At 59.7% G+C, this 104,472-nt stretch carries 94 protein-coding genes and 1 tRNA gene (1 of these 95 only partly in view); 58 read left to right on the top strand and 37 right to left on the bottom strand.

Going from position 1 to position 104,472, the window contains the following annotated elements:
- Positions 1–248 precede the first annotated feature (248 nt).
- The 7 genes from ebgR (at position 249) to G5367_RS13480 (ending at position 9,884) form a co-directional block, all read left to right on the top strand.
- Positions 249–1,214, top strand: coding sequence for a transcriptional regulator EbgR (gene ebgR, locus G5367_RS13510; RefSeq protein ID WP_005342046.1), 966 nt, complete (start codon positions 249–251; stop codon positions 1,212–1,214).
- Positions 1,215–1,535: 321 nt separating this feature from the next.
- Positions 1,536–4,610 carry a beta-galactosidase subunit alpha gene (ebgA, locus tag G5367_RS13505; RefSeq protein ID WP_421244886.1) on the top strand — a complete coding sequence of 1,025 codons (3,075 nt, stop codon included), beginning with the start codon at positions 1,536–1,538 and terminating at the stop codon, positions 4,608–4,610.
- Complete coding sequence (locus G5367_RS13500) at positions 4,607–5,062, top strand: beta-galactosidase subunit beta (RefSeq protein WP_219277115.1); 456 nt, start codon at positions 4,607–4,609, stop codon at positions 5,060–5,062. The genes ebgA and G5367_RS13500 overlap by 4 nt, the downstream gene beginning before the upstream one ends.
- 102 nt (positions 5,063–5,164) lie before the next feature.
- A complete protein-coding gene (locus G5367_RS13495) occupies positions 5,165–6,610 on the top strand; it encodes an amino acid permease (RefSeq protein ID WP_042055383.1) in 1,446 nt (481 codons plus the stop codon).
- 76 nt (positions 6,611–6,686) lie between these two features.
- The gene (locus G5367_RS13490; protein WP_005342042.1) at positions 6,687–7,025 is read left to right on the top strand and encodes a tRNA-binding protein; all 339 of its coding nucleotides are present in this window, start codon (positions 6,687–6,689) and stop codon (positions 7,023–7,025) included.
- 167 nt (positions 7,026–7,192) lie between these two features.
- Entirely contained in the window at positions 7,193–8,638 is a 1,446-nt protein-coding gene (locus G5367_RS13485) for an amino acid permease (protein WP_113740295.1), read from the top strand.
- A 295-nt stretch (positions 8,639–8,933) separates the two neighbouring features.
- A complete protein-coding gene (locus G5367_RS13480; RefSeq protein WP_335833762.1) occupies positions 8,934–9,884 on the top strand; it encodes a bile acid:sodium symporter family protein in 951 nt (316 codons plus the stop codon).
- A gap of 79 nt (positions 9,885–9,963) precedes the next feature.
- Here G5367_RS13480 and ovoA read toward each other — a convergent pair whose 3' ends face one another.
- A complete protein-coding gene (ovoA, locus tag G5367_RS13475) occupies positions 9,964–12,114 on the bottom strand; it encodes a 5-histidylcysteine sulfoxide synthase (protein WP_421244887.1) in 2,151 nt (716 codons plus the stop codon).
- A 395-nt stretch (positions 12,115–12,509) separates the two neighbouring features.
- Here ovoA and G5367_RS13470 point away from each other — a divergent pair, with 395 nt between their 5' ends.
- A complete protein-coding gene (locus G5367_RS13470) occupies positions 12,510–13,232 on the top strand; it encodes a head GIN domain-containing protein (RefSeq protein ID WP_421244888.1) in 723 nt (240 codons plus the stop codon).
- Positions 13,233–13,281: 49 nt separating this feature from the next.
- Here G5367_RS13470 and fghA read toward each other — a convergent pair whose 3' ends face one another.
- Together fghA and G5367_RS13460 are read right to left on the bottom strand one after the other, a co-directional pair.
- Positions 13,282–14,118, bottom strand: coding sequence for an S-formylglutathione hydrolase (gene fghA, locus G5367_RS13465; RefSeq protein ID WP_421244889.1), 837 nt, complete (start codon positions 14,116–14,118; stop codon positions 13,282–13,284).
- Positions 14,119–14,166: 48 nt separating this feature from the next.
- Positions 14,167–15,294 carry an S-(hydroxymethyl)glutathione dehydrogenase/class III alcohol dehydrogenase gene (locus G5367_RS13460; protein ID WP_216979865.1) on the bottom strand — a complete coding sequence of 376 codons (1,128 nt, stop codon included), beginning with the start codon at positions 15,292–15,294 and terminating at the stop codon, positions 14,167–14,169.
- A gap of 120 nt (positions 15,295–15,414) precedes the next feature.
- On the opposite strand from G5367_RS13460, the gene G5367_RS13455 reads away from it, so the two are divergent.
- Entirely contained in the window at positions 15,415–16,320 is a 906-nt protein-coding gene (locus G5367_RS13455) for a LysR substrate-binding domain-containing protein (RefSeq protein ID WP_043851532.1), read from the top strand.
- Between the two features lie 112 nt (positions 16,321–16,432).
- Here G5367_RS13455 and G5367_RS13450 read toward each other — a convergent pair whose 3' ends face one another.
- Positions 16,433–17,296 (bottom strand): YicC/YloC family endoribonuclease, encoded by an 864-nt coding sequence (locus G5367_RS13450; RefSeq protein WP_005342032.1) that lies wholly within the window; start codon positions 17,294–17,296, stop codon positions 16,433–16,435.
- A gap of 147 nt (positions 17,297–17,443) precedes the next feature.
- Between G5367_RS13450 and rph the strand changes: the two genes are divergently transcribed.
- The 9 genes from rph (at position 17,444) to G5367_RS13405 (ending at position 26,909) form a co-directional block, all read left to right on the top strand.
- On the top strand, positions 17,444–18,160 hold the full coding sequence (gene rph, locus G5367_RS13445) for a ribonuclease PH (RefSeq protein WP_005339589.1): 717 nt from the start codon (positions 17,444–17,446) through the stop codon (positions 18,158–18,160).
- A gap of 75 nt (positions 18,161–18,235) precedes the next feature.
- The gene (pyrE, locus tag G5367_RS13440) at positions 18,236–18,889 is read left to right on the top strand and encodes an orotate phosphoribosyltransferase (protein WP_421244890.1); all 654 of its coding nucleotides are present in this window, start codon (positions 18,236–18,238) and stop codon (positions 18,887–18,889) included.
- A gap of 178 nt (positions 18,890–19,067) precedes the next feature.
- Complete coding sequence (locus G5367_RS13435; protein ID WP_421244891.1) at positions 19,068–21,497, top strand: heavy metal translocating P-type ATPase; 2,430 nt, start codon at positions 19,068–19,070, stop codon at positions 21,495–21,497.
- The gene (cueR, locus tag G5367_RS13430; RefSeq protein ID WP_005356117.1) at positions 21,498–21,887 is read left to right on the top strand and encodes a Cu(I)-responsive transcriptional regulator; all 390 of its coding nucleotides are present in this window, start codon (positions 21,498–21,500) and stop codon (positions 21,885–21,887) included.
- Positions 21,888–22,014: 127 nt separating this feature from the next.
- A complete protein-coding gene (locus G5367_RS13425) occupies positions 22,015–23,169 on the top strand; it encodes a GGDEF domain-containing protein (RefSeq protein ID WP_005339596.1) in 1,155 nt (384 codons plus the stop codon).
- A 30-nt stretch (positions 23,170–23,199) separates the two neighbouring features.
- Positions 23,200–23,463 (top strand): YihD family protein, encoded by a 264-nt coding sequence (locus G5367_RS13420; protein WP_005339598.1) that lies wholly within the window; start codon positions 23,200–23,202, stop codon positions 23,461–23,463.
- A gap of 155 nt (positions 23,464–23,618) precedes the next feature.
- Complete coding sequence (ccoG, locus tag G5367_RS13415) at positions 23,619–25,070, top strand: cytochrome c oxidase accessory protein CcoG (RefSeq protein ID WP_421244892.1); 1,452 nt, start codon at positions 23,619–23,621, stop codon at positions 25,068–25,070.
- 103 nt (positions 25,071–25,173) lie between these two features.
- The gene (locus G5367_RS13410) at positions 25,174–26,163 is read left to right on the top strand and encodes a serine/threonine protein kinase (protein WP_421294482.1); all 990 of its coding nucleotides are present in this window, start codon (positions 25,174–25,176) and stop codon (positions 26,161–26,163) included.
- A 137-nt stretch (positions 26,164–26,300) separates the two neighbouring features.
- On the top strand, positions 26,301–26,909 hold the full coding sequence (locus tag G5367_RS13405) for a thiol:disulfide interchange protein DsbA/DsbL (protein ID WP_005356138.1): 609 nt from the start codon (positions 26,301–26,303) through the stop codon (positions 26,907–26,909).
- A 71-nt stretch (positions 26,910–26,980) separates the two neighbouring features.
- On the opposite strand, the gene pncB is transcribed toward G5367_RS13405, so the two are convergent.
- Together pncB and G5367_RS13395 are read right to left on the bottom strand one after the other, a co-directional pair.
- A complete protein-coding gene (gene pncB, locus G5367_RS13400; protein WP_005342020.1) occupies positions 26,981–28,159 on the bottom strand; it encodes a nicotinate phosphoribosyltransferase in 1,179 nt (392 codons plus the stop codon).
- Positions 28,160–28,260: 101 nt separating this feature from the next.
- Positions 28,261–28,896, bottom strand: a complete 636-nt coding sequence (locus tag G5367_RS13395; protein WP_005357452.1) for a nicotinamidase — start codon at positions 28,894–28,896, stop codon at positions 28,261–28,263.
- Positions 28,897–28,970: 74 nt separating this feature from the next.
- Here G5367_RS13395 and G5367_RS13390 point away from each other — a divergent pair, with 74 nt between their 5' ends.
- Together G5367_RS13390 and G5367_RS13385 are read left to right on the top strand one after the other, a co-directional pair.
- Entirely contained in the window at positions 28,971–29,621 is a 651-nt protein-coding gene (locus tag G5367_RS13390; protein ID WP_421244893.1) for an NUDIX hydrolase, read from the top strand.
- Positions 29,618–30,124 (top strand): DUF523 domain-containing protein, encoded by a 507-nt coding sequence (locus G5367_RS13385; protein ID WP_421244894.1) that lies wholly within the window; start codon positions 29,618–29,620, stop codon positions 30,122–30,124. Before G5367_RS13390 ends, G5367_RS13385 begins: the two co-directional genes overlap by 4 nt.
- Here the strand turns inward: G5367_RS13385 and G5367_RS13380 are convergent.
- The 3 genes from G5367_RS13380 to G5367_RS13370 form a co-directional block, all read right to left on the bottom strand.
- A complete protein-coding gene (locus tag G5367_RS13380; protein ID WP_421244895.1) occupies positions 30,049–31,014 on the bottom strand; it encodes an acyltransferase in 966 nt (321 codons plus the stop codon). The genes G5367_RS13385 and G5367_RS13380 overlap by 76 nt on opposite strands.
- A gap of 6 nt (positions 31,015–31,020) precedes the next feature.
- Positions 31,021–31,920, bottom strand: coding sequence for an acyltransferase (locus tag G5367_RS13375; RefSeq protein ID WP_421244896.1), 900 nt, complete (start codon positions 31,918–31,920; stop codon positions 31,021–31,023).
- 126 nt (positions 31,921–32,046) lie between these two features.
- Complete coding sequence (locus tag G5367_RS13370) at positions 32,047–33,561, bottom strand: YifB family Mg chelatase-like AAA ATPase (RefSeq protein WP_421244897.1); 1,515 nt, start codon at positions 33,559–33,561, stop codon at positions 32,047–32,049.
- Positions 33,562–33,945: 384 nt separating this feature from the next.
- Here G5367_RS13370 and ilvG point away from each other — a divergent pair, with 384 nt between their 5' ends.
- From ilvG to mgtA, 7 genes are all read left to right on the top strand, one after another.
- On the top strand, positions 33,946–35,592 hold the full coding sequence (gene ilvG, locus G5367_RS13365; protein WP_421244898.1) for an acetolactate synthase 2 catalytic subunit: 1,647 nt from the start codon (positions 33,946–33,948) through the stop codon (positions 35,590–35,592).
- A complete protein-coding gene (gene ilvM, locus G5367_RS13360; protein WP_064337574.1) occupies positions 35,589–35,867 on the top strand; it encodes an acetolactate synthase 2 small subunit in 279 nt (92 codons plus the stop codon). Before ilvG ends, ilvM begins: the two co-directional genes overlap by 4 nt.
- A gap of 12 nt (positions 35,868–35,879) precedes the next feature.
- Entirely contained in the window at positions 35,880–36,824 is a 945-nt protein-coding gene (locus G5367_RS13355; RefSeq protein ID WP_421244899.1) for a branched-chain amino acid transaminase, read from the top strand.
- Between the two features lie 145 nt (positions 36,825–36,969).
- Positions 36,970–38,811, top strand: coding sequence for a dihydroxy-acid dehydratase (gene ilvD, locus G5367_RS13350; RefSeq protein WP_421244900.1), 1,842 nt, complete (start codon positions 36,970–36,972; stop codon positions 38,809–38,811).
- 3 nt (positions 38,812–38,814) lie between these two features.
- A complete protein-coding gene (ilvA, locus tag G5367_RS13345; protein ID WP_421244901.1) occupies positions 38,815–40,335 on the top strand; it encodes a threonine ammonia-lyase, biosynthetic in 1,521 nt (506 codons plus the stop codon).
- A 301-nt stretch (positions 40,336–40,636) separates the two neighbouring features.
- Positions 40,637–41,731: a porin OmpA gene (gene ompA, locus G5367_RS13340; RefSeq protein ID WP_216952325.1), complete on the top strand. Its 1,095-nt coding sequence runs from the start codon at positions 40,637–40,639 to the stop codon at positions 41,729–41,731.
- A gap of 1,220 nt (positions 41,732–42,951) precedes the next feature.
- On the top strand, positions 42,952–45,714 hold the full coding sequence (mgtA, locus tag G5367_RS13335) for a magnesium-translocating P-type ATPase (protein ID WP_421294476.1): 2,763 nt from the start codon (positions 42,952–42,954) through the stop codon (positions 45,712–45,714).
- A gap of 128 nt (positions 45,715–45,842) precedes the next feature.
- Here the strand turns inward: mgtA and G5367_RS13330 are convergent, their stop codons facing one another.
- The 5 genes from G5367_RS13330 to G5367_RS13310 form a co-directional block, all read right to left on the bottom strand.
- Entirely contained in the window at positions 45,843–46,952 is a 1,110-nt protein-coding gene (locus G5367_RS13330) for a YeeE/YedE thiosulfate transporter family protein (RefSeq protein WP_421294474.1), read from the bottom strand.
- Positions 46,953–47,081: 129 nt separating this feature from the next.
- A complete protein-coding gene (gene rarD, locus G5367_RS13325; RefSeq protein ID WP_216952315.1) occupies positions 47,082–48,005 on the bottom strand; it encodes an EamA family transporter RarD in 924 nt (307 codons plus the stop codon).
- Between the two features lie 118 nt (positions 48,006–48,123).
- Positions 48,124–48,252 (bottom strand): hypothetical protein, encoded by a 129-nt coding sequence (locus G5367_RS13320; RefSeq protein WP_265324673.1) that lies wholly within the window; start codon positions 48,250–48,252, stop codon positions 48,124–48,126.
- 167 nt (positions 48,253–48,419) lie between these two features.
- Entirely contained in the window at positions 48,420–49,916 is a 1,497-nt protein-coding gene (locus G5367_RS13315) for an aldehyde dehydrogenase (protein ID WP_421231122.1), read from the bottom strand.
- Positions 49,917–50,041: 125 nt separating this feature from the next.
- Positions 50,042–50,584, bottom strand: coding sequence for a cupin domain-containing protein (locus G5367_RS13310; RefSeq protein ID WP_042012327.1), 543 nt, complete (start codon positions 50,582–50,584; stop codon positions 50,042–50,044).
- 186 nt (positions 50,585–50,770) lie between these two features.
- On the opposite strand from G5367_RS13310, the gene G5367_RS13305 reads away from it, so the two are divergent.
- The 6 genes from G5367_RS13305 to G5367_RS13280 all read left to right on the top strand — a co-directional run bounded on the left by G5367_RS13305 (position 50,771) and on the right by G5367_RS13280 (position 57,399).
- A complete protein-coding gene (locus tag G5367_RS13305) occupies positions 50,771–52,102 on the top strand; it encodes an aspartate aminotransferase family protein (protein WP_216952313.1) in 1,332 nt (443 codons plus the stop codon).
- 81 nt (positions 52,103–52,183) lie between these two features.
- Positions 52,184–53,680 carry a CoA-acylating methylmalonate-semialdehyde dehydrogenase gene (locus G5367_RS13300; RefSeq protein WP_421206309.1) on the top strand — a complete coding sequence of 499 codons (1,497 nt, stop codon included), beginning with the start codon at positions 52,184–52,186 and terminating at the stop codon, positions 53,678–53,680.
- An 86-nt stretch (positions 53,681–53,766) separates the two neighbouring features.
- Positions 53,767–54,495 carry a glutamine amidotransferase-related protein gene (locus tag G5367_RS13295; RefSeq protein WP_216952309.1) on the top strand — a complete coding sequence of 243 codons (729 nt, stop codon included), beginning with the start codon at positions 53,767–53,769 and terminating at the stop codon, positions 54,493–54,495.
- A gap of 155 nt (positions 54,496–54,650) precedes the next feature.
- On the top strand, positions 54,651–55,622 hold the full coding sequence (locus G5367_RS13290) for a LysR substrate-binding domain-containing protein (protein ID WP_033114758.1): 972 nt from the start codon (positions 54,651–54,653) through the stop codon (positions 55,620–55,622).
- 106 nt (positions 55,623–55,728) lie between these two features.
- Entirely contained in the window at positions 55,729–56,568 is an 840-nt protein-coding gene (locus G5367_RS13285) for a PfkB family carbohydrate kinase (RefSeq protein ID WP_216952307.1), read from the top strand.
- Between the two features lie 378 nt (positions 56,569–56,946).
- A complete protein-coding gene (locus tag G5367_RS13280) occupies positions 56,947–57,399 on the top strand; it encodes an Rrf2 family transcriptional regulator (protein ID WP_005341983.1) in 453 nt (150 codons plus the stop codon).
- Positions 57,400–57,458: 59 nt separating this feature from the next.
- Here the strand turns inward: G5367_RS13280 and G5367_RS13275 are convergent, their stop codons facing one another.
- On the bottom strand, positions 57,459–57,980 hold the full coding sequence (locus G5367_RS13275; RefSeq protein ID WP_216979892.1) for a ferredoxin-type protein NapF: 522 nt from the start codon (positions 57,978–57,980) through the stop codon (positions 57,459–57,461).
- 140 nt (positions 57,981–58,120) lie between these two features.
- Here G5367_RS13275 and G5367_RS13270 point away from each other — a divergent pair, with 140 nt between their 5' ends.
- Positions 58,121–58,336, top strand: coding sequence for a hypothetical protein (locus tag G5367_RS13270; protein ID WP_216979893.1), 216 nt, complete (start codon positions 58,121–58,123; stop codon positions 58,334–58,336).
- On the top strand, positions 58,333–59,673 hold the full coding sequence (gene rmuC, locus G5367_RS13265) for a DNA recombination protein RmuC (RefSeq protein WP_421244909.1): 1,341 nt from the start codon (positions 58,333–58,335) through the stop codon (positions 59,671–59,673). Before G5367_RS13270 ends, rmuC begins: the two co-directional genes overlap by 4 nt.
- Before the next feature lie 151 nt (positions 59,674–59,824).
- Here rmuC and add read toward each other — a convergent pair whose 3' ends face one another.
- The 5 genes from add to glnA all read right to left on the bottom strand — a co-directional run bounded on the left by add (position 59,825) and on the right by glnA (position 65,637).
- The gene (gene add, locus G5367_RS13260) at positions 59,825–60,826 is read right to left on the bottom strand and encodes an adenosine deaminase (RefSeq protein WP_421244910.1); all 1,002 of its coding nucleotides are present in this window, start codon (positions 60,824–60,826) and stop codon (positions 59,825–59,827) included.
- A 140-nt stretch (positions 60,827–60,966) separates the two neighbouring features.
- Complete coding sequence (gene glnG, locus G5367_RS13255; RefSeq protein ID WP_041209491.1) at positions 60,967–62,385, bottom strand: nitrogen regulation protein NR(I); 1,419 nt, start codon at positions 62,383–62,385, stop codon at positions 60,967–60,969.
- A gap of 9 nt (positions 62,386–62,394) precedes the next feature.
- Positions 62,395–63,450, bottom strand: a complete 1,056-nt coding sequence (glnL, locus tag G5367_RS13250) for a nitrogen regulation protein NR(II) (RefSeq protein WP_005339668.1) — start codon at positions 63,448–63,450, stop codon at positions 62,395–62,397.
- 80 nt (positions 63,451–63,530) lie between these two features.
- Entirely contained in the window at positions 63,531–64,112 is a 582-nt protein-coding gene (locus G5367_RS13245) for a DUF4124 domain-containing protein (protein ID WP_100647086.1), read from the bottom strand.
- Positions 64,113–64,227: 115 nt separating this feature from the next.
- Positions 64,228–65,637, bottom strand: a complete 1,410-nt coding sequence (gene glnA / locus G5367_RS13240; RefSeq protein WP_005339672.1) for a glutamate--ammonia ligase — start codon at positions 65,635–65,637, stop codon at positions 64,228–64,230.
- A gap of 351 nt (positions 65,638–65,988) precedes the next feature.
- Here glnA and typA point away from each other — a divergent pair, with 351 nt between their 5' ends.
- The gene (typA, locus tag G5367_RS13235) at positions 65,989–67,800 is read left to right on the top strand and encodes a translational GTPase TypA (RefSeq protein WP_201981586.1); all 1,812 of its coding nucleotides are present in this window, start codon (positions 65,989–65,991) and stop codon (positions 67,798–67,800) included.
- 250 nt (positions 67,801–68,050) lie between these two features.
- Here typA and G5367_RS13230 read toward each other — a convergent pair whose 3' ends face one another.
- From G5367_RS13230 to def, 5 genes are all read right to left on the bottom strand, one after another.
- On the bottom strand, positions 68,051–69,493 hold the full coding sequence (locus G5367_RS13230; RefSeq protein ID WP_216979896.1) for a TrkH family potassium uptake protein: 1,443 nt from the start codon (positions 69,491–69,493) through the stop codon (positions 68,051–68,053).
- Positions 69,494–69,589: 96 nt separating this feature from the next.
- Positions 69,590–70,966, bottom strand: a complete 1,377-nt coding sequence (gene trkA / locus G5367_RS13225) for a Trk system potassium transporter TrkA (protein WP_005339689.1) — start codon at positions 70,964–70,966, stop codon at positions 69,590–69,592.
- 87 nt (positions 70,967–71,053) lie between these two features.
- Positions 71,054–72,346, bottom strand: a complete 1,293-nt coding sequence (gene rsmB, locus G5367_RS13220; RefSeq protein ID WP_201947326.1) for a 16S rRNA (cytosine(967)-C(5))-methyltransferase RsmB — start codon at positions 72,344–72,346, stop codon at positions 71,054–71,056.
- 60 nt (positions 72,347–72,406) lie between these two features.
- A complete protein-coding gene (fmt, locus tag G5367_RS13215) occupies positions 72,407–73,351 on the bottom strand; it encodes a methionyl-tRNA formyltransferase (RefSeq protein WP_005341962.1) in 945 nt (314 codons plus the stop codon).
- Positions 73,352–73,363: 12 nt separating this feature from the next.
- Entirely contained in the window at positions 73,364–73,876 is a 513-nt protein-coding gene (gene def / locus G5367_RS13210; RefSeq protein WP_216979897.1) for a peptide deformylase, read from the bottom strand.
- A gap of 108 nt (positions 73,877–73,984) precedes the next feature.
- Between def and G5367_RS13205 the strand changes: the two genes are divergently transcribed.
- The 9 genes from G5367_RS13205 to G5367_RS13165 all read left to right on the top strand — a co-directional run bounded on the left by G5367_RS13205 (position 73,985) and on the right by G5367_RS13165 (position 80,747).
- Entirely contained in the window at positions 73,985–75,076 is a 1,092-nt protein-coding gene (locus tag G5367_RS13205) for a LysM peptidoglycan-binding domain-containing protein (RefSeq protein ID WP_337073272.1), read from the top strand.
- A gap of 1 nt (position 75,077) precedes the next feature.
- Positions 75,078–76,193: a DNA-processing protein DprA gene (dprA, locus tag G5367_RS13200; protein WP_421244911.1), complete on the top strand. Its 1,116-nt coding sequence runs from the start codon at positions 75,078–75,080 to the stop codon at positions 76,191–76,193.
- The gene (locus G5367_RS13195; RefSeq protein ID WP_005341954.1) at positions 76,186–76,659 is read left to right on the top strand and encodes a DUF494 family protein; all 474 of its coding nucleotides are present in this window, start codon (positions 76,186–76,188) and stop codon (positions 76,657–76,659) included. The genes dprA and G5367_RS13195 overlap by 8 nt, the downstream gene beginning before the upstream one ends.
- Before the next feature lie 55 nt (positions 76,660–76,714).
- Positions 76,715–77,272 carry a type I DNA topoisomerase gene (locus G5367_RS13190; protein WP_042054851.1) on the top strand — a complete coding sequence of 186 codons (558 nt, stop codon included), beginning with the start codon at positions 76,715–76,717 and terminating at the stop codon, positions 77,270–77,272.
- A gap of 74 nt (positions 77,273–77,346) precedes the next feature.
- Positions 77,347–77,850, top strand: a complete 504-nt coding sequence (gene purE, locus G5367_RS13185) for a 5-(carboxyamino)imidazole ribonucleotide mutase (protein ID WP_005341951.1) — start codon at positions 77,347–77,349, stop codon at positions 77,848–77,850.
- A 133-nt stretch (positions 77,851–77,983) separates the two neighbouring features.
- Positions 77,984–78,544 carry an L-threonylcarbamoyladenylate synthase gene (locus tag G5367_RS13180; protein ID WP_216979901.1) on the top strand — a complete coding sequence of 187 codons (561 nt, stop codon included), beginning with the start codon at positions 77,984–77,986 and terminating at the stop codon, positions 78,542–78,544.
- A 112-nt stretch (positions 78,545–78,656) separates the two neighbouring features.
- Positions 78,657–79,565: an oxygen-dependent coproporphyrinogen oxidase gene (hemF, locus tag G5367_RS13175; RefSeq protein WP_216979902.1), complete on the top strand. Its 909-nt coding sequence runs from the start codon at positions 78,657–78,659 to the stop codon at positions 79,563–79,565.
- Positions 79,566–79,668: 103 nt separating this feature from the next.
- Positions 79,669–80,490: a shikimate dehydrogenase gene (gene aroE, locus G5367_RS13170; protein WP_421245228.1), complete on the top strand. Its 822-nt coding sequence runs from the start codon at positions 79,669–79,671 to the stop codon at positions 80,488–80,490.
- On the top strand, positions 80,487–80,747 hold the full coding sequence (locus G5367_RS13165) for a DUF1488 domain-containing protein (RefSeq protein ID WP_019445781.1): 261 nt from the start codon (positions 80,487–80,489) through the stop codon (positions 80,745–80,747). The genes aroE and G5367_RS13165 overlap by 4 nt, the downstream gene beginning before the upstream one ends.
- 776 nt (positions 80,748–81,523) lie before the next feature.
- On the opposite strand, the gene yihA is transcribed toward G5367_RS13165, so the two are convergent.
- Positions 81,524–82,180, bottom strand: a complete 657-nt coding sequence (yihA, locus tag G5367_RS13160; protein WP_026034975.1) for a ribosome biogenesis GTP-binding protein YihA/YsxC — start codon at positions 82,178–82,180, stop codon at positions 81,524–81,526.
- 142 nt (positions 82,181–82,322) lie between these two features.
- Here yihA and G5367_RS13155 point away from each other — a divergent pair, with 142 nt between their 5' ends.
- The 4 genes from G5367_RS13155 to hemN all read left to right on the top strand — a co-directional run bounded on the left by G5367_RS13155 (position 82,323) and on the right by hemN (position 86,222).
- Positions 82,323–82,940 carry a c-type cytochrome gene (locus G5367_RS13155; protein ID WP_005339710.1) on the top strand — a complete coding sequence of 206 codons (618 nt, stop codon included), beginning with the start codon at positions 82,323–82,325 and terminating at the stop codon, positions 82,938–82,940.
- An 837-nt stretch (positions 82,941–83,777) separates the two neighbouring features.
- Entirely contained in the window at positions 83,778–84,365 is a 588-nt protein-coding gene (gene yihI, locus G5367_RS13150; protein WP_421245178.1) for a Der GTPase-activating protein YihI, read from the top strand.
- 11 nt (positions 84,366–84,376) lie between these two features.
- Positions 84,377–84,817 (top strand): DUF2489 domain-containing protein, encoded by a 441-nt coding sequence (locus G5367_RS13145; protein WP_005339712.1) that lies wholly within the window; start codon positions 84,377–84,379, stop codon positions 84,815–84,817.
- Between the two features lie 31 nt (positions 84,818–84,848).
- Positions 84,849–86,222 carry an oxygen-independent coproporphyrinogen III oxidase gene (hemN, locus tag G5367_RS13140; protein WP_421245179.1) on the top strand — a complete coding sequence of 458 codons (1,374 nt, stop codon included), beginning with the start codon at positions 84,849–84,851 and terminating at the stop codon, positions 86,220–86,222.
- A 737-nt stretch (positions 86,223–86,959) separates the two neighbouring features.
- Here the strand turns inward: hemN and G5367_RS13135 are convergent.
- The 3 genes from G5367_RS13135 to G5367_RS13125 all read right to left on the bottom strand — a co-directional run bounded on the left by G5367_RS13135 (position 86,960) and on the right by G5367_RS13125 (position 88,251).
- Positions 86,960–87,328 (bottom strand): hypothetical protein, encoded by a 369-nt coding sequence (locus G5367_RS13135; RefSeq protein ID WP_005339715.1) that lies wholly within the window; start codon positions 87,326–87,328, stop codon positions 86,960–86,962.
- A 1-nt stretch (position 87,329) separates the two neighbouring features.
- Positions 87,330–87,977 (bottom strand): AAA family ATPase, encoded by a 648-nt coding sequence (locus tag G5367_RS13130; RefSeq protein WP_335862992.1) that lies wholly within the window; start codon positions 87,975–87,977, stop codon positions 87,330–87,332.
- 97 nt (positions 87,978–88,074) lie between these two features.
- A complete protein-coding gene (locus G5367_RS13125; RefSeq protein WP_181281680.1) occupies positions 88,075–88,251 on the bottom strand; it encodes a hypothetical protein in 177 nt (58 codons plus the stop codon).
- A 747-nt stretch (positions 88,252–88,998) separates the two neighbouring features.
- Here G5367_RS13125 and arcA point away from each other — a divergent pair.
- The 4 genes from arcA to G5367_RS13105 all read left to right on the top strand — a co-directional run bounded on the left by arcA (position 88,999) and on the right by G5367_RS13105 (position 93,822).
- A complete protein-coding gene (gene arcA / locus G5367_RS13120) occupies positions 88,999–90,219 on the top strand; it encodes an arginine deiminase (RefSeq protein ID WP_043850716.1) in 1,221 nt (406 codons plus the stop codon).
- A gap of 62 nt (positions 90,220–90,281) precedes the next feature.
- Positions 90,282–91,208 carry a carbamate kinase gene (gene arcC, locus G5367_RS13115; RefSeq protein ID WP_005339719.1) on the top strand — a complete coding sequence of 309 codons (927 nt, stop codon included), beginning with the start codon at positions 90,282–90,284 and terminating at the stop codon, positions 91,206–91,208.
- Between the two features lie 79 nt (positions 91,209–91,287).
- Entirely contained in the window at positions 91,288–92,292 is a 1,005-nt protein-coding gene (argF, locus tag G5367_RS13110) for an ornithine carbamoyltransferase (RefSeq protein WP_021231476.1), read from the top strand.
- Positions 92,293–92,415: 123 nt separating this feature from the next.
- Positions 92,416–93,822, top strand: coding sequence for a YfcC family protein (locus G5367_RS13105; RefSeq protein WP_005339725.1), 1,407 nt, complete (start codon positions 92,416–92,418; stop codon positions 93,820–93,822).
- A 131-nt stretch (positions 93,823–93,953) separates the two neighbouring features.
- On the opposite strand, the gene G5367_RS13100 is transcribed toward G5367_RS13105, so the two are convergent.
- The 5 genes from G5367_RS13100 to G5367_RS13080 all read right to left on the bottom strand — a co-directional run bounded on the left by G5367_RS13100 (position 93,954) and on the right by G5367_RS13080 (position 96,863).
- The gene (locus G5367_RS13100) at positions 93,954–94,445 is read right to left on the bottom strand and encodes an arginine repressor (protein WP_005339728.1); all 492 of its coding nucleotides are present in this window, start codon (positions 94,443–94,445) and stop codon (positions 93,954–93,956) included.
- Positions 94,446–94,645: 200 nt separating this feature from the next.
- Positions 94,646–95,110: an aspartate carbamoyltransferase regulatory subunit gene (gene pyrI, locus G5367_RS13095; protein ID WP_005339730.1), complete on the bottom strand. Its 465-nt coding sequence runs from the start codon at positions 95,108–95,110 to the stop codon at positions 94,646–94,648.
- A gap of 15 nt (positions 95,111–95,125) precedes the next feature.
- Positions 95,126–96,046, bottom strand: a complete 921-nt coding sequence (gene pyrB, locus G5367_RS13090) for an aspartate carbamoyltransferase (protein WP_005339735.1) — start codon at positions 96,044–96,046, stop codon at positions 95,126–95,128.
- Positions 96,027–96,221: a hypothetical protein gene (locus G5367_RS13085; RefSeq protein ID WP_013724188.1), complete on the bottom strand. Its 195-nt coding sequence runs from the start codon at positions 96,219–96,221 to the stop codon at positions 96,027–96,029. The genes pyrB and G5367_RS13085 overlap by 20 nt, the downstream gene beginning before the upstream one ends.
- A 99-nt stretch (positions 96,222–96,320) precedes the next feature.
- On the bottom strand, positions 96,321–96,863 hold the full coding sequence (locus tag G5367_RS13080) for a hypothetical protein (RefSeq protein ID WP_421294462.1): 543 nt from the start codon (positions 96,861–96,863) through the stop codon (positions 96,321–96,323).
- Between the two features lie 201 nt (positions 96,864–97,064).
- Between G5367_RS13080 and G5367_RS13075 the strand changes: the two genes are divergently transcribed.
- Positions 97,065–97,141, top strand: a tRNA-Trp gene (locus G5367_RS13075).
- Positions 97,142–97,285: 144 nt separating this feature from the next.
- Here the strand turns inward: G5367_RS13075 and G5367_RS13070 are convergent.
- Positions 97,286–98,158, bottom strand: a complete 873-nt coding sequence (locus tag G5367_RS13070; protein ID WP_421294460.1) for a LysR family transcriptional regulator — start codon at positions 98,156–98,158, stop codon at positions 97,286–97,288.
- A 100-nt stretch (positions 98,159–98,258) separates the two neighbouring features.
- Here G5367_RS13070 and G5367_RS13065 point away from each other — a divergent pair, with 100 nt between their 5' ends.
- Positions 98,259–98,756: a lactoylglutathione lyase family protein gene (locus tag G5367_RS13065; RefSeq protein ID WP_421245181.1), complete on the top strand. Its 498-nt coding sequence runs from the start codon at positions 98,259–98,261 to the stop codon at positions 98,754–98,756.
- A gap of 207 nt (positions 98,757–98,963) precedes the next feature.
- A complete protein-coding gene (locus G5367_RS13060; protein ID WP_245148195.1) occupies positions 98,964–100,856 on the top strand; it encodes a methyl-accepting chemotaxis protein in 1,893 nt (630 codons plus the stop codon).
- Positions 100,857–100,921: 65 nt separating this feature from the next.
- Here G5367_RS13060 and G5367_RS13055 read toward each other — a convergent pair whose 3' ends face one another.
- Positions 100,922–101,434: a lipocalin family protein gene (locus G5367_RS13055; RefSeq protein WP_019446574.1), complete on the bottom strand. Its 513-nt coding sequence runs from the start codon at positions 101,432–101,434 to the stop codon at positions 100,922–100,924.
- A 17-nt stretch (positions 101,435–101,451) separates the two neighbouring features.
- Positions 101,452–102,354 (bottom strand): AraC family transcriptional regulator, encoded by a 903-nt coding sequence (locus tag G5367_RS13050; protein ID WP_005339751.1) that lies wholly within the window; start codon positions 102,352–102,354, stop codon positions 101,452–101,454.
- A gap of 157 nt (positions 102,355–102,511) precedes the next feature.
- Between G5367_RS13050 and yqhD the strand changes: the two genes are divergently transcribed.
- Both yqhD and pntA read left to right on the top strand, forming a co-directional pair.
- Entirely contained in the window at positions 102,512–103,675 is a 1,164-nt protein-coding gene (yqhD, locus tag G5367_RS13045; RefSeq protein WP_201958756.1) for an alcohol dehydrogenase, read from the top strand.
- Between the two features lie 507 nt (positions 103,676–104,182).
- Positions 104,183–104,472, top strand: the 5' end (the start) of a protein-coding gene (pntA, locus tag G5367_RS13040) for a Re/Si-specific NAD(P)(+) transhydrogenase subunit alpha (protein WP_421245073.1). Its footprint extends 1,237 nt past the window's final position; 290 of the gene's 1,527 nt are visible here — the first part of the coding sequence; the start codon lies at positions 104,183–104,185; its stop codon lies off the right edge, out of view.

Genomic DNA, 104,472 nt, shown 5'->3' with positions numbered 1-104,472 from the left:
TCCCATGCCGAACTCAGAAGTGAAACGCGGTAGCGCCGATGGTAGTGTGGCATTCGCCATGCGAGAGTAGGACACTGTCAGGCACCTATTTAGAAGAGGCCTCCCATTTGGGAGGCCTTTTTGCATTTCTGCGTTCCCAAAATCTGCACCGCCGCCGGCATTTTAGTAAAAGTGCTGGGCTATCAAGGGATTGCCCGTTACTCTTTAGCCGTTACCGATTAACACGTGATGCTGCCAGCGAGGTATTGATGGCTACGTTGAAGGAAATTGCACAGGAGGCGGGGGTTTCGCTCGCGACGGTATCCCGGGTGCTGAACGAGGATCCCAGCCTGAGCGTCAAGGAAGAGACCAAGCAGCGGATCTTCGAGATTGCCGAACGGCTGGAGTACAAGACCAGCAGCGCCCGCAAGGGGGTACACAAGAGCAAGCTGCACTTTCTGGTGGTCTATGCCTATCCCCAGAGTACCGAGGTCAACGACCCTTACTATCTCGCTATCCGTTATGGCATCGAGACCCAGAGTGCCCGCCTCAATATCGAACTGACTCATCTCTACAACTGTGGTGAAGGGCGCGAGCTGAGCGCCGTGGATGGCATTCTGGTGGTCGGCACACTCACAGCCGAACGTCTCGTCCAGCTAAGGGCTTGTTCCAGCCAGCTGGTGTTTGTCGACTGCCGTTCACAGGGAGAGTTCGACTCGGTCGATGTGGATCTCGCCCTGATCAGCCAGCAGGTTGTCGATTACTTCATCGCGCAGGGGCACCAGCGCATCGGTTATATCGGTGGCCAGGATGAGAATCCGGATCTGCGCGAACTGGCCTTCCGGGATTATGGCCAGCGGCTGGGAGTGGTGCAGGAGAGCGATCTCTATCGTGGGGACTTCTCCAGCGCCTCCGGCTACCAGTTGGCGAAGGAGATGCTGGCAGGGGATTGGCCCAAGGCGCTGTTTGTCGCCTCCGACTCCATCGCGATTGGTGTGTTGCGTGCCATTCATGAGAAGGGACTGGCGATTCCCCAGCAGATCGAACTTATCAGCGTCAACGATATTCCAACCGCCAAGTTCACCTTCCCGCCGCTCTCAACGGTGCGGATCCACTCCGAGTTGATGGGCTCCCAGGGGGTTAATTTGCTGGTTGAGCGGCTGCGAGACGAGCGTGATATTCCACTTCGGGTGCTGGTACCGAGCAAGTTGACCCTGCGTGGCACCACTCGCTGATTTTAGTAAAACCCCAAACTTTTTAGTCGCACCATCTTGCGGTGGTGCGACACCTCTGCCAAGCAAACCTCTTTCCCATATCATCCAACAACTTCATATCATATTGTTTTATAGTTGATTTTATTGGGGTTCAGCCAACAGCTATCAACATCTATGCCACTCATTCATATCTTGCCCTCCTTTATCTCCCGCTTCTGATCTCGCTCACAAAACCATCTGTTCATTGTGATCAGGTTAAAACTTTACCAATGCAAAACTGATATTTAGTAAATGTTTATCTAGAGTTTACCCAGTTAACGTTGCCTTGTTCCGGGAGGACATGTGAATAACTGGGAAAACGTCCAATTCGTTGGTGAAAACAGGCTGGCCCCGCGTGCCTACTTCTTCTCTTATGCCGACCACGCGCTGGCGGCCACCATGCAGCGCGAGCTGAGCCGCCGTTTTCTGAGCCTTGGCGGCCAGTGGCAGTTCCACTACTTCGATCACCCCCTGCAGGTGCCGGAGGCCTTCTATCACAGCCCCATGAGCGAGTGGGGCCAGATCACCGTGCCCAACATGTGGCAGATGGAAGGACATGGCCAGCTGCAGTACACCGACGAAGGTTTTCCCTTCCCCATCGACGTGCCCTTCGTGCCGACCAGCAACCCCACCGGCGCCTATCAGCGCAGCTTCACGCTGAGCCCGGCCTGGGACGGCGAGCAGGTGATCATCAAGTTTGACGGAGTGGAGACCTACTTCGAGGTCTATGTGAACGGCCACTACGTCGGTTTCAGCAAGGGCAGCCGTCTCACCGCCGAGTTCGATATCAGTGCCTACGCCAAGGTTGGCGAGAACCTGCTGTCGGTGCGGGTGATGCAGTGGGCCGACTCCACCTATATCGAAGATCAGGACATGTGGTGGATGGCGGGGATCTTCCGCGACGTCTATCTGGTGGGCAAACCGGCCGCCCATGTGCAGGACTTCTTCATCCGCACCGCGCTGGCCGATGACAATCAGAGCGCTACCCTGAGCTGCGATCTCCAGCTGGAAAATCTGGGGGCGCCCGCCCGTGAGCACCGTCTGGTCTGGTCGCTGCTGGATCAGGGCAACGAGATCGCCAGCGGCTCGCTCGACCATCTCGCCATCGATGGCAAGTGTGATTGCCGCTTCACGCTGGATCTGGCCAATCCCCATCTGTGGAGCGCCGAAGATCCTTACCTCTATCAGCTGCAACTCTCCCTCTACAACGGTCAGGGCGAGCTGCTGGAAGTGATCCCGCAGCGGGTCGGGGTGCGTGAAATCAAGGTCAAAGATGGCCTCTTCTACGTCAACGGCCACTACCTCAAGCTGCACGGGGTGAACCGCCACGACAACGACCACCTCAAGAGCCGTGCGGTCGGCATGGATCGGGTGGAACGCGATATCGTGCTGATGAAGCAGCACAACCTCAACTCGGTACGTACCGCCCACTACCCGAACGATCCTCGCTTCTACGAGCTGTGCGACCAGTACGGTCTGTTCGTGATGGCGGAGACCGACGTGGAGACCCACGGTTTTGCCAACGTCGGCGATCTCAGCCGCATCACCGACGACTCTTTCTGGGAGCCGGTGTTCGTGGATCGCATCGAGCGCCACGTGCACGCCCAGAAGAACCACCCCTCCATCATCATCTGGTCGCTCGGCAACGAATCCGGCTACGGCTGCAACATCAGGGCCATGTACCAGCGTTGCAAGGCGATCGACCCGACCCGGCTGGTGCACTACGAAGAGGATCGCGATGCCGAGGTGGTGGATGTGGTCAGTACCATGTATTCGCGCGTCTCCCAGATGAACTGCTTCGGCGAGTTCCCGATGGAGAAGCCGCGCATCCTCTGCGAATACGCCCACGCCATGGGCAACGGCCCGGGTGGCCTCAGCGAATACCAGCAGGTGTTCGACCGCCATCCCCACATTCAGGGTCACTACATCTGGGAGTGGTGCGATCACGGCATTCTGGATCAGGACGAGCAGGGGCGCCCCGTCTACAAGTACGGCGGCGACTACGGCGACTACCCCAACAACTACAACTTCTGCATGGATGGCCTCATCTATCCGGATCAGACCCCTGGGCCTGGCCTGCGCGAATACAAGCAGGTGATCTGCCCGGTCAAGGTGCGGGCACTGGATCTGGCGAGCGGCCGGCTTGAGCTGGAAAACCGCTACTGGTTCTCCACTCTCGACGACATCCGCCTGCTGGTTGAAGTGAAGGCCGAGGGCGAGCTGCTGGCCAGTCAGCAAATCCGGCTGGAAGGGGTGGCTCCCGGTGCCATCACAGAGCTGCAACTCGAATTGCCCACGCTTGATGGGCGGGAAACCTTCGTCCAGCTGCGGGTCATCAAGGCCAGTGCTACCCGCTACAGCGCGGCGGAGCACGAGCTGGGCCAGTACCAGTTCCAACTGAAGGCATCGACTCGCCAGCTGCAGCCCTTTGCCAATCCCAACGCTACTGCGCTGCAGATTGCCGACGAGCGCCTCGCGCTGACCCTGAGCGGTAGCGGCTTTGCCCTGCGCTTCTCGCGCCTCGACGGCAAGCTGGTGAGCTGGCAGCAGGATGGAAATGAGCTGATTGAGCGTTCGCCGCGCCTCACCTTCTTCAAGCCGATGATCGACAACCACAAGCAGGAGTACGAGAGCCTGTGGCACCCGAACCACCTGCAGATCATGCAGGAGCACTTCCGCACCTTAAGCTGGCGCCAGCTGGGTGACGCGGTCGAGGTGACGGTGGAGAGCCTGATCGCGCCGCCGGTGTTCGACTTCGGCATGCGCTGCCGCTACGTCTACACCCTGAGCCCGAACGGTCAGCTGCACGTGGCGCTCTCCGGTCAGCCCTACGGCGGCTATGACGACATCATTCCCAAGATCGGCTTCGAGCTGGGCATTCGTCAGGATCTCGACCGGGTGCACTACTACGGCATGGGGCCGGGCGAAAACTATCAGGACAGCCGCCAGAGCAACTGGATCGACAGCTTCCAGAGCACAGTCAGCGAGATGTGGGAGCACTACCCCTTCCCGCAGGATAACGGCAACCGCCAGCAGGTGCGCTGGGCGACCCTGACCAACCGCCACGGCGCCGGTCTCTACGTGCGGCCAGATGCCCCCATCAACCTGAGCGTCTGGCCCTACAGCTGGGAGCATATCCACGCGGCGCAGCACATCAACGAGCTGGAACCGAGCGGCTATCTCACCCTCAATCTGGATCACAAGGTGCTGGGGCTCGGCTCCAACTCCTGGGGATCCGAGGTGCTGGACTCCTGGCGGGTGCGCTTCGAGCCATTCAGCTTCGGACTGACCCTGCTGCCCATCGCCCGTGGCAACCTCAATCCGGCTGCGCTGGCCGGGCTCGATCTCACCATCAACGGCGGGAGGAACCTCGCATGATCACCCTGGACAACCTGACCCTGTTCAAAAACATCTACCGGGAGGGCAAGAAGTGGGGCCGCTGCGTGGAGGCTATCAACAACCTGCCGAACCTCAAGCCCGGCATCTGCCACTCCATCGGTGACTCCCTCACCTATCGCTTGCAGGAGGGGGCCAGCCCGGCCACCTCACTGTTTGAAGGGCAGCGCCGCTACTTCGACGTTCACTACTACCTGGAAGGGGCAGAGACGGTGGAGTGGGCAGCCAAGAGCGAGCTGCGGGTCGAGCAGGCCTATGACGACACCACCGACCGCGAGTGGCTGGCCGGCGAGGTGCGTGAGCGCCAGCAGGTCGGCAACGGTCAGGTGGTGATCTTCGAGAACGACGAGGCTTACCGATTCGTCGGCGACGGGCCGGTGCGCAAGGTGATCATCAAGGTCACCGTCGAAGGCGGCTACTTCAAGAACAAATAACAAGCCGCCGGTTCTGCACTGACAAAAGCCGGAAGGGCGGGGCTCACCCTACAACCCATGCCCCGCTCTTTCGCTAGATAACTACAGGTCTGGAGATGCACCATGTCTGATTCCAAACGGAATACGATAGGCAAGTTTGGTCTGCTGTCGCTCACCTTCGCGGCGGTATTCAGCTTCAACAACGTCATCAACAACAACATCGAAATCGGTCTGGCCTCGGCCCCGATGTTCTTTCTGGCCACCATTTTTTACTTCATTCCGTTCTGCCTGATCATTGCGGAATTTGTGTCGCTGAACAAAAACTCCGAAGCGGGGGTTTACGCCTGGGTGAAGAGCTCCCTCGGCGGTCGCTGGGCCTTTATCTCCGCCTACACCTATTGGTTCGTGAACCTCTTCTTCTTCACCTCCTTGCTGCCGCGGGTCATCGCCTACGCCTCCTATGCCTTTCTCGGCTACGAGTACATTCTCACTCCGGTGGCGACCACGGCATTGAGCATGGTGCTGTTTGCCTTTGCCACCTACGTCTCCACCAACGGCGCCAAGATGCTCGGCCCCATCACCTCGGTGACCTCGTCCCTGATGCTGCTGCTGACCCTCTCCTACATTCTGCTGGCGGGTGCGGCACTGGTGGGCGGCGTGCAACCGGCTGACCCCATCACGGTAGAGGCCATGGTCCCCGATTTCAGCTGGGCCTTCCTCGGCATCACCACCTGGATCTTTATGGCAGCCGGTGGCGCCGAGTCAGTGGCGGTCTACGTCAATGACGTGAAAGGTGGCTCCAAGTCCTTCGTGAAGGTGATCATCGTCGCCGGGATCTTTATCGGGGTGCTCTACTCCATCGCATCGCTGTTGATCAACGTGTTTGTCCACAGCGACACCCTGAAATATACCGGCGGCTCGGTGCAGGTGTTCGAGGGGCTGGCCGCCTACTTCGGCCTGCCGGAGATCCTGATGAACCGCTTCGTCGGGCTGGTCTCCTTCACCGCCATGTTCGGCTCCCTGCTGATGTGGACCGCGACCCCGGTGAAGATCTTCTTCTCCGAGATCCCGGCCGGCATCTTCGGCAAGAAAACCGTCGAGCTGAACGAGAACGGCGTGCCCGCCCGCGCTGCCTGGATCCAGTACCTCATCGTGCTGCCGCTGATGGTGATCCCGACCCTGGGCTCCAACACAGCGCAGGATCTGATGAACACCGTCATCAACATGACTGCTGCCGCCTCCATGCTGCCGCCGCTGTTTATCATGCTGGCCTACCTCAATCTGCGCCTGAAGCTCGACCACCTGCCGCGGGAGTTCAGGATGGGTTCGCGCACCACCGGCATCGCCGTGGTCTCGGTGCTGATCGCCATCTTCTCGGTGGGCTTCCTCGCCTCCACCTTCCCGACCGGCGCCGACATCATGACCATCATCTTCTACAACGTCGGCGGGATCGTGATTTTCCTCGGCTTCGCCTGGTGGAAATACAACCGATACGAGGCCTCCCTCAGTGCCGAAGCGCGTGCCAAAGAGGCCCAGCCGACAGCGCAGGTTGCCATGCAGACGCCATAGCCACTGTATTGAATCCCAATCAAACCGGGTGGCCGTTGGCCACCCGCAAACCGTTGAACCAGAAAAGGAAAAGAGCATGAGCGAGACGATCGAGTTTGCCGAATTCAAGCGGGTCGAGATGAAGGTGGGCAAGGTGCTGGAGGTGGTGCGTCACCCCGGGGCCGACAAACTCTACATCGTCCAGATCGACGTGGGTGGCGAGCGGCCGCTGCAGACTGTCACCAGTCTGGTGCCTTACTACAGCGAAGAGGAGCTGATGGGCAGCGAGGTGGTGGTACTGACCAACCTCAAGCCCACCAAGATGCGCGGTGAGCGATCCGAGTGCATGTTGCTCTGCGCCGAGACCCCAGACGAGAGCCAGAGCGTGCTGTTGCAACCGCGGGTGCCGATGGCGCCGGGCACCCCGATCGTCTGAACGGTATTGCGAGCCGGTGCGGTGAGATTGCACCGGTTCACCAACGAGGCCGTTCACGCGGCCCGATCATAACAAGAGAGTAAAGCGCGGGGCCGACAGACCCTTGCCGAACACATCACAGAGTCACAGCGTTACCCGCAGGGAGCGCGAGTCCACTGGAGGACACCATGTCTGAATCCGTACGCGGCACCATAGGCAAGTTTGCCCTGTTGTCGATGACCTTTGCCGCCGTGTTCAACGTGCGCAACATCGTCAACAACAACATCGAGCTGGGGCTCAGTTCCGCTCCCATCTTCCTGCTGGCGACCATCGTCTACTTCATCCCGTTCGTCTTCATCATCGCCGAGTTCGTCTCGGCCAATAAAAACTCCGAGTCGGGGATGTACGACTGGCTTAAAAAACCGCTCGGCACCCGGATGGCCTATCTGGGCTCGTTTCTCTACTGGTTCGTGAACCTGTTCTGGTTCGTCTCCCTGCTGCCCAACGTCATCGCCTACGCCTCCTACGCCATGCTGGGCTATGAGTACAGCTTCTCGCCCATGGTCACCTCGATCATCTCCATCGTGCTGTTTGCGGCGGCGACCCACATATCCACCAAGGGGGCGAGCTGGCTCGGCAAGATTGCCGAGATCGTGGCCTACGGGGTGTTTGCCCTGTTCGCCATCTATGTGCTGGGTGCCCTGATGGCTCTGAGTGGCGATCATGTGCCGGCCCAGCCCATCACCCTGGAGGCGATGACTCCCACCGTCAACTGGGCGACCCTCGGCATCATGTGCTGGATCTTCCAGGCGGCGGGCGGTGCCGAGACGGCGGCGGCCTACCTCAATGATGTGAAGGGGGGCCAAAAATCCTTCATCAAGGTGATCATCAGTGCGGGTATCGTCATCGGTGCCATGTATGCGGTCGGTTCCCTGCTGGTGAACGTGTTCGTGCCGCGCGAGAGCCTCACCTATGCCGGCGGCATGGTGGAGATCTTCACCGGCATGGCGCAGTACTTCGGGCTTTCCGAGGCTCTGGTGGGCCGCTTCGTCGGCGTGGTGCTGTTCATCGCCATGTTCGGCTCCATGATGATGTGGACCTCGGCGCCGGTGAAGATCCACTTCTCCGAGATCCCGCAGGGGGTTTACGGCGAGAAGACCACCCAGCTCAACGAGCACGGCGTGCCGGTGCGCGCCGCCTGGTGGCAGTTTGTCTTCGTGTTCGCGATGCTGGTGGTCAACGGCTTCGGCTCCGAGTCGGTGCAGCAGATGATGAACACCGCCATCAACCTCACCGCCGGTACCGCCATGCTGCCGCCGATCTTCATCATGGTGGCCTACTTCGTGTTCCGCTGGAAACATGACGACACCCCGCGCGACTTCCGCATGGGATCGCGCAAGTTCGGGATGGGCGTGGTGTCGGTGCTGATCGCCATCTTCGTGGTGAGCATGAGTGCCTCCGCCTTCCCGGCCGGGGTGGATCTGGTGCGCGCCTTCTTCATCAACGTCTTTATGACCGCGGTCTTCTCGGCGCTGGCCTACTGGTGGATCTCCCGTTTCGAGAAGCGGCAGGCCCGCAAGCTCGCCGGCAATGAGAAGAAAACCGGCAACGGCACGCTGGCCAGCCAGCGCTGATCGGCTGGGTGAAAAAACGGAACGGGCGGCCTTGGTCGCCCGTTTTTTTATCCATTTTTAGTCGTTTTGGAGCTGTCACAGCCGTTTTATCGTCAACTTTTGCTGCTCGATATGGCGACGGCGTTAAGCATTGATGAACAATTATTCGCCGCTCAACTTTGCGCCTCTCCGTTATCGGGGTAAGCTGGAGGTTCGTTTTAGCGGGAGGTGCCAGACATCTCCCGCTCTGTTTCTTGTCCTCCCCAATCCTGACTGTCGCCATGGCTGCAGGATGCCCTTCTGATGGAGACCTTTCGTGCGTCTGGATCCCTTTACTGTTGTGCTGATTGCGGTGGTCACCCTGGCCTCCCTCTTTCCCTGCGAGGGGCAGGTGGCTGTCTGGTTCGGTTTGCTGACCAAGCTGGCGGTGGCGCTCCTGTTCTTCATGCATGGCGCCAAGCTGTCGCGCCAGAACCTGCTGGCAGGCCTCGGTCACTGGCGGCTTCATCTGGTGGTGATGCTCAGCACCTTCGTGCTGTTTCCGCTGCTGGGGCTGCTGCTCACGCCGCTGGTACCGGGCTGGCTGAGCCCGGCCATCTACCTTGGCTTCCTCTATCTCTGCGCTTTGCCAGCCACCGTGCAGTCGGCCATCGCCTTTACCTCGATGGCGGGGGGCAATGTGTCGGCGGCGGTGTGCAGCGCCTCGGCCTCCAGCATCCTCGGCATCTTCCTCTCGCCGGTGCTGGTGGGGATGATGATCCACGTGCAGGGGGAGGGGATCGACACCTGGCACTCCATCCAGTCCATCATGATGCAGCTGATGCTGCCGTTCGTGGTGGGCCACCTGTCGCGTCCGCTCATCGGTCGCTGGGTCGATAGCCATCGCCCGCTCATCGGCAAGCTGGATCAGAGTTCCATCCTGCTGGTGGTCTACGTCGCCTTCAGCGAGGCGGTGGTGCAGGGGATTTGGCATCAGGTAGGCTGGTACGATCTGGCCAGTATCGTGCTGCTGAGCTGCATCTTGCTGGCGCTGGTGCTCTGCTGGAACGTCTGGATCAGCCGCCGCCTCGGCTTCGACAAGGCGGACGAGATCACCATCGTCTTCTGCGGCTCCAAGAAGAGTCTGGCCAACGGGGTGCCGATGGCCAACGTCATGTTCCCGGCCGCCAGCGTCGGGGTGATGGTGCTGCCGCTGATGATCTTCCACCAGATCCAGCTGATGGTCTGCGCCGTGCTGGCCCGCCGCTATCACGAGCAGGGGCATTGATACTCGCGCCGTTTTGACAGCCATAACAAGAGGGAGGCCCGTTGGCCTCCCTCTTCTCATCTGCATGCCGACCGGCGTGCTAGCGTTTGCGCCAGACGGTCAGCTGCGCCACCGTGTGCTGGTATTTGCGGGCGGTCTCGCGGATGACGAAGGGCACATCCCGCGGCGGGCAGTGCTCCTCGAACTCCGCCACCAGCAGCCGTTGCAGCGCCTGATAGGTAGTGAGCGCCTCGCCATTTTCGCGAATGCCGCCGAGCCAGTTGGCGGGCGGGGTATATTCCGCCAGCCAGGTATAGGGGCTGGTGAGTACCAGCAGGCCACCGCTGCGCAGCCGCGGGGCGATATCCCGCAGGAAGCGGGCGGGCTCCCGCAGCCGGTCGATCAGGTTGGAGGCGAGCACCAGATCGTAGTGGTCATATTTGGGCTTGAGGTTGCAGGCATCCCCCTGACTGAAGTGGATGCGCTCAGCCTGACTTGCCCCCAGCCCGTGGCTCGACAGGCGTGCCTCGCAATACTCCACCAGTTCACCCTCCAGCGGAATGGCGTAGCGGAAGCTGTCCTGGCTGGCGAGGGCCAGCGCCACATCGATGAAGCGGGCCGAGTAGTCCACCCCGTCCACATGCTGGAAGTGGCGGGCCAGTTCGAAGCTGGCGCGGCCGGTGGCACAGCCGATATCCAGCGCCCGCTGGTGGTTGCTGCACAGCTCGCCTGCAAGATCAGCAAGCGTCTTGGCGTAGTTGGCTACCCCGAAGTGGCTCGGGCCGTACTGGAAGTCGAGGTACTGAGCGACCAGCGTGTCGGTTTCATAGGGATTCACGATAACGGGTTCCTGATAACGGGAGACCAGATAGCGGAAACCCGCATGCTGGAAGAAGTGACGCCGGAAGGCGTAACGGGATGATTTGAGCGCTTCGTTACCCGTGCTGATCCAGCTGCCACCCTTGATAAGGGTGTGCTTGCCATCAAAGGTGGGGGTGGAGAAGTCGTCGTAGAGCGGGTGGATTTTAAAGCCGTCGAAGCCATCGATGGCGGTGCTGGTCCACTGCCAGACATTGCCCACCAGATCGAAGAACTCCCCTTGCGGGCAGGCATCCACCGGGCAGGAGGAGGCGAAGTGGGCCAGATTGATATTGCCGGGGGCTTCCGTCCAGTCCGGCTGATCGCCGGGTAGCTGCTCGCGCAGCAACTGCCACTCTGCCTCGCTCGGCAGCTGGATGGGGAGCCCGGTCCGGGCCGCCTTCCAGCGACAGAATGCGGCCGCCTCCAGCTGGTTGACCTCGACTGGCCAGTCCCAGGGCATGGCGACCTGCTCGGTCATCAGCCGCAGCTGCAGTTGTTCGGGCTTGGTGGGATCACCCACCCAGAAGGTGGGCATCTGCGCCTTGGCGTACTGGCACCAGCCCCATCCCTCCTCATCCCACCACTGTTGCTGGCCGTAGCCGCCCGCCTGGACGAAGGCGAGGTACTCGGCATTGCTCACCAGCATGCGGCTGGCCTGAAACGGGGCCAGCTCGATCTGGCGCTCGCCATATTCGTTGTCCCAGCCGTAGGTGGCATCTTGCTTGCCAAGGCGCACCTTGCCGCCGGCCACCGGCAGCAGGCTGTTGGCGGGCACCTGATCAATGCGGTGGCGGGCTTCGGTGCAGGCGGGCCAATAAGGCTGCGGCCGCACCCAGGCGAGCGGCAACTGGCGGATCAGCACGCTGGAGGTCTCGAGGTGGATGCGCTCGTGCTCTATCCCCATCAGGATCACCCAGGCCGGGCTCTGCCAGTCGATGGGCAGGGTGAGCGGCATCTGGCGAATAAAATCGCACACCAGCGAACGGACTTTAGCCCGATAGCTGCGCAGCTCGCTGACTTTGGGCCAGTCGTAGTGGGTCTCGTCCAGATCGTCCCAGCTCATTTCGTCCACCCCGATGGCGACCATAGCCTCGATGCGTGCATCCAGCCGCTGGTCGATCAGGCGCGCCGCCAGCAGCTTGTTGATAAAGAAGGCGGCGGTGTGGCCGTAGTAGAAGATGAGTGGGTGGCGCAGTGGGATCGCCTTGTTGAACCAGGCCCGCTCATCGGCCAGACAGTCGAACAGTGAGTCGTAGAGATCGAAGGTCTGGCAGAAGTAGGCGAGCAGCTCGCGCCGTTTCTGCTCGGGATCGCTGCCGGTCAGCAACGGGGTGCGAGTCGGTTCCGGCAGACCGGTGGCAGTGGAATAGAGAGGGCTTGCTTGGGTCACGCTCTGACTCCTTGTTGGCAGTGAAGACTGACAAGACAGTGGTAATGACATTACCGCAATGGAGAGCTTGGTACGCACGAAGTACCACTATTGGCTCAACAGAGCGGCAGGGCAATCCAAAACTTCCAGGGCTTGTCAGCGTAGCGACCGGCAGGACGGCTCGCCAGCCAGCTCTCCACCTGCCTGTTAGGGGATGGTCAGATTCGCCAAATGGTGGTCTAAATGGCTCTTTTTAATGTGTGCCACTTCTTACTGTTGATTTTATTTTCATTGAAAATCATATAGTTAGCTTCTGGCATGGCCATTGCTATCTGTGGTTTCATACGGCCTCTATTTTTGTGGTTTCGAACAGGGCCTGTCAGGTGGCTTATCAATAAATAAAAAGGAGAACAGTTATGCGGTGGATGATTGGCGTCTTGGTGGCGTTGGTGATGGGAGGTTGCAACGTCTTTGCCGACACCGAGATCAAGGGGGAAGGTGTCCCGGTCGAGCGCCAGCAGGCACTGGGCGAGCGGGTGACCCGGGTGCTGGCGGGAACTCCGGCCACCCTCCATCTGGTGGCAGGCGAGCAGCGCGGCATCCTGATCAAGGGGCAGGCAAATCTCTTGCCGTATCTGGAGCTGACCGAGCGCGGCAGCAAGCTGGAGATCGAGGTGAAGGATGGTTACCGACTGCGGCCTACCGAACCGCTGGAGATCACCATCACCCTGCCAGAGCTCAGTGAAATGGCGCTGGCAGGTACCGGCAACGGCGATCTGAGCGGCTTCAAGGGTGAGGCGCTGGAGCTGTCGGTGGCGGGAACAGGTGGGATCGTCGCCAGCCAGCTGGAGGTACAGCGATTGAAAGGCAATATCGCTGGTGCAGGTAGCATGGAGCTGGGGAGCGGCTCTGCCACCAGCATCGAGCTGAACATTGCCGGTGCTGGCGATGTGCTGGGCAGCGAAATGCGTGGCAACGAGGTCGAGGTCAATATCGCCGGCAGCGGTGATGTGGAGGTGCGGGCCCAGAAAACGCTCAAGATCGGCATCGCAGGCACTGGCAACATCACCTACTGGGGTGACCCCGAGGTGGAGCAGCAGATCGTGGGCTCCGGCGGGGTAACCCGTGCCGGCAGCTGACGCTTCCGATCACCACAACTGAAACAGGCCCGCAACGGGCCTGTTTTGATCAGAGGTGGCGGGCGTGAAAGCGCAGGTGCGCCTCGATAAAGCTCGCCACGAAGTAGTAGCTGTGGTCATAGCCTTCGTGGCGGTTGAGCTCCAGCGGCCACCTCTTGCTGGCCGCTACCTCGGCCAGCGCATCGATATGCAACTGCTCGGCGAGGAAGGGATCATCCAGCCCCACATCCACCAAGATTGGCAGCGGTGTGACCGGCTGGTGGCGCAGCAGCTGGCAGGCATCCCACTCCTGCCACAGCAGAGGATTGCTGCCGAGATACGCCCCGAGCGCCTTCTGGCCCCAGGGGCTGCGGCTCGGGTGACAGATCGGGCTGAACGCCGAGACCGAGCGGTAGCGACCCGGCTCCCGCAGCGCGGCGATCAGCGCACCATGACCGCCCATGGAGTGGCCGCTGATGGCGCGGCGGGTCGAGACCGGGAAGTGGGTCTCTATCAAGTCAGGCAGTTCGCGGGTGACGTAGTCATACATCTGGTAGTGCGCCTGCCAGGGGCTCTGGCTGGCATTGACGTAAAAGCCTGCCCCCATGCCGAGGTCATAACCGGGATCGTCCGCTACGCCGTCGCCGCGGGGGCTGGTGTCCGGCGCCACCAGGGCGATGCCGAGCTCGGCGGCGATGCGCTGGGCACCCGCCTTCTGCATAAAGTTCTCATCGGTGCAGGTGAGGCCGCTGAGCCAGTAGAGCACGGGTACCTTCTGGCCGGTGAGGGCCTGAGGCGGCAGATAGATGGCAAAATTCATCTCGCAGCCGAGCACGCTGGCGTGGTGGCGATAGCGCTTGTGCCAGCCGCCGAAGCTCTTGTTGCTGCTGATAATCTCCAGATTCATCGAAGGACTCCTGCACCCCGCCCACGATGGCGGGCGGGGTGATCATGCTCAGTAGTGGATGACGGTGCGGATGCTTTTGCCTTGGTGCATCAGATCAAATGCGTCGTTGATCTGTTCCAGCGGCATAGTGTGGGTGATGAAGTCATCGAGGCGGAACTCACCCTGCATGTAGCGCTGCACATAGCTCGGCAGTTCGCTGCGACCGCGTACCCCGCCGAAGGCGCTGCCGCGCCAGACCCGGCCGGTGACCAGCTGGAACGGACGGGTGCTGATCTCCTGACCCGCTCCGGCGACGCCGATGATGACCGATTCGCCCCAGCCCTTGTGGCAGCACTCCAGCGCCGCGCGCATCACCTTGACGTTGCCGATGCACTCGAAGGAGAAGTCGACGCCGCCGTCGGTCAGCTCGACGATCACCTCCTGGATGGGCTTGTCGTAATCGTTCGGGTTGATGCAGTCGGTGGCACCCAGCTTGCGGGCCAGCTCGAACTTGCTCTCGTTGATGTCGATGGCGATGATGCGACCGGCCTTGGCCAGACGGGCACCGATCACCGCCGAGAGGCCGATGCCACCCAGCCCGAAGATGGCGACGCTCTCACCCTCTTTCACCTTGGCGGTGTTCATCACGGCGCCGATGCCGGTGGTGACGCCGCAGCCGAGCAGGCAGACCTCTTCCAGCGGGGCGGCCGGGTCCACCTTGGCGATGGAGATCTCCGGCAGTACCGTGTATTCGCTGAAGGTGGAGGTGCCCATGTAGTGATAGATGGGCTGGCCATCTTTCGAGAAGCGGGTGGTGCCGTCCGGCATCAGCCCCTTGCCCTGGGTGGCGCGGATCTTCTGGCAGAGGTTGGTCTTGCCGGATTTGCAGAATTTGCACTCGCCGCACTCGGGGGTGTAGAGCGGGATCACGTGATCCCCCACTTTGACGGTGGTGACCCCTTCGCCGACGGATTCGACGATGCCGCCCCCCTCGTGGCCGAGAATGCAGGGGAAGACCCCTTCCGGATCCTCACCGGAGAGGGTGAAGGCATCGGTGTGGCAGACGCCGGTCGCGACGATGCGCACCCGCACCTCGCCCGCTTGCGGCGGCATGACCTCGACCTCTTCGATGGAGAGGGGCTGACCCGGGCCCCAGGCGATGGCGGCTTTACACTTGATGCTTTGAACCTGTGCCATGAATGACATCCTTCTTGTTGAGCAGGGTGAACAGAGATGAGTTCGGACAGTCAGTGTAGTTTCCCGCCGATTTGGTGATAATGAGGGCAAATCTCAAATCACTTTTACACACAGGTAATAATGTTCGGCTGGGAAGGGATCTGTGAATTTGTCAGCGTGGCGGAGCAGGGGGGCTTTACCCCGGCGGCGCGCAAGCTGGGAGTGTCGGTGGCGCAGGTCAGCCGTCAGGTGGCACAGCTGGAAGATCGGCTGCAGGCCAAGCTGCTGCTGCGCACCACCCGTCAGGTGCGGCTCACCGAACTTGGCGAGATTTACTATCGCCACTGTCGTCAGCTGCTGGACAACCTCTACGAGGCGGAGCTGGCGGTGGGGCGCCATCAGGCGGTACCGCAAGGGTCGCTGCGCATCACGGCACCCGTCTCCTACGGCGAGAGCCGCATCGCCCCGCTGGTAAACGACTTCATGGTGCGTTTCCCCCAGCTGGAGGTGACCCTCAACCTCACCAACCAGCTGCTGGACCTGGTGCACGAAGGCTACGATCTGGCGCTGCGGCTTGGCCACCTCAAGGATTCGACGCTGGTGGCACGCAAGCTGGCGCAGCGGGTGCCCTATGTCTGCGCCTCACCGGCCTACACCGCTCGCCACGGCATGCCCAACAGCCTCTCCGAGCTGACCCGCCACACCTGTCTGGTGGGCAACAGCGACGAGTGGCACTTCACTCTGGATGGCCGCCCCCACAGCGTGCGGGTGCGCGGCCTGCTGCAGTGCAACAGCGGCCACGCCCTGCTGGATGCGGCGCTCAAGGGAATCGGCATCATCCAGCTGCCGGACTACTACGTGAGCGACCATCTGGCCCGAGGCGAATTGATCGAGCTGCTGCCCGAACTGCGGGCCCCGGCGGAGGGGATCTGGGCCCTCTATCCCCATAACCGCCACCTCTCCCCCAAGGTGCGGATGCTGGTGGACTACCTCGCCGAGCGGCTGAGCGACCCGCACCAACCGGCACTGGTGATGCCTATAGGCTAGGGCGTCTCTCGCTCGTTGGCTCACTGGTGGAAATCTCATGGCCAGAAAATAAAAGAGCCCTTGAGGAATCAAGGGCTCTTTTGCAGGCAACAACCGGATAGTCAGCGACCCATCATTCGATGTTTTGGATCTGCTCGCGCATCTGCTCGATCAGGACTTTCAGCTCGACGGCGGACTGGGTCACTTCGGCGTTGATGGACTTGGAGCCAAGCGTGTTCGACTCGCGGTTGAACTCCTGCATCATAAAGTCGAGACGACGGCCGCAGGCGCCACCCTTTTTCATGATCTTGTTGGTTTCGCTGATGTGCATCTCCAGACGATCCAGCTCTTCGGCCACGTCGATCTTCTGGGCCAGCAGCACGATCTCCTGCTCGATGCGGGCCGGATCCAGCTCAACCTTGGCTTCGGCCAGACGGTCGGTGAGCTTCTGGCGCTGCCACTCGATGATCTGCGGCAGGTGGACGCGCACCTTCTTCACTTCCACCTGAATACCGGCCAGACGCTGCTCGATCAGCGCCTTGAGGTTGGCCCCTTCGCTGGCGCGGGAGGCGAGGAAATCTTCCATGGTCTGGTCAAAACCGCCGAGCAGCTCGGTGGCGACCGCGTCCATGTCCTGTTCGGCGGCAGCCATGACGCCCGGCCAACGCAGTACGTCGACCGGATTGAGTTGGCCCTGACCCGCCTCTTTCATTACCCAGCTGGCGCTGTCGATGATGAGCTTGGCCAGCTCTTCATTGATATGGAGTTGGCTGGCGGCGGCCTGAGCGGCCTCGAAGCGCAGGTTGCACTCCACCTTGCCGCGCTGCAGCTTGGCGCGGAAACGCTCACGCAGAACCGGTTCCAGGCTGCGCAGTTGCTCCGGCAGGCGAATGTAGGTTTCCAGATAGCGCTGGTTTACCGAACGAATTTCCCAAACGGCTGTGCCCCAGTCGCCCTTGAATTCCTTGCGGGCGTAGGCGGTCATGCTGTGAATCATTGATTGTTCCGGGCTTGATGAAGTGTGCGGCCAGTATACTCAGCCCGGCCCTGCTCGTCAGCCGATGCCGTGGTTTTAGCGGCTGATATTTGGGGCGGGATCACTTATAATCCCCCGCCAATTTGAGCCAGCCCAGAGGTCCGTTCCATGTCACGTCCAAGCGATCGCAGTGCCGCGCAACTTCGCCCGGTTACCATTACCCGCAATTTCACCAAACATGCAGAAGGCTCAGTGCTGGTGGAGTTCGGTAACACTCGCGTGCTCTGCACCGCCAGCGTCGACACCAGCGTGCCCCGCTTCCTGAAAGGGAAGAACCAGGGCTGGGTGACTGCAGAATACGGCATGCTGCCGCGCTCCACCCACTCCCGGATGAACCGCGAAGCGGCCTCCGGCAAGCAGAGTGGCCGCACTCTGGAGATCTCCCGGCTGATCGCCCGCTCCCTGCGCGCAGCGGTAGACCTGACTGCGCTGGGCGAGCACTCCATCACAGTTGACTGTGACGTGCTGCAAGCCGATGGCGGCACCCGCACCGCCTCCATTACCGGTGCCTGCGTGGCGCTGGTGGATGCGCTGAACTGGATGGTCGAGAAGGGCATGATCAAGCAGAGCCCGCTCAAGCAGATGATCGCCGCCGTCTCCGTCGGCATGTATCAGGGAGAAGCCATCTGCGATCTGGAGTACATCGAAGACTCCGCCGCCGAGACCGACATGAACGTGGTGATGACCGAAGATGGTCGCATCATCGAGGTGCAGGGCACCGCGGAGGCCGAGCCCTTCACCCATGAGGAGCTGCTGGAGATGCTGGCGCTCGCCAAGGGCGGCATCGCCGACATCATTGCGCTGCAGAAGCAGTCGCTCTCCTGATTTTAAAAACGCGGCATTGACCGCGTTTTTTTATACCCCCACACAAGACAACGACAAGCCAAGCAAGGAGCCAGAATGAAAGCCTACCAGCGTCAATTTATCGAGTTCGCCCTGGAGAAACAGGTCCTCAAATTCGGTGAATTTACCCTGAAATCCGGTCGTAAAAGCCCCTACTTCTTCAACGCCGGTCTGTTCAACAGCGGCCGCGATCTGGCCCGTCTCGGCCGCTTCTATGCCGCCGCCCTGATGGATGCCGGTATCGAGTTCGATGTGCTGTTTGGCCCGGCCTACAAGGGGATCCCCATCGCCTCCGCCACCGCCGTGCAGCTGGTGGAGCAGCACGATGTGGACGTGCCCTGGTGCTTCAACCGCAAGGAGGCCAAGGATCACGGCGAGGGCGGCAATCTGGTGGGCAGCCCGCTCAAGGGTCGCATCATGCTGGTGGACGACGTCATCACCGCCGGCACCGCCATCCGCGAATCCATGGATCTGATCCAGGCCAACGGCGCCTCGCTGGCGGGCGTGCTGATCGCGCTGGATCGTCAGGAGAAGGGTAAAGGCGAGCTCTCCGCCATTCAGGAGGTGGAGCGTGACTACGGCGCCCACATCATCGCCATCATCCAGATGAGCGACCTGATTGCCTATCTGGAAGAGCAGCAGGTCGAGCAGCCGGAGCTGGCAGCACAGCTGGCGGCCATGAAGGCTTACCGCGCCCAGTACGGTATCTGAGTTCCGCTCACACCGCGCAATAGCTGAATGCGGCGCCTCTTTGCTCTCTGGCAGCAAACGGGCGCCGTTTTTTCATCTGCAAAAAGTGGATCATGTGGCTTGAGCTTGCCCTTACAGTAAAGGTTAGGGTTTGCCAGTCGGCGTTTTGTGGTGCCGACGGGTTCCGGGGAGGAACAACATGACCACTCATCTTCAATCACCCATTCATCTGCAGTTGCCGCTCAGCGGCATGAGCTGCGCCAACTGCGCAGGCCGCATCGCGGCCAGCCTCAACAAACTCGACGGGGTATCGGCCACCGTCAACTTCGCGCTGGAGCAGGCGGCCATCGAGCTGGCCAGCCCCGATCGCCTGCCTGCGGTGCTCGACAGCATCAAGAGTCAGGGTTACGACTACGGCAGCGAGACCTTTTTGTTCCAAATTACCGGTATGACTTGTGCCGGTTGCTCGGCCCGCCTGAACAAGATACTGGCCGCGCTGCCCGGCGTTATCTCTGCTGACGTCAACTTTTCCATCGAGCAGGCCCGCATCGTACTGGTCCCCGGGATGCAGACGCCCGCCGCTTTGCGCGAGCAGATCGAGGCGCTCGGCTTTGGCGCCCAGCTGGCGCAGGGCTCGGCCAGCGGCCGCCGCCAGCAGTTGCTGGAGCGGGAAGCGCAGGAGGCCGCCACAGCCCGTCAGGCGCAGACCCGGGTCATCGTCTCGGCTTTGCTGACGTTGCCGCTGCTGGTGGGGATGCTGGCCATGGCCGGACTGTTCCCCTGGCATCTGCCCGCCTGGTTGGAGCCGCTGCTCGCCACCCCGGTGCAGTTCTGGATCGGCGCCCGCTTCTATCGCGGTGCCTGGCTCGCCATCAAGAACCGCGCAGCCAATATGGATGTGCTGGTAGCAACCGGCACCAGCGCCGCTTACTTCTACAGCCTCTATCTGTTGTTGACGCTGGGGATGGCTGCTAGCGGCAAGCTCTATTTCGAGGCGAGCGCCATCATCATTACCCTGATCTCCCTCGGCAAGTTGCTGGAGGCACGGGCCAGACGCAGCACCCAGTCCGCCATTCGCGAACTGATGGCGCTGCGGCCGGAAACCGCCACCGTCTGGCGTGGCGAGAGCTGGCAAAGCGTCGCCATCGACGAGGTGCTGCGCGGCGATCGGCTGCGGGTGCTGGTGGGCGAGCGGGTGCCGGTGGATGGCAAAATCGTTAGCGGCGCCAGCGAACTGGACGAATCGATCCTCACCGGCGAGAGTCTGCCGGTGCCGCGCAGTGCGGGCGACAAGGTGCTGGGCGGAGCCATCAACCGCTCCGGCGTGCTGGAGATCGAAGCCACGACCGTGGGGGAGGATTCCAGCCTCAGCAAGATCATCGCGCTGGTGGAGAGTGCCCAGATGGGCAAGGCACCGCTGCAGCAGCTGGTGGACAAGGTCTCCGCCGTGTTTGTGCCGGTGGTGATGGCCATTGCCCTGTTCACCCTGCTGGTGTGGTACGCCATCAGCAACGACTTCGGTCAGGCGCTGCTGGCAGCGGTGGCGGTGCTGGTGATCGCCTGCCCCTGTGCGCTGGGGCTGGCGACCCCGGCGGCCATTGTCACCGGCACTGGCGTCGCGGCGCGCCACGGCATCCTGATCAAGGATGTGGATACCTTGCAGAAGGCCCACGCCATCAAGGCGCTGATCTTCGACAAGACCGGCACGCTCACTCAAGGCAAGCCTGTACTGGCGAGCTGGAGTGGCACTGCCGATCAGTTGCGTCTCGCCGCCGCCCTGCAGCAGGCGAGCGAACACCCGCTGGCGCTGGCGATGCGCGAGGCGGTCGGCAGCGGGGTAGCACTGCCTCAGCCCGACGCGGTCGAGGTGCGGGTCGGTGCCGGCATAGTCGGTCAGGTGGCGGGCCACAGTGTCGCCATCGGCAATGGTTCCCTGCTAGCCCAGCTCGGCATTGAACCGCCGCAACAGGATGAACAAGCCGCCGATGGGGCGACCCGGGTTTGGGTTGCCATCGACGGTGCTGTGGTTGGTATCGCTGCTTTGGCCGATACCCTGCGCCCCGAGAGCCCGGAAGCCATCGCCACCCTGCGCCAGCGCGGCATCGCCAGCTGGCTGGTGAGCGGCGATGCACCGGCGCCGGTGGCCCATGTCGCCGCCAAGCTGGGGCTGGACGGGGCCTTTGACTCCGTGCTGCCAGCGGGCAAGGTGGAGAAAGTGGAGGCGCTGCGGGCGCAAACCCGCGGGATGGTGGCCATGGTGGGGGACGGGGTGAACGACGCCCCGGCGCTGGCGGCGGCGGATGTCGGTATCGCCATGGGCTCCGGCTCCGACGTGGCGATGGAGACCGCTTCCATCACCCTGATGCGCTCTGATCCGCGGCTGGTGGCCGATGCCATCGATATCTCGGCGGCGACCTGGCGCACCATACAGCAGAATCTGTTCTGGGCCTTCGTGTTCAACATCATTGGCATTCCGCTGGCGGCGCTAGGCTACCTGAGCCCCGAGCTGGCGGGGGCGGCCATGGCCCTGAGCAGCATCACCGTTTTGAGCAATTCCCTGTTATTGAAACGCTGGCAGCCCAGGGCGGCGCACGGGCCAGCATCCAACCCGATCAGTAAGGAGGCATAAATGAACATCAGCAAGGTTGCCAAGGCCACTGGGCTGACCGCCAAGACCATCCGTTATTACGAGAGCATTGGCCTCATCACAGCCCCGGTACGCAGTGACAACGGTTATCGCAGTTACACCGAGGGGGCGCTGCGCGAGCTGCGTTTCGTCAAGCGGGCGCGGGAGACCGGCTTCAATCTGGAAGAGTGTCAGGAGCTGCTGGCACTCTATCGGGACGAACACAGAACCAGCGCCCAGGTGAAGAAGCTGGCGCAGGAGAAGATCGTCGATCTGCGCGCCCGCATTGCCGGTTTGCAGGCCATGCTTACCTCCCTGGAAGGGTTGGTTTGCTGCTGCCACGGGGATGAAAATCCCGAGTGCCCGATCCTCGATGAATTGGAGAAGGGGTGAGCAAGGACTCACCTGCCAGCGCAGAAGAAATCGTTATTGATTGATTAACTTCTTAATAAGCGGCGCTTTATTGTTGCGGGTCAGGGGGTAATGGTAGACTGCTCGGCTCTTGTACAGGAGTACTCAGTTGACCCAGAGTGTGACACGTCAGGTTAAGCAGGCCATCATGGCCCAGCTCTATACCCATGCATCGTTCAGTCTCCCCTGTTTGGGCGTGTTGGCATTTGGCTGGAGTCTGCTGTTTCACGACTATCTACCCGCCATCGAAGCACTCGGTTGGCTGGCAGGCACTTTCCTGTGGCTACTGGGTCGGGGCTGGCACCTGCGCTGGCGCCGAGCCCGCCTGCACCAGACGCCGTTGCCGGTGCTGGAGCGGGAGCTCTTTATCGGAGCCACCATCACCTCCATCATCTGGGCCCTCGGGGTGCTGCTCTACATGGACAAGCTGCCCGATACCTACCGGGCCGCCATGATGATGCTCTCCAGTCTCATTCTTACCGGCAGCGCCATCATGCTGTTTGGCAGCCGCCGCACCCTCTATGGTTCCGCCCTGCCGCTGGGCATGGCGATGCTGTTCGAGCTGGGCAATGGCAACGAGCAGGAGCGGATTGTCTCCTGCATGCTGGCGGGCTATCTGTTTGTCTTTCTGCCGACCCTGTTGCGCCGGATGCGGCGGGATCAGATCGCCTCGCTCCACCACCGTTTCTCCAACGCCGAGCTGGTGGCCGAACTGAAGGCGGTCTCCGAGCATTTGCGTCTCACCTCCCGCCTCGACGGCCTGACCGGCATCGCCAACCGCGCCCATCTCGACGACTCTCTGGAGCGGGCCTGGCGGCGCTGCCATCGCGCCCGGGCGCCGTTGTCGCTGGTGCTGGTGGATGTGGATTACTTCAAGCAGTTCAACGATCTCTACGGCCATCAGCTGGGGGATGACTGTTTGCAACAGGTGGCTGGCTTGCTGGCCGAGGTGGAGCGGCGCGAGGACGATCTGGCGGCCCGGTACGGGGGCGAAGAGTTCGCCTTGCTGCTGCCCTGCACCGGCATGCAGGGGGCACTGCAGGTGGCCGACAATGTGCGGCAGGCGCTCAAGGAGCTGGCCATCCCGCACCAGAAGTCACTGGTCTCCGGTCGGGTCACATGTAGTTTTGGTGTTGCGACACTGATACCGGACAACAGCATGAAAATCGCCGATTTGATCCAAAAAGCGGATGCGGCACTCTATCAGGCCAAGCATAATGGGCGGGATCGAATCGAAGTAGCCTTGATGGGTAAGGTTGCCTGAATTTAACGTGACAGATTAAAGAGGTTGTCTATGCAATGTCATCGTATCGAAGAGCTGCTGGAGTTGTTGCAGCCTGCCTGGATCAAGGAACAGGATCTCAGCCTGGTGCAGTTTGTTGCCAAACTGGCCCAAGAAGCGGGATTTGAAGGGCCTCTGTCCGAGCTGACCGACGACATGCTGATCTATCACCTCAAGATGCGGGAATCCGACAAGCAGGCGATGATCCCCGGTCTGGCCAAGGATCACGTGCCCGATTTCAAAGAGGCACTGCTCAAGGCCCGCGGAATCAAGTGAATCTTTAGCGGAAGCGCATCACCCCGGGGTGATGCGCTTTTTTGTTGCCGAAAATTGCGATCCAACCCCAATATTAGATACATCTAATCCACACAATTAGCATGCTGTTTAAGATATAATCCGCTCCATAACAAATAAGGGAGCGATGTCTTGCAATGGCCGACCACGATAAAATCGATATCAAGGACGTCACCGACAAGGGCGTAACCGGGACCTTCAACCCCAATACGTTCAAAGCCAGCGACGACAGATTCAACCCGGGCAACCGCATCTATGTGCGGGCTCAGAAAGGGTATTGGCAGCGGATGCGCAAGGCCATGGGCTGGTTCTTTGTGGCGCTGTTCGTGCTGCTGCCCTGGCTGCGTTACGACGGGCGACAGGCGGTGCTGTTCGACCTCGGTCACCAGCAGTTCCATATCTTTGGTGCCACCATCTGGCCGCAGGATCTGACCCTGCTCGCCTGGCTCTTCATGATCGCCGCCTTCGGGCTCTTCTTTATTACCACCTTCCTAGGTCGGGTCTGGTGTGGCTATCTCTGCCCGCAGACGGTCTGGACCTTCATGTTCATCTGGTTTGAAGAGAAGCTGGAAGGGCCCGCCAACAAACGGCGCAAGCTGGACGAGGCGCCCTGGAGCGGCGAGAAGCTGGCCCGCAAGGGGGGCAAGCATCTGGCCTGGCTGGCGATCTCGCTGGTAACCGGCCTGACCTTCGTCGCCTACTTCCAGGATGTAACTGAACTGGTGCCGGACCTCTTCACTCTGCAGGCCAGCGGATGGGTGCTGTTCTGGGTGATCTTCTTCACCATCATCACCTACGGCAACGCGGGCTGGATGCGTGCCATCATGTGTATCCACATGTGCCCCTATGCCCGCTTCCAGTCCGCCATGTTCGACAAGGACACCTTCATCGTCGGCTATGACACCAAGCGTGGCGAGACCCGTGGCGCCCGCTCCCGCAAGGCGGATCCCAAGGCGATGGGATTGGGTGACTGTATCGACTGCGATCTCTGCGTGCAGGTTTGCCCGACCGGTATCGATATCCGCGATGGCCTGCAGTATGAGTGCATCAACTGCGGTGCCTGCGTCGATGCCTGCGACCAGACCATGGAGCGGATGGGCTACCCGAAAGGGCTCATCAGTTACACCACCGAGCACAAGCTGGCCAACGACTCCACCCATGTGGCTCGGCCCAAGTTGATTGGTTACGGGCTGGTGATGGCGGTGATGCTGGGGGTCTTTGTCTACAACGCCATGTCCATCATGCCGATGGGGCTCGATATCCTGCGGGATCGCAACCAGCTGTTCCGCGAAAACAGCGAGGGGCTGATTGAGAACACCTACACCCTCAAGATCCTCAACAAGACCCTGCAGTCCCAGACCTACCAGCTGGATGTGGAGGGCTTGCCCGAGTATCAGTGGTTCGGCCCCCGTGAAGTGACCCTGAAGGCGGGCGAGATCTATACCCTGCCGGTCAGTCTGGCGGTCGACCCCTACAACCTGAAACGACCAACGCTGGATATCCAGTTCGTGCTGAAGCGGGAGGGAGCTGCCCCTGATGACAGCAAGGGCAACCTGCGCCAGGGCAGCAAGTTTATCAGCCGGCTGTAACTGCATGTGGTGGTGTGCCGGATGTGACACCAATCCGGTCACCAGCGAGCACGGCAATGGCGGTCAGTAGTGATAGAATGGGGCGCAACGGCGCCCCTTTCTTATGGTGGATGACATGCGTTTCAACTATTCCGACCTCAATCCCGACCTCATCATGGATGCGCTTGATCTCAGTGGCCTGCGACTCGACTCCGGCCTCATCGAGCTCAACAGCTACGAAAACCGGGTCTATCAGTTTCAGGATGAGGATCGTCGCCGCTATGTGGTGAAGTTCTACCGTCCCGGCCGCTGGAGCCGGGCCCAGATCCTCGAAGAGCACGAGTTTGCCACCCGTCTCGCAGAGGCTGAGATCCCGGTCGCCGCGCCGCTCGCCTTCGCGGGCGAGACCCTGCTGGAGCACGAGGGCTACCCCTTTGCCATCTGGCAGAGCGTCGGTGGCCGCCAGTTCGAGGTGGATAATCTCGACCAGCTTGAGTGGGTGGGGCGTTTCCTCGGTCGCATTCATCAGATCGGCGCCAGCAAGCCGTTTCACCATCGGGTGCGGCTCGATGTGGAGAGCATGCTGCATGAACCGCGTCAGCTGCTGGCGTCTGGCGAGTGGCTGCCAAGCGGGCTGGCGAAGCAATTCTTCGGGGTACTCGACGAGCTGATCAAGCATGTCAGCGACGCCATGACCCTGGATGTGGCGCAGATCTCCCTGCATGGCGATTGCCACCCGGGCAACATCCTCTGGTGCGATGGCCCCATGTTTGTCGACCTCGATGATTGCCGCACCGGCCCCGCGATTCAGGATCTCTGGATGATGCTGAGCGGCGAGCGCCACGAGCAGCAGATCCAGCTCGATACCCTGCTGGCGGGCTACGAGGAGTTTATGGAGTTCGACTCGCGGGAGCTGGCGCTGATCGAGCCGCTGCGGGCGATGCGCATCGTTCACTACATGGCCTGGCTGGCACGGCGCTGGGAAGATCCTGCCTTCCCCCGTCACTTCCCCTGGTTCAATACCGATCACTACTGGCGTCAACAGATAGCGACACTGCACGATCAGCTGGAGGCACTCAAGGCGCCACCGTTGAGCCTGATGCCAAACTGGTGAAATAGAAGGGATCTTGCGAGGAAAGCGGGACTCGATCTCCGGCCCTGACCATTGACGTCAGCATGGCGAAACAATAGGCTTGGCACTGCTTCGGTTCGCCGGGCGTGCCTCACAGTGATCCCTTAACAGGAAACATCATGAAAAAAGTTCTATTTTTCCTTGCTGCCATGCTGATGATCCCCATGGTTCACGCCGCCCCCGAGTTCAAGGAAGGCGTCAACTACGATGTGGTCAAACAGACTGGCAGTGCTCAGCCGGAAGTGATGGAGTTCTTCTCCTACTATTGCCCGCACTGCGCTACCTTCGAACCGATCGTTGAACAGTTGAAGGCCGGGTTGCCAGAGGGTGTGCCCCTCAAGAAGAACCCGGTTGCCTTCCTCGGCCGCGAAATGGGCCCCGAGATGCAGCGTGCCTACGCCGTTGCCAGCCTGCTCAACGCTGAAGCCAAGCTGACTCCGGCCATCTTCAACAAGATCCACACCCAGCGTCAGCCGCCGATGAGCCGTGACGATGTGAAGAAGATCTTCGTGGATAACGGCGTACCGGCTGAAGAGTTCGACGGTGCCGTCGACAGCTTCGCCGTCTCCGGCATGGTCTCCCAGTTTGATCGCAACACCGAGAGCTACAACATTCGCGGTGTACCGGCTTTCCTGGTGAACGGCAAGTACATGGTGAAGATTGAATCCATCACCTCTCAAGAGCAGTTCAACAAGCTGGTGCAGTTCCTGCTGGCCAAGAAAGACTGATACCCCTTGAGTCGATAAAAAGCCCGCCGGTGTGAACCGGCGGGCTTTTTGTTTTCTGGCGATTTCGAAGATCAGACCCCGACGTGGAACGCCTGTTTGAGGTTGCGGATAAACTCCGCATCCCGGCAGAGGGTCTTGCCCGGGCTGTCGGAGATCTTGGCAACCGGGCCGCCATTGCACTCGATCAGCTTGAAGACGATGTTCATCGGGCTGACACCGGGCAGATCGCAGGTGAGCTTGGTGCCGATGCCGAAGCTGGTGTTGATGCGGCCACGGAAGTGGCGGAACAGCTGCACCGCCTTGTCGAGGTTGAGCCCGTCGGAGAAGACCAGGGTCTTGTCGGTGGGGTCGATGCCGAGCCGCTGATAGTGGCTGATCGCCTTCTCGCCCCACACCACGGGATCGCCGGAGTCGTGACGCAAGCCCTGATAGCTGCTGGCCAGCTCGAAGTCGAAGTCCCGCAGGAAGGCATCCATGGTGATGCAGTCGGTCAGGGCGATGCCGAGATGGTCGGTGAACTCGTCCAGCCAGCTGGTGAGGGCAGCGCGCTGGCTGTGCTCCAGCGGGAAGCCGAGCTGCTGGTGCGCCTGGAACCACTCATGGGCCTGGGTGCCGACCGCGGGCAGCTTGTACTTCTGGGCCAGCATGTAGTTGCTGGTGCCGCGAAACGCCGGCAGCCGCTCCTTGAGGCGACCCACTACCGCATCCTGTACCGCGTGAGAGAAGCGGCGGCGGGTGCCGAAGTCGATGAGGTTAAACTCGCTCATCTCGTCGCTGCTCAGCTCCTTCTCCAGCTTGTCGATCTTCTGATCGAGCCGCTCCAGCGCGTGGCTGACGCCGAACTGGGGGTAGCGGAAGCGGTTGCGCATCTCGCTGATGATGGCGAGCACCGGGATCTCCCACAGGATCACATCCTGCCAGGGGCCCTCGACCCGCACATTGATGCGGCCATCCTGCTCGAACACCTTGAGCAGGGAGGCGTCGAGCGGCTTGCGGCGCAGGTGGTCGAGGTAGTCAGGGGTGAAGAAGGGACGCTCGGCCAGAAAATCGAGCTCTGGCCTGGTCAGTCGCAGGGAACCGGCGAGGCGCAGTTGCTCCTCGATCTGCCCCATCATGGGCAGCAGATCCTCTTCATTGCGGCTGTGAAACTCGGCCACCACCTCGGCATCCGGATAGCGATGGAACACCGCCTGCTGCATATGCAGCTTGTAGGCGTCGGTGTCGAGCAGGCTGGTGAGGATTGGGGGCATATCAGGCTCCTCGCAGACTGGTGAGCACGATGGAGCTCCCCTGCCGCATATGTAACGTGCAGGCGTCGGTGTCGAGCAGGCTGGTAAGAATCGGTGGCATATCAGGCGTCCAGCAGGCGTTGTACATCGATCAGGGTCTGGGCCAGTTCGGCGCCAGCCTCAATCATCTGGGTGTGGGCGCTGGCAACCGTCGCGGGGGCGATGCCACGGCAGGCATCGAGATGGACGATCACCCGGAAACCGGCGCGGCGCAGTTGCAGCACGCTGGTTTTGACACAGTAGTCGGTGGCGAGGCCGCCGACCAGTACGGTATCGACCTTGCGGGCTTGCAGGAATTCGATGAGTCCGGTGCTGCGCCGTTCGGCCAGGTCGTGGAAGCAGGTGCCGTAGGGATGGAGATCCGGTTCGACCCCCTTCCAGACGAAGAAGTCATAGTCGATGGGAGCGGGTAGGCCGTCGAGCAGCTCGAAGCCTTTGCTACCCGGTACGCAGTGCACCGGCCAGGTGAGGTCGGCGTTGGGCAGATCCAGCGGCAGCAGCATGCCGGCGGGGTCAGAAACGGCCCAGTCGGCATTGGCAGGGTGAGAGTCCTTGCTGCCGATCCGCAGCGTGGCGAGGGTGGCCTGAGCGTTGAGCGCAGCCACAATATCATCACCGCCCGCGACGGGCAGTTCGTTCGGGCAGAGGGGGGTAAAGCCCTTCTGCGCATCAATATCCAGGCTGGCGACGGTTCCCATGATTGGCTCCTGCACATACTATTCGTGTGATATTATCTACCAAACATTAATGGAAGGCGAGCAGGGCGATCGGCATGCTGAGAATGAGTCTGGATATGGTGGTGCTGCGGTTGCATGAGGAGCGGCTCGAGCTGCTCCTCGAGACCCGCGATCGCCCCCCCTTTGCCCACTGCTGGCAACTGCCTGCGCTGCGCATCGACGAGACCCGGGATCGGGATCTGGATGCCGCCCAGCGCCGTCTGCTGGCGGAGTGGGGGCTCGGTCACTGCTACAGCGAGCAGGTCTGCACCCTCGGCAATCTGGAGCGGGATCCCCGCGGCTGGTCCACGACCCTGGTCTATCTCTGCCTTGTGGATCCGGAAGTGGAAGCGATCCACGGCTGCTGGCATCCACTCGCCAACCTGCCGGGGCTGAGCCTCGCCTTCGACCATGTTCAGCTCATCGCCAAGGGGCTGGAGCGGCTGCGGATCAAGAGCCGCTACAGCACCCTGCCGCTGCAACTGCTGGGGCCCGAGTTCACCCTATCCGAGGTGCAGCGCGCCTTCGAAATCATCCTGCAAACACCCATGAATACGGCCGCCTTTCGTAAGCGGATCCATCGCGCCGGCATTCTGGTGGATACCGGCCGCAAGCGCACCGGCAAACAGCGTCCCGCTATCCTCTACCGGCTGGAGAGCCCCTGCTGCGTGATGTTCGATCAGGTGATGCACGGAGCGGAAGCATGAGTGAGACCGGCGTGCACAAGGTGCTGGTGAGTGCCTGCCTGCTGGGTCAGCCGGTGCGTTACGACGGTCAGAGCAAGGGGATCGTCAGCGACTGGCTGAGTGAGCTGGGTGCCGAGGGGCGGGTGCTGGCCTTCTGCCCCGAAGTGGCGGGCGGTTTACCGACTCCGCGCCCTCCTGCCGAGCGGCAGGGCGAGCGGGTAGTGACGGCGAGCGGGCTGGATGTGACTGCCGAGTTCGACCGTGGCGCCGAGCTGGCGCTGGCAATCTGTCAGACGCAGGGCATTCGCTTTGCCCTTCTGAAAGAGGGGAGCCCCTCATGTGGCAGCGGCCGTATCTATAACGGCCGCTTCGAAGGTGTTTCTGTGGCGGGCGAGGGCAAGACCACCGCCCTGCTGCGCCGCCACGGGATTGTGGTCTTTTCCGAAGATCAGTTGGCCGAGTTGGCCTCGGCACTCTCTTTGGATTCTTCCCCGGATTTGGCGGCAACCGGCAGCGGTGACTGACCGCTCTGCCACCCCTCCAGCACCTCGTCCTTCTCCTGCCAGCGCTGGTTTAGCCACTCCTGAAAACCGCGCTTGAACTGCTTGTCGTTGAAGTAATCCCCAATCAGCGCCTCATCCACCGGCAGCTCCTCGATCCGCACCTGAATGCGTTTTACCCGTCCCATCAGGAAGTCCTTGAACGGGGTCTCGGCGTTGTCCGGATAGCGGATGGTGACGTTGATCAGGCTGTCGAACTGCTCGCCCATGGCGGCCAGCGTAAAGGCCAGTCCTGCCGCCTTGGGCGGCATCAGGTGGCGATAGCGGGAGCGGGCAGCATCCCGTTTCTGCTCGGTGAAGCGGGTCCCTTCCACGAAATTAATGACGGTAGTGGGGATATGGCGAAACTTCTCGCAGGCATTGCGGGTGGTCTCGATATCCTTGCCGCGCAGGTGCGGGTTCTTCAGCAAAAACTCCCGTGAGTAGCGACGCATAAAGGGCATATCGAGCCCCCAGCAGGCGAGCCCCAACAGCGGGATATAGATCAGCTCGTGCTTCATAAAGAACTTGGGCACCGGCAGCCGGTCGCGGAACAGGTGGCCGAGCACCACGATATCGGTCCAGCTCATATGGTTGCTGATGATGAGATACCAGCCATCCTTGCGCAGCTTGGTATTGTCCTCCACCTGCCAGTCAATACGGGTGGTGAGGCGGATCACCAGCGCATTGCAGGCCAGCCACAGTCTCATGAAGCGGTTGTTGAGGCGGCTGCAGGCGCGACCAAAGGCCGGGATCGGCAGCAGCAGTTTGGCCAGCGACACCAGCAGGATCAGGCTGGCGCACAAGGCGGTGAAAAGGATGGTCAGGCCCGCGCTGATGATCAGCACCAGCGGGCCGGGAAGCAGGGATAGCATGAATGTTTACTGCGCCTTGGTTGCCAGCAGTTGGCTCAGGGTCTGGTCCTTTTCGTGCCAGATCCCGTTCAACCACTGTTGAAACTCTTGTTGGAACTCGGGGTCATTGAAGTAATCCCCCACCAGCTTGCGGTCGATCGGCAAATAGCGGACCTGAACCTTTATTTGCCCGACCCGGCCGCACATGAAGTCCCAGTAGCTGGGGATGCCGTCCGGATAGGCGATGGTGACATCCACCAGTTGATGCAACTGATCACCCATGGCGGCCAGAGTAAAGGCGATGCCCCCCGCTTTCGGGAGCAGCAGATGACGATAGGGCGAGCCCTGCTTCTGATGCTTGCTGCCGGTGAAGCGGGTGCCTTCGACGAAGTTCATCACACTCACAGGAATGTGGCGGAACCTGGCGCAGGCCTTACGGGTCGTTTCAATGTCTTTTCCCTTCAGATGGGGATGTTTTTCCAGAAATTTTCTGGAATATCGCCGCATGAAGGGGAAGTCGAGCGCCCACCATGCCAGACCGAGAAAAGGTACCCAAATCAGCTCTTTCTTGAGGAAAAACTTCAGGAATGGGATTTTTTGGTTAAAAACCCGCTGCAGTACCAGTATGTCGACCCAGGATTGATGGTTGGCAATCACCATATACCACTCATTCCGGCGCCCTTTGTCCACTCCGACCACATCGAAAGGGGTTCTGATGATGGTTTTCTGGATCAAATTGTTGAAACCGATCCAGCAGCTGGCACAGCCATCCAGCAGCCAGTTGCAGAGGGTACGCCACCCCTTGAGGGGGAGCAGAAGTTTGAGCAGACCCAGCGAGAAGATGGGAACAAACCAGAAGAGGGTGTTGAAAAAATAGAGCAGGGTGGAGAGGCTGCCGCGCAGTCGCTCTATCAGCTTGTTGGGCATGAGTCGGGTCCGTCTTGCTGTCGATAAAGGGCCATCAAGTGGTCAGATCTGTGGCCATAATATCAGCCGATGGCCCGCGAGACCATTCAGAGCAGTTATGGCGCCGGACTCACCCTTTCCCTTCTGTCAGCTGCTGCGCAGCCGCGACAGCAGCCGATCCATGGCCCGGTAGCCGAGCGCCTCGATAAGATGCTCCTTGCCGATAGCCGGTTGCCCTGCCAGATCGGCAATGGTACGCGACACCCGCAGGATGCGATGCCAGGCCCTGATACTGAGCCCCAGCTTCTGGATGGCACTTTCCAAAAATTCGGCATCTTGCGGTGATAGTCGGCAAATATCCTCTATCTCGCGACTATCCAGCAGGTTGTTGAGCTTGCCGTTACGGCTCAGCATCCGTTCCCGCGCCGCCAGCACCCGATCGCGGATCTGCTGGCTCGATTCGCCCCGCTCCGCCTTGCCGGTCAGGCTCCCCTTGGGTAGCAGTGGCACTTCCACAGTCAGATCGAAGCGGTCGAGAAAGGGGCCGGAGAGTTTGCCGAGGTAGCGCAAGATCTGATCTGGGCTGGAGCGGGTCTGGCCGTCGCCATAGTGGCCACAGGGGCTGGGATTCATGGCGCCCACCAGCTGGAATCGGGCGGGGAAATCCACCTGACGGGCGGCCCGGCTGATGGTGATGTGGCCCGTCTCCAGCGGCTCGCGCAGGGAGTCGAGCACCTTGCGCTCAAATTCGGGCAGTTCATCCAGAAACAGCACCCCGTTGTGGGCCAGCGAAATTTCGCCGGGCCGCGGGTGGCTGCCGCCGCCCACCAGCGCTACTGCCGAGGCGCTGTGGTGGGGCGTGCGATAGGGTCTGTGGTGCCAGTGACCAGCGCGCGGTGTGAGACCTCCGATGGAGTGGATGGCGGCGGTCTGCTGCGCCTCCTGCTCGCTCAGCGGTGGCAGAATGCCGGGCAGACGGCTGGCCAGCATGCTCTTGCCAGTGCCGGGCGGGCCGATGAACAGCAGGTTGTGGCTGCCGGCGGCGGCGATTTCCAGCGCCCGCTTGGCTTGTGACTGGCCGATCACATCCTGCAGATCTGGTACATCGGGCAGGCTCTCCGAGCTTTGTTGATCCGGCAGTGGCAGCTCGTACTGGCCGGCCAGCCAGGCGGTGACGGCCAGCAACTGGTGGGCGGTGCGCACCTCGGCATCCTGAATAAGAGAAGCTTCTGGGCCGTTCTCCCGCGGCACCAGCAGGGTGCGTCCCGCATCCCGGCAGGCGAGTACGGCGGGCAGCACCCCGAGCACGGGGCGGATCTCGCCGGTCAGGGCCAACTCCCCTAAAAATTCGTGATCGAGCAGATATTTTGCCGGTATCTGCTTGGAAGCGGCGAGAATGCCGATAGCGATAGCCAGATCGAAGCGGCCTCCCTCCTTGGGCAGATCGGCGGGGGCCAGATTGACCGTGATGTGTTTGCTCGGGAACTCGAAATTGCCGTTGAGCAGGGCGCTGCGCACCCGATCCCGCGACTCCTTCACCGAGGTTTCCGGCAGGCCGACCATGTTGAAGGCGGGCAGGCCGTTGGAGAGGTGAACTTCCACTGTAACTTGCGGGGCCGCGATCCCGAGGCTGGCACGGCTATAAACCACAGCTAATGACATAAATCCCGTCCTTGAGTTGATATATGTTCTGACTAACTGCTTTTTGTTGGTTTTTTATTCCAGAGTTCTGGCTGGGGAATAGCCAAAATCAGTGGGTTGTCATAGAAAAAAGTCTTGCCCAATAAAAAACACCGTGCTAGTTCTAATAGCCATTCGCGGTAGAAACCGCCCCAATTTCACAGGATTTCCGGTTGTAACTATGAACATGGCCTCCCGTTTCGTCAGCATTATTGTGGTCCTAGTGGTGATTATTATCTCACCGCTCGGGGCTCGTTTAGCTGCACGGAACAAGGGATAGACCCACCACCGGACAGAACGAAACAAGCGACCCCCGAGCCTCACAGCCCGGGGGTTTTTTTTCGACCAAAGGACAGGATTTTCCACATGAACGGCGCGCAGTTTTTGGTACAGGCTCTCAAAAAACAGGGTGTGACCCAGGTGTTTGGTTACCCGGGCGGGGCCATCATGCCGGTCTACGATGCCCTGTATGACGGTGGTCTGGCCCATCAGCTCTGCCGCCACGAGCAGGGCGCTGCCATGGCGGCGGTGGGTTATGCCCGTGCCTCCGGTCAGGTGGGGGTCTGCATCGCCACCTCCGGCCCCGGCGCCACCAATCTGGTGACCGGTCTGGCAGAGGCGCTGCTCGATTCGGTGCCGCTGGTGGCCATCAGCGGTCAGGTGCCCTGTTCCGCCATCGGCACCGATGCGTTTCAGGAGGTCGACGTGCTCGGCATGTCACTCTCCTGCACCAAGCACTCCTTTATGGTGACTGATGCCGCCGATCTGGGGCGCGTGCTGGCAGAAGCTTTCGCCATCGCCACCGAAGGTCGCCCCGGCCCTGTGCTGATCGATCTCCCCAAGGATGTGCAACTGGCTGCCGTGCCGCCCCAGAGCCCGCTGTTTGCGGTGGAAGAGCCGGAAGCGCTCAATCCCTCGGAGCTGATCGCAGCCCGCACCCTGCTGGCCGCTGCCGAGCGTCCGGTGCTCTACGTCGGTGGCGGGGTGGGCATGGCTAACGCCGAACAGAAACTGCGTGACTTTGCTGCCGCAACCGGCATGCCTGCGGTCACCACCCTCAAGGGGATTGGCGCGCTCGACCCCGATAGTTCCGTTTATCTCGGCATGCTCGGCATGCACGGCACCAAGGCGGCCAACTACGCGGTACAGCAGTGCGATCTGCTGCTGGTGGTGGGCGCCCGTTTCGATGATAGGGTGACCGGCAAGCTGGAGGAGTTCGCCCCCGAAGCCAAGGTGATCCATCTCGATGTAGATGCCGCCGAGTTCGGCAAGCGCCGCGCCGCCGAGGTGGGTATCACCACGGATCTCAAACAGGTGCTGCCGCGCCTCGCCATGACTCTCGACATCGCCCCCTGGCGTGAACACTGCGCCGCCATGGCTCGCGAATATGCGTTTCGCTACGACCACCCGGGTCAGGCCATCTATGCCCCGGCTCTGCTCAAACAGCTATCTGCCAAGTTGCCGGAGAGCAGCGTGGTGGCTTGCGACGTGGGTCAGCACCAGATGTGGGTGGCCCAGCACATGCGCTTCACCAGCCCGCGCAACCACCTCTCCAGCGCCGGTCTCGGCACCATGGGGTTCGGTCTGCCGGCCGCCATCGGGGCCAAGATGTCGCGCCCGCAGGATGAAGTGGTGCTGGTAAGCGGTGACGGCTCTTTCATGATGAACGTGCAGGAGCTCGGCACCATCCGCCGCGCTCAGCTCAAGGTGAAGATGGTGCTGCTGGACAACCAGCGCCTCGGCATGGTGCGCCAGTGGCAGGAGCTGTTCTTCGACGGCCGCTACAGCGAGACCATCCTCTCCGACAATCCCGATTTCGTTGCCCTGGCCGCCGCCTTCGGCATTCCGGGCGAGACCATCACATGCAAGGAGGAGGTCGCGCCTGCTCTTGACCGCCTGCTGGCGCACGACGGCGCCTATCTGCTGCATGTGGCCATTTCAGAGGAAGAAAACGTCTGGCCCCTGGTTCCGCCAGGAGTCGCCAACCACAAGATGATGGAGCAACGCCCATGAACCCGCACCCCCTTGCACAGCCAGCATTTGCACAGCACACCCTGCATATCCATGCCCAGCCCAGACCGGAAGTAATGGAGCGGGTGCTGCGGGTGGTGCGCCACCGTGGCTTCAATCTCTGCGCCTTGAATATGGAGCAGGATTGCCAACAGCTGCGGATCACGGTTACTGTCGAGTCGGTGCGTCCCATCCAGCAGTTGTGGAGCCAGCTGGTGAAGCTGGTGGACGTCTCCCGGGTCGATGCACTGGAACAGCAACCCCGGATCAGAGCTTAAGGAGCCAAGCCAATGTCACAGCCTTCCCAATCTGCCACTCACCCGCAATACATCTGGTTCAACGGCAAACTGGTGCCCTGGCAGGATGCCCAGGTGCACGTGATGAGCCACGCCCTGCACTACGGCTCCTCCGTGTTCGAGGGGGTGCGCGCCTACGACACCCCCAAGGGCACCTGCATCTTCCGTCTGCAGGAGCACACCCGCCGCCTGTTCGACTCCGCCAAGATCTACTGGATGGACGTTCCCTACAGCGAGGCCGACGTGAATGAAGCCTGCCGCACCGTGGTGCGCGAGAACGGCCTGAAGAGCGGTTACCTGCGCCCGCTGGCCTTTGTCGGCAACGTGGGGCTGGGGCTGCATCCGCCGCTGGATGCCAAGGCTGACCTGATGGTGGCTGCCCTGCCGTGGGGCGCCTATCTGGGGGAAGAGGGGCTGAAAAACGGGGTGGATGTGTGCGTCACCTCCTGGAACCGGCTCGCGCCCAACACCATTCCCACCGGCGCCAAGGCGGGCGGCAACTACCTCTCCTCCCAGCTCATCAGCCGCGAGGCCAAGCGCAACGGCTTTGCCGAGGGGCTGGCGCTGGATGTGAACGGCTACCTGAGCGAAGGGGCGGGGGAGAACCTGTTCCTGGTGAAGAATGGCGCGCTGTTCACCCCGCCCGCTACCGCCGCCATCCTGCCCGGCATCACTCGTGACACCATCATGACGCTGGCGCGTGACTTGGGTTACGAGGTGCGCGAGCAGGCGCTGCCCCGTGAGGCGCTGTACGTTGCAGACGAGATCTTTATGACCGGCACAGCCGCCGAAGTGACCCCGGTGCGCTCCGTCGATCGGATGAAGGTGGGCGCTGGCAGCCGTGGCCCGGTGACCGAGCGGCTGCAGAACGCCTTCTTCGGCCTGTTCAACGGCCAGACCGAAGACAAGTGGGGCTGGCTGACGCCCGTCAACGACTGATGAGAGAGGGGAGGCGCTGTGCCTCCCCGAGTCGCTTCCGGTCAGGGCACTGCGCTGTGTCCTCACCAGGATCGATTCCCGATCCGAGAGTCACTTTTTCATTTTCAAAGATAATGAGCCCGCTGGGCATTCAGGGAGTAGAGACATGCCGAAGTTGAGATCCGCCACCACCACCCACGGACGTAACATGGCCGGGGCCCGCGCCCTGTGGCGTGCCACCGGAATGACCGATCAGGATTTCGGCAAACCCATCATCGCCGTGGTCAACTCCTTCACTCAGTTCGTGCCGGGCCACGTCCACCTCAAGGATCTGGGCCAGCTGGTGGCGCGCGAGATCGAAGCCGCCGGCGGCGTCGCCAAGGAGTTCAACACCATCGCTGTGGATGACGGCATCGCCATGGGCCACGGCGGCATGCTCTACTCCCTGCCATCGCGGGAGCTGATCGCCGACTCGGTGGAGTACATGGTCAACGCCCACTGCGCCGACGCCATGGTCTGCATCTCCAACTGCGACAAGATCACCCCGGGGATGCTGATGGCCGCCCTGCGCATCAACATCCCGGTGATCTTCGTCTCCGGCGGCCCGATGGAAGCGGGCAAGACCAAGCTCTCCGACCAGATCATCAAGCTGGATCTGGTGGACGCCATGATCCAGGGCGCCGATCCCAAGGTATCGGACGCCCAGAGCGAACAGGTGGAGCGCAGCGCCTGCCCCACCTGCGGCTCCTGCTCCGGCATGTTTACCGCCAACTCCATGAACTGCCTGACCGAGGCGCTGGGCCTCTCCCAGCCGGGCAACGGCTCCATGCTGGCGACCCACGCCGATCGTGAGCAGCTGTTCAAGCTGGCGGGCCAGCGCATCGTGACGTTGGCCAAGCGTTGGTATGAGCAGGATGACGAGACCGCCCTGCCGCGCAATATCGCCACCAAGGCGGCGTTCGAGAACGCCATGGCGCTCGATATCGCCATGGGCGGCTCCACCAATACCGTGCTGCACCTGCTGGCGGCGGCCCAGGAGGCGGGTGTCGACTTCACCATGGCCGATATCGACCGCATGTCCCGCAAGGTGCCGCAGCTCTGCAAGGTGGCACCCTCCACCCAGAAGTACCATATGGAAGATGTACACCGCGCCGGCGGCGTGGTCGCCATTCTGGGTCAGCTGGAGAAAGCGGGTCTGGTGCATGGGGATACCCGTACCGTGCTGGGTTGCTCCCTCGTCGAACAGCTCGATGAATATGACGTCAGCCGCCAGCCGAGTCAGGAGGTTGTGGACTTCTACCGCGCTGGCCCGGCCGGCATCCGCACCACCAAGGCCTTCAGTCAGGATTGCCGCTGGCCGGAGCTGGATCTGGACCGCGCCGAAGGCTGCATCCGCTCGCTGGAAAATGCCTACAGCCAGGAGGGTGGCCTTGCCGTACTCTCCGGCAACCTCGCGGTCAATGGCGCAATCGTCAAGACCGCAGGCGTGGATGAGGAGAACCTCACCTTCCGTGGCCCGGCCCGGGTGTTCGAGAGTCAGGAGAGCGCGGTGAGCGGTATCCTCGACGGCACAGTGAAAGCGGGCGAGGTGGTGGTGATCCGCTACGAAGGGCCGAAAGGGGGCCCGGGCATGCAGGAGATGCTCTACCCCACCACCTATCTGAAATCCATGGGATTGGGCAAGGCGTGCGCCCTGATCACCGATGGCCGCTTCTCCGGCGGCACTTCGGGCCTCTCTATCGGCCACGTCTCGCCGGAAGCCGCTTCCGGCGGCACCATAGGTTTGGTGGAGGATGGCGACATCATCAGCATCAACATCCCGGCCCGCAGCATGGTGCTGGAGGTGGCCGACAGCGTGCTGGCCGCCCGCCGTATCGCCGTCGAGGCTCGGGGCTGGAAGCCGCTCGATCGTCAGCGTCAGGTCTCCTTTGCCCTGCGTGCCTACGCCATGTTCGCCACCAGCGCCGATAAAGGCGCGGTTCGCGATCGCTCGATGCTGGGGGAATAAATCATGGTCTCTGCGGCGGATTATCTACGCAAGGTGTTGCTCTCCCCCGTCTATGAGGCGGCGCGGGTCACCCCCTTGCAAACCCTGAAGAAACTCTCCGAGCGGCTCGGCAACCATGTCAGTTTGAAGCGGGAGGATCTGCAACCGGTCCACTCCTTCAAGCTGCGCGGTGCCTACCACAAGATCGCCACCCTCACCGAGGAGCAGAAGTCGCGCGGCGTTATCGCCGCCTCAGCTGGCAACCACGCCCAGGGGGTCGCCCTGTCGGCCGCCAAGCTCGGTATCAAGGCGATCATCGTGATGCCCAAGACCACGCCGGACATCAAGATCGACGCGGTGCGCCGGCAGGGAGGCAACGTCATGCTGTTTGGCAACAGCTTCGACGAGGCGTATGGCGAGAGTCGCCGCCTCGCCACGCTTGAGGGCTACACCCTGATCCCGCCATTTGACGACGTTGAGGTGATCGCCGGGCAGGGCACCATCGGCAAGGAGCTGCTGGAGCAGGATACCCACCTCACTCACGTGTTCGTGCCGGTGGGGGGCGGCGGTCTGGCCGCCGGGGTGGCGGTCTACATCAAACAGCTGCTGCCGGATGTGAAGGTGATCGGGGTGGAGGCGGAGGGTTCCGCTTGTCTCAAGGCTGCCATGGCGGCCGGTGAACCGGTCAATCTGGAGCGGGTCTCGCTGTTTGCGGACGGGGTGGCGGTCAAGCGCATCGGCGAGGAGACCTTCCGCCTGTGCAACCAGTATCTGGACGAGGTGGTGACCGTTTCCAACGATCAGATCTGCGCCGCACTGAAAGACATCTTTGACGACTGCCGCGCCATTGCCGAGCCGTCGGGCGCCCTGTCGCTGGCGGGCCTCAAGGCCTACAGCGAGCGGGAGCAGGTCAGGGGTGGCCGGATGGCGGCCATTCTGTCCGGCGCCAACGTCAACTTCCACAGCCTGCGCTACGTGTCGGAGCGCTGCGAGATTGGCGAGAAGCGCGAGGGCATGCTGGCGGTGACCATCCCCGAGCGCAAGGGGGCCTTCCTCGACTTCTGCCGTCAGCTCGGGCCGCGCATGGTGACCGAGTTCAACTACCGCTATGCCGATGCCGAGCTGGCGTCGCTGTTCGTCTCGGTGCGTCTCACCGGCGGTGATGAGGAGCTGGGCCAGATCATCGATCAACTCGGCGGCAACGGCTACCCGGTGGTCAACATGACCGAGAGCGAGCTGGCCAAGAATCATGTGCGCTATATGATTGGCGGCCGCCCGGCCCGGCCCCTTGGTGAACGTCTCTACAGCTTCAAGTTCCCGGAGCAGCCTGGCGCTTTGATGCGTTTCCTCGAGACCCTGGGCTGTCGCTGGAACATCAGCCTGTTCCACTACCGCAACCACGGTGCCGACTACGGCCGGGTGCTCTGCGCCTTCGAGCTGCCGGACGAGGACGTAGCAGCCTTCCACGACTACCTGCGCGAGATTGGCTACGGCTGGAAAGAGGTGAGCGACGACCCCGCTTACCGGTTGTTTCTGGCCAGTTGAGCAAGGGGGCTGCAACAACTCATCGGGAGGGAGGCGTTATGCCTCCCTTTTCTATTGCTGCGTGTGGATAGGTCCACTCCGTACGACGCAAGGTCATGGTTTAACTGGTAAAACCATGTGAACCAGTATGCTGGTGATTTTTACGCCGGATATTGCTGGCAAGCTCACACTCCTGATGGCTTGGTCATTTGAGGCTGCGTTCGGATGGGATACCCTGAATAGCGGAGAGGCCGCCTGACGGCTTCACACAGGGAGAGTGCGCACTCAGGCGCCCATAACGACTTATTGCAGAGGCGAAAATATGAATAAATCCATGCTTGCCGTATTGGTCAGTGGTTTGCTGGCGGCCGGAGCCGTGCAGGCCGCTGCTCAGGACAATACCTGGTATGTCGGTGGCAAGGCCGGTTGGTCCAATTACTATGGCGTTGACCACAACCAGTATGCCGAGTCGATTGCCCAGACGTTGGGTAATACCAGCGAGAACACGGATGATCTGGGTCTGGGTCTGTTCGCCGGTTACCAGCTCAACCCCAACCTGGGGTTCGAGCTGGGTTATGACTGGCTTGGCAAATACGACACCACCTCGGGCACCGGCGCCAATACCCTCAATACCGAAGCCAAGAGCCAGATGATTCAGGCCACCATGAAGATCAGCTTCCCGGCAACGAATGTGCTCGATCTTTATGGCCGGCTCGGCGGTGCCTATGCCTGGACGGATAGCGAGATCAGCTTCGCCAATAGCAGCGAGACCGGTAAAAAGCATGGCGCCGCATTTGTCGGGGCGCTGGGTGCCGAGTACGCCATCGATCGTGACTGGGCCGCCCGTCTGGAGTACCAGTACACTACGCCGCTGGGAGATGCCTCTCTCGATCGCTCAGGCATCGAGCTGGATAACGGCCTGATCTCGTTCGGCATGCTCTATCGTTTCGGTCAGCAAGGTGGTGAGGTTGCTGTGCCGGCGCCAGCTCCGGCAGCCGAGCCTGCCCCGGCTGTGGTGGTGGAGCCCAAGACCTTCAGCCTTAGTTCCGATGTGCTGTTCGAGTTCAACAAGGCGACCCTGAAACCTGCCGCCAGCCAGGCGCTCGATGCCCTGTTCAGCCAGATTGTGGCGGCCAATCCGAAGGATGGCGTCGCGACCGTGGTCGGTTATACCGACCGCATCGGCTCCGACAACTACAACCTGGCCCTCTCCGAGAAGCGGGCCCAGAGCGTGGCCAGCTATCTGGTAGCCAAAGGCTTGTATGCTGACAAGGTGCGGGTCGAAGGGCGTGGCAAGGCCAATCCGGTTACTGGCAACAACTGCGCCAGCCGTTCCAAACAGGAGCTGATTGCCTGTCTGGCACCGGATCGTCGGGTTGAAATCCATCTGGAAGGGGTTTCCCAGCCGGCGCAGTGATGCTGCGGCTAGAGATGGGATTCGAGAAGAACGGGAGGCCAGGCCTCCCGTTTTCTATGGTCAGCGTGATCGGATGGTGGTGCAGACCTGATTTGCCAACATCATGAGTTATCGAATCTTTTCCTAATAGGAATAGTTATTATATTTCCAGGAAATTACAGGATAAAAAATAGAATTAAACTTTGCGCCTGAAGATTCTTTTGGTTAGAATCTCTGCGTGTTATCAATAGACAGGTAAATATTATGGACTGCGACAGTTGTAGCCGATTGCAAATCGCGATGCGGGTTTACCAGAGCTGAGGCCGAATATTTTATCTTCTCTCTCACTCTGATTGCTCGAATCACAAGCATAGAGTGCAGCATCTATATGAGTCAGCATCGACTCTCACAACCTCTTTATCCCGCCTTCATCAGGGATTACGGTTGTAAATCTGGATCGTTCCGCTCATCTGCGAGCCATGCGCGCCTCGCGACCCCTGCAATTGAACGCTTCATCATGCATCCCGGTACTGCCCGTCAGGGCCGTCACAGCGTCGGAACCATGCATCCGTGCCGTGGTCGGGAAGGGATCAAGCGTAAAATAACAAGATGGATAATCTCATATTGAAAACTATTTCGTTTTCGATATGGCAGGTTGCACATTAAAATAAATGATGTGATTGATTAATATATTTCGGCGGTGGCAAGGGTCGCGCTGTAATATTTCTATAGGCGTGGTTTTCTCCGATGTTCTTACCCGCCAGATATCACTGATACTATTTCCTGCCCGCATCCAGTTATTTCAAACTGTCGTAATCCTGATTTTCTTTATGGGTGATGCCGCTCTAGTTGCGGGATCACCGGATTGGTCCGCTGATAATGCAGACTCGCGGCCATGCTTGCCAACGACAGTGTGTATCGCTGTCCATGGTTCGTCCGGCCCTCTCTCCACCCCACTCGGAGGATATCGTATGACCGAAGAGCCCAAACCTCGACCCTCGGGGTTCACGTCTCCCCACTCCTGATCCCCCCTGCGGGGACGGGATGCGGTGTTCTGACCCCTGATCTGACCCAACCATGCAGGTTAGCTCGACGGCAGACATTTGTCTGACGAGCCGCCCCGTGCGCGCCAGTTGAGCGTGCCGGCAACGAGTCGGGTTCACAGCTTTCGATATCAGTACTGACGCCTGGCCTGGCCCGCGACAGGGCCCTTCTGCAAGCGAAAATCAGGATTTAAAGTTATGAAGCAACAACATACTGCCAGCCGGCACAAGCAACAGGGGTTCGTCGCCCCGGGCCGTGCCAATGAGAAGCTCTCCTCCCGGGTGCTCGACGAGGCCGACAAGTCCCTCGAATACACCCTCACTGCCGTGCGCGGCAATATCGACGGCCTGACCGCGACCGAGGCGGCCAATCGTCTGGTCCAGTTTGGCCCCAACGAGGTGACCCACGACAAACCGCCTCATCCATTGATCCAGCTGCTGCACGCGTTCAAGAACCCCTTCGTGATGGTGCTGATCGTGCTCGGGCTGGTCAGTTACGTGATGGACGTACTGATGGCTGAGCCCGGCGACGAGGACTGGGTCAAGGTGATCATCCTCGGTGTCATGGTGGGCTTGAGCGGTCTGCTGCGCTTCTGGCAGGAGTACCGTTCCGCCAAGGCGGCCGAGGCGCTCAAGTCGCTGGTGCGCAATACCGCCACCGTACAGCGTCGTCCCTCGCCGGGCGCCACCCCCCAGCGCAAGGAGGTGGCAATGACCGAGCTGGTGGCCGGAGACATAGTGCACTTGCAGGCGGGGGACATGATCCCCGCTGACATCAAGCTGATCGAATCCCGCGATCTCTTTATCAGCCAGGCGGTGCTGACCGGTGAAGCGTTGCCGGTGGAGAAGTACGACACCCTGGGCGCAGTGGCCGAGAAGTCGGCAGACGGCAACAGCACAGGGGACGTGGGGTTGCTCGACCAGCCCAACATCTGCTTCATGGGCACCAATGTGGTGAGCGGTACAGCCAAGGCTGTGGTGGTGGCCACCGGCAGCGACACCTACTTCGGTTCGCTGGCCCGCAACGTGGTGAGCCACAAGCGCATCGAGACCAGTTTCGATCGCGGCGTCAATAGCGTTACCAGGCTGCTGATCCGCTTCATGCTGGTGATGGTGCCCATCGTCTTCATGCTGAGTGGCATCAGCAGTGGTGACTGGATGTCGGCGCTCACCTTCGCGCTGGCGGTGGCGGTAGGGCTCACCCCCGAGATGCTGCCGATGATCGTCTCCGCCAACCTGGCGCGAGGGGCGGTGGCCATGGCCAAGCGCAAGGTGGTGGTCAAACGGCTCAACTCGGTGCAGAACTTCGGTGCCATGGACGTGCTCTGCACCGACAAGACAGGTACCCTGACCCAGGACAAGATCATCCTCGAGCACCACTACGACGTGCGTGGCAACCGGGACGACCGGATCCTGCAGCTGGCCTGGCTCAACAGTTATCATCAGAGCGGCATGAAGAACCTGATGGACATCGCGGTGATCGAGCATGCCGATGTGCTGGGAGCTGGCTGCAAGCCGGCTGGTTACAGCAAGGTGGATGAGTTGCCATTCGACTTCGTGCGCCGCCGGCTATCGGTGATCGTACAGGATGAGCGTGGCCAGCAGCTGATGGTCTCCAAGGGGGCGGTGGAAGAGATGCTGGCCGTCTCCAGCCAGATCGCCGATGGCCAGGAGGTGCGGGATCTGACCGACGCCGATCGCCTTGCCCTGCTGCGCCAGAGCGAGGAGTTCAATGCCGAGGGCTATCGGGTATTGATCGTGGCGACCCGCGAGATCCCGGCAGGCGAGTGCAAGCAGAGCTATCGTACCAGTGATGAGGTCAATCTGGTGGTGCGCGGCTTCCTCACCTTCTTCGATCCGCCCAAGGATTCGGCCGCACCGGCCATCCGTGCGCTGAACGACTATGGTGTGGCGGTCAAGGTGCTGACCGGTGACAATCCCATCATCACCAGCAAGGTGTGTCGTGACGTAGGGCTGGAGCCCGGCTTACCGCTGCTCGGCAAGGATATCGAAGGAATGGATGACGTGGCGTTGTGCGAGGTGGTCAAGCAGACCACCATCTTCGCCAAGCTCACCCCGCTGCAGAAGTCGCGGGTGGTGAAGGCGCTGCAGGCCAACGGCAACACCGTCGGTTTCCTCGGTGACGGCATCAACGATGCGCCGGCGCTGCGGGATGCGGACGTAGGGATCTCGGTGGACAGCGGTGCCGACATCGCCAAGGAGACCGCCGACATCATCCTGCTGGAGAAGAGCCTGATGGTGCTGGAGGAGGGGGTGATCAAGGGGCGCGAGACCTTTGGCAACATCCTCAAGTACCTCAACATGACCGCCAGCTCCAACTTCGGCAACGTCTTCTCGGTGCTGGTCGCCTCCGCCTGGCTGCCCTGGGCACCCATGCTGGCGATGCAGATGCTGATCCAGAATCTGGTGTATGACGTCTCCCAGATGCTGCTGCCGTGGGACAAGATGGACCCCGAGTTCCTCAAGCGGCCGCGCAAGTGGGAGGCGAGCAACATCAAGCGCTTCATGCTCTGGCTTGGCCCGACCTCGTCGGTGTTCGATATCAGTACCTATTGCCTGATGTGGTTCGTGTTCGGTGCTGGCGCCCTCTATGCCACCGCCAACGGCAGTATGGATCCGCTGGTCAACGGTCAGGCCATCATGAACTCCGGCTGGTTCATCGAGGGGTTGGTGTCGCAAACGCTGGTGGTACATATGCTGCGTACCCGCAAGATCCCGTTCCTGCAGAGTACCGCTACCCTGCCGGTGCTGCTCTCCACCTCGATCGCCATTGCCATCGGTTGCTACCTGCCCTTCTCGCCTGTGGCTGAGCACTTCGGTTTCATCACTCTGGATGGGCCCAAGTACTTCATGTGGTTGGTGATTACCATGCTGGCCTACATGGGGCTGACCCAGACCGTCAAGACCATCTACATCAAGCGCCACGGCCAGTGGTTCTGATGAAGAGCTAGCAAAAAGGCCGGGGTGATCCCGGCGCGACGGAAAAAGAGAGCCAGTCCGCGCAAGCGGACTGGCTCTCTTTATTTGGTGTGACCCGACTCCCTTGTTGGCGAGTACCGGTCTGTGACTCAGAGCTTGAACAGCGGGCGCAGGCGGATGCCGATCAGGCTGCCGGCGAGGGCCATCAGCATCCAGACCCAGCCGTGCAGGCTGCCGGAGGCGGTACCGTCGAAGAAGCCGCCGAGGTTGCAGGCGCTGTACATGGCTCCCATCCCCATCAGCAGGCCGCCGAGGATGGAGGCCAGACTGTTGCCGATCCGCATCGGGGCGAAGTTGCCACCACCGCTGATGCAGCGCGCCAGCATGGCCCCCAGAATGCCGAGCCAGAACATGCCGACCATGGGGTTGATGAAGAGCGGCTGGGCCAGCTTGGGGTTGCCCTCGAACAGGCCGAACAGAGAGGCGCCGCGCAGCGCCATGTCATAGACGGCGCCGGTGATGGTCCAGGCCGAGCCGTGCAGGGCGACGACAATAGAGTTGAGTATGGCGATGATGATGCCGCCGGTCAGCACGGTGAAGCGGCCATCGCGCCAGAACAGATTGCCGCCGCTGAAGAGGGGCTTGAGCTCGCCGGTGCGCTTGAGTTCGCTGTTGCGAAACAGCAGGAACAGCGCGGCGACCAGCGCCAGGTTGAGCAGCATGCCGCTCCAGATATTGCCGGTCAAATCCTTGGCCAGCACCACATGGCTGGAGAAGGTGGCCTCCAGTTCGGGGCGGAACTGGTTGCTGATGAGGGTGCCGATGCCGTAGCAGATCAGCACCAGCCAGAAGCGGGGTTGCCCCTCGCCGCAGCAATAAAGAGTACCGGTGGCACAGACGCCTGCCAGCTGCATGCCGATGCCGAACAGGAAGGCACCGACGATGAAGGGAATGCCGATAGCCATCACGTTGCCCACCATGGCATCGCCAAACAGGGCGTGACTAAAGGAGAGGAAGGTGGTGAACAGCAGAATTTCGATGGCGATGGTGAGCAGGTGAACCCGCACATAGTAACTGTTGCGCTTGGTCAGCATTTCGCGCCAACCGAACACGATGCCGAAGCGGCTGAAGGAGAGGGTGAAGCCAAAGCCGAATCCGATCAGGGCCATCAGGGCCCATTTCATACCAAAGGTGTTGCCAAGCCAGAGTAACGCTCCCCCCGCGATTGCCACGATGGGGAGCGACCATTTTCGAGTCATAGCTGTAATTCCTTATAGCTGGATGGAGAATAGGGAGTGCGGATCCTATTCCCACATTGAGTCCAAGGCTACCGGTTTAACAGGTCAGGGGGCGAGAAAATGGCATATCGCTTCTGATGACTTTGTTAGCTACTGATTTGATTTTGAAGGCTTTATATTGCTCGTTGCAGCAGGACGCTTGCCGTTGCGCAGCCCATCCAGCGTGAAGATCAGCAGCGCGCTCCAGATACAGGCGAAAGTAAGAGCCTTGTCCATTGCCAGCTCCTCGCCGTAGAGAGTGACAGCGAGGATGAACATCAGGCTGGGGCCTATGTACTGGAAGAAGCCCAGGGTGGAGAGCTTGAGCCGTGTCGCGGCGGCGGTGAAGCAGAGCAGAGGGGCTGTGGTGACGGCGCCAGCAGCGATCAGCAGCAGGTTGAGGTGCCAGTCGTTCTGGGTGAGATGGCTGGTGGGGCTGTCGGCAATGCCCCACAGATAGATTGCTGCCGGTGGCAGCATGATCATGGTTTCGATCAGCAGACCGGTAAGTGCATCGAGGGCCAGTTTTTTGCGCACCAGGCCATAGATGGCGAAGCTCGATGCCAATACCAGTGCAATCCAGGGCAGGGAGCCAAAGGCGATAAGCTGGATCGTCACCCCGGCAAAGGCCAGCGCCACCGCCCACCACTGCAGGCGGCGCAGTTTCTCGCTCAGAAACACCATCCCCAGCAGCACGTTGAACAGCGGGTTGATGTAGTAGCCGAGGCTGGCATCCAGCATGTGGCCGTTGTTGATGGCCCAGATAAACAGCAGCCAGTTGCCGCCAACGGTGACCGAGGTAAACGCCAGGGTGAGCAGCACTTTTGGCTGACGCAGCACTGCCTGCACCTTGTGCCACTGGCGGCCAGCCAGGGTGAGCACCATCAGCAGCACGCAGGACCAGATCATCCTGTGGGTCAGAATTTCAGCGGCCGGGACGGCAGAGATGGTCTTGAAATAGATGGGGGCTATGCCCCAAAGGGTATAGGCGCACAGGGCGTAGATGACGCCCTGGCGCTGGATCTGTTGCGGCATGCGGATGACCTTTACTGATGCGTTGGATGCGGGAAAACATCGCAAAAAATCAGTGTAGCGATCCTTTATCGAGGAAAGAAGCGAATAAACGAAGTTTGAGAATACGGTTGGAAGCTGGTCAGCCTTTGCCGCGACGGATCTTGTCGACGTCCATCAACAGCCACAACATCAGGGCGATGGCGGAGATCCAGGGGCCCCAGGTCACGTAGGCCTCGCCGTGCCCCAGCACGAAAAACAGCAGGGGCAACCCGATCACCAGAAAAAGTACGCTTCCCAGAAAAAATAGCATTTTTGTCTTTATATTTAATGGTTTGCTTATTTGATGATTATATCGATTGTGCCGCCTGATGGAAGACCAAAATGCAAAAGGGGGGATTTCTCCCCCATTGCTGATGATGATGGCTATTTATACCTTTATTCGAGCTGGATCCAGGTACTTTTCAGCTCGGTGTACTTCTCCAGCGCGTGCAGCGACTTGTCACGACCGTTACCAGACTGCTTGAAGCCACCAAACGGCATGGTCATGTCGCCGCCATCCCAGTTGTTGACGAATACGGTGCCAGCACGCAGGGCGCGGGAACCCTTCACCGCCTTGTTGAGATCCGCGGTCCAGATCGCTGCTGCCAGCCCGTAGTCGGTGTCGTTGCCCAGTGCAATGGCCTCTTCGAGCGTGTCGAAACCGGTCACTGCCAGCACAGGGCCGAAAATCTCCTCGCGGAAGATCCGCATCTCGGGTGTCACCTCGTCGAAGATGGTGGGCTCGATATAGAAGCCGCCGCTCTCAAGATTGGTGCGTTTGCCTCCCAGCAGTAGCTTGGCTCCCTCCTGCTTGCCAATCTCGACATAGCGCAGCACCTGCTCCATCTGGATGTGATCCACCATGGCGCCGATGCGGGTCGCAGGGTCGAGCGGGTTGGCCGAGATCCACTCGCGGGCATGGGCCAGCAGTCGCTCCATAAATTGCGGCTTGATGCTGTTTTGCACCAGCAGGCGAGAGGCGGCGGTACACACCTCGCCCTGGTTGTAGAAGATGGCGCCAGCGGCGCTCTTGGCCGCGGCATCCAGGTCCAGCGCATCCGCCAGTATGATGTTGGGGCTCTTGCCGCCGCACTCCATAAAGGCGCGCTTGAGGTTGGACTTGCCGGAACACTCCACCAGGTGCTTGCCGATTTTGGTGGATCCGGTGAAGGTGATGCAATCCACATCCATGTGCATGGCCAGCGCCTCGCCCACGGTATGGCCAAAGCCCGGCAGTACGTTGAACACGCCGTCAGGAATGCCTGCCTCCTTGGCCAGACCTGCGATACGCAAGGCGGTCAGGGGGGACTTTTCGGAAGGTTTGAGAATGACCGAGTTGCCGGTAGCGAGCGCCGGCCCCAGCTTCCAGCAGGCCATCACCAGCGGGAAGTTCCACGGCACGATGGCGGCAACGACCCCGAGCGGTTCCCGGGTCACCAGCGCCAGGGCGGATTCCTCGACCGGCGCGACTTGATCGTAGATCTTGTCGATCGCTTCGGCGTTCCAGGCGATGCAGTTGGCGGCGGCAGGGGCATCGTAGCCCATGGCATCGCCGATGGGTTTGCCCATGTCCAGCGACTCCAGCAGTGCCAGCTCCACCTTGTTGAGACGCATCAGTTCGGCGAAGCGCTGCATGATCAGCTTGCGCTGTTTCGGCGCCATGCCGCTCCAGCGCTTGTCGTTGAAGGCATCACGCGCGGCCTGTACCGCCAGCTCGGCATCGGCGGCATCGCAGGCTGCTACCTTGGTCAGCAGCTTGCCGTTGGCCGGGTTGATACAGTCGAAGGTGGCACCATTGACGGCATCCCGATAGCTACCGTTGATAAAGGCTTGTGAGGGCAGGGTCAGATGGGCGGCCTTGTGTTGCCACTGGGCCAGGGTCAGGTCACTCATGTTCACTCCTTGAACCGGCAAAAGTCATTGTCCGCGTATCAATATGCTAAACATCCTGCCACTTGTAAATCCATTTTGTAACAATTCATTAAACATTGGCGGCTGGCTGGCCCCTTATCACCCTGTTAGAAACTGGCGGGGGTATTGGCCGAAATCAATACGCACTCCTGCTCGCCCACATTGCGAAAACGGTGAGGAGTGCGGCTGTCGAAGTAGTAGCCGTCCCCCGGTGTCAGCAGGTAGATCTGCTCACCCACGGTCACTTCAACCTCGCCCTTGATGACGATGCCGCACTCTTCACCCTCGTGGCTCAGCATGTCGTCGCCAGTGTCGGCGCCCGGTGGCAGCACCTCCTGCAACATGCCGATGGCACGGTTGGCACGGCTGTGGCCCACCAGCCGGTAGCTAATGGGGTGAGTGCCGAGATCCGGCATATCGGCGGCGCGAAAGATCACTTCGGAGTCCATTTCGGTCTCGTCAGTAAAGAAGCTGGCCAGTGACATGGGGATCCCTTCCAGCACCTTGCGCAGGGAGGCAACTGACGGGCTCACCTGATTCTTTTCGATCTGGGAGATGAATCCGTTGGTCACGCCCGAGCGTTTGGCCAGCTCGCGCTGGGAGAGGGCCGCCTTGGTGCGAACCGCCTTGAGACGGTGACCGATATCCATCGATAGACACTCCTTGACTGTTTACTATTATTAAATTTGTGTTAAATATCTTATACCACCCTGTAGAGTAATCTAGCTAGGGGTGGCATCAGACAGGGCGATAATGAGCCCTTTTTTATGGATTCAGGTGTTTAATTTAATAGGCAATGGCCAATAGTTGCTAAACACCTTAAGGATGAGGTGACCATGAAACCGATCAGCGACATCAATACCCCCTCCGACATGTCCGCCTTCTGGATGCCGTTCACCGCCAACCAGCAGTTCAAGGCGGCGCCGCGCATCCTGAAGTCGGCGGAGGGGATGTATTATCACTCAGAGGATGGCCGCAAGATACTGGATGGCACTGCCGGACTCTGGTGTTGCAACGCGGGCCATGGTCGGCGCGAGATTGCCGAGGCGGTCTCCCAGCAGATTTCCCACCTCGATTTCGCCCCCACTTTCCAGATGGGCCACCCGTTGCCGTTCGAGCTGGCCAACCGGCTGGTGGAGATCGCTCCCCAGGGCTTTGGCCATGTCTTCTATACCAACTCCGGCTCAGAGTCGGTCGATACCGCGCTCAAAATCGCACTGGCCTGGCAGCGGGCTCGCGGTCAGGGCACCCGCACCCGGCTGATTGGTCGCGAGCGGGGTTATCACGGGGTTGGCTTTGGCGGCATCTCGGTGGGGGGCATTCCTGGCAATCGCAAGTGGTTTGGCTCCCTGCTGACCGGGGTGGATCATTTGCCCCATACCCTCAACATCGCCAAAAATGCCTTCACCAAAGGGTTGCCTGAGGAGGATGTGGCGCTGGCCGACGAGCTGGAAAAGATCGTCTTTCTGCACGATGCCAGCAATATCGCGGCGGTGATCGTCGAGCCCATCGCTGGCAGTACCGGCGTGCTTATGCCGCCCAAAGGCTATCTCAAGCGGCTGCGGGAGATCTGTACCAAACACGGCATCCTGCTGATTTTTGACGAGGTGATCACCGGTTTCGGTCGTCTTGGCTCCCCCTTTGCCGCACAGGAGTTCGATGTCATCCCCGACATGATCACCTGCGCCAAGGGGCTCACCAACGGCGCTATCCCCATGGGAGCTGTGCTGGTGCAAAAGCATATTTATGACGACATGATGGCGGCAGGCAAAGGAGCCATCGAGCTGTTCCATGGTTACACCTACTCTGGTCATCCGGTGGCTGCTGCTGCGGGTCTGGCGACCCTCGAGATCTATCGCAACGAGAACCTGCTTAGCCGCGCCGCGGATCTGGCGGGCTACTGGGAGGAGGCGGCCCATTCGCTGAAGGGCTGCAAGCATGTGAAGGATGTGCGCAACTACGGGCTGGTGGCCGGTATCGAACTTGAATCCATGCCGGATGCGCCGGGCAAGCGCGCCTATGAGGTGTTTGTCCGCTGCTTCGAGAAGGGGGCGCTGATCAGGGTGACCGGCGACATCATCGCCCTGTCGCCACCCCTCATCATCGAGCGCAGCCAGATCGATGATCTCTTCACCCTGCTGCAGGATGCCCTGCAGGCACAACCCTAACCCATTTGATGGCCCCGCGCTGGCGGGGCCTTGCGTTGTCTTGTTCAGCGCAATCACCACATCAATTATCACGGAGGATACATGACATACAGGGTCAGCAACTTCATCAACGGCCAGCCGCAGGAGAGTCGTAGCGAGCGCCAGGGCGCCATCTTCAACCCAGCCTGCGGCAAGCAGCAGGGGAGCGTCGGGCTTTCCAGCGCCGCCGAGTGTCAGGAGGCGATCGCCATCGCCGAGCGTGCCTTTGCCGACTGGTCGCAAACCCCGCCGCTGGTGCGGGCTCGGGTCTTTTTCCGCTTCAAAGAGTTGATGGAGCAGCACAGGGACGAGCTTGCCCAGCTCATCAGCCGCGAACACGGCAAGGTCTTCTCCGATGCGCAGGGTGAGTTGACCCGAGGGCTGGAGGTGGTGGAGTTTGCCTGCGGCATTCCCCATCTGCTCAAGGGGGAGCACTCCCTCAACGTCGGCCGTGGGGTAGACAGCTACTCCATGATGCAGCCGGTCGGGGTCTGCGCCGGCATCACCCCGTTCAACTTCCCGGCCATGGTGCCGCTCTGGATGTTCCCGGTCGCCATCGCCTGCGGCAACACCTTCATTCTCAAACCCTCCGAGAAGGATCCCTCTCTCTCGCTGCGGATGGCCGAGCTGCTCAAGGAGGCCGGTCTGCCGGACGGCGTGCTCAACGTGGTGAACGGTGACAAGGAGGTGGTGGATGTGCTGCTGACCGACCCGCGAGTAGGTGCCGTGTCGTTTGTCGGTTCCACCCCCATCGCCCAGTACATCTATGCCACCGCCTCGGCCCACGGCAAACGGGTGCAGGCGTTGGGCGGCGCCAAGAATCACATGGTGGTGATGCCGGATGCGGATCTCGATCAGGCGGTCTCTGCCCTGATGGGGGCCGCTTATGGGGCCGCGGGCGAGCGCTGCATGGCCATTTCGGTAGCCGTGGTAGTGGGTGACGAGACCGCCGATGCCTTGGTAGCCAAACTGAAACCGCTCGTTGAGAAGCTGCGGGTGGGCCCGGGGCTGGGCCAGAGCCCGGAAAACGAGATGGGGCCGCTTATCAGCAAGGAGCATCTGGCCAAGGTGCGCGGTTATGTGGATCAGGGGGTGGCCGAAGGGGCCGCGCTGCGAGTCGATGGTCGCACGCTGAGCCACGACGAGGGTTACTTTATCGGTGGCTGCCTGTTTGACGAGGTGACCCCCGAGATGCGCATCTATCGCGAGGAGATCTTCGGCCCCGTGCTCTCCATCGTGCGGGTGCCGGACTACGAGACGGCGCTGCGACTCATCAATGAACATGAGTACGGCAATGGCACCGCCATCTTTACCTGCGACGGCGACACCGCGCGGGACTTCACGGCGCGGGTACAGGTCGGTATGGTAGGGGTGAACGTTCCCATTCCGGTGCCGATGGCGTTTCACAGCTTTGGCGGCTGGAAGCGCTCCATCTTCGGGCCGCTCAACATGCACGGGCCGGATGGGGTTCGCTTTTATACCCGGATGAAGACGGTGACGGCGCGCTGGCCCCAGAGCCTGCGCAGTGGTGCCGAATTCTCCATGCCAACCATGAAGTGATGAGCCCAGGGCTCACCACCATGATTTAATTCTCTTGCCCCCGCAGATCGCTGGTCTGCGGGGGCACTTCTGTAAAGGAGCAACAGATGCGATTGGGAATTCTCGATTGTGACCGGCTGGATCCCGATCTGGCGGATCGTTTTGGCCCCGTCTACTCCGAGATGTTTATCAGGGGGTTTCAGCCGCTGGCACCCGAGCTGGAGTTTCGGGTCTGGTCAGCCATCGATGGGGAGCTGCCGGAGGATCTGCACGAGTGCGATGCCTGGCTCATCACCGGCTCGCGCCACGATGCCTATAGCGATATCCCTTGGATCAAGGCGTTGCGTGGCTGGATCCGTCGGGCCCATGATGCCGACGTCAAGCTGGCCGGGATTTGTTTTGGTCATCAGGTGATCGCCCAGGCGCTGGGGGGCGAGGTGGTGAAGTCTACCAAGGGGTGGGGGCTGGGAGTGTCGGTGCACCCCATGTTGGCTGATGAGCCCTGGATGGCGCCGTCTCGTGATCAGATCCGTATTCTGGCCAGTCATCAGGATCAGGTGGCCCTGCTGCCCCCCGGAGCGACCCGGCTGGCGGGCAACGATTTTTGCCCCAACTTCATGTTCCTGCAGGGGAACAACATAGTTGCCATTCAGGGACATCCGGAATTTTCGGTGGAGTACAACCGGGCGCTGATCGAGCGGCGCCGTGGCCTGCTGCCCGACGAGCGTTACCAGAGCAGCCTCTCCTCGCTGGAGGGGGAGGTGGATTCGACCACCATGATGCAGTGGTTGCTGCAGTTTTTGGGGATCCTGCCGCTGCGGGCTGGCGCGGCCTGAGTGCGGTTTGTCAGCGACCCCCTTCGGGTGCTAGATTTTGTAGCAAAATGAAGGATCAAGCGCTGCGATGTCGGGATCGGATGATACACTGGCCGCCCTTTGTGGCGGCCTGTTTGTCTGGCGTGATCGCCGCACCAGCTTGAGAGGGTGAAGCCTTGAAACTACAGCAATTGAAGTACTTGATCGCGATCCGGGACCACAACCTCAACGTCTCGGTGGCGTCCGATGCGCTCTATACCAGCCAGCCCGGGGTCAGCAAGCAGATTGGCCTGTTGGAGAGCGAGCTGGGAGTGCGGATCTTCGAGCGCCGTGGCAAGCATCTGCACCGCATTACCCCGGTAGGCGAGGAGATCATCAAGTGTGCCGAGGCGATGCTCAACATCGAGAGCAAGATCAAGGCGATCTCCCGCGAGTATCTGGATCCGACCGTTGGCACCCTCAACATCCACACTACCCACACCATCGCCCGCTATCTGCTGCCCAAATCGGTTACCTACTTCACCAAGAAGTACCCCAAGATCTCGTTCCACCTCCATCCGGTGATGTCGGCGAGCAAGGAGCAGATCAGCAAGGGTTACTCCGATTTCTCCATCGTTGCCCACGAAATTGGCTTCGACAAGGAGCTGATCGCGTTGCCCGCCTACCTTTGGACCCTCTCGCTGGTGGTGCCGCAGGATCACCCGCTGGCCAAGGTGAAGAAGCCGACGCTGGAGCAGCTCTGCCACTACCCCATCCTCAGTTACGAGAGCGGTGCCACCGGTCGGCAGGTGCAGGACGAGGTGTTTCAGGCGGCGGGGCTGACCCCGAGCTACTACATGACGGTAATGGATGCCGGAGTGATCAAGCGCTATGTGGAGCTGGGCTTTGGCATCGGCATCATCTCCTCGCTGGTGGCCAACGACACCGACAGCCCCGGGCTGGTCTCCATCAATCTGGAGCACCTGTTCAAGCCCTGCCCGGCCCAGATCTGCTTCAGCAAGAGCATCCTGCTGCAGAACTACATGTATGACTTCATCAGCTCCTTCTCGCCCCACCTCACCAAGGAGGTGATCCAGAGCGTGATGCAGCAGCCGACCCAGGCGCGCATCGACGAGCTGCTGGCCGGGGTGGAGCTGCCCATCTATTGATCCTGATCGGATTCCCGATCGCTGCCGGTTGTCTCTTCTGTCAGGCTGGGCTCTACTCGGGGTTCAGCCTGTCTCTTTTGGGCTATATCCATCGTCCGAGGTCTCTATGTCCCGTATTCTGCTGCTTGCCAATCTCAACTGTGATCATGTGCTCTCCCTCTCCGAGCCGCTGGTGGCGGGGGCCCGGCTGCAATACGTGGATCAGGGACGCAGGCTGGGAGGTGGTGCCGCCAATACCGGCATCGGGCTGGTGTGGGCGGGTCACGAGGTGACCATTGCCTCACGCATCGGGCTGGACGAGACCGGCGACTGGCTGCTGGAGCAGGCGGCCGGTTACGGGCTGGATTGCAGCCATGTGGAGCGCTTTGGCGGCGAGACCGGCGAGTTGCTGATCCTGGTTGACTCCACCGGCGAGCGCACCATACTTCGCCGTCCCCGTCGTCCCGATCTGCCCGGTGATCTGCCACAGGAGGGGATCGACTGCCTCTACGTGAACTATCCCGGCACCGCCATCATCAGCTACATGCGCCAGATGCTCGGCAAGAGCTTCGTGGTGGCCCAGTATCCCAAGGGCGGCCAAGCGCGCCGTCCCTGCCATGTGCTGGTGGCCTCCCGCTCCGATCTCGGCGAGGTGAGCGACCCCTGGCAACATGCCCGCCAGTTGGCGGGGGATCAGCTCGAATGGTTGGTGTTGACCGAAGGCAAGGCGGGCGCAGTGGCCATCCATGGCGAGGAGCAGATCAGGGTCGCCGCCCGGCCGGTTTCAGTGGTTGATACCACGGGGGCAGGGGATGCTTTCGCTGGCGGCTTGATCCATGGTCTGGCACGAGGCATGGCGATCAAGGATGCGTTGCAGTGTGCGGTGGACTGGGGCGCGTTTGCCGTCGCCTCCGAGAGTTCCATCCCCTCGGTCGCGCTGAAAAACTGGCTGAAACAGCCCCACTGAACCACCTCTCTACTGGTCGATTGAGGGGCGGTTCGCAGGCCATATGACTGCTGGTCGAAGGGGCTTGACGAGGGGGACTATTCGGGAGATTTACCCGCCATAAAGCGGGCAAACGCCCGGCTAACCCGGCAAGTTTGCGATCAATCAAAGAAAGTGTCGATTTATGTGCATCTTCATCGACACCCGGTTGTGCTGCTCTTAACCTGTGACTCCGCAACTCAGATTAAGAGACAGGCCCACCCTCTGGCGAACCAATGGCGAACCAATGGCGAACCAATGGCGAACCAATGGCGAACAGAGGCAAACCGGTTGTCTCCTGCCTCTTAGCTCAATGTTGTCGTCCTGATTCCTGGCTTGTAGTAAGAGGCAAGTGCGACCATGCAACTGACACGATTTACCGACTACGCCCTGCGTACCCTGACCTTCCTGGCGGTGCAGCCGGGCGATCGCCTGTCGACCATTACCGAAGTGGCCGATACCTTCGGCATCTCTCGCAACCACGTGGTCAAGATAGTGCACCAGCTCGGCATCAAGGGGTACATCGAGACGGTGCGTGGCAAGCACGGTGGCATCCGCCTCGGTCGCTCCGCGGTCTCCATCAACCTGCGCGATGTGGTGATGGACATGGAGCACGTGCTCTGTCCGGTCGACTGCAAGCGCGAGAACTGCCGTCTCTCCGGTGGCTGCCGCATTCAGGGCATTTTGCGCCGCGCCATGAACGCCTTCCTCGAAGTGCTGGGTGAGTACACCCTGGCTGATGCGGTGCGCGACCCGACCCGTCTCTGTCACCTGCTGGGCATTGAGCAGGAGTCCATTCTGGCGATGGCCTGACCGGCAGAAAACAAGAACAGATATAAAAGCAAAAGGGGCCTGCTGGCCCCTTTTGCTTTTCAGCGACTACCCGGCTGGCGGATCAGGGTGATGGCGCCGTGCAGACAGGCTAGGCCGCAGGCACCGCAGCCATTGCAGGCATCCATATTGACGTTGATGCCGTCGGCGGTGGCCTTGATCGCCTGCTGGGGGCAGGCATCTTCACAGAGCAGGCAGTAGAAGCCCTGCCGTGCCTGACAGCTCTCCTCGATCTGGACCCGGGTCTGCACCTGACGACCCAGTTGCAGGTCGAGGGCGCCGGTGGGACAGGCTCTGGCGCAGCTGCCGCAGTAGCTGCACTGACCGCATGAGAGGTCGAGCACCGGCGTACCGGAGATCGGGGTGTCGTCGTATTCGGGCTGGCTGGCCGGTTTGAGCAGACCGCGCGGGCAGGCCTTGAAACACTCGCCGCAGCGGCTGCAGAGGGAGAGGTACTGGGACTCCTCGATGGCCCACGGCGGGCGCGCTTCATGGCAAACCACGGCGGGCTTGCGGGAAGCTTGCCAACCTTGTGTCAGCCAACGGAGGAAATAGTGAGTCATGCTCGCCCCTGATACCTATTAGGGGTTAATTTTATCGAAGTTTCGGCAAGCAGGCCAGAGAATAGCGGCCGCCAGGATCGCAAGGGCTGTTGCCCTTGTGTAAGCTAGGCGGGTCTTTTTACGTGGTTGAATGAAAACATATGTGGCTATTTCTCTGGCGTGCGTCCCTGCTCTATATCTTTCCCCTGCTGATGTGGGGCTACTGCCGCATCAAGGGCATCGAGTTCGCCGAGCTCGATACCGGGGTCAACAGCCACAAGTGGGTGGTGCTGGCCGCTTACCTTCTCTATGTGGTGCTCTGGGTCTTGGTTAACCGCTATCTCGAACTCTTCCTGCGTCAGCGGAGCCGCAAATGATCGACCCCGGACTCTGGATCATCCTGCTGCCCGCGGTCCTTTTGGCTCTCGGACTTGGCTGGCTGATCGGGCGGCGGGCAGCCACGGCGCGGGCTCAGGAGTTGCTGCTGGCACAGGAGCGTTATCAGGCACTGCAGGAGCGTTTTGACGAAATGCAGGATGAGCGGCAACAGGGGCAGCAGAAGCTGGATCAGCAGCAGACCCTGCTCATCAAGCTCACCGCCCGTCTCAAGGATGCAGAAGCTACCCTGCGCAGCGAGCGGCTGGCTGCCGCGGAGAAGCTGCAACTGCAACAGGAGGCTGAGCAGCGCCTCAGTCAGCAGTTCGAGAACCTCGCCAACCGGATCTTCGAGCAAAACTCCGGCAACTTCCGTGAATTGAACCAAAACAGTCTCGATCTGCTGCTTACTCCGCTCAAGGAGCAGCTCGAGGGCTTTCGCCGTCAGGTGGGGGAGACCCATGCTCAGGAGACGGCCCAGCGCCACAGTCTCAAGTTCGAGCTGGAGCGCCTCGCCGAGCTCAATGCCCGCATGACCGAAGAGGCGGCGGCGCTGACCCGCGCCCTCAAGGGCGACAGCAAGCAGCAGGGCAACTGGGGGGAAGTGGTGCTGGCTCGGATCCTCAGCGAATGCGGCCTGCGCGAGGGCCATGAGTACCACACCCAGGTCAATATCGAGGTGGAGAAGGGCAAGCGCTACCAACCCGACGTGATCGTCCACCTGCCGCAAGAGAAAGACATCATCATCGACGCCAAGGTGTCGCTGACTGCCTACGAGCGCTGGTACAACGCCGAGGACGAACTGGAGAAGGCGGTGGCGCTCAAGGAGCACGTCGCCTCGGTGCGCAACCATATCCGCGAGCTGGGTCGCAAGGATTACCAGCAGTTGCCCGGTGTGCGTACCCTCGACTATGTGCTGATGTTCGTGGCGGTGGAGCCCGCCTTCCTCAGTGCGATGGAGGCCGATCCTTCGCTGGTGCGTTATGGTCTCGACAACAACATCCTGCTGGTGAGCCCCACCAATCTCATGGTGGCGCTGCGCACCATCGAGAACCTGTGGCGCTACGAGCGGCAGAACCAGAATGCCCGCCAGATTGCCGAACGGGCCGGTCGCCTCTACGAAAAGTTGCGGCTGTTTGTCGAGGAGATGCAGCAGATGGGCGGCAGCCTGCACAAGGCGCAGGAGAGCTACGACAAGGCGATGGGACGGCTGGTCAACGGCCGTGGCAACCTGATCGCTCAGGTCGAGCGTTTCCGCGAGCTGGGGGTGGAGGTAACCAAGAGCCTGCCCGAGCCGTTGGTTGAGCGGGCGCTGGAGCGTGATAAGGAGCGGGAGTAGTTTTTCCCCTTACAGCTATCAGCAAAAGGCCCAAACCCGGTTTGGGCCTTTTGTTATCTGCCAGCTCGCTTCGTGCTGACACATCATCAGAAATCTGCAAAGCAAACGGCCCACCGAAGTGGGCCGTTTTTATTTGCACTGCCGGTGTTAATCAGCGGCTGGCTGCGCGGGCGCTCAGTTCGGCTTTCTCGCTATCGCTCAGGAAGGCCAGGGTCAGGCCGTTCTGCTGGGCGGTGCGGATTTCGCTGGTGGTCATACCCGCGGCCGGAGCGGCCACTTCATATTCGTGGGGCAGGTCGATCCCTTCCACCGCCGGGTCGTCGGTGTTGAGGCAGGCCAGCACGCCGGCAGCCAAGAACTGGCGGATCGGGTGTTCGGTCAGGCTCGCCACCGTGGTGGTCTGGACGTTGGAGGTGAGGCAGGATTCGATGCCGATGCGATGCTCGGCCAGATAGGCCATCAGGGCCGGATCCTGAATCGCTTTGACACCGTGGCCGATACGCTCGGCACCCAGCTCGCGAATGGCCTGCCACATGCTCTCGGGGCCAGCCGCCTCACCGGCGTGTACGGTGACGCGCATGCCTGCGTCGCGCACCTTGCGGAAGTGGTCGACAAAGAGTTCCCCCGGGAAGCCCAGCTCGTCACCGGCCAGATCGATGGCGACCAGCTTGTCGCGGTGGGCCAGACAGGCTGCCAGCTCCTGATTGCACTGCTCGGTGCCGAAGGTGCGGCTCATGATGCCGATCAGGTTGGCCTTGATGCCGAAGTCACGGCTGCCCGCGGCCACACCGTCGATGATGGCTTCCACCACACCCTGCGGGTGCAGCTTGTGGGCCATCGCCATATAGGCCGGGCTGAAGCGCAGCTCGGCATAGTCGATACCGGCGCGCAGCAGATCTTCCACGTTTTCGTAGGCAACCCGGCGGCAGGCGTCATAGTTGGCCAGCACGGCCACACCCCAGTCCAGCTTCTTCAGGAAGGCGACCAGACTTGGCTCGTTCTCGACGATCTGTACGTGAGGGCGCAGTGCCTCCAGCTCGAAGGCGGGCAGCTGAATATTGTGTTGGCGACCCAGCTCGAGGATGGTTTGCGGACGGATGTTGCCGTCCAGATGGCGGTGCAGGTCGGTCAGGGGGAGAGATCTGTCAATCATGATGGCGCCTTCTTCGAGTCGGGTTTGAAAGCCTGCCATTCTAGGCGGGGCTTTCAAAAAAGATACCCCGTTTACGGTTAAACGGGGTTCTGGCGGGTGGTGATTTGTCAGGGCGTGATGGGAATCGTTTTCCCCGGGACTCAGGAGAGATCGAGTTCCTTCAGCTTGCGGGTCAGGGTGTTGCGACCCCAGCCAAGCAGGCGGGCGGCCTCCTGCTTGTGGCCGTGGGTATGTTCCAGCGCTGTCTCCAGCATGATCCGTTCGAACTGGGGCATGGCATCGGCCAGGATGTCGGTCTCTCCCAGCGCCAGCTTGCTGGCCACCCACTCCTGCAATTGCTGCTGCCAGCAACCGGGCAACGCCGGTTGACCCGGCTCGGCGTTGTGGGTGATGGGGGTAAGCAGCTCGGGGGGAAGATCGCTCACCAGCACCTCCTGCCCGGAGGCCATCACGGTGAGCCAGCGGCAGACGTTCTCCAGCTGGCGCACGTTACCCGGCCAGGGCAGGCGGCTGATATAGGCCTGAGTATCCGGATGCAGGCTCTTGGCCTCCACGTTCAGCTCCTTGGCGGCGCGCAGCAGGAAGTGACGGGCCAGCTGGGGAATATCCTCACGGCGCTCCTTGAGAGCGGGGATGTGGATGCGAATGACGTTGAGGCGGTGAAACAGATCCTCGCGAAACTCGCCATCGGCGACCCGCTTCTCCAGATTCTGGTGGGTGGCGGCAATGATCCGTACATCCACCTGCACTGGCTGGTGGCCGCCGACCCGGTAGAACTGGCCGTCGGCCAATACTCGCAGCAGCCGGGTTTGCACATCCAGCGGCATGTCGCCGATCTCGTCGAGAAACAGGGTACCACCGTCGGCTTGCTCGAAGCGGCCGTGGCGGATGTTATTGGCTCCGGTAAAGGCCCCCTTCTCGTGACCGAACAGCTCGGATTCGATGAGATCTTTGGGGATGGCTGCCATGTTGAGGGCGATGAAGTTTTTGTGGGCGCGCGGGCTGTGCTTGTGCAGCGCATGGGCGACCAGCTCCTTGCCGGTGCCGCTCTGGCCGTTGATCAGCACCGAGATGCTGGAGCGCGACAGGCGGCCGATGGCGCGGAACACCTCCTGCATCGCCGGTGCCTCGCCGATGATCTCCGGGGTGGCGGTGGCCTCTTGCTGACGAGACTTGCGTTTGGTGCGCTGCTCTTTGAGGTGATTCTCGGCGCGGCGCACCAGGGTCACCGCTTCGTCTATGTCGAATGGTTTGGGCAGGTACTCGAAGGCGCCTCGCTGGTAGGCGTTGACCGCGCTGTCGAGATCCGAGTGGGCGGTCATGATGATGATGGGCAGATCGGCCTGACGGCGGTGGATCTGCTCCAGCAGGCTCAAACCATCGATGCCGGGCATCCGGATATCGGAGAGGATCACATCGGGCGAGCGCAGCTCAAGGGCGTGCAGCAGGGCTTCGCCATCGGCAAAGCTCTCGCAGTTGAAGCCTTCGCTGCCGAGAGTGCGCTCCAGCACCCAGCGGATAGAACTGTCGTCATCGACGATCCACACTTTGGCGGTCATGGGGTTCCCTTACTTGCGAAGCGGTAGAAAAATGGTGAATTCGGTGTGGCCCGGCCAGCTGATGCAGTCAATCCGCCCCTTGTGTTGGTCGATCAGGTTCTGGGCGATGGAGAGGCCGAGCCCGGTTCCCCCCTCCTTGCCGGTGATCATCGGATAGAACAGGGTATCGCGAATGGCATCGGGAATGCCGGGGCCGTTGTCGATGATCTTGATCTCCGCCGCTAGCCGGTAGCGCTGACCGTGGATGGTGATCTGGAACGCGGTGCGGGTCTTGATGCGGATAAGCCCGGTCTGATCGCCCAGCGCTTCGGCAGCGTTGCGCACTATGTTGAGAAACGCCTGCTGTAGCTGATCCGGCTCCATCTCGAATTCGGGGATGCTGGGGTCGTAATCCCGCTCGATGCGAACAGAGAGGGGGAGTTCGAGCTCCACCAGTCGGCGTACTTGCTCCAGCACCGAATGGACATTGTGCATCTGGTGACGGCCGGGGCGCTGGGGGCCGAGCAGCCGATCGACCAGTACCCGCAGCCGATCGGCCTGTTCGATGATGATGCCGGTATATTCGCGAAGCGCCGGATCCGGCAGCTCTTTTTGCAGCAGCTGGGCCGCGCCGCGCAGGCCGCCGAGGGGATTCTTGATTTCGTGGGCCAGCCCGCGCACCAGCTCCTTGGCCGCCAGCTGCTGGGCATGTTGCTGCTGCTCCTGACTGATCTTCTTTTGCTGGTCGATCTTGCGCAGCTCCACGACCAGCAGACGCTGTTCGTGGTCTGCCATCGGGGTGGCGCTCAGCTCCACCAGTCGCGGTTCTCCTTCCACCACCAGGGTCACTTCGCTGTCGGTGAAACCTTGCCCTGAAACGAGGCACTGTTTCAGTCTTTGCAGGTCGAGGGAGATATGTTCCAGCAGATGGGGCAGTTCGATGCCGATCAGTCGGCGTTCGCTGAGGGAGAGCAGCTGTTCAGCCGCCGGGTTGACGAACTGGATGCAGAGCCGCTCATCCATCAGGATCACGGCGGTCAGCAAATTATCCAAGAGTGTTTTGGCGTTGTCCGAGCGGGTTGGCACAGGTTTCTCCCTAAAACGGTGCTACACACCAATTATGCACCCATATGGTGCATGGAGTTTACCCGCATCGGTGCGCTATATCACCCCTGGTTGGCTTTGGGGGTGGGTTTGGGTGCCGGCGTCACGGTCGCTCTATGCAGGTAAAAGGTGACTGGAGTGGATTTAGCAAGGATCGTACCGTCTTTGGCGAGCAGTTCTAGCTGAGCTTCGTGGGCACCGCGATCGACATTTTCGACCCGGATAGAGAGGCTGTTGCTAACGATGGGGGCTGCCTTGCCATCCAGAGTCAGGCGCACATCATACTGGGTTGGCGGTTTGGGGCTGATTTGACCCTGAAAGACGATATTGCCAGTGTTGTCGCGCAGGGTGCTGCCCTGTTCAGGGGAGAGCAGCTCGATCACCAGTTTGGCCGCCTCCTGCTCCTTCTTGGCGTCTGCGCCAGTCAGGCTGTTGAAGTTATCCACCTGCACCGAGCTGGGGGCGCTACCCAGCAGGGGGGCAGCCCGCAGATCCACCTCCTTTACGTTTTTGCCGGGAGGAGGGGCATCCGTGTAGTGGGTAATGCCATTGCCATCGACCCAAGAGTAGACCTTGGCCGCATGAGTACTGAAGGAGGTCAGTAACAGGAGGGTAATTGCTCCTATGCCATGTATCTTGTTCATTCGTCTCTCCTTGACGGTATTTTGCTTAATCCTATCAGAGAAAAAACCCGCCATCTGGCGGGTTTTGTCACGATTCGGCAAGCTGACCCAATCTAAATGGGCTGTCTGCTGCGATTTAGACGGAGTAGTACAGTTCGAACTCCAGCGGGTGCGGGGTCATGCGCACGCGGTCAACATCCTGCTGTTTCAGTTCCAGATAGGAGTTGATGAAGTCATCGCTGAACACGCCGCCACGGGTCAGGAACTCGCGGTCAGCATCCAGTGCGGCCAGGGCTTCGTCCAGAGAACCGGCAACGGTCGGCACTTCTGCGGCTTCTTCCGGCGGCAGGTCGTACAAGTTCTTGTCCATGGCATCGCCCGGATGGATCTTGTTGATGATACCGTCCAGACCGGCCATCAGCTGGGCCGCGAAGGCCAGGTACGGGTTGGCAGCCGGATCCGGGAAGCGTACTTCGATACGACGGGCTTTCGGGCTCGGTACCACCGGGATACGGATGGAGGCAGAGCGGTTGCGGGCAGAGTAAGCCAGCATGACCGGTGCTTCATAACCCGGAACCAGACGCTTGTAAGAGTTGGTGGTCGGGTTGGCGAAGGCGTTGATGGCCTTGGCGTGCTTGATGATACCGCCGATGTAGTGCAGCGCCATCTCGGACAGACCGCCGTACAGGTCACCAGCGAACAGGTTGACGCCGTTCTTGGCCAGAGACTGGTGGCAGTGCATGCCGGAGCCGTTGTCACCGAACATGGGTTTCGGCATGAAGGTGACAGTCTTGTTGTAGGCGTGAGCCACGTTGTGGATCACGTACTTCAGCACCTGTACTTCGTCCGCCTTCAGCGTGAGAGTATTGAAGCGGGTAGCGATCTCGTTCTGACCGGCAGTGGCCACTTCGTGGTGGTGAGCTTCAACGACCTGGCCCATCTCTTCCAGCACCAGACACATGGCGGCGCGGATATCCTGGGAAGAGTCGACCGGCGCAACCGGGAAGTAACCGCCTTTCACGAACGGACGGTGACCCTTGTTGCCATGCTCATAGGCAGTGCCGGAGTTCCATGCGGCTTCTTCAGATTCGATTTTCACGAAGCTGTGGCCCATGGTGTTGGAGAAGGTGATGTTGTCGAACATGAAGAATTCCGGCTCCGGCCCGAACAGCACGGTGTCAGCGATGCCGCTGGACTTCAGGAAATCTTCTGCACGCTTGGCGATGGAGCGCGGATCGCGGTCGTAGCCCTGCATGGTGGCAGGCTCCAGCACGTCACAAACGATGTTCAGGGTGGTCTCTTCGGTGAACGGGTCCAGCTTGGCGGAGGCTGCGTCCGGCATCAGTACCATGTCGGATTCGTTGATGCCCTTCCAGCCGCCGATGGAGGAGCCATCGAACATCTTGCCGTCTTCGAAGAAATCTTCATCAACCTGGTGAGCAGGGATGGATACGTGCTGCTCTTTACCCTTGGTGTCGGTAAAGCGCAGATCAACAAACTTGACTTCGTGTTCCTGGATCAGGGCCAAAACGTTCTGGGCTGACATGCTAAGTAACCTCCGGTGTTAAAACTCTCTGGGTGAATGCGTCGTCGTATTCACATAAGCCAGTATCGTGCCAAGTTTGTGACAGCTTGATTTCAGGGCAATCTCGCTGAAGAGGCTCCCCAAAATCAGGCGATCTCGACTCGCGTTGCATCAATTTAGTGCAATGGTGGATCGTTTTGGTGCACTGTAATGGTGCTCGAAATACGGTCACCGCCCATCTAAGCAGGGTTTGTCAGAGAGGTCTATGATCCAGATCTGTTGTTATGCGCGAATGTACTGCAATTCTGCTAGGCAGATCACAAAGGCAAGAGTACAATTAGCGCCCAATTTTACCCGGTGATTGAGGCGAGAATGTTAGAGAATTTACGCAATATTGCGATTATTGCGCACGTTGACCACGGCAAAACGACTCTGGTTGATAAGCTGCTGCAGCAGTCCGGCACCCTGGACCGCTCCACGGAAGGCCAGGAACGGATCATGGACTCCAATGATCTGGAACGGGAACGTGGCATCACCATTCTCGCCAAGAACACTGCGATCCGCTGGAATGACTACCGCATCAACATCGTTGATACCCCGGGTCACGCCGACTTCGGTGGTGAAGTAGAGCGCGTACTGTCCATGGTTGACTCCGTGCTGCTGCTGGTTGACGCCGTAGACGGCCCGATGCCGCAAACCCGTTTCGTGACCCAGAAAGCGTTCGCTCAGGGTCTGAAGCCGATCGTGGTCATCAACAAGGTTGACCGTCCGGGTGCTCGTCCTGACTGGGTAATGGATCAGGTATTCGACCTGTTCGACAACCTGGGCGCGACTGACGAACAGCTGGATTTCAAAGTTGTTTACGCCTCTGCACTGAACGGTTGGGCCACCATGGATCAGGACGTCGAGTCCGAAAACATGGAGCCGCTGTTCCAGGCCATCGTTGACAACGTTGAAGCGCCGAAGGCTGATGCCGAAGGTGGTTTCCAGATGCAGATCTCCCAGCTGGACTACAACTCCTACGTGGGCGTTATCGGTATCGGCCGCATCACTCGTGGTCGCGTCAAGACCAACCAGCAAGTCACCATCGTTGGTGCTGACGGCAAGACCCGTAATGGTAAAGTCGGTCAGGTGCTGGGTTACCTGGGTCTGTCCCGTACTGAAGTTGCCGACGCGCAAGCGGGTGACATCATCGCTATCACCGGTCTGGGCGAGCTGAAAATCTCCGACACCATCTGTGACAACGGTGCCGTTGAAGCCCTGCCGCCGCTCTCCGTTGACGAGCCGACCGTGAACATGACCTTCCAGGTCAACACTTCACCGTTCGCCGGTAAAGAGGGCAAGTTCGTGACCTCCCGCAACATTCTGGAGCGTCTGAACCAGGAGCTGGTCCACAACGTGGCCCTGCGCGTGGAAGAGACTGATGATCCGGACAAGTTCCGTGTATCCGGTCGTGGTGAACTGCACCTATCCATCCTGATCGAAAACATGCGTCGCGAAGGTTACGAACTGGCTGTGTCTCGTCCGGAAGTAATCCTGCGTACCGTTGATGGTGTTCTGCAAGAACCGTTCGAAACCGTAACTGTGGACGTTGAAGAAGCGCACCAGGGTTCCGTGATGGAGCAACTGGGTCTGCGTAAAGGCGAAATGACCAACATGACCCCGGATGGCAAGGGTCGTGTCCGCCTGGACTTCATGATCCCGAGCCGTGGCCTGATCGGCTTCCAGACCGAGTTCATGACCATGACCTCCGGTACCGGTCTGCTCTACCACACCTTCGACCATTACGGTCCGCACAAGGGTGGCAGCATCGGCGAGCGTCAGAACGGCGTGCTGATCTCCAACGCAACCGGTAAGGCCCTGACCTACGCCCTGTTCGGTCTGCAAGACCGCGGTCGTCTGTTCATCGGTCACGCAACCGAAGTGTACGAAGGCCAGGTGATCGGTATTCACTCCCGTTCCAACGACCTGACTGTTAACTGCCTGAAGGGCAAACAGCTGACCAACATGCGTGCCTCCGGTACCGACGAAGCTCAAGTGCTGACTCCGCCAATCCGCATGACTCTGGAACAGGCTCTCGAGTTCATCGACAACGACGAACTGGTAGAAGTCACTCCGAAGAACATCCGTATCCGCAAGAAATTGCTGACCGAGCTGGATCGCAAGCGCTCTGGCCGCGGTTAATCCCATGTGCTGAGTCTCGGCAGCTCTTGCGGCCGCTGACGGTTCACTGATAAACGGGCCCAAACTTCTGGTTTGGGCCCGTTTTTTTATGCTTGTGATCCACTCTGGCCATCCTGATGAGCTCGTTCAGGCCATCAGCAATCGATGATGAGTGGGCAGATAAGCGGCGAACGAAAGTCGTGGGGATGGGGGAGATAAAAAAGCCGCAGCGGATGAACGCTGCGGCTTTTTGCTGGCTTGCAGTGAGGAATTACTGGCGCCAGAAGGAGGGGAAGAAGAGCACGGCGACCGTCAGGATCTCCAGTCGTCCCAGCAACATACCGAACGACAGCAGCCATTTGGCCGATTCCGGCAGGCTGGCAAAGTTGGTGCTGGGGCCGACCACCGGGCCCATGCCCGGGCCGACGTTGGCAACGGCGGTGATGGAGCTGGAGATGGCCGTCAGGGGATCGAGCCCGATGGCGCCCAACAGTGCAGCTATCACCAGAATGATGGCGAAGTAGGCCAGCACGAAGGAGATCATCGAGCGGATGATTGCATCATTGACCGTCCGGCCGTTGTACTTCTGGGGAAATACGCCGGAAGGGTGCATCAGTTGGCGCATCTGCTTCTTGAACAGGGCAAAGGCCACCTGTACCCGGAAGATCTTGAGGCCGCCCGCAGTGGAGCCGGAGCAGGCCCCAAGAGCCAGCAGCACGATGAAGAGGATGCTGGCCAGTGGCCCCCAAGTGCCGAAGTCACCAAGGCCGTAGCCGGTGGTGGTGAGCACCGAGACGATGTTGAAGCAGCTGATGCGCAAGGCATCCCAGAAGCCGAACAGATCTCTCTCCCACAGATAGAAGGTCATGATGACGGTGACCCACACAACCAGCCAGAAGAAGCCGCGCACTTGGGCATCCTTGAGCAGGCTGTAGTCCCGGTGGTTGAGGCTCTGCACATAGAGCAGGAAGGGGAGGCCGCCGAGGAACATGAACAGGGTACCAATCCAGTGTGCCGAGTTGGAGAAGTGGGACATGGATTGATCGGAGGTGGAGTAGCCGCCGGTACTGAGGGTGGTCATGGCGTGGTTGATCGCCTCGAACATGTTCATGCCGCTGGCCCAGTAGGCCATGAAGCAGAGCATGGAGAGCACCAGATAGACCACGACTATGTTGTTGGCGACCGTCTTGGCCCGTGGCGCACTTTTATCCGACCAGTCCGAGCTCTCGGTCTGGAACAGCTTCATGCCGCCGACGTTGAGGTAGGGCAGCACGGCAACCGCCATCACGATAAAGCCGACTCCGCCCAGCCACTGCAGGATGGAACGCCACAACAGGATGCTGTGGGCCATGTTGTCGAGGCCGGAGAGCACGGTAGAGCCTGTGGTGGTCACCCCCGACATAGTCTCGAAGTAGGCGTCGGTGAAGTTGATGTGGGTGATGAAAACAAACGGCAGGGCGCCGAAGGCGCAGGCAACCACCCAGACCGAGGTGGTGAGCAGGAACATCTCCCGCACCCCCAGATGAAACTCCGCCTTACGACCGTAGTGGAGGCAGAGCAGGGCGGCGCCGTGGGTGATCAGCACGGACTTGAGAAACTCGACAAATCCCTCTGACCCGGTGAGCAGTGCCAGCAAGGTGGGTAGCCACATGAAGAGCGCCAGCTTGGAAAGCACCAGCCCGAGGGTGAAGATAATGGGACGCAGCTTGATCATGTTCGATAACCTGGTCGTTGATTAACAAAAGACCCGGACCATCCCCTTGGGGGAGCTGAGCCGGGTCTGATTTGACAGCCTGTGCGCATGAAGACGTTACAGGAAGAAGGGGCTGGGCTGGAACAGCCGCTCCACTTCCGGGATGTACTTCTTGTCCACCAGGAACATGACCACGTGGTCATCCTGCTGGATCTTGGTGCGATCGTGGGCGATCAGCACTTCATCCCCGCGCACCACGGCACCGATAGTAGTGCCCGGCGGCAGCTTGAGCTCGCCTACCGTCTTGCCGACCACCTTGGAGGTGTTCTCGTCACCGTGGGCAATCGCCTCGATCGCCTCGGCAGCACCGCGGCGCAAGCTGTAGACGTTGGCGATATCTGCCCGGCGTACGTGGGTAAGCAGGGCCGAGATGGTGGCCTGCTGCGGCGAGATGGCGATATCGATAGAGCCACCCTGCACCAGATCCACGTAGGCGCCGCGCTGGATCAGCACCATGGTCTTCTTGGCGCCCATCTTCTTGGCGAGCAGCGCCGACATGATGTTGGCCTCGTCCTCGTTGGTCACGGCGATGAAGACATCGATCTGGTCGATGTGTTCCTCGGCCAGCAGCTCCTGATCCGCCGCATCGCCGCAGAAGACGATGGTGTTCTCCAGCAGTTCGGAGAGCTGCTCCGCCCGCTTCTGGTTGCGCTCGATAAGCTTGACGCTGTAACGCTTCTCCAGCTGACGGGCGAGGCCTGCGCCAATGTTGCCGCCACCGACGATCATGATGCGGCGGTAGGGGCTCTCGAGGCGCTGCAGTTCAGACATCACGGCACGGATATGGCCCGCGGCGGCGACGAAGAAGACCTCGTCATCCGCTTCGATGATGGTGGTGCCTTGCGGACGGATCGGGCGGCCCTGACGGAAGATGGCCGCTACCCGGGTCTCGATGTTCGGCATGTGTTCGCGCAGGGTGGAGAGAGCATTGCCCACCAGCGGGCCACCGTAGTAGGCCTTGACCGCCACCAGACCGACGCGGCCACCTGCAAAATCAACCACTTGCAGAGCTCCCGGGTATTCGATCAGGCGACGCACATAGTCGGTCACCAGCTGCTCCGGCGCGATCAGGTGATCCACCGGCACCGATTCTGGCAGGAACAGGCGATCCCGCTCGGTCAGATAGGCCGGCGAGCGGATCCGCGCGACCTTGTTCGGGGTGTTGAACAGGGAGTAGGCCACCTGACAGGCGATCATGTTGGTCTCGTCACTGTTGGTGACGGCGACCAGCATGTCTGCATCCTGAGCCCCCGCTTCGCGCAGCACCTTGGGGTGGGCGCCATGACCGTTGACCACCCGCAGGTCAAACTTGTCCTGCAGTTCGCGCAGGCGTTCGCTGTCGGTGTCGACGATGGTGATGTCGTTGTTCTCCCCGGCCAGGTTCTCGGCCAGGGTGCCGCCGACCTGGCCGGCTCCCAAAATGATGATCTTCATAGGGAACGTTTACTCACGTTGATGCTGTAAAGGGGGGCGCCAGAACGGATCTGGCGGCTCTCCCGAATGAGGTTGGTCATGCCCGGCTCAGAGCTTGACCAGTTTGGCGTAGTAGAAGCCATCCATCTCGGCTTCACCCGGCAGGAACTGGCGACCCGGGCAGTCCGGGGTATCCTGTTCGTGCAACGGTACCAATTTGGCATCTTTGGTCGCGGCAAGGAAGGTGCGGATCTGTTCGCGGTTCTCTTCCGGCAATACGGAGCAGGTGGCGTAGAGCAGGGTGCCGCCGCTCTTCAGCTTGCCCCAGAGGGCGCTCAGAATACGGCGTTGCAGCTCGGCCAGCTCGCGAATGTCCTGATCCCGGCGCAGCCACTTGATGTCTGGGTGGCGACGAATGACGCCGGTGGCGGAGCAGGGGGCATCCAGCAGGATGCGGTCAAACTGACCCTCCGGCCACCACTGTTCCGGCGCCGCAGCATCGCCATGGATCACCTTGGCCGTCAGGCCGATGCGGTCCAGGTTCTCCTGCACTCGCTTGAGGCGGTTTTCGTCGGCATCGACGGCAACCACGCCAGCCAGCCTGGGCTGACGCTCCAGCAGGTGGGCAGTCTTGCCGCCGGGGGCTGCGCAGGCATCCAGCACCCACTCGCCCGGTTGCGGGTCGAGCAGGGCGGCAGCCTGTTGTGCTGCACCATCCTGTACCGAGCAGTCACCCACTTCGAAGCCGGGCAGCTTGGTCACATCACAAGGACGCTCCAGCAGTATGCAATCCTCACCCTCTTCACCGGCCACGGCATTGATGCCGGCTTCGGCCATGCGAGCCAGCATGGCATCGCGGCTCTGGCGCTGGCTGTTGTTGCGGATCCACATGGGGGGGCGCTGGTTGTTCGCCTCCATGATGAATTCCCACTCATCGTGATAGGCCTGACGCAGGCGCTTGGTGAGCCACTCCGGATGACCGAGGCGAATGCTGGGAACGCGGTCGATACGCAGCAGAATGACTTCGGCGCTGCGCTGGAAGTTGCGCAGCACGCCGTTGATGAGGCCACGCAGGGAGGTGCCCTTGAGCAGTTTGACGGCGTTGACGGTCTCGGCCACCGCGGCGTGAGCCGGAATGCGGGTGTAGATGAGCTGATAGAGACCGACCAGAATGAGGTAGTGGAAAATGCGGCTCTTGTTCTTGAGCGGCTTGTCCATCATCTCGTTAACTGCCGCATCGAGGCGGGGCAGCCAGCGCAGGGTGCCGTAGCAGAGTTCTTGCAGGAGAGCGCGATCGCGAGGCGCGACCTTCTCCTGGGCAGCAGGCAGAACAGCGGAGAGGGATTGGCCCTGATCCAGCACCTGTTGAATAACGAGAGCGGCCTGTGCACGTGTTTTCATAGAGTTACCTTAGATGCGCAAGTCGGGGCCTGAGCCCCGCTTGTGTCAATTCAATCCAGTTCAATTCAATTGCGTGCCGGGTTCAAACCAGTCGCGGCGAGAGTTGAGCAGATCCGAAACGGACATCGCCTTCTTGCCGGGCGGTTGCAGGGTCAGCAGGCGCAGTACCCCTTTGCCGGTAGCGATATCGATCCCCTGCTTGTCGGCCTTGAGCAGGGTGCCGGCGGGTTGGCCGTGGTCGCTGTCAATGACGGCGGCTTGCCATACTTTGACGGTCTGGTCAGCCACTTCAAACCAGCTGATGGGCCAGGGGTTGAACGAGCGGATGCAGCGCTCGATGGCAACAGCATCCATCGACCAGTCGATGCGGGCCTCTTCCTTGGAGAGCTTTTCGGCGTAGTTGGCCAGCGCATCATCTTGCGCCTCGGCAGCGGTTTCACCGGCAGCCATGGCATCGATGGTGTCGACCAGAGCCTGCGGACCCAGCTTGGCCAGCTTGTCATAGAGGCTGGCGGAGGTCTCGTCGGCGGCGATGGGGCAGCTAACCTTGCGGATCATGGCGCCGGTATCCAGCCCCACATCCATCTGCATGATGGTGACGCCGGTTTCGCTATCGCCCGCCCAAATGGAGCGCTGGATCGGTGCCGCGCCACGCCAGCGCGGCAGCAGGGAGCCATGGACGTTGATGCAGCCCAGACGCGGGGTATCGAGTACAGCCTTGGGCAGGATCAGGCCATAGGCCACCACGACCATCAGGTCTGCACCAAGGGCGGCCAGTTCGGCTTGCGCCTCTTCCTTGCGCAGGGTTGCCGGTTGATAGACCGGTAGATTGTGGGCCAGTGCCAGCTCTTTTACCGGACTGGCAGTGAGCTTCTGACCACGGCCAGCGGGCTTGTCCGGCTGGGTATAAACGGCAACGACCTCATGGTCGGAAGACAACAACGCCGCCAGATGACGGGCGGCGAAGTCGGGAGTACCGGCAAAAATCAGTTTCAGCTTATTCAATGGAGCAGATCCTCAGAGGACTTTGCGATCTTCGCGGGCCATCTTTTCCAGCTTCTGGCGAATGCGCTGGCGCTTGAGCGGGGACAGGTAATCCACAAACAACTTGCCGACCAGATGATCCATCTCATGCTGGATGCAGATGGCGAGCAGATCGTCGGCTTCCAGCTCGAACGGCTTGCCGTGGCGATCCAGTGCGCGGATCTTGATCTGCTCGGCACGCGGTACCAGAGCACGGCTGCCGGGCACGGAGAGGCAACCCTCTTCAATGCCGGTGCTGCCACACTGGGAGATCACTTCCGGATTGATCAATACCAGAGGATCTTCACGGTTTTCAGAGACATCGATCACTATGATGCGTTGATGAATATCCACCTGCGTTGCGGCCAGGCCAATGCCCTCCTCCGCATACATGGTTTCGAACATATCATCTACAATTTGTTGTAACTCGGGTGTAAAGGTCTCGACAGGGGCTGCGACGGTACGCAGACGCTCATCGGGGAAACGCAATACATCTAGAATGGCCATAGTTTTTTCTTTAGTTTCGTATAAATGCAGTCAATATTGGCGTAATTCTAGTCATTTACGCCAACAAAAAACAGCAACACTTTGCGTGCAGAGGTAACAGGGAGTGTTATGTATCTGAAGCAAACCATCCTCACCTGCCTGATGGTGACTATGAGCCAAGCCGCTCTGGCCGATCAGCTGAGGTTGAAAGCGGGTTATCCCGAAAGCTATGTAGTGCAAAAAGGTGACACCCTGTGGGATATCTCCGGCAAATATCTCTCTGAGCCCTGGCTCTGGCCCCGTCTCTGGAACATCAATCCACAGATTGCCAATCCTCACTGGATCTACCCCGGTGATGTACTGCATCTGAGCTGGGTCAATGGTGAACCCCGGCTCGGCAAGGCGATGCAGGGTGGCAAGCAAGTCATCCGTCTCGGCCCGAAAACCCGTTACGAGAACAAGGCCAACCCCATTCCGACCCTGCCTATCAGCGAGATCGGCCCCTTCCTGCAAACCGACCATATTCTGGCTGACAGCCAGCAGCAGAAAACCTTGCCCTATCTGCTGGGGTCGGATCAGAAACATATCGGCATGCTGGAGGGGGACACCCTCTATGTGCAGGGCTCCCTGACGCCGGGGCAGGTTTATGGCATTTATCACCCCGGAGTGGTCTACAAGGATCGCGAAACCGGTGAACTGCTGGGCCAGGAGGCGATCTTTGCCGGTGTGGTGCGGGCCGTGGCGCGTCTTGATGGCGATCGGACTGAAGTTACCCTCACTCATAACCAGCGCGAAGTGCTGCAGGGCGACAAGGTGATGCCGCTGCCGGCTCAAGAGAACATGCCCGCCGTCTTCACACCGAAAGCGGCACCTGCCATCACGCCGGGCTATATCATCGATTTGCCGAACAAGACCCGGGGCGGTGGCAAGTTTGATGTGGTGCTGATCAACCGGGGTGGCCGCGATCAGCTAGTCGCCGGGGATGTATTGGATGTCAGACGACCCGGTGCTGCTCTGGTTACCAAGAATGGTGCAGTGCAATACAAGGAGCTTTCCTCTGTCTACGACAAGGTGTTCTACAGCGGTAACCAGAAGGAGTCACTCCCTTCAGAAGCGATTGCCAGGGTTATGTTGTTCAAGGTGTATGACAAGCTGAGTTATGGCCTCATCATGCAAAGCAAGGACATGGTGAGCTCGGGTTATCAGGTCACTCACTTCTGACGTGAACTACCCCGACGGGCGTCTAGCTCTCTGGCTAACCCTCAATGCGGTCATCGGCATCGGTCCGGTGACCGCCGCTCGGCTGCTGGAGCAGATCGGCGGTTCGATTGATGCCCTGTTTCAGAGCGATGAAACACAGCTGCACGGTATGGGGCTGTCGTCAGAGCAGATCAGGCAACTGCGCTGGCCCTCGCCGATTGTTGAGCAGAGTCTGGCTTGGGCCGCGTTACCTGGCAATCTCCTTATTCCGCAAGATCACCCTCTTTATCCGCCCTTGTTGCGTGAAATTCCCGCGGCCCCCCTGTTGCTCTACTGCCGTGGCGATCTTGAAGCGCTGTCGCTACCCCAGCTGGCGATGGTGGGGACACGTCATCCCACCTATGCAGGCAAAGATAACGCGTCCCGTCTCTGTAGCGAACTGGTTAGATGCGGGTTCGCCATCACCTCGGGCCTTGCGCTCGGTATCGATGGTGTTTGCCATCAGCAGACGCTGGCTTGTGGTGGTATCACCCTTGCCGTGTTGGGCTCCGGGCTGGATTGCCTCTACCCCAAACGCCATCAGGGACTGGCAGGTCAGATTCTGGAGAAAGGTGGTTTGCTTATCTCCGAACTGGCGCCGGATAAAGGGCCGCTGGCTGAACATTTTCCTCGTCGCAACCGTATTATCAGTGGTCTGTCGTTGGGAACTCTGGTGGTGGAGGCGACCGAGCAGAGTGGTTCGCTGATCACCGCTCGCTATGCACTGGAGCAGGGGCGCGAAGTGTTTGCGGTACCCGGCGCCCCGCAAAATGGCCAAGCGATAGGATGCAACAGATTAATTCAGCAGGGGGCCAAACTTGTGCTGAGTGTGGCCGATATAGTGGAAGAGCTGCCGGAGTGGGGGGCACGGCTAGATCCGTCGGCCATACCATCTGAGCAACAGCATAATAGCGAATTGCCTTATGCTGATTTGTTGGATAACGTAGATTACGAGACCACGAGCGTGGATACCGTTGCCGAGCGGACCCAGCTTCCTGTCGAAGTGGTATTGGGCAGGTTGGTAGAGCTGGAGTTGGTCGGTGCAGTGATGGCGGTAGCCGGTGGATACGTCAGAGCGAGGAGGGCGAATCATGTTTGATGTATTGATGTACCTTTTCGAGACCTACATCCACAGCGATGCAGATGTGATGGTCGAGCAGAATGAACTCACCGAAGAGTTGAGCCGAGCCGGTTTTGACAAGGAGGAGATCGACAAGGCGCTCGACTGGTTGGAGCGACTGGCCAATCTGCATGATAGCGAGCGGGAGGTCTATGTGGCCGCCAGCGCGCAAGGCTCGATGCGTATCTATGCCCCGCAAGAGCTGGCACGCCTCAGCACCGAGTGCCGCGGGTTCCTGCTCTTTCTGGAACAGGCCCAGGTACTGAATGCCGAAACCCGCGAGATCTGTATCGAGCGTCTGCTCGAGTTGGACAAGCCGGATATCGAGCTGGATGACCTGAAGTGGGTCGTCATGATGGTGCTGTTCAACGTACCGGGCAGTGAAAATGCCTACCAGCAGATGGAAGAGCTGGTGTTTGATGAGTCAGACGGCGTCATTCACTGACAGTCCGGTGCCGCGCTGGTAGAATTCAGGCCATCTGGATTTCAAGGCGCGGCCCATGTCAAAAATCGATCATCACCTCTTTTCAGCCCACGAACATGCCTTCGAGCGCGAGCCGTGCCCGCAGTGCGGGGCCGAGCTGGTGATCCGCCAGGGCAAACATGGCCCCTTTCTCGGCTGTTCTGCCTATCCTGCCTGTGATTACATCCGCTCCCTGACGCCATCCGGCCGCGACATCGAAAAGGTGCTCGAAGGCTCTGCCTGTCCCGATTGCGGACAGCCGCTGGCGATCAAGAAGGGGCGTTACGGTCTGTTTGTCGGCTGCACTCAGTATCCGGCCTGTCAGCACATCGAATCCCTGCAGGAGAGCGATGATACCCAGATCCTCTGCCCCGAGTGCGGCAAGGGTCATCTGGTGAGCCGGACCTCCCGCTACGGCAAGCAATTTTACTCCTGTGATGGCTATCCCCATTGCAAATATGTGGTGAACGACAAGCCGATCCCCATGCCTTGTCCCGCGTGTGGTTGGGGCATCATGGTCGAGAAAAAAGTGAGGGGAACGCTGCGTTGGGTCTGTCCGCAAAAGAAATGCGGCCACCAAAGTGAGCAGGTATAATCCCGCCGCCGCAACCGGATTGAAACGTTTTCGGTGAACTTCAACCCCCCACTTGGAGTAAGGAAATTCCCACCATGAATAAACCCTTTGTTGCCGTATTGATGGGCTCTGATTCTGATTTCCCCGTGATGCAGAGTACTCTCGAGGTGCTCAAGTCATTTGATATCGCAGTGGAAGTCAAAGTCACCTCCGCGCACCGCACGCCGGCTGCGACCCATCAGTATGTGACCGATGCCGAGGCCCGTGGCTGCAAGGTCTTTATCTGTGCTGCCGGTCTGGCTGCGCACCTGGCGGGTGCCGTAGCCGGCATCACGACTCGTCCTGTGATCGGAGTGCCCATCGATGGTGGCCCGCTCAAGGGGCTGGATGCGCTGCTCTCTACCGTGCAGATGCCGGGTGGTGTACCGGTGGCTACCGTGGCGATCGGCAAAGCCGGTGCCAAGAACGCAGGTTATCTGGCAGCCCAGATGCTGGCAGTAGCCGATGATGAACTGGCGGCCAAGGTTCGGGCCGAACGCCAGAAGAATGCCGAAGAGGTGATGGCCAAGGATGCCGCCCTGCAGGCTCAACTCAAGTAAGTGAACGGGTGGCGATCCGGAAGTGTCGTATTTTCTGTGCTACAGCAACACGTCACTTTGCCATGGTCGCCGCCATACGAATTCAACTTGCTACCAAGTGACGAGGCGGCAGCCAGGCTGCCGCATTTTTCCTATGCCAAATGAAATTGAACAGGCGGTTGCCGCCCTCCAGCAGGAAGGGGTGATCGCTTATGCGACCGAGGCCGTGTTTGGTCTGGGTTGTGATCCCGACTCCGAAGTGGCGGTACAGCGATTGCTGGCCATCAAACAGCGTCCGGTAGATAAGGGGTTGATCCTGATTGCTGCCGACGTGGCGCAATTACAGGATTACATCGATCTGAGTCAGCTTAGCGGTGAGCAGTTGGCTCGGGTTGAAGCCAGTTGGCCCGGTCCTTTTACCTGGATCATGCCTGCCCGTGCAACGACGCCGGCCTGGCTGACCGGGCAGTTCGAGACCCTGGCGGTGCGCGTGACGGCTCATCCTCAGGTACAGGCGTTGTGCCGTGCCTTTGGCAAGCCGCTGGTCTCTACCAGCGCCAACCTGACCGGTGAGGAGCCTGCCCGTCGGGTGGCCGATATCGGTGAGCGGCTGGCAAGCAAGTTAGCCTATATCCTGCCCGGTGAAGTGGGTGGTCAAGCCAATCCATCAGAGATCAAGGACGCCCGAACTGGCGCCATTATTCGCCCCTCCTGAGCTGGCGGATACGTCATGATTTGCCATCAATCCGCTGAGCGGTGAGCTCACCGGATTGATTTAACTATAAAAATGGACAGGGCGTTCACGATCCTGCCTGACTGGAGACAAGATGAGCAAACCGGATGTGGCCCAGGTCAAGGCCTTCCTGTTGCAGTTGCAGGACGAGATCTGCCGTGGTCTGGAGCAGGCCGATGGCAGTGGACACTTTGTGGAAGATGCCTGGAGCCGTGAAGGCGGTGGCGGTGGTCGCACCCGTGTGCTGCGCCACGGCGCGGTGATCGAGCAGGGGGGCGTCAACTTCTCCCATGTCTATGGCGATGCCATGCCTGCCTCTGCTACAGCACATCGGCCCGAGTTGGCCGGTCGCAAGTTCGAGGCGATGGGCGTGTCGCTGGTGATCCATCCGCATAACCCCTATGTGCCGACCAGCCACGCCAACGTCCGTTTCTTCATCGCCGAGAAGGAAGGCGAAGAGCCCATTTGGTGGTTTGGCGGTGGCTTCGATTTGACGCCCTTCTATCCGTTTGCCGAGGATGTGCAGCTCTGGCATCAGGTCTCCCGTGATCTCTGCCAGCCGTTCGGTGATGAGATCTACCCCGAGTTCAAATCTTGGTGCGATCGCTACTTCTTCCTCAAGCACCGCAACGAGACACGGGGGGTGGGCGGTCTCTTCTTCGACGATCTGAATCGCTGGCCCTTTGCCGACTGCTTTGCCTTTATGCAGGCGGTAGGTCGGGGTTATCTTGATGCTTACCTGCCGATCATTGAACGACGCAAGGTTCTACCCTATGGCGAGCGGGAGCGGGAGTTCCAGCTCTATCGTCGCGGCCGTTATGTGGAGTTCAATCTGGTGTATGACCGTGGCACCCTGTTCGGGTTGCAGACCGGCGGACGTACCGAGTCGATCCTGATGTCGATGCCACCGCTGGCCCGTTGGGAGTATGACTGGCAGCCGGAGGCGGGCACTCCTGAAGCCTTGCTCTACACCGATTACCTCACGCCGCGAGAGTGGCTGTGACCAGAGGGACCATGATGGTCCCTTTTTACTGGCCGTTATTCGGCTTGTTCCCGAGAGTGAAAACCCGTTAAATCGGAATATTGCCCTCTGATGGAACTCTTTGATGGATCGTTATCTGGTTTTTGGCCACCCTGTGCGCCACAGCAAGTCCCCCTTCATTCACACCCTGTTTGCCAGACAAACCCAGCAAGAGCTGGAGTATGGGCTGGCTGAACCTGCCGTCGACGAGTTTGCCCAAGCCCTGCGCACCTTCTTTGGCCAAGGGGGCAAGGGATGCAATGTCACCGTTCCCTTTAAGGAGCAGGCATTCACTCTGGTCGATCGCTTGAGCCCAAGGGCCAAGCGGGCGGGCGCGGTCAATACCATCAAGCTGACCGATGATGGCGTGTTGCTGGGGGATAATACCGATGGCGCTGGATTGGTCGCCGATCTCAAGTCCCATGGTGTGATGCTGGCGGATAGCCGGATCCTGCTGCTGGGTGCCGGTGGCGCGGCTCGTGGTGCATTGGCGCCGCTGCTGGCTGAGTTGCCGAGCGAGCTGGTGATCGCCAACCGTACCCACACAAAAGCGCAACAGTTGGCTGCCGAATTCTGCGATCTGGGGCCTGTGACTGCCCAGACCTATGAGCAGTTGGCTGGTCCGTTCGAGCTCGTCATCAATTCGACTTCTGCCAGCCTGCAAGGAGAGCTACCGCCGTTGGCCCCTGCCCTGATCCACACTGATATTGCCATCTACGACATGATGTATGGCGCCTCGGATACGGCGTTTATCAGTTGGGCCAAGCAGCATGGGGCCCGTCAAACCATGGATGGACTCGGCATGCTGGTGGAACAGGCCGCCGAAGCGTTTACCGTGTGGCGCGGAATTCGTCCCGGGACTAAACAGGTATTGAGAGAGTTGAAGCGTAACTTGGGGGTGATATGAACCAGGGTATTCTGTTTCCCGACCTGATGGAGTGGCAGGCTGACGAACAGCGGGTGCGTTTTCCTGCCCAGCAGATGGGGGCGCTGATAGATTGTTACATCAGCCAGCGGCGGCTGGAGAGAATGACAGGTCTGGCGCTGACGAGGGAGGATGACATCGTCAGAGCCTTCGAAAGTGTACGTTTTGATATTGAAGACATGGCTGAAAAACTCATTGAAGAACAAGAGTTTGCTGAAGATGGCGCTATCTACCTCTGATTTTTCAAAGTTTTTTTGTTTTGTAGCGGAACTACTTTGAAATGGCGCTGACTAACTAGATAGTTGAGGAAGTGCTAGCTAGTCACCTTTATAACTCCCCGGTATTCGTACTGGGGATTTTTTTATCTGCATGAAAATAAAAGGTTTTTTCTTAATCTGTAAGTTGTGAAACTAAATTACATAAATTACTTTCACTTTCTGCTGCTTTGCTGTACAGTTGTTTGCGTAGGGTACAGAGGTAAGATGTTCTATCTTTCAGACCTTTTATTTCACGTAATTGAATGTGGCTGAATAGCTGCCCCGATGAGGTTCTCGTCGGGGTGTTTTTTTATGCGCATCATTTAGAGTAAATGCTTTAAATTGACGATGCATTTGATAGAATGAGGCTGCTTCTTGAGGAATACCTGTCGTCTGGTACTCAAGATTCAACTTCTTCCCAATTTTTTGAACTTATTATTTCAGGCTGGATGGCATCACTGTCGTCCGGCCTCATTTTTATCCCTTTCGGTTAGAGCTTGTAATTAAATTTCATTTTTGTCTCTTTTTGTAATTCTTGTTCGTTTTGAAAGAACGAATTTGAAAACGCTATCAACGCCTACTTAAGTTAATTATTTTTGTGAATTAACTGCCTATCTATATGAACTTTAAGCAGTATTGGATATAGCAGGGGAGGCGAATGCGGGGTATTTGTCGTGAGGCAGGTGAAAGCGGCAATCTGAAACCCTTTCAATCAGCGGAGGAGTGCTCCGCCAATTGCAAGGAGAGCGAGGAGTAGATTACTCCTCGGCAGGTTGCTGTTCATCAGCGTCCAGCAGGTCGGTATCGTCACCACTGACGTACCATTCGGTCAGGGTTTGCGCCAGCTTCTCCACACCGATATTGGTGAGGGAGGAGAACGCTTCGACCTGGATCTGGGAACCGAGGTTGGCAACGGCTTGGCGCACCTTGATCACCTGGTTGTTGCGCGGGCCTGGGCTCAATTTGTCAGCCTTGGTCAGCAGCAGCATGACGGGCAACTGACGGTGCGAGCTCCACTCCAGCATGTTCATGTCGGTATCTTTGAGCGGGTGGCGGATGTCCATCAGGATCACCAGACCTTTCAATGACTCACGGCGCTGCAGATACTCTGCCAGTGACTTTTGCCACTTGAGCTTCATTTCCAGCGGAACTTGCGCATAACCATAACCCGGCAAGTCGACCAGACGCTTGCCCGGTTCCAGCTCAAACAGGTTGATCAGCTGGGTACGACCGGGTGTCTTACTGGTGCGCGCCAGGTTCTTGTGTTTGGTTAAGGTGTTCAATGCAGATGACTTACCGGCGTTGGAACGGCCGGCAAACGCGATCTCGACACCCCCATCATTTGGCAGGTGACGGATGTCGGGTGCGCTGGTCACAAAATGCACCTTATTGAAATTCAGAGTTTGTGTATCCAACGTAAATTCCCCATGGAGATAGAGGGTTATAGAGTTACTTTTTTGTAAAATGGTGTAAAATAGCGTCGCTTAAACGCGTTTATTTTAACATGCCTTCAGCGGCATGGGATCTGGAAGCCTAATAACGAAAAGTTGGAACGCCATGAAGAACCTAGTCATTACTCTTGCTCTGATGGTTGGCGTAACGGGGATGGCACAAGCCAAGGGCGATGCCGCTGCGGGACAGACCAAGGCTGCCGTTTGTGCGGCTTGTCATGGACCGGACGGAAACAGCCTGGTTGATATGTACCCCAAAATTGCTGGTCAGCACGCATCATATATCAAAAAGCAGTTAGTTGAACTGAAGGCTGCCGCTTCTGGTCAAATTGGCCGGGTTGCGCCAGTGATGGGGCCGATGGCGTTACCTTTGTCGGAACAGGACATGGATGACCTGGCGGCTTATTTCTCCAGCCTGAAGGTTACCCCGATCGCTGTCCCTGACGACGTGGTCGAAGCGGGCAAGGCACTCTATATGGGTGGTGACATGAGTCGCGGTCTGGCAGCTTGTACGGCTTGCCATGGTCCCCGTGGCTCGGGTGTCGAACAGGCGAAGTATCCCAACCTGTCCGGCCAGCATCCTGCCTATATCAAAGCTCAGCTCACCGCATTCCGTGCCGGGACGCGTGACAATGATCCGAATGGCATGATGCGGGACGTTGCCAAGAAACTGACTGATCAGGATATCGAAGCCCTCTCCAAATATGTGGCGGGTCTGCACTGATATAGTCGATACGGTCGATTTGAGTTGAAACGGGGAGCCTGGGCTCCCCGTTGTTTTTATGGCTTTCAGATAATTCTCGGTTTAATCCCCCCGTTCTGTAAGAGATCTCCCATTCTCAAGGCAGGCCAAGGCTCATAAAATTGCATAAAATATTAAATAATCATTATTTATCAATAGATTATATTAATTTTGATATTTTTCGACATGTTGAGAATCTTTTGAGTGGATTGAGCCGCTTTATAGAGTTGGTACAGTAGGCTTAATGGATTCACCCACGGATTGGGTGGCGGTTTCACGACAGGGTGTTGTGAGCAGAGGATGGCTGGCGTGGCGGGATGTCATGGGCTCGGATGAGCTGGCAAAGGATTGAAGGATCAGGATGGTGACCATCTCCGGAGCGGGATGGGGTTGCGGGATGCAGACTCCCCGGCACGATGGCAGGATGCGGTCGAGACGGGTCAAACAGGCACACGCACATTCAGGAACGACCAATATAAGGTCAGGATGACCACACAACGATATGATGCGGCGACATGTTGTCACGGAGAGGACGAAACAGATTGTTTTGCCATTCAGGATGGCGCACGCATGAACATATCAAGGCAGCTTCGGCTGCCTTTTTTCTTTTGGGTCATTAACCCGATTAGCCATTTTGTGTCAAAATACCAGCAACATGCCCAGAGGATACCGATCCTGCGGTGTTCAGTGGCCTGATTGGGCCTGATTGGTGCGGGATCCTGCTCTTGTTCCAGCCTTACTGTTCCTCGCATCGTATCCCACCGGGTGAGATCATCCCGGGTACGGGTCAAACCAGTTATTTTTCGGAGTTAGCCATTCATGTCTGCCAAACAACCCACTCGCAAGCCTACTGGCAAGCGCAAAGAATCTGATGTCAGTGCTCAGGAAGGCCGTGAGCGTAAACGGGCTGCCAAGCGCAAAGGCCTGAAGGCTGGTTCTCGTCAGCAAGTTGAACAGCCGAAGAACAAGTCTGGCAACAGCCAGTCCAAAGATCCGCGTATCGGTTCCCGAAAGCCGGTAGTACTGGTGGTTGATGACAAACAGAAGAAGCCGGCAGCACCCAAGGCGGTGAAAGAGAAGAAGCTGGTGATGACCCCCGAGCAGGAACTGGCTTCTATCGAAAACGATGACCGCTTGAATGATCTGCTGGATCGTCTGGATGCCGGTGAAATCCTGGAAGCGGCCGAGCAGGCCTGGGTTGATCAGCGCGTCGACCGTTATCAGGAGCTGATGGATGAGCTGGGCATCATCGACAACGACGATGATGAAGATGATGAGCTGCCGTTTGATGATGGCGATGACGCCGAGTTCAACGAGCAGAAACCAGCCTCCGAAGAGGAGTTGTGGGACCGTTTCAACCAGGTCGATTTCAAGCCGGAACCCAAGCCTGAGCCGAAGAAAAAGTGATGAGTGGATGGATGCTGGCCGCCCTGTTGGGCGGCCTGATTTTGTCAGGGTTGGCCATCTATGCAGGCATGCTGCTGGCCAGGCTGAGGCGACAGCAAGCGATGCAGTGGCAGGCGATTACCGCTCGCAATGAACGAATTCTGGAGAGCGTGCGGGTCATTGCCCATGCGGTGCAGGAGGGGCAGTGCGATTACTCCGAAGGCGCCATTCGGCTGACCAATCTGCTGGATGCGTTGCAGATCAAGGGGGGGCGAGCGTTCGTTGCCGAGTTCCCGGGTCTGTACGGGCTGTATGAGAAGGTGAAAGATATGCCGACTCATGAAGCCAGACGTGCCCTCAAGCGCAATGAAGTGATGAAGATGGATCTCGAACGAAGCGGCTACGAGGCCGAGCTGGAGGCTCAGATCCTCAAGGATGTGGCCCAGCTGAAGGATTTTCAGTTAGGTCGGTGAGCCAACAATAACAACAAGAGAGGAAGCGAGCGTGCAAGCAGAACAGATTGTGTGGGATCAGGCCCTGATCGAAAAATATAACTACAGTGGCCCGCGATACACCTCTTATCCCACTGCGCTGGAGTTCAACGAGAGCTTCGGCTATCCGGATTTTGTCCGCGCAGCCGGCCAGTATCCCGAGCGCAATCTGTCGCTCTACGTGCATATCCCTTTCTGTCACAAGCTCTGCTACTACTGCGGCTGCAACAAGGTCATTACCCGTCATCAGCACAAGGCTGACGAGTATCTCGACTACCTGGAGCAGGAGATCAAGGCGCAAGCCCCGCTCTTCAAGCACCGTATGGTCACCCAGCTGCACTGGGGTGGCGGTACACCCACCTATCTGGATGAAGCGCAAACGCGCCGCCTGATGGCCATGCTGCGTGAGCACTTCCATTTCGCCGAAGAGGGGGAGTTCAGCATCGAGGTCGATCCGCGCGAGATCGCCATTACCATGCTGGATGTGTTGCGAGATGTCGGCTTCAACCGCATCAGCCTCGGGGTGCAGGACTTCAACAAGGATGTACAGGTCGCAGTCAACCGCGAGCAGGACAACGACTTTATTAAAGCCATGTTGGAACGAGCCAGAGAACTGGGTTTCCGTTCGACCAACCTCGACCTTATCTATGGCCTGCCGCATCAGGATCGTGCCAGCTTCCACCATACGTTGGAAGAGGTGCTCAAGACGGATCCGGCGCGCCTCTCCATCTTCAACTATGCCCATCTGCCGAGCCGCTTTGCCGCCCAGCGCAAGTTGAAAGAGGTGGATATGCCTGCGCCGCAGGAGAAACTGGCCATGCTGCAGGACACCATCGCCTTCCTCACCGGTCAGGGTTACCAGTTCATCGGCATGGACCATTTTGCCAAACCCGATGACGAACTGGCGGTCGCGCAGCGCGAGGGCAAGCTACACCGCAACTTCCAGGGCTATACCACTCAAGGTGATTGCGATTTGCTGGGGCTGGGGGTCTCCTCCATCAGCATGATCGGTGATGCCTACTCCCAGAACCAGAAAGAGCTCAAGACCTATTACGCACAGGTTGCAGAGCTGGGTCATGCTCAGTGGAAAGGCTGCTCGCTCAATCAGGATGACCTGATCCGCCGTGAGGTGATCAAGCGGCTTATCTGTGATTTCCGTCTGAACTTTGCGTCTGTCGAGCAGGCGCACGATCTCAATTTCAGAGAATATTTTGCCGACGATCTCAAGCTGCTGCAGACCTTCATCAACGATGGATTGGTGCGTATGACGGAGGATGGTCTGGAGGTCTCCTCCACCGGGCAGCTGCTGATCCGCAATATCTGCATGTGTTTCGACGTGTACTTGCGCAACAAGGCGCGCCAGCAACAGTTTTCTCGCGTGATATAAGCTTGTTTGCCGACAGAAAACAGAGAAGGGCGCCATCGTGGCGCCCCTTTCATATGTATTTTTGCTTAAGCAGCGGGTCGGGAAGGTTCTGGTAAGAAGTCTCTGCGCTGAGGCAAGCAATTGGGAATCAAGCAGTGGTCGCGGTGAAACGCAGATAAAAAGATGGGGGCGACTTGCGTCGCCCCCGGTAGTCGTATCGCTCAGATCCTTGAACGAAGTTGCTCCCTGCAATCCCTGACTGTTTACCTCTTCCTTTAGGTTTCCCCTTCCCAATCCTTTGGGGTGTCCTTTAGCCATCTTGACCTGACGAGTCATCCTGTCCCGTCGCACTTTCTCCGTCCTGGGAGGTGTCCTTTACCACATCCTGTGGTGAGTCCATTTGCCCAACCCTGGCAGCCAGTCTTCCTGACCGACTTCATTGCGTCCGTGCATGAGTAACTATAAGGATTTTCTAACCGGCTACAACGCCAGATTGGAAAACGTTTTTGTTATTAGCTATTTCGAAAGTGGTTGGTTTCTATTTATTCATTTATAAACAACTAGTTAAGCTTATCATCTTCATGTTTTAAGATCTTATCTTCCGATTATCTCGGGGATCTTTTCGGCCGTTGGCTTACATCTGGAATGGCAGATCTCTTACACGGCGTTTTGGTTGCTTCAGAAACAGATTTTGCAGTCTGATGATGGTCATTCGGGGTGAGTTGGCGAGGCAGACAAAGAGCGGCTGAATGGAGAAATTATGAGCGCTGGTTGAGCCGCTCATAGATGGTCTGGCGCTCTTCAGGAGTCAGCGAAGAGAAGTAGTGGGTAAAGAGGCGCAGCAACAGGGACTTGTTCATGCCGTCTTGCTGGGTCAGATTACCCAGCTCGTCGATGGCCACCGTGCTCATGGAGAAGGTGGCTTTTTTGTAGCTGGGCTTCAGGTGCTCGCCGCTCTCGATAAAAGCCAGCGCCGACAAGGCTTCGTCACGATGCAGGCCTAGTTCAAGGCTGACCACCTTGGGTTTGCCTTTGGCGTAGAACTCCGCATCTTCGATAAATTCGTCGACGGTGAACTTCTTCTGGTGATGCAGCTGGTGCTTTTTCTTCAGATCGGCCAGACCCATCTCACCCCCCCACTTGCAGGAACTCTTTGGCGATGGCCCGGATCTCTTCGGCGGATTTGCCATCTGGCTCGATCTCCATCACCGACAGTCCCTTCTCTTCGCTGTCGTCATAGACATTGCGGCCGTAGGTGATGGCGTTCAGGACGTCGACACCGAACGAGGAGCAAACCTCTTTCGCTTCCAGAATGCGTTTTACCTGATTGGGCAGGGCGGGGCACTGGGTCAGCACTACGGCTGCATTGAGGGTCGGGTTGACCATCTTGCAGGTGGTGATGAGATCTTCCATGTGGGGCAGGGTCTTGAGGTCGCGGCGTTTCGGGCGCAAGGGGATCAGGGCGTGGGTGGCGACAGCCATGGTGGAGCGCAGCGCCCGGTTGTCTTGCCCGCCGCAATCGACGATGACGTAGTCGTAGCGGTTTTTCAGGCTGAGCAGGTCGTTGCGAATATTGCCATAGAGCTGCACGCAGTTGATTTGTGGCAGCTCCGGGTTGTCATTGCGCTCTTGAATCCAGTCAGAGGTGGTGCGCTGCGGGTCGCAGTCGACCAGTAACACCTCCCCCTGAAATTGGGATCTGAGGTAGACCGCCAGATTTTGTGCCAGGCAGCTCTTGCCACTCCCCCCCTTCTCTCCACCGACCAACAAGATCATGACGTTCCCCTATCCATGAGAAAACCGCTGATTTCAGTATAGGAGGGGCCTGTCTCATCACAAGGCGAGAGGAGTGATGCTCCTCTCGTTGTTTCGACTAGTAATGAACGCTGCCTCCCTGCCAGCGGCAGACATAGTCAGGCACCAGCATTTGAGGGGCCTGGTCGACATGGCATACCACCATGGGCATGGCAGGGGCTCCTTCAGCCTGGCTGAGGGTGGGGAGCGCAGAGAGCAGCAAAGTCGCGAGCAACAGCATGGGTTTCATCTTCATAACAACTCCTTGATAGTGCCATTCCTGTGTGATCTGGATCACTTTCTGAGTTAAGTCGAGGTTGGCGCCAGCGCAAGGTGAGACGAATAAATTCAATTAATGAAAAAAGTATCAAAAGGCGTTGTGGTGACCGACGAGGATGGTTGCCCACCTTGATGCGGACTTTGTGCATATTAAGTTGAACCGCACAAAGAGGTGGTGACTTATGGGGCCGAGCCTGATGGGGTTGGCATCAATGCCATGATCTGGAACAAGAAAAGATTTATGCAGTGAATGTGGTCGATGTGAGTATTTATTTCTCCCGCGTTCCCCTCGTCACGGCGATGTATTCAATACCTAGGGAGTAATATTCAAATTCTATTTATCCTTTCATTTATTATTATGATTTTTAACGGTTTTTGTTATTTGAACTTAATCGCTCCAGTGAGTTGGCATGAATAAAAAATGAATCAACCTGAAATATATCGGGGTGGTTTTGCATGAAGATTCAGGGTTTGCTTGGAGGAAAATGCGTAAATTGCTACTGGAGTCATAGATTGAAAGGTGAATATATTCAGTTCCAAGTGAATGTGATCAATGTCTAAGTTTATTGCGATTGGCAGGTCTAACCTCGGCTTCGAAAGGCAAGGGCAGGATAGAACATAAGCCGATTACCCTACATAAAGAATATCCCGCCTTAGCCACGAGCATGAATAGAAGGAATCTATTCAATCACTCGCAGGGACCACTGCTAGACGGAATATAATCATGAGCAAATTTTATGTAGGTTCTGAAGTTGGCCAATTGCGCCGTGTCATGTTGCACCGACCCAACCTCAGTCTGAAGCGTCTGACTCCTTCCAACTGCCAGGATCTGCTGTTCGATGACGTCCTGTCTGTTGAACGCGCCGGTCAGGAGCACGACAAATTCGCTCAGGTACTGCGCGATCAGAATGTCGAAGTTTTCCTGCTGACCAATCTGCTGGCCGAAACACTTGATGTGCCGGAAGCCAAAACTTGGCTGTTGCAACATCAGGTCTCCGACTACCGCCTCGGCTCTTCTTTTGCCAACGACGTGCGCTGCTTCCTGGCTGACATGCCGCACCGCGAACTGGCCCGCATTCTCTCCGGCGGCCTGACTTACTCCGAGATGCCCTACAGCGGTGTCAACATGGTAGTGGGCATGCACGCTCCGACCGATTTCATCATCGAGCCGCTGCCCAACCACCTCTTCACTCGTGACACCTCCTGCTGGGTTTACGGTGGCGTTTCCATCAACCCGATGGCCAAGCCGGCTCGTCGCCGCGAAACCAACCATGTGAAGGCTATCTATCGCTGGCACCCGATGTTTGCCGGTCAGGACTTCATCAAGTACTTCGGTGACGAGGAGCGTGACTACGACAACTCCACCATTGAGGGTGGCGACGTACTGGTTATCGGCCGCGGCGCCGTGCTGATCGGCATGTCCGAGCGCACCACCCCGCAAGGTGTCGAGCACCTGGCTCGCAGCCTGTTCAAACACGGTCAGGCCAAACAGGTCATCGCCATGGAATTGCCGAAACACCGCAGCTGCATGCACCTGGATACCGTCATGACCCACATGGATGTCGATACCTTCTCCGTCTATCCGGAAGTGATCCGCAAGGATGTGCAGTGCTGGAGCCTGACTCCGGGCGGCGCCACCGGCATGAACATCAAGGAAGAGGGCTACTTCGTCACCGCTATCGAGAAAGCATTGGGCGTCGATCAGCTGAAGATCATCACCACTGGCGGTGACAGCTTCGAAGCCGAACGCGAGCAGTGGAACGACGCCAACAACGTACTGACCGTACGTCCCGGCGTGGTGGTGGGTTACGAGCGCAATACCTACACCAACGAGAAGTATGACAAAGCCGGTATCACAGTTCTCTCCATCCCGGGTGATGAACTGGGCCGTGGCCGCGGCGGCGCCCGCTGCATGAGCTGCCCGATGGAACGCGACAGCATCTGATGAGACGGCGTGGCGCCGGCAGAAGCTGGCGCCACACAGAACCAAACTCGAGATTAACCACTATGAAAAAACCAACTGTCGTCGTCGCTCTGGGTGGCAATGCACTGCTCCGTCGTGGTGAGCCACTGGAAGCGGATATCCAGCGCAAGAACATTGCAACTGCCGCCAAGACCATCGCCCTGATCGCTCAGGAGTACAACGTGGTACTGGTGCATGGTAACGGCCCGCAAGTCGGCCTGCTGGCCCTGCAAAACAGCGCCTATACCAAGGTATCCCCCTATCCGCTGGATGTGCTGGGTGCCGAGTCCCAGGGCATGATCGGCTACATGCTGATCCAGGAGCTGAAAAACCTGATGCCGAGCCGCAATGTCACCGCGCTGCTGACTCAGGTGCAGGTTGATCCCAAGGATCCGGCGTTTGCCAATCCGACCAAATTTATCGGCCCCGTCTACGAAGAGGCTGAAGCCCGCACTCTGGCAGAAGAGAAGCATTGGGTGGTCAAGGCTGACGGCAAGTTCTTCCGCCGTGTAGTGCCATCCCCGCTGCCCCAGCGCATCGTTGAAGGCGACGCCATCGAAACCCTGATTGCCCAGGGCCACCTCATCATCTGTACCGGTGGTGGCGGTATCCCGGTGACCTGGGATGGCCAGAGCCTGACCGGTATCGAAGCCGTCATCGACAAGGACATGTCTGCCGCCTATCTGGCCAAGCAGATCAAGGCCGACGCCCTGCTGATCCTGACCGACGCCGATGCCGTCTATCTGGATTGGGGCAAACCGACCCAGCGTCCGCTGCGAGTCACCAGCCCGGACGAGCTGGCCGGGGTCAAGTTCGACGCAGGTTCCATGGGACCGAAAGTCGAAGCCTCCTGTGAATTTGTCAAAGCGACCGGCGGCATGGTCGGCATCGGCTCTCTGGAAGATGGCCTCGCCATCCTCAAGGGTGAAGCCGGCACCAATATCGTCGCCACCCGCACCGTACATGCGTAATTACCGACATCTGTACTGAGAATGCGTAGTCAACACTACTGCCCGAACTGGTCTGAAACATATATAGAGAGAACTCATCATGGCTTTTAATCTGCGTAACCGTAACTTCCTGAAACTGCTGGACTTCACCCCGCGCGAAATCCAATACATGATCGACCTGGCCATCGACCTGAAGAAAGCCAAATACGGTGGCTACGAGCGCAAGCATCTGGTCGGCAAGAACATCGCCCTGATTTTCGAGAAGACCTCCACCCGTACTCGTTGTGCGTTTGAAGTGGCGGCCTTCGACCAAGGCGCGCAAGTCTCCTACCTTGGCCCAAGCGGTTCCCAAATCGGTCACAAGGAGTCCATGAAGGACACCGCTCGTGTACTGGGTCGCATGTATGACGGTATCGAATACCGCGGCTACGGTCAGGAGATCGTCGAAGAACTGGGCGCCTACGCCGGTGTCCCGGTCTGGAACGGCCTGACCAACGAATTCCACCCGACCCAGATCCTGGCCGACTTCATGACCATGCTGGAGCACGGCAAGGGCAAGCGTCTGGATCAAATCAAGTTCGCCTACCTGGGTGATGCCCGCAACAACATGGGTAACTCCCTGATGGTCGGCGCCGCCAAAATGGGCATGGACATCCGTCTGGTCGCGCCGAAAGCCTTCTGGCCGGAAGAGGAGTTGGTTGCCAAGTGCCGCCAGATCGCCGAAGAGACCGGCGCACGCATCACCCTGACCGAAGATGTGAAAGAGGGTGTGCTGGGTGCTGACTTCCTCTACACCGACGTCTGGGTATCCATGGGTGAAGCGAAAGAAGCCTGGGATCAGCGCGTCAAACTGATGACCCCGTATCAGGTCAACATGGATGTCATCAACGCCACCAAGAACCCGGATGTGAAGTTCATGCACTGCCTGCCGGCGTTCCACAACGACGAGACCACCATGGGCAAGGAAGTGGCTGACAAATATGGCATGAAAGGCCTGGAAGTAACCGAGGACGTGTTCGAATCCGAGCACAGCATCGTGTTCGACGAGGCCGAAAACCGGATGCACACCATCAAGGCAGTGATGGTTGCTACGCTGGGCGACTAAGGTCGCAGTAGTGGTGCCGGGGGGCGACCCCCGGCTTTTCGACCATGTGACAGCGGCATAATACCTCTAACCCTACAACCCGCAGCCTGCATGGATACCACACCCACAGAAGGAAGCTGGACCATGACCAAATTCAAGTTCCCGTCAGCCTACACGATACTGTTTGTGCTGATCGCCCTGGTGGCCGCCCTGAGCTGGATAGTGCCGGCCGGCAAATATGAGATGACCATGAACGAAGCCCTCGGCAAAGAAGTGCCGGTGGCGGGTACCTACAAACTGGTGGAGGGGAATCCCCAGGGGATCGTCGACGTGCTGCTGGCACCTATCGATGGCCTCTACAACCACGACACCTATGAGGCAGGTGCCATCGACGTCTCTCTCTTTATCCTGATCATCGGTGGTTTTCTTGGCATTGTGACCAAGACAGGTGCCATCGATGCCGGTATCGAACGTGTGACCGACCGTCTGCGTGGCCGTGAAGAGTGGATGATCCCGATCCTGATGGCGCTGTTCGCCGCAGGGGGCACCATCTACGGCATGGCCGAAGAGTCGCTGCCTTTCTACACCCTGCTGGTGCCGGTGATGATGGCCGCCCGCTTCGACCCTGTGGTGGCAGCGGCAACCGTATTGCTGGGCGCCGGTATCGGTACTCTCGGCTCAACCATCAACCCGTTTGCCACCGTTATCGCCGCCAACGCCGCCGGGATCTCCTTCACTGATGGTATCTGGCTGCGTGTCGCCATGCTGGTCGCCGGTTGGCTGCTCTGCGTTGCCTACGTCATGCGTTACGCCAAGATGGTGCGCAGCGATCCGAGCAAATCTCTGGTGGCTGACAAGTGGGAAGAGAACCGTGCCCACTTCCTCGGCAACAAGAGCGACCAGATGCTGGAGTTCACCCTGACCCGTAAAATCGTGCTGGGTATCTTCGTCGCCGCCTTTGCCGTGATGATCTATGGTGTGGCCGTGCTGGGCTGGTGGATGGCGCAGATCTCCGGTGTGTTCCTGGCTGCCGCCATCATCGTTGGTCTCATTTCCCGTATGAGCGAGGAGGAGTTGACCTCCAACTTTATCGACGGTGCCCGCGACCTGCTGGGTGTGGCGCTGATCATCGGTATCGCCCGCGGTATCGTGGTGGTAATGGATAACGGCATGATCACTCACACCATTTTGCACAGTGCAGAAGGGATCGTGACTGGCCTCTCCACCATCGTCTTTATCAACGTGATGTTCGTGCTGGAAGTGGTGCTCTCCTTCCTGGTGCCGTCCTCCTCCGGTCTGGCCGTACTGACCATGCCGATCATGGCGCCGCTGGCCGACTTTGCCAACGTGGGTCGCGATCTGGTGGTGACTGCTTACCAGTCTGCCTCCGGTCTGGTGAATCTGGTGACCCCGACCTCCGCCGTGGTCATGGGCGGCCTGGCCATCGCCAAGGTGCCTTATGTGCGCTGGCTGAAGTGGGTGGCTCCGCTGCTCGGTATCCTGACCGTGCTGATCGTGGTCTGCCTGAGCCTGGGTGCCGTGCTCTCCTGAGGATGACAAGCAAGATGAAACGGGAGCCTGCGGGCTCCCGTTTTTTATGAGCGCAAGAAGTGATGGACACAAAGTCGCAGGCAACAAAAAGGCGACCCGCGGGTCGCCTCAGTGCATTTGGGGGAGAGAGCTTAGCGGGCCTGCGCCAGGGTGCGCACCACGGCGGCATGGGCCTGACGGGTGCGGCTGATATGGCGCGGCGCGACCAGCACCACGTCATTGCCCGCGACGGCGCCCATGATCTCGGGATTGGCGTTGCGATCCAGCAGGCGGGCCACCACGGTGGCGGCTCCCGGGGTGGTGTGGATCAGCACCATCTGCTGGTTGTGTACCACTTCGCGCACCATGTCGTGGATCGAGCGGGTACTGCCGGCGGGTTCCAGCTGCTCATCGACCAGGGTGTAGACCTTCTTGCCGTTGGCATTCTGCGCCTTGGCAACGCCAAGGCGGCGCAACAGACGGGAGATGGTGGACTGGCTGATGTCGGCAAAGCCGCGCTCCGACAGCTCGCGGCGGATCTCTTCCTGGGTGCTGTAGCAGTGCTGACCGATGATCTGGCGACAGGCATCCAGCTGGGCCAGATCGGGCTCTTGGGCAACGGGACGACTGAGGGTTTTGACCACGGCGAATTCCTTTGATGATGACCGGAGGTAAACGCGCGATATCTGCCATAGCAGTCAGTTATCAGGCAAAAACACTGATAATCCATCTATATGCAGGGAATGAACGGGCATTACCATCTTGCGATGGCAAATTATAGCTGACTGGAAATTTGGTGATGTGACAGGGTTCAAAAATGGGCCCCGCGGGGCCCAATCAGATATCAGTAACGCTCGCTGACGATGTCCTGAGTGAAGGACTTCTCGCAATATTTGCACTTCATCCGCACCACGCCTTTCACTTCGCGCACCCGGAAGTAGCTGTCTACCGGCTCGTTGTGGGAGATGCAGTTGGAGTTGGGGCAGTGGAATACCCCGGCAATGAACTCCGGCAACTCCAGCTGGTGCTTCTTCACCACATTGAAGTCTTCAATGATGTTGACGGTCGCTTTCGGGGCGAACAGCGCCAGCTGGTTGGCTTGTTGCTCGGTCAGGCGGGTGTTCTCAATCTTGATGAGATCCTTCTTGCCCAGCGCGCCGGATTTCAGGTTGAAGCCGACGGTGATCCGCTCCTGGGTTTCGACCAGCTGGAACAGCTTGAGGATCTTGATGCCCTGGCCTGCGGGGATGTGATCGATGACGGAGCCGTGACGGATGGCTTCGACTTGCAGTTGGTTCTTGTCAGACATGATATTCCCCTAAGCTCAGACAGTTTCGTTCAGTACCAGTGCCAGCAGCGCCTGGCGTGCATAGACCCCGTTCTCCGCCTGCTGGAAGTAGCAAGCGTGGGGGGTCTTGTCGACCGCAACATCGATCTCGTCGACGCGGGGCAGGGGATGCAGGATCTTCATAGTGGGCTTGGCCCCTTCCAGGGTCGCCAGCTCCAGAATGAACTTGGCGGCCATGTGCTTGTATTCGGTCTCGTCGAAGCGCTCTTTCTGGACGCGGGTCATGTAGAGGATGTCCAGCTCCGGCATCACCTCTTCCATGGTCTGGTGGACGCTGAACTGGATGCCCTTCTCTTCCAGCTCTTCGCAGATGTAGTCCGGCATCGCCAGCGCTTCCGGGGAGATGAAGAAGAAGCGGCAGTTGAACAGGCTGAGGGCCTGGGCCAGCGAGTGCACGGTGCGGCCATATTTCAGGTCACCGACGAAGGCGACGTTGAGGTTGTCCAGACGACCCTGGGTCTCATGGATGGTGAACAGGTCGAGCAGGGTCTGGCTCGGATGCTGGTTGGAGCCGTCGCCGCCGTTGATGACCGGCACGCGGGAGAACTCGGAGGCCAGACGGGCCGCGCCCTCTTTCGGGTGGCGCATCACCACCGCATCCGAGTAGGAACCGATGATCTTGATGGAGTCAGCCAGCGTCTCGCCCTTCTTGGCGCTGGTGTTGCCACCGTCGGCGAAGCCGATGATGTTGCCGCCAAGGCGCTGTACCGCGGTCTCGAACGAGAGGCGGGTGCGGGTGGAGGCTTCGAAGAAGCAGCTGGCAACCAGCTTGTCTTTCAACAGGCTGGTGTCAGGTTCAGCCTTCAACCGTTGTGCGGTTGAGACTACCAGTTCCATTTCTGACCGGGTCAGGTCCGAAATGGAGATGACATGTTTCTTATAGAGTGGATTGGTCATCGTCTGCATTCCCTTTGACATCATTGGAGGTTTTTCGGGCACAAAAAAAAGCCCCTGAAACAGGGGCTTTTTTTAAAAATAACTGGGGATCGTTGGGGTGGGAACCGGAAACAACGGGGCCGCTCTGGTGCGCACCACCCGTCTGCAAGGCTGTTTTCTGAATTAAAAACTGCATCGTTTCGTCCCGACCTTTTTCAAAACCGGACAGATTATAGGGCCGCTTTTTTAATTGTCAAAATTTTATTTACGATGCCAATTTCAGCATGAAAAACGTTTAAGTGACGGAAACATGACGACAAATCCACACCTTGTGCGTCTCTTGCAGCGATTCCCCATCGCGGGCCATGGCGCGCAAATAACCGAGTCTGTGGTGTCCTTCCAGCAGGCAGTAGGGGCGGGGTAGGGGATGACCGTTCGGGTAGCTGGCTCCCTCCTCCGGCGCCAGCACGATGACAGGTTCCGGCCAGGTGCCTTCGCTCAGCATCTTCTCGCCGAGCCAGGAGCGACGCACATAGCGGTTGCTGCGCAGCATCTCGCCCCAGCGCTCGATCACCTCCATATGGCGGGAGTCCACCTGATCCACCAGTTGCGCGGTGGGCCAGCTTTCACAGGTGAATTGATGGCTGGCGAGATCGATAAAGCTCCAGTTGGACTCAAAACCGCGCCAATGGCGGTAAATCCACTGGGAGAGCACATTTTCAGGAATAAAGGGCACCAGCGGCGCGACCCGTTCAAGATAGGCGGGCAGGGGCTCTGTTTTGCGTTCATCCCTGAAGTTGAGGGGCGCCAGTTGTTGGAGCAGTCGGTAATTGAGCATAAGTGGCCTCCCGGTACCTGATTTCACCCTACCCCCATTTATGTCCCATTCCTACCCCGGCAGGGCTGCAAATACAGCAAGTTATCCCGCTTTGCTGCACAAACAAGCGCGACTTGTTCGGGATTTGTGCAATCACATCGAAAGCGTAAAAAAAGCCTTTACCTTTGATCTCCACTTTGTATACTACGCCTCGTTTGTTGCAGGGGCGTAGTTCCAATTGGTAGAACAGCGGTCTCCAAAACCGATGGTTGCGGGTTCGAGTCCTGCCGCCCCTGCCATTTTCAGAGAGGCCAGCTCATTGAGCTGGCCTTTCGCATTTCCGGCATTCGCCCATTTATCCACCTCTCCTTTCTCTTCTCCTTCTTGCCGCTAGCCCTCGGTGACTGTGGCCACATTGATCTCGATGTCTGCCGCAAGAGCGTTCAGTGTGCAGCAACCCGCTGTTTCAGGACGGTGACCAGCCGCTGGTGGCGGGCGGGGAGCGGCCACTCGGCGCGGTAGATCAGCCAGAGGGTGTCGATCACTTCAATGCTGCTCTGGATCACCCGGATCTTCTCCTGCTGGGCAAAGGCGGTGACGGCGAAGCGGGGCAGCACGGTAAAGCCGAGGCCGCGGGCGACCGGCTCCAGGATCAGGCCGATCTGGTTGGTAAAGCCGCGCAGCGGGATCTCGTCAACGCGCTGGCCGGGGTAGCGTCGTCCCAACAGGCGTTGTGCCATGCTGCGGCCATCCGGGTGGTCGATAAAGCCGAGCTGACAGAGGTACTGCCAGCTCGGCTCCTTGCCATCGTTGGGCACCACCAGACAGAGGGGTTCGCGGGCGAAGGGCTCGGCGGCGATGCTGAGGTGTTCAGGCGGCTGATCCACCAGTCCCAGATCGCTGCGCCCCGCCAGTACCGCCTGCACTATGTCGGGGGTGGGGGCAAAGCGGTGCTGGATGGTGAGTCCGGGGTGCTCCTGTTGCTGGTCGAGCAGCAGGGGATAGAGCAGCAGACCGATGCTGCCCGGGGTGGACAGGGTGATGGCGCCGCGGTGAGGGTCATCGTCAGAGAGGCGCGCTCGCAGCTGTTCGGCGGCCTGCTCCTGCTGGCGGGCGAAGTCGAGCAGCACCAACCCGCGCGGAGTGAGCTCCAGCTGACGGGGCTTGCGCAGCAGCAGGGTGCCAAATTCGGCCTCGAGACGCGAGATATGCTGACTGACGGCGGCCTGGGTGAGATCCAGCCGCTCGGCGGCGCGGGTAAAGCTGCCGGTTTCATGCACCACCACCAGGGTGTGGAGCCAGAGTGGATTAACCATAAATTTAATTTATGTCTTCCATTAGTTTGACCTTATTTTTCATTATGGCGCCTCTTCCTATCATGTCACCTGTTTCCCACACACAATTTCAAGGTGACTTATGACTTACCCGCGCAACTTCTCCCACATCGGCATCACGGTGACTGACCTCGACAAAGCGGTCGAGTTCTATACCAAGGTGATGGGCTGGTATCTCATCATGCCGGCGACCACCATCACCGAGGATAACTCCGCCATCGGCGTGATGTGCAACGACGTGTTTGGCCCGGGCTGGGGTTGTTTTCGCATCGCCCACCTCTCTACCGGCGACAAGATCGGCATCGAACTGTTCGAGTTCCCCAACAGCGAGCGCTGTGAGAACAACTTCGAATTCTGGAAGACCGGGGTGTTCCATTTCAGCGTGCAGGATCCGGATGTCGAGGGGCTGGCGGCGCGCATCGTCGCAGCGGGCGGCAAGCAGCGGATGCCGGTGCGCGAGTACTACCCGGGCGAGAAGCCCTACCGCATGGTCTACATGGAAGATCCCTTCGGCAACATCATCGAGATCTACAGCCACAGCTATGAGCTGACCTACTCCGCCGGTGCATATCAGGGGTAAGTGACAGGCCGCCTTCGGGCGGCCTGCTGCTTTGTTGTTACAAGAGTCAGTAGCATGGAATAGCGTTCTGCTTCACACGAATAGCGCGTTCTGTTGTTGATAGATGGGAAAATATACAGATTCACTAAAGTCTGTTCATATTGCGGCCGATAGCCTTTGATACATCAGGGTTTTCCCTGCCTGACACAACAACAAGGATTCGTCGTCATGACCCTCTCTCTGCGCGGCAAGCTGCTGGCCACCAGTCTTGGCGTAGTGCTGCTGATGGCATCACTGCTCGGCATCGTTGCCTTTCACACCCTAAAATCCCGCACCATGAGCGCCATCCAGAGCGAGGCGGTCAACTATGGCCACGCCTACTCGGTCGCCATCGGCGAATGGATGACGGATCGCAAGAACACCGTCCATGCGCTGGTCAATCTGATCAGCGATAATCCCCAAGCCGAGCTGGTGCCCCACCTGAAGCAGGCCTATACCTCCGGTGGGTTCGGGCTCACCTATTTTGGCTCCGCGCAGGGGGTGATGACCCGGCAGGATCCCTCCCTCAACACCGGCAACTATGACCCGCGCGAGCGCCCCTGGTATCAGGATGCGGTGAAGGCGGGGCAGCTGATCGTCACCGCCCCCTATGTCAGCGTCACCATGCAGAAGCTGGTGGTCACTCTTTCCGAGCCGGTACGCCATCAGGGCGAGCTGGTCGGTGCCGTGGGGGCCAACCTGGCGCTCGACAAGCTGATCGACGAAGTGCTGGCGATGAAGGTGCAGGGTGAGGGCTACGCCATGCTGCTCGACAGCAGCGGCCTCATCGTCGGCCATCCGCAGAAGGATTTGGCGCTCAAGCCCATCGCCGAGCTGGCGCCGGGACTCTCTGCCGCCACCTTCCAGCAGTGGGGCCGCGAAAACAGCGAGCTGCACGCCGCCACCCTCGACGGGCGGGATGTGCTGCTGGCAGTACAACCGGTGCCGGGCACCGACTGGCTGCTGGCCATGGTGATGTATCGCGATGTGCTGGAGGCGCCGCTCAGCAGTCTGCTGTGGGAGCTGGTGGGGCTGACCCTGGTGCTGATGCTGGTGTTCAGCGCCCTGCTCACCGCCACCTTCAAATACCTGTTCGCCGATCTCGGTCGGGTCGCGCACGCTCTGCACGACATCGCCCACGGCGAGGGGGATCTCACCGTTCACATCAACACCCACAGCAAGGATGAGGTGGGTCAGCTGGCACAGAACTTCAACCAGTTCGTGGCGCGGCTGCACGGCATCGTCAGCCGGTTGCGCGATGTGACCGTCGAGCTGGCGGCACAGTCCCGTGTCCAGGCGGCCGGGGCGCAGGCTCGCAGTCAGCGGGTGCGCCAGCAGCAGGACGAGATCGTGATGGTGGCGACCGCGGTGACCGAGATGGCTTCCGCTACCCAGGAGATCGCCGGTAACGCCGAGTTTGCTGCCACCACCGCCACCGATGCGGTCGCACTGGCGGTCGCCGGCCAATCCCAGGTTGGCCAGAGTCAGCGCAGCATTACCGGTTTGGCGGACGAAGTGGCCGATGCCAGCCAGATCATCAACGAGCTCGACAGCCATGCCCAGAAGATCAGCGGCATTCTGGCGACCATCAGCGGCATCGCCGAGCAGACCAACCTGCTGGCGCTCAACGCTGCCATCGAGGCGGCCCGGGCCGGTGAGCAGGGCCGTGGTTTTGCGGTGGTGGCGGACGAGGTGCGGGTGCTGTCGCGCCGCACCCACGACTCCACCGACGAGATCCAGCAGATGATCGAGACCCTGCAGCAGACCACCCGTCGCGCCGTGGGTGGCATGGAGACCAGCCGTCAGCTGGCGGGTACCAGCGTCGAGGATGCGGAAGCGGCCAACCAGAGCCTTGCCCGGATCAACGAGGCGATCGGCTCCATCAGCGACATGGCGACCCAGATCGCCGCGGCGGCCGAGGAGCAGACTTCAGTGACCGGCGAGATCAGCCGCAATACCGAGAATATCCGCCACGTCTCGCAAGAGCTGGCCGAGCAGGCGGGCAATGAGGCGGCGCAGGCGGCCGAGCTCAAGTCGCTGACCGAGCGGCTGGAGCAGGAGATCGGCCGCTTCCGGCTCTGACATCCCGCCACGCCAGCAACAGAAAGGGCAGCCCGCGGGCTGCCCTTTGTCATTTCACGACTGGCTTAAGGGTTCTGCTTGACCCAAATCAGCTGGTCGGTGGCAAAGCCCAGCGACTTCGCCTTGGCGACCAGCGCATCCACCTTCGCCTTGGGCGGGTTGGGTGAGCGGGAGAGGATCCAGAGGTAGTCGTGGTTGTAGCTGGTCACCAGCGAGAGCTGGTAATCGGGGTCGAGGTCGATGACGTTGTAGCCGCCGTAGAAGGGGCCGAAGAAACTCACCTTGAGCCGCGCCTCGTCTGGGTTGCCGACGAAGTAGGCCTTGCCCTCGGCTTCGCGCCAGCTGCCATCGCTCTGCTTGCCGCGGTTGAGCACCTTGACGCCGCCATCGTCCCGCAGGCTGTAAGTGGCGCTCACCTGCTCCAGCCCCCGCTCGAAACTGTGGTCGAGGCGGGCGATTTCGTACCAGGTGCCAAGATAACGGTCGAGCTGGAAGCCGGTAACGGGGCGAATGCCGTCGGCAATCCCGGTACAGGCCGTCAGCAGTAAAGCGGTGAACAGGCAAAGCAGTGAACGCATAAGTAATCCCTCTCTTGTTATCCCTCGATGATGCGCAGCTGGCCATCCCGGAAGCGGGAGGCCTGATCCGTCGGCGTGCTGCCGAAGAAGCGCTTGTACTCCCGACTGAACTGGGAGTTGCTCTCGTAACCGACTCTGGCCGCCGCGGTGCCCGCCTTGATGCCGTCGTGCAGCATCATCATTCGCGCCTTGTGCAGGCGAAACGACTTGATGTACTGCAACGGCGAGGTAGCGGTGACCGCCTTGAAGTGGTGGTGAAAGGCGGAGACGCTCATGTTCACCTCTCGCGCCAGCTCCTCCATGGTGAGGTTGTCGGCATAACGGGACTCTATCATACGCAGCACCCGGGCGATTTGGCCCACATGGTTGTGGCGATTGGCGAGCGCCTGCAGCGCCGGGCCGCCCCCCTCGGTGAGAGCGTGGAACAGCATCTCCCGCACCGTCTGCGGTCCCAGCACCCTGGCGTGCAGCGGGTTGTCCATCAGCTCGATCAGTCGCTCGGCAGCGCAGAACATGGTTTCCGACAGGGGGACCGAGTGGACGCCGCTCTTTTGTGGCGCGGGGGCGGGCAGGGCATCGCCCAGCTCCAGCAGCAGCTCTTGCAGGGTTACCAGATCGATCTCGATGGTAAACCCGATAAGCGGCTGCTCGGGGGAGGCGAAGCACTCGCACTCGCAGGGCAGCGGCAGGGTCATCAGCAGATAGTGGTTGGGGTCGTAGCGAAACACCTGATCCGCCAGATAACCCACCTTGTGTCCCTGCAGGATAACGATCATCCGCGGTTGGTAGAGCACCGGGGTACGGCCATGGTGCTCGGTGGTATAGATGAGGTTGACCTGTTTCACCGGTGATGGGGTGATGCCGGGGGCGGTGACGTGGCGGGTCAATCTGGTTGCGAGGTCGCTGTAACGGTTTTGCATGGGTGCTCTTTGATTCGACTGTTCCGGTTTTCGCTGCTTTGTAGAAATAGGCAAGAATCAAGCAGGATGTTGTCTTGATGGTAGAGTGGTTCTGGAGAAAAATGCAATCACGATTTCGCGGCCTGGCCGCCCCGACTATCAGAAGAAGGCAATGTCGATGAACAACTTTACTCTCCATACCCCGACCAAAATCCTGTTCGGCCAAGGGCAGATCGCCCAGCTGCGCGAGCAGCTTCCGAGCGACGCCCGCGTCATGATCACCTACGGTGGCGGCAGCGTGGTACGCAGCGGCTTGCTGGAGCAGATCCGCAACGAGCTGGCTGGTATGACCCTGTTTGAATTTGGCGGCATCGAGCCGAACCCGGCCTACGAGACCCTGATGGGGGCCGTGGAGCTGGCCCGTGCCGAGCGGGTCGACTTCCTGCTCGCCGTTGGCGGTGGCTCCGTGCTCGATGGCACCAAGTTTATCGCCGCTGCCGCGCACTACGATCTGGCCAAGGATCCCTGGCACATTCTCGAAACCGTCGGTAGCGAAGTGCGCTCCGCCATCCCGCTCGGCTCGGTGCTGACCCTGCCGGCGACCGGTTCCGAAATGAACATGGGTGCCGTCATCACCCGTCGCAGCAGTGGCGACAAGGTGCACTTCTTCTCGCCGTTCGTGATGCCGCGCTTCGCCGTGCTGGATCCGGTGCTCACCTACACCCTGCCCGAGCGTCAGGTGGCGAACGGGGTAGTGGATGCCTTTGTTCACATCGTTGAGCAGTACCTCACCTATCCGGTCAATGCCAAGGTGCAGGATCGCTTCGCCGAAGGCTTGCTGCTGACCCTGATCGAAGAGGGCCCCAAGGCGCTGGCCGAGCCGCACAACTACGAGGTGCGCGCCAACATCATGTGGAGTGCCACCATGGCGTTGAACGGCCTGATCGGCGCCGGTGTGCCGCAGGATTGGGCCACCCACATGCTGGGTCACGAGCTGACTGCCCTGCACGGCCTAGACCACGCCCAGACTCTGGCGGTGGTGCTGCCCGCCCTGCTGCAGGCCAAGCGCAAACAGAAGCATGCCAAGCTGCTGCAATACGCAGAGCGGGTGTGGGGTCTGAGCAGCGGCAGCGAAGCGGAGCGCATCGACGATGCCATCGCCGCTACCCGCGACTTCTTCGAGCGGATGGGGGTCAAGACCCGACTGCGCGACTACGGTCTGAAAGATCTGGGTATCGACACTCTGATCGGCAAGCTGGGGGAGCACGGTATGACTGCCATCGGCGAGCACGGCGATATCGATCTGGTGCAGAGCCAGCATATTTATGAAGCGGCCTGGTAAGGGCCTCCAATCGGTGCCAAACGGGCGAAACGATTGAATTGCCGGGGCCCTCTCCCGCCATCTGGCGGCTGAGCGGCCCCGCTTTTGTTGGGAAAATGTTACTTTTCGGCGTTTCGCTGCGAGAAGTGAGACGAAAGCGGATTTCGTAAGAACAAAAAACGCTAAGATAGAGGGCCGGTAAAACATTTTTTTTGACTGGTTGGATCACTTTTTTCAGCCGTTTTTACTGGTATAAGCCTCTAATTTGGTTTGTTTTTTTTAATCGTAGCCAGGGATGGGCTGAATTCTGTACGAGTGCCGTCGGGACTGCGGTTGTAATAAAACTCCAAAATTTGATACTAATCACCTTCGCGCCTGAAAAGCGGGGGCCTGACCATGACAGGAGGTTGAGGTAAAGCCTACTGATTTTCATAACAAAGAGCCCTGGACCTGCACTTTGGTCATGTCTTGTTTCGTCAGAAGTGAGACACTGGGCAGCGATTGTTTATTAACCATCAGGGAATAGTCATGCAGATTGGAATACCGAGAGAGAGTCTCGCCGGTGAGACCCGGGTCGCAGCGACCCCGGCTACCGTCGAGCAGCTGAAAAAGCTCGGCTTCGAGGTCGCCATCGAGACCGGCGCAGGCCTGTCGGCCAGCTTCGATGATGCCGCCTTCGAGGCTGCCGGTGCCAGCGTGGTGCCGAATGTCTGGCAAGCCGACCTTATCTTCAAGGTCAATGCGCCGACCGATGCCGAGATCGCACAAATTAAAGATGGCGCCACTCTGATTAGCTTCATCTGGCCTGCCCAGAACCC

Source organism: Aeromonas sp. 604282, from assembly GCF_049170575.1.
Taxonomy (GTDB): Bacteria; Pseudomonadota; Gammaproteobacteria; order Enterobacterales; family Aeromonadaceae; genus Aeromonas; species Aeromonas veronii_A.
Note: the sequence above shows the minus strand (reverse complement) of the source record. Positions and strands in the feature narration are given on the sequence as shown.

Excerpts from the sequence above, each read along its gene's own strand:
- G5367_RS13105 (WP_005339725.1), top strand. The coding sequence starts at position 92,416 with ATGACCAAATTCAAGTTCCCGTCAGCCTACACGATACTGTTTGTGCTG.
- G5367_RS13270 (WP_216979893.1), top strand. The coding sequence starts at position 58,121 with ATGTGGCTATTTCTCTGGCGTGCGTCCCTGCTCTATATCTTTCCCCTG.
- G5367_RS13405 (WP_005356138.1), top strand. The coding sequence starts at position 26,301 with ATGAAAAAAGTTCTATTTTTCCTTGCTGCCATGCTGATGATCCCCATG.
- G5367_RS13470 (WP_421244888.1), top strand. The coding sequence starts at position 12,510 with ATGCGGTGGATGATTGGCGTCTTGGTGGCGTTGGTGATGGGAGGTTGC.
- glnG (WP_041209491.1), bottom strand. The coding sequence starts at position 62,385 with ATGACCGCCAAAGTGTGGATCGTCGATGACGACAGTTCTATCCGCTGG.
- G5367_RS13230 (WP_216979896.1), bottom strand. The coding sequence starts at position 69,493 with ATGATCAAGCTGCGTCCCATTATCTTCACCCTCGGGCTGGTGCTTTCC.
- G5367_RS13195 (WP_005341954.1), top strand. The coding sequence starts at position 76,186 with ATGTTTGATGTATTGATGTACCTTTTCGAGACCTACATCCACAGCGAT.
- fghA (WP_421244889.1), bottom strand. The coding sequence starts at position 14,118 with ATGAATCTGGAGATTATCAGCAGCAACAAGAGCTTCGGCGGCTGGCAC.
- G5367_RS13245 (WP_100647086.1), bottom strand. The coding sequence starts at position 64,112 with ATGAACAAGATACATGGCATAGGAGCAATTACCCTCCTGTTACTGACC.
- G5367_RS13390 (WP_421244893.1), top strand. The coding sequence starts at position 28,971 with ATGCTGAGAATGAGTCTGGATATGGTGGTGCTGCGGTTGCATGAGGAG.
- G5367_RS13330 (WP_421294474.1), bottom strand. The coding sequence starts at position 46,952 with ATGACTCGAAAATGGTCGCTCCCCATCGTGGCAATCGCGGGGGGAGCG.
- G5367_RS13065 (WP_421245181.1), top strand. The coding sequence starts at position 98,259 with ATGACTTACCCGCGCAACTTCTCCCACATCGGCATCACGGTGACTGAC.
- G5367_RS13275 (WP_216979892.1), bottom strand. The coding sequence starts at position 57,980 with ATGACTCACTATTTCCTCCGTTGGCTGACACAAGGTTGGCAAGCTTCC.
- G5367_RS13295 (WP_216952309.1), top strand. The coding sequence starts at position 53,767 with ATGCGATTGGGAATTCTCGATTGTGACCGGCTGGATCCCGATCTGGCG.
- rsmB (WP_201947326.1), bottom strand. The coding sequence starts at position 72,346 with ATGAAAACACGTGCACAGGCCGCTCTCGTTATTCAACAGGTGCTGGAT.
- glnA (WP_005339672.1), bottom strand. The coding sequence starts at position 65,637 with ATGTCAGCCCAGAACGTTTTGGCCCTGATCCAGGAACACGAAGTCAAG.
- G5367_RS13395 (WP_005357452.1), bottom strand. The coding sequence starts at position 28,896 with ATGGGAACCGTCGCCAGCCTGGATATTGATGCGCAGAAGGGCTTTACC.
- G5367_RS13460 (WP_216979865.1), bottom strand. The coding sequence starts at position 15,294 with ATGGCACAGGTTCAAAGCATCAAGTGTAAAGCCGCCATCGCCTGGGGC.
- def (WP_216979897.1), bottom strand. The coding sequence starts at position 73,876 with ATGGCCATTCTAGATGTATTGCGTTTCCCCGATGAGCGTCTGCGTACC.
- G5367_RS13490 (WP_005342042.1), top strand. The coding sequence starts at position 6,687 with ATGAGCGAGACGATCGAGTTTGCCGAATTCAAGCGGGTCGAGATGAAG.
- G5367_RS13455 (WP_043851532.1), top strand. The coding sequence starts at position 15,415 with ATGTTCGGCTGGGAAGGGATCTGTGAATTTGTCAGCGTGGCGGAGCAG.
- ebgR (WP_005342046.1), top strand. The coding sequence starts at position 249 with ATGGCTACGTTGAAGGAAATTGCACAGGAGGCGGGGGTTTCGCTCGCG.
- G5367_RS13130 (WP_335862992.1), bottom strand. The coding sequence starts at position 87,977 with ATGATCTTGTTGGTCGGTGGAGAGAAGGGGGGGAGTGGCAAGAGCTGC.
- G5367_RS13060 (WP_245148195.1), top strand. The coding sequence starts at position 98,964 with ATGACCCTCTCTCTGCGCGGCAAGCTGCTGGCCACCAGTCTTGGCGTA.
- G5367_RS13300 (WP_421206309.1), top strand. The coding sequence starts at position 52,184 with ATGACATACAGGGTCAGCAACTTCATCAACGGCCAGCCGCAGGAGAGT.
- ilvM (WP_064337574.1), top strand. The coding sequence starts at position 35,589 with ATGAACCCGCACCCCCTTGCACAGCCAGCATTTGCACAGCACACCCTG.
- G5367_RS13080 (WP_421294462.1), bottom strand. The coding sequence starts at position 96,863 with ATGCTCAATTACCGACTGCTCCAACAACTGGCGCCCCTCAACTTCAGG.
- add (WP_421244910.1), bottom strand. The coding sequence starts at position 60,826 with ATGATTGACAGATCTCTCCCCCTGACCGACCTGCACCGCCATCTGGAC.
- G5367_RS13375 (WP_421244896.1), bottom strand. The coding sequence starts at position 31,920 with ATGCCCAACAAGCTGATAGAGCGACTGCGCGGCAGCCTCTCCACCCTG.
- pyrB (WP_005339735.1), bottom strand. The coding sequence starts at position 96,046 with ATGACCAATCCACTCTATAAGAAACATGTCATCTCCATTTCGGACCTG.
- G5367_RS13135 (WP_005339715.1), bottom strand. The coding sequence starts at position 87,328 with ATGGGTCTGGCCGATCTGAAGAAAAAGCACCAGCTGCATCACCAGAAG.
- purE (WP_005341951.1), top strand. The coding sequence starts at position 77,347 with ATGAATAAACCCTTTGTTGCCGTATTGATGGGCTCTGATTCTGATTTC.
- G5367_RS13355 (WP_421244899.1), top strand. The coding sequence starts at position 35,880 with ATGTCACAGCCTTCCCAATCTGCCACTCACCCGCAATACATCTGGTTC.
- cueR (WP_005356117.1), top strand. The coding sequence starts at position 21,498 with ATGAACATCAGCAAGGTTGCCAAGGCCACTGGGCTGACCGCCAAGACC.
- G5367_RS13385 (WP_421244894.1), top strand. The coding sequence starts at position 29,618 with ATGAGTGAGACCGGCGTGCACAAGGTGCTGGTGAGTGCCTGCCTGCTG.
- G5367_RS13190 (WP_042054851.1), top strand. The coding sequence starts at position 76,715 with ATGTCAAAAATCGATCATCACCTCTTTTCAGCCCACGAACATGCCTTC.
- G5367_RS13310 (WP_042012327.1), bottom strand. The coding sequence starts at position 50,584 with ATGGATATCGGTCACCGTCTCAAGGCGGTTCGCACCAAGGCGGCCCTC.
- ilvD (WP_421244900.1), top strand. The coding sequence starts at position 36,970 with ATGCCGAAGTTGAGATCCGCCACCACCACCCACGGACGTAACATGGCC.
- hemF (WP_216979902.1), top strand. The coding sequence starts at position 78,657 with ATGAGCAAACCGGATGTGGCCCAGGTCAAGGCCTTCCTGTTGCAGTTG.
- yihI (WP_421245178.1), top strand. The coding sequence starts at position 83,778 with ATGTCTGCCAAACAACCCACTCGCAAGCCTACTGGCAAGCGCAAAGAA.
- arcC (WP_005339719.1), top strand. The coding sequence starts at position 90,282 with ATGAAAAAACCAACTGTCGTCGTCGCTCTGGGTGGCAATGCACTGCTC.
- G5367_RS13145 (WP_005339712.1), top strand. The coding sequence starts at position 84,377 with ATGCTGGCCGCCCTGTTGGGCGGCCTGATTTTGTCAGGGTTGGCCATC.
- rmuC (WP_421244909.1), top strand. The coding sequence starts at position 58,333 with ATGATCGACCCCGGACTCTGGATCATCCTGCTGCCCGCGGTCCTTTTG.
- rph (WP_005339589.1), top strand. The coding sequence starts at position 17,444 with ATGTCACGTCCAAGCGATCGCAGTGCCGCGCAACTTCGCCCGGTTACC.
- G5367_RS13165 (WP_019445781.1), top strand. The coding sequence starts at position 80,487 with ATGAACCAGGGTATTCTGTTTCCCGACCTGATGGAGTGGCAGGCTGAC.
- aroE (WP_421245228.1), top strand. The coding sequence starts at position 79,669 with ATGGATCGTTATCTGGTTTTTGGCCACCCTGTGCGCCACAGCAAGTCC.
- G5367_RS13410 (WP_421294482.1), top strand. The coding sequence starts at position 25,174 with ATGGTGGATGACATGCGTTTCAACTATTCCGACCTCAATCCCGACCTC.
- G5367_RS13450 (WP_005342032.1), bottom strand. The coding sequence starts at position 17,296 with ATGATTCACAGCATGACCGCCTACGCCCGCAAGGAATTCAAGGGCGAC.
- arcA (WP_043850716.1), top strand. The coding sequence starts at position 88,999 with ATGAGCAAATTTTATGTAGGTTCTGAAGTTGGCCAATTGCGCCGTGTC.
- G5367_RS13180 (WP_216979901.1), top strand. The coding sequence starts at position 77,984 with ATGCCAAATGAAATTGAACAGGCGGTTGCCGCCCTCCAGCAGGAAGGG.
- yqhD (WP_201958756.1), top strand. The coding sequence starts at position 102,512 with ATGAACAACTTTACTCTCCATACCCCGACCAAAATCCTGTTCGGCCAA.
- G5367_RS13280 (WP_005341983.1), top strand. The coding sequence starts at position 56,947 with ATGCAACTGACACGATTTACCGACTACGCCCTGCGTACCCTGACCTTC.
- trkA (WP_005339689.1), bottom strand. The coding sequence starts at position 70,966 with ATGAAGATCATCATTTTGGGAGCCGGCCAGGTCGGCGGCACCCTGGCC.
- G5367_RS13380 (WP_421244895.1), bottom strand. The coding sequence starts at position 31,014 with ATGCTATCCCTGCTTCCCGGCCCGCTGGTGCTGATCATCAGCGCGGGC.
- ccoG (WP_421244892.1), top strand. The coding sequence starts at position 23,619 with ATGGCCGACCACGATAAAATCGATATCAAGGACGTCACCGACAAGGGC.
- G5367_RS13085 (WP_013724188.1), bottom strand. The coding sequence starts at position 96,221 with ATGCAGTTTTTAATTCAGAAAACAGCCTTGCAGACGGGTGGTGCGCAC.
- ompA (WP_216952325.1), top strand. The coding sequence starts at position 40,637 with ATGAATAAATCCATGCTTGCCGTATTGGTCAGTGGTTTGCTGGCGGCC.
- G5367_RS13285 (WP_216952307.1), top strand. The coding sequence starts at position 55,729 with ATGTCCCGTATTCTGCTGCTTGCCAATCTCAACTGTGATCATGTGCTC.
- G5367_RS13305 (WP_216952313.1), top strand. The coding sequence starts at position 50,771 with ATGAAACCGATCAGCGACATCAATACCCCCTCCGACATGTCCGCCTTC.
- G5367_RS13050 (WP_005339751.1), bottom strand. The coding sequence starts at position 102,354 with ATGCAAAACCGTTACAGCGACCTCGCAACCAGATTGACCCGCCACGTC.
- pyrE (WP_421244890.1), top strand. The coding sequence starts at position 18,236 with ATGAAAGCCTACCAGCGTCAATTTATCGAGTTCGCCCTGGAGAAACAG.
- G5367_RS13495 (WP_042055383.1), top strand. The coding sequence starts at position 5,165 with ATGTCTGATTCCAAACGGAATACGATAGGCAAGTTTGGTCTGCTGTCG.
- argF (WP_021231476.1), top strand. The coding sequence starts at position 91,288 with ATGGCTTTTAATCTGCGTAACCGTAACTTCCTGAAACTGCTGGACTTC.
- G5367_RS13070 (WP_421294460.1), bottom strand. The coding sequence starts at position 98,158 with ATGGTTAATCCACTCTGGCTCCACACCCTGGTGGTGGTGCATGAAACC.
- G5367_RS13055 (WP_019446574.1), bottom strand. The coding sequence starts at position 101,434 with ATGCGTTCACTGCTTTGCCTGTTCACCGCTTTACTGCTGACGGCCTGT.
- ilvG (WP_421244898.1), top strand. The coding sequence starts at position 33,946 with ATGAACGGCGCGCAGTTTTTGGTACAGGCTCTCAAAAAACAGGGTGTG.
- G5367_RS13205 (WP_337073272.1), top strand. The coding sequence starts at position 73,985 with ATGTATCTGAAGCAAACCATCCTCACCTGCCTGATGGTGACTATGAGC.
- rarD (WP_216952315.1), bottom strand. The coding sequence starts at position 48,005 with ATGCCGCAACAGATCCAGCGCCAGGGCGTCATCTACGCCCTGTGCGCC.
- G5367_RS13420 (WP_005339598.1), top strand. The coding sequence starts at position 23,200 with ATGCAATGTCATCGTATCGAAGAGCTGCTGGAGTTGTTGCAGCCTGCC.
- G5367_RS13435 (WP_421244891.1), top strand. The coding sequence starts at position 19,068 with ATGACCACTCATCTTCAATCACCCATTCATCTGCAGTTGCCGCTCAGC.
- mgtA (WP_421294476.1), top strand. The coding sequence starts at position 42,952 with ATGAAGCAACAACATACTGCCAGCCGGCACAAGCAACAGGGGTTCGTC.
- typA (WP_201981586.1), top strand. The coding sequence starts at position 65,989 with ATGTTAGAGAATTTACGCAATATTGCGATTATTGCGCACGTTGACCAC.
- pncB (WP_005342020.1), bottom strand. The coding sequence starts at position 28,159 with ATGCCCCCAATCCTCACCAGCCTGCTCGACACCGACGCCTACAAGCTG.
- G5367_RS13500 (WP_219277115.1), top strand. The coding sequence starts at position 4,607 with ATGATCACCCTGGACAACCTGACCCTGTTCAAAAACATCTACCGGGAG.
- G5367_RS13485 (WP_113740295.1), top strand. The coding sequence starts at position 7,193 with ATGTCTGAATCCGTACGCGGCACCATAGGCAAGTTTGCCCTGTTGTCG.
- G5367_RS13125 (WP_181281680.1), bottom strand. The coding sequence starts at position 88,251 with ATGAAGATGAAACCCATGCTGTTGCTCGCGACTTTGCTGCTCTCTGCG.
- G5367_RS13315 (WP_421231122.1), bottom strand. The coding sequence starts at position 49,916 with ATGAGTGACCTGACCCTGGCCCAGTGGCAACACAAGGCCGCCCATCTG.
- pyrI (WP_005339730.1), bottom strand. The coding sequence starts at position 95,110 with ATGTCTGACAAGAACCAACTGCAAGTCGAAGCCATCCGTCACGGCTCC.
- G5367_RS13370 (WP_421244897.1), bottom strand. The coding sequence starts at position 33,561 with ATGTCATTAGCTGTGGTTTATAGCCGTGCCAGCCTCGGGATCGCGGCC.
- ilvA (WP_421244901.1), top strand. The coding sequence starts at position 38,815 with ATGGTCTCTGCGGCGGATTATCTACGCAAGGTGTTGCTCTCCCCCGTC.
- G5367_RS13155 (WP_005339710.1), top strand. The coding sequence starts at position 82,323 with ATGAAGAACCTAGTCATTACTCTTGCTCTGATGGTTGGCGTAACGGGG.